Annotated in this window: 92 protein-coding genes and 1 riboswitch; of the genes, 53 read left to right on the top strand and 39 right to left on the bottom strand. The window is 58.5% G+C overall.

What is annotated here, in order from left to right; translation table 11 throughout:
* Positions 1-548: 548 nt before the first annotated feature.
* Positions 549-764: riboswitch (cobalamin riboswitch) on the top strand.
* A gap of 56 nt (positions 765-820) precedes the next feature.
* The 3 genes from ACQQ2Q_RS21020 to ACQQ2Q_RS21010 all read left to right on the top strand — a co-directional run bounded on the left by ACQQ2Q_RS21020 (position 821) and on the right by ACQQ2Q_RS21010 (position 4,215).
* Entirely contained in the window at positions 821-1,504 is a 684-nt protein-coding gene (locus tag ACQQ2Q_RS21020) for an energy-coupling factor ABC transporter permease (protein WP_428189099.1), read from the top strand.
* Between the two features lie 175 nt (positions 1,505-1,679).
* Positions 1,680-2,624: a phosphoribosylaminoimidazolesuccinocarboxamide synthase gene (locus tag ACQQ2Q_RS21015; protein ID WP_428189098.1), complete on the top strand. Its 945-nt coding sequence runs from the start codon at positions 1,680-1,682 to the stop codon at positions 2,622-2,624.
* A 187-nt stretch (positions 2,625-2,811) separates the two neighbouring features.
* A complete protein-coding gene (locus ACQQ2Q_RS21010; protein ID WP_428189097.1) occupies positions 2,812-4,215 on the top strand; it encodes an efflux transporter outer membrane subunit in 1,404 nt (467 codons plus the stop codon).
* 71 nt (positions 4,216-4,286) lie between these two features.
* Here the strand turns inward: ACQQ2Q_RS21010 and ACQQ2Q_RS21005 are convergent, their stop codons facing one another.
* The gene (locus ACQQ2Q_RS21005) at positions 4,287-5,117 is read right to left on the bottom strand and encodes a cupin domain-containing protein (protein WP_428189096.1); all 831 of its coding nucleotides are present in this window, start codon (positions 5,115-5,117) and stop codon (positions 4,287-4,289) included.
* Positions 5,118-5,273: 156 nt separating this feature from the next.
* On the opposite strand from ACQQ2Q_RS21005, the gene ACQQ2Q_RS21000 reads away from it, so the two are divergent.
* Positions 5,274-6,557 carry a 4-aminobutyrate--2-oxoglutarate transaminase gene (locus tag ACQQ2Q_RS21000; protein ID WP_428189095.1) on the top strand — a complete coding sequence of 428 codons (1,284 nt, stop codon included), beginning with the start codon at positions 5,274-5,276 and terminating at the stop codon, positions 6,555-6,557.
* Positions 6,557-8,041, top strand: a complete 1,485-nt coding sequence (locus ACQQ2Q_RS20995; protein ID WP_428189094.1) for an NAD-dependent succinate-semialdehyde dehydrogenase — start codon at positions 6,557-6,559, stop codon at positions 8,039-8,041. The genes ACQQ2Q_RS21000 and ACQQ2Q_RS20995 overlap by 1 nt, the downstream gene beginning before the upstream one ends.
* A 73-nt stretch (positions 8,042-8,114) precedes the next feature.
* Here the strand turns inward: ACQQ2Q_RS20995 and efp are convergent, their stop codons facing one another.
* Positions 8,115-8,684 carry an elongation factor P gene (gene efp, locus ACQQ2Q_RS20990; protein ID WP_428189093.1) on the bottom strand — a complete coding sequence of 190 codons (570 nt, stop codon included), beginning with the start codon at positions 8,682-8,684 and terminating at the stop codon, positions 8,115-8,117.
* Positions 8,685-8,827: 143 nt separating this feature from the next.
* On the opposite strand from efp, the gene epmA reads away from it, so the two are divergent.
* From epmA to ACQQ2Q_RS20955, 7 genes are all read left to right on the top strand, one after another.
* Complete coding sequence (gene epmA, locus ACQQ2Q_RS20985) at positions 8,828-9,892, top strand: EF-P lysine aminoacylase EpmA (RefSeq protein ID WP_428189092.1); 1,065 nt, start codon at positions 8,828-8,830, stop codon at positions 9,890-9,892.
* Entirely contained in the window at positions 9,889-10,929 is a 1,041-nt protein-coding gene (locus tag ACQQ2Q_RS20980; protein WP_428189091.1) for a lysine-2,3-aminomutase-like protein, read from the top strand. Before epmA ends, ACQQ2Q_RS20980 begins: the two co-directional genes overlap by 4 nt.
* Before the next feature lie 164 nt (positions 10,930-11,093).
* On the top strand, positions 11,094-11,345 hold the full coding sequence (locus ACQQ2Q_RS20975) for an acyl carrier protein (protein WP_428189090.1): 252 nt from the start codon (positions 11,094-11,096) through the stop codon (positions 11,343-11,345).
* Positions 11,345-12,526, top strand: a complete 1,182-nt coding sequence (locus ACQQ2Q_RS20970; RefSeq protein WP_428189089.1) for an acyl-CoA dehydrogenase family protein — start codon at positions 11,345-11,347, stop codon at positions 12,524-12,526. Before ACQQ2Q_RS20975 ends, ACQQ2Q_RS20970 begins: the two co-directional genes overlap by 1 nt.
* 5 nt (positions 12,527-12,531) lie before the next feature.
* Positions 12,532-13,440, top strand: coding sequence for an amino acid--[acyl-carrier-protein] ligase (locus ACQQ2Q_RS20965; protein ID WP_428189088.1), 909 nt, complete (start codon positions 12,532-12,534; stop codon positions 13,438-13,440).
* Positions 13,441-13,447: 7 nt separating this feature from the next.
* A complete protein-coding gene (locus ACQQ2Q_RS20960; RefSeq protein ID WP_428189087.1) occupies positions 13,448-14,416 on the top strand; it encodes a DUF1839 family protein in 969 nt (322 codons plus the stop codon).
* A 9-nt stretch (positions 14,417-14,425) separates the two neighbouring features.
* On the top strand, positions 14,426-16,894 hold the full coding sequence (locus tag ACQQ2Q_RS20955) for a glycosyl hydrolase 2 galactose-binding domain-containing protein (protein ID WP_428189086.1): 2,469 nt from the start codon (positions 14,426-14,428) through the stop codon (positions 16,892-16,894).
* Between the two features lie 5 nt (positions 16,895-16,899).
* Here ACQQ2Q_RS20955 and ACQQ2Q_RS20950 read toward each other — a convergent pair whose 3' ends face one another.
* The 4 genes from ACQQ2Q_RS20950 to ACQQ2Q_RS20935 form a co-directional block, all read right to left on the bottom strand.
* Positions 16,900-18,528, bottom strand: coding sequence for an alpha/beta fold hydrolase (locus ACQQ2Q_RS20950; RefSeq protein WP_428189085.1), 1,629 nt, complete (start codon positions 18,526-18,528; stop codon positions 16,900-16,902).
* A 164-nt stretch (positions 18,529-18,692) separates the two neighbouring features.
* A complete protein-coding gene (locus tag ACQQ2Q_RS20945) occupies positions 18,693-20,213 on the bottom strand; it encodes an oligosaccharide flippase family protein (protein ID WP_428189084.1) in 1,521 nt (506 codons plus the stop codon).
* A gap of 120 nt (positions 20,214-20,333) precedes the next feature.
* Positions 20,334-21,443 carry a hypothetical protein gene (locus ACQQ2Q_RS20940; protein ID WP_428189083.1) on the bottom strand — a complete coding sequence of 370 codons (1,110 nt, stop codon included), beginning with the start codon at positions 21,441-21,443 and terminating at the stop codon, positions 20,334-20,336.
* Positions 21,443-22,624: a glycosyltransferase family 4 protein gene (locus ACQQ2Q_RS20935; RefSeq protein WP_428189082.1), complete on the bottom strand. Its 1,182-nt coding sequence runs from the start codon at positions 22,622-22,624 to the stop codon at positions 21,443-21,445. The genes ACQQ2Q_RS20940 and ACQQ2Q_RS20935 overlap by 1 nt, the downstream gene beginning before the upstream one ends.
* A gap of 276 nt (positions 22,625-22,900) precedes the next feature.
* Here ACQQ2Q_RS20935 and ACQQ2Q_RS20930 point away from each other — a divergent pair, with 276 nt between their 5' ends.
* The 7 genes from ACQQ2Q_RS20930 to ACQQ2Q_RS20900 all read left to right on the top strand — a co-directional run bounded on the left by ACQQ2Q_RS20930 (position 22,901) and on the right by ACQQ2Q_RS20900 (position 32,284).
* Positions 22,901-23,809 (top strand): class II glutamine amidotransferase, encoded by a 909-nt coding sequence (locus ACQQ2Q_RS20930; protein WP_428189081.1) that lies wholly within the window; start codon positions 22,901-22,903, stop codon positions 23,807-23,809.
* Between the two features lie 13 nt (positions 23,810-23,822).
* On the top strand, positions 23,823-24,509 hold the full coding sequence (locus ACQQ2Q_RS20925; protein ID WP_428189080.1) for a protein GlxC: 687 nt from the start codon (positions 23,823-23,825) through the stop codon (positions 24,507-24,509).
* 14 nt (positions 24,510-24,523) lie between these two features.
* Positions 24,524-25,852, top strand: a complete 1,329-nt coding sequence (locus ACQQ2Q_RS20920; protein WP_428189079.1) for an FMN-binding glutamate synthase family protein — start codon at positions 24,524-24,526, stop codon at positions 25,850-25,852.
* A gap of 54 nt (positions 25,853-25,906) precedes the next feature.
* Positions 25,907-27,214: a type III glutamate--ammonia ligase gene (gene glnT / locus ACQQ2Q_RS20915; RefSeq protein ID WP_428189078.1), complete on the top strand. Its 1,308-nt coding sequence runs from the start codon at positions 25,907-25,909 to the stop codon at positions 27,212-27,214.
* A 125-nt stretch (positions 27,215-27,339) separates the two neighbouring features.
* Complete coding sequence (gene purU / locus ACQQ2Q_RS20910; RefSeq protein WP_428189077.1) at positions 27,340-28,224, top strand: formyltetrahydrofolate deformylase; 885 nt, start codon at positions 27,340-27,342, stop codon at positions 28,222-28,224.
* Positions 28,225-28,346: 122 nt separating this feature from the next.
* The gene (locus tag ACQQ2Q_RS20905) at positions 28,347-31,274 is read left to right on the top strand and encodes an aminotransferase (RefSeq protein ID WP_428189076.1); all 2,928 of its coding nucleotides are present in this window, start codon (positions 28,347-28,349) and stop codon (positions 31,272-31,274) included.
* 71 nt (positions 31,275-31,345) lie between these two features.
* Positions 31,346-32,284, top strand: a complete 939-nt coding sequence (locus ACQQ2Q_RS20900; protein ID WP_428189075.1) for a 1-phosphofructokinase family hexose kinase — start codon at positions 31,346-31,348, stop codon at positions 32,282-32,284.
* Positions 32,285-32,421: 137 nt separating this feature from the next.
* Here the strand turns inward: ACQQ2Q_RS20900 and amaB are convergent, their stop codons facing one another.
* Both amaB and ACQQ2Q_RS20890 read right to left on the bottom strand, forming a co-directional pair.
* Positions 32,422-33,963: an L-piperidine-6-carboxylate dehydrogenase gene (gene amaB, locus ACQQ2Q_RS20895; protein ID WP_428189074.1), complete on the bottom strand. Its 1,542-nt coding sequence runs from the start codon at positions 33,961-33,963 to the stop codon at positions 32,422-32,424.
* 57 nt (positions 33,964-34,020) lie between these two features.
* Positions 34,021-35,304 (bottom strand): NAD(P)/FAD-dependent oxidoreductase, encoded by a 1,284-nt coding sequence (locus tag ACQQ2Q_RS20890; RefSeq protein ID WP_428189073.1) that lies wholly within the window; start codon positions 35,302-35,304, stop codon positions 34,021-34,023.
* A 200-nt stretch (positions 35,305-35,504) separates the two neighbouring features.
* Here ACQQ2Q_RS20890 and ACQQ2Q_RS20885 point away from each other — a divergent pair, with 200 nt between their 5' ends.
* From ACQQ2Q_RS20885 to ACQQ2Q_RS20860, 6 genes are all read left to right on the top strand, one after another.
* Positions 35,505-36,416, top strand: coding sequence for a LysR family transcriptional regulator (locus ACQQ2Q_RS20885; RefSeq protein ID WP_428189072.1), 912 nt, complete (start codon positions 35,505-35,507; stop codon positions 36,414-36,416).
* 32 nt (positions 36,417-36,448) lie between these two features.
* Complete coding sequence (locus ACQQ2Q_RS20880) at positions 36,449-38,194, top strand: sensor histidine kinase (protein WP_428189071.1); 1,746 nt, start codon at positions 36,449-36,451, stop codon at positions 38,192-38,194.
* 23 nt (positions 38,195-38,217) lie between these two features.
* A complete protein-coding gene (locus tag ACQQ2Q_RS20875; RefSeq protein WP_428189070.1) occupies positions 38,218-39,588 on the top strand; it encodes a sigma-54-dependent transcriptional regulator in 1,371 nt (456 codons plus the stop codon).
* Between the two features lie 330 nt (positions 39,589-39,918).
* Entirely contained in the window at positions 39,919-40,926 is a 1,008-nt protein-coding gene (locus tag ACQQ2Q_RS20870; RefSeq protein WP_428189069.1) for a DctP family TRAP transporter solute-binding subunit, read from the top strand.
* Positions 40,927-41,016: 90 nt separating this feature from the next.
* Entirely contained in the window at positions 41,017-41,697 is a 681-nt protein-coding gene (locus tag ACQQ2Q_RS20865) for a TRAP transporter small permease (RefSeq protein ID WP_428189068.1), read from the top strand.
* Between the two features lie 5 nt (positions 41,698-41,702).
* Positions 41,703-43,328 carry a TRAP transporter large permease gene (locus ACQQ2Q_RS20860; RefSeq protein WP_428189067.1) on the top strand — a complete coding sequence of 542 codons (1,626 nt, stop codon included), beginning with the start codon at positions 41,703-41,705 and terminating at the stop codon, positions 43,326-43,328.
* A 58-nt stretch (positions 43,329-43,386) separates the two neighbouring features.
* Here ACQQ2Q_RS20860 and ACQQ2Q_RS20855 read toward each other — a convergent pair whose 3' ends face one another.
* Both ACQQ2Q_RS20855 and ACQQ2Q_RS20850 read right to left on the bottom strand, forming a co-directional pair.
* On the bottom strand, positions 43,387-44,604 hold the full coding sequence (locus tag ACQQ2Q_RS20855) for a TIGR03862 family flavoprotein (RefSeq protein ID WP_428189066.1): 1,218 nt from the start codon (positions 44,602-44,604) through the stop codon (positions 43,387-43,389).
* 166 nt (positions 44,605-44,770) lie between these two features.
* Positions 44,771-44,932, bottom strand: a complete 162-nt coding sequence (locus ACQQ2Q_RS20850; protein ID WP_428189065.1) for a hypothetical protein — start codon at positions 44,930-44,932, stop codon at positions 44,771-44,773.
* A 141-nt stretch (positions 44,933-45,073) separates the two neighbouring features.
* Here ACQQ2Q_RS20850 and ACQQ2Q_RS20845 point away from each other — a divergent pair, with 141 nt between their 5' ends.
* The 6 genes from ACQQ2Q_RS20845 (at position 45,074) to ACQQ2Q_RS20820 (ending at position 52,064) form a co-directional block, all read left to right on the top strand.
* Positions 45,074-45,454 (top strand): hypothetical protein, encoded by a 381-nt coding sequence (locus ACQQ2Q_RS20845; RefSeq protein ID WP_428189064.1) that lies wholly within the window; start codon positions 45,074-45,076, stop codon positions 45,452-45,454.
* A gap of 225 nt (positions 45,455-45,679) precedes the next feature.
* Positions 45,680-47,776: a TonB-dependent siderophore receptor gene (locus ACQQ2Q_RS20840; RefSeq protein ID WP_428189063.1), complete on the top strand. Its 2,097-nt coding sequence runs from the start codon at positions 45,680-45,682 to the stop codon at positions 47,774-47,776.
* A complete protein-coding gene (locus ACQQ2Q_RS20835) occupies positions 47,770-48,603 on the top strand; it encodes a heme ABC transporter ATP-binding protein (RefSeq protein WP_428189062.1) in 834 nt (277 codons plus the stop codon). Before ACQQ2Q_RS20840 ends, ACQQ2Q_RS20835 begins: the two co-directional genes overlap by 7 nt.
* Positions 48,600-49,505 carry an ABC transporter substrate-binding protein gene (locus ACQQ2Q_RS20830; protein WP_428189061.1) on the top strand — a complete coding sequence of 302 codons (906 nt, stop codon included), beginning with the start codon at positions 48,600-48,602 and terminating at the stop codon, positions 49,503-49,505. Before ACQQ2Q_RS20835 ends, ACQQ2Q_RS20830 begins: the two co-directional genes overlap by 4 nt.
* On the top strand, positions 49,498-51,525 hold the full coding sequence (gene fhuB / locus ACQQ2Q_RS20825; protein WP_428189060.1) for a Fe(3+)-hydroxamate ABC transporter permease FhuB: 2,028 nt from the start codon (positions 49,498-49,500) through the stop codon (positions 51,523-51,525). Before ACQQ2Q_RS20830 ends, fhuB begins: the two co-directional genes overlap by 8 nt.
* Before the next feature lie 62 nt (positions 51,526-51,587).
* Positions 51,588-52,064 carry a MarR family winged helix-turn-helix transcriptional regulator gene (locus ACQQ2Q_RS20820; RefSeq protein ID WP_428189059.1) on the top strand — a complete coding sequence of 159 codons (477 nt, stop codon included), beginning with the start codon at positions 51,588-51,590 and terminating at the stop codon, positions 52,062-52,064.
* Positions 52,065-52,130: 66 nt separating this feature from the next.
* Here the strand turns inward: ACQQ2Q_RS20820 and ACQQ2Q_RS20815 are convergent, their stop codons facing one another.
* A complete protein-coding gene (locus ACQQ2Q_RS20815) occupies positions 52,131-52,868 on the bottom strand; it encodes a GntR family transcriptional regulator (RefSeq protein WP_428189058.1) in 738 nt (245 codons plus the stop codon).
* Positions 52,869-52,999: 131 nt separating this feature from the next.
* Between ACQQ2Q_RS20815 and dctP the strand changes: the two genes are divergently transcribed.
* From dctP to ACQQ2Q_RS20770, 9 genes are all read left to right on the top strand, one after another.
* The gene (dctP, locus tag ACQQ2Q_RS20810) at positions 53,000-54,025 is read left to right on the top strand and encodes a TRAP transporter substrate-binding protein DctP (protein WP_428189057.1); all 1,026 of its coding nucleotides are present in this window, start codon (positions 53,000-53,002) and stop codon (positions 54,023-54,025) included.
* A gap of 76 nt (positions 54,026-54,101) precedes the next feature.
* Positions 54,102-54,623 (top strand): TRAP transporter small permease subunit, encoded by a 522-nt coding sequence (locus ACQQ2Q_RS20805; RefSeq protein WP_428189056.1) that lies wholly within the window; start codon positions 54,102-54,104, stop codon positions 54,621-54,623.
* Entirely contained in the window at positions 54,613-55,929 is a 1,317-nt protein-coding gene (locus tag ACQQ2Q_RS20800) for a TRAP transporter large permease (protein ID WP_428189055.1), read from the top strand. The genes ACQQ2Q_RS20805 and ACQQ2Q_RS20800 overlap by 11 nt, the downstream gene beginning before the upstream one ends.
* 10 nt (positions 55,930-55,939) lie before the next feature.
* Positions 55,940-56,107: a hypothetical protein gene (locus ACQQ2Q_RS20795; RefSeq protein ID WP_428189054.1), complete on the top strand. Its 168-nt coding sequence runs from the start codon at positions 55,940-55,942 to the stop codon at positions 56,105-56,107.
* Positions 56,108-56,111: 4 nt separating this feature from the next.
* Positions 56,112-57,845, top strand: a complete 1,734-nt coding sequence (gene araD / locus ACQQ2Q_RS20790) for an L-arabinonate dehydratase (protein WP_428189053.1) — start codon at positions 56,112-56,114, stop codon at positions 57,843-57,845.
* 11 nt (positions 57,846-57,856) lie between these two features.
* Positions 57,857-58,582 (top strand): ribonuclease activity regulator RraA, encoded by a 726-nt coding sequence (locus ACQQ2Q_RS20785; protein ID WP_428189052.1) that lies wholly within the window; start codon positions 57,857-57,859, stop codon positions 58,580-58,582.
* 206 nt (positions 58,583-58,788) lie between these two features.
* The gene (locus tag ACQQ2Q_RS20780; protein ID WP_428189051.1) at positions 58,789-58,956 is read left to right on the top strand and encodes a hypothetical protein; all 168 of its coding nucleotides are present in this window, start codon (positions 58,789-58,791) and stop codon (positions 58,954-58,956) included.
* Positions 58,957-59,046: 90 nt separating this feature from the next.
* Positions 59,047-60,090: an agmatine deiminase family protein gene (locus ACQQ2Q_RS20775; RefSeq protein WP_428189050.1), complete on the top strand. Its 1,044-nt coding sequence runs from the start codon at positions 59,047-59,049 to the stop codon at positions 60,088-60,090.
* Position 60,091: 1 nt separating this feature from the next.
* On the top strand, positions 60,092-61,816 hold the full coding sequence (locus ACQQ2Q_RS20770; RefSeq protein WP_428189049.1) for an amidase: 1,725 nt from the start codon (positions 60,092-60,094) through the stop codon (positions 61,814-61,816).
* A 44-nt stretch (positions 61,817-61,860) separates the two neighbouring features.
* Here ACQQ2Q_RS20770 and ACQQ2Q_RS20765 read toward each other — a convergent pair whose 3' ends face one another.
* The 4 genes from ACQQ2Q_RS20765 to ACQQ2Q_RS20750 form a co-directional block, all read right to left on the bottom strand.
* A complete protein-coding gene (locus ACQQ2Q_RS20765) occupies positions 61,861-62,829 on the bottom strand; it encodes an alpha/beta hydrolase (protein WP_428189048.1) in 969 nt (322 codons plus the stop codon).
* A 258-nt stretch (positions 62,830-63,087) separates the two neighbouring features.
* Entirely contained in the window at positions 63,088-66,165 is a 3,078-nt protein-coding gene (locus ACQQ2Q_RS20760; RefSeq protein ID WP_428189047.1) for an efflux RND transporter permease subunit, read from the bottom strand.
* A complete protein-coding gene (locus tag ACQQ2Q_RS20755) occupies positions 66,162-67,235 on the bottom strand; it encodes an efflux RND transporter periplasmic adaptor subunit (protein WP_428189046.1) in 1,074 nt (357 codons plus the stop codon). Before ACQQ2Q_RS20755 ends, ACQQ2Q_RS20760 begins: the two co-directional genes overlap by 4 nt.
* The gene (locus tag ACQQ2Q_RS20750) at positions 67,232-68,236 is read right to left on the bottom strand and encodes an efflux RND transporter periplasmic adaptor subunit (protein ID WP_428189045.1); all 1,005 of its coding nucleotides are present in this window, start codon (positions 68,234-68,236) and stop codon (positions 67,232-67,234) included. Before ACQQ2Q_RS20750 ends, ACQQ2Q_RS20755 begins: the two co-directional genes overlap by 4 nt.
* A 226-nt stretch (positions 68,237-68,462) precedes the next feature.
* On the opposite strand from ACQQ2Q_RS20750, the gene ACQQ2Q_RS20745 reads away from it, so the two are divergent.
* The gene (locus ACQQ2Q_RS20745; protein WP_428189044.1) at positions 68,463-69,110 is read left to right on the top strand and encodes a TetR/AcrR family transcriptional regulator; all 648 of its coding nucleotides are present in this window, start codon (positions 68,463-68,465) and stop codon (positions 69,108-69,110) included.
* 52 nt (positions 69,111-69,162) lie between these two features.
* Here ACQQ2Q_RS20745 and ACQQ2Q_RS20740 read toward each other — a convergent pair whose 3' ends face one another.
* The 6 genes from ACQQ2Q_RS20740 to ACQQ2Q_RS20715 all read right to left on the bottom strand — a co-directional run bounded on the left by ACQQ2Q_RS20740 (position 69,163) and on the right by ACQQ2Q_RS20715 (position 75,323).
* Positions 69,163-70,230, bottom strand: coding sequence for an ABC transporter ATP-binding protein (locus ACQQ2Q_RS20740; protein WP_428189043.1), 1,068 nt, complete (start codon positions 70,228-70,230; stop codon positions 69,163-69,165).
* Complete coding sequence (locus ACQQ2Q_RS20735; protein WP_428189042.1) at positions 70,227-71,054, bottom strand: carbohydrate ABC transporter permease; 828 nt, start codon at positions 71,052-71,054, stop codon at positions 70,227-70,229. The genes ACQQ2Q_RS20740 and ACQQ2Q_RS20735 overlap by 4 nt, the downstream gene beginning before the upstream one ends.
* Positions 71,051-71,953, bottom strand: coding sequence for a carbohydrate ABC transporter permease (locus ACQQ2Q_RS20730; protein WP_428189041.1), 903 nt, complete (start codon positions 71,951-71,953; stop codon positions 71,051-71,053). The genes ACQQ2Q_RS20735 and ACQQ2Q_RS20730 overlap by 4 nt, the downstream gene beginning before the upstream one ends.
* A 124-nt stretch (positions 71,954-72,077) precedes the next feature.
* Positions 72,078-73,313, bottom strand: a complete 1,236-nt coding sequence (locus ACQQ2Q_RS20725) for an ABC transporter substrate-binding protein (protein ID WP_428189040.1) — start codon at positions 73,311-73,313, stop codon at positions 72,078-72,080.
* A 59-nt stretch (positions 73,314-73,372) separates the two neighbouring features.
* Positions 73,373-74,275: a sugar phosphate isomerase/epimerase family protein gene (locus ACQQ2Q_RS20720; RefSeq protein ID WP_428189039.1), complete on the bottom strand. Its 903-nt coding sequence runs from the start codon at positions 74,273-74,275 to the stop codon at positions 73,373-73,375.
* 4 nt (positions 74,276-74,279) lie between these two features.
* Positions 74,280-75,323: a Gfo/Idh/MocA family protein gene (locus ACQQ2Q_RS20715; RefSeq protein ID WP_428189038.1), complete on the bottom strand. Its 1,044-nt coding sequence runs from the start codon at positions 75,321-75,323 to the stop codon at positions 74,280-74,282.
* A gap of 139 nt (positions 75,324-75,462) precedes the next feature.
* On the opposite strand from ACQQ2Q_RS20715, the gene ACQQ2Q_RS20710 reads away from it, so the two are divergent.
* A complete protein-coding gene (locus ACQQ2Q_RS20710) occupies positions 75,463-76,491 on the top strand; it encodes a LacI family DNA-binding transcriptional regulator (protein WP_428189037.1) in 1,029 nt (342 codons plus the stop codon).
* A gap of 14 nt (positions 76,492-76,505) precedes the next feature.
* On the opposite strand, the gene ACQQ2Q_RS20705 is transcribed toward ACQQ2Q_RS20710, so the two are convergent.
* The 14 genes from ACQQ2Q_RS20705 to ACQQ2Q_RS20640 form a co-directional block, all read right to left on the bottom strand.
* Entirely contained in the window at positions 76,506-77,231 is a 726-nt protein-coding gene (locus ACQQ2Q_RS20705; RefSeq protein ID WP_428189036.1) for an SDR family oxidoreductase, read from the bottom strand.
* Between the two features lie 82 nt (positions 77,232-77,313).
* Entirely contained in the window at positions 77,314-78,045 is a 732-nt protein-coding gene (locus tag ACQQ2Q_RS20700; protein ID WP_428189035.1) for an SDR family oxidoreductase, read from the bottom strand.
* Positions 78,046-78,150: 105 nt separating this feature from the next.
* A complete protein-coding gene (locus tag ACQQ2Q_RS20695) occupies positions 78,151-79,137 on the bottom strand; it encodes an ABC transporter permease (RefSeq protein ID WP_428189034.1) in 987 nt (328 codons plus the stop codon).
* On the bottom strand, positions 79,127-80,629 hold the full coding sequence (locus ACQQ2Q_RS20690; protein ID WP_428189033.1) for a sugar ABC transporter ATP-binding protein: 1,503 nt from the start codon (positions 80,627-80,629) through the stop codon (positions 79,127-79,129). The genes ACQQ2Q_RS20695 and ACQQ2Q_RS20690 overlap by 11 nt, the downstream gene beginning before the upstream one ends.
* Before the next feature lie 76 nt (positions 80,630-80,705).
* Complete coding sequence (locus ACQQ2Q_RS20685; protein WP_428189032.1) at positions 80,706-81,620, bottom strand: ABC transporter substrate-binding protein; 915 nt, start codon at positions 81,618-81,620, stop codon at positions 80,706-80,708.
* Positions 81,621-81,717: 97 nt separating this feature from the next.
* Positions 81,718-82,602: an AraC family transcriptional regulator gene (locus ACQQ2Q_RS20680; protein WP_428189100.1), complete on the bottom strand. Its 885-nt coding sequence runs from the start codon at positions 82,600-82,602 to the stop codon at positions 81,718-81,720.
* Between the two features lie 441 nt (positions 82,603-83,043).
* On the bottom strand, positions 83,044-84,081 hold the full coding sequence (locus tag ACQQ2Q_RS20675; RefSeq protein ID WP_428189031.1) for an NAD(P)-dependent alcohol dehydrogenase: 1,038 nt from the start codon (positions 84,079-84,081) through the stop codon (positions 83,044-83,046).
* 259 nt (positions 84,082-84,340) lie between these two features.
* The gene (locus ACQQ2Q_RS20670) at positions 84,341-85,723 is read right to left on the bottom strand and encodes an FGGY-family carbohydrate kinase (protein ID WP_428189030.1); all 1,383 of its coding nucleotides are present in this window, start codon (positions 85,721-85,723) and stop codon (positions 84,341-84,343) included.
* Between the two features lie 3 nt (positions 85,724-85,726).
* The gene (gene rhaM, locus ACQQ2Q_RS20665) at positions 85,727-86,056 is read right to left on the bottom strand and encodes an L-rhamnose mutarotase (protein ID WP_428189029.1); all 330 of its coding nucleotides are present in this window, start codon (positions 86,054-86,056) and stop codon (positions 85,727-85,729) included.
* A complete protein-coding gene (locus tag ACQQ2Q_RS20660) occupies positions 86,053-87,054 on the bottom strand; it encodes an ABC transporter permease (RefSeq protein ID WP_428189028.1) in 1,002 nt (333 codons plus the stop codon). Before ACQQ2Q_RS20660 ends, rhaM begins: the two co-directional genes overlap by 4 nt.
* A complete protein-coding gene (locus ACQQ2Q_RS20655) occupies positions 87,051-88,031 on the bottom strand; it encodes an ABC transporter permease (RefSeq protein ID WP_428189027.1) in 981 nt (326 codons plus the stop codon). Before ACQQ2Q_RS20655 ends, ACQQ2Q_RS20660 begins: the two co-directional genes overlap by 4 nt.
* Positions 88,028-89,575: a sugar ABC transporter ATP-binding protein gene (locus ACQQ2Q_RS20650; protein ID WP_428189026.1), complete on the bottom strand. Its 1,548-nt coding sequence runs from the start codon at positions 89,573-89,575 to the stop codon at positions 88,028-88,030. The genes ACQQ2Q_RS20655 and ACQQ2Q_RS20650 overlap by 4 nt, the downstream gene beginning before the upstream one ends.
* A gap of 135 nt (positions 89,576-89,710) precedes the next feature.
* The gene (gene rhaS, locus ACQQ2Q_RS20645) at positions 89,711-90,700 is read right to left on the bottom strand and encodes a rhamnose ABC transporter substrate-binding protein (protein WP_428189025.1); all 990 of its coding nucleotides are present in this window, start codon (positions 90,698-90,700) and stop codon (positions 89,711-89,713) included.
* 42 nt (positions 90,701-90,742) lie between these two features.
* Complete coding sequence (locus ACQQ2Q_RS20640) at positions 90,743-91,546, bottom strand: DeoR/GlpR family DNA-binding transcription regulator (protein WP_428189024.1); 804 nt, start codon at positions 91,544-91,546, stop codon at positions 90,743-90,745.
* 182 nt (positions 91,547-91,728) lie between these two features.
* Here ACQQ2Q_RS20640 and ACQQ2Q_RS20635 point away from each other — a divergent pair, with 182 nt between their 5' ends.
* The 8 genes from ACQQ2Q_RS20635 (at position 91,729) to ACQQ2Q_RS20600 (ending at position 101,574) form a co-directional block, all read left to right on the top strand.
* Positions 91,729-93,831, top strand: coding sequence for a bifunctional rhamnulose-1-phosphate aldolase/short-chain dehydrogenase (locus ACQQ2Q_RS20635; RefSeq protein ID WP_428189023.1), 2,103 nt, complete (start codon positions 91,729-91,731; stop codon positions 93,829-93,831).
* Between the two features lie 31 nt (positions 93,832-93,862).
* On the top strand, positions 93,863-95,143 hold the full coding sequence (rhaI, locus tag ACQQ2Q_RS20630) for an L-rhamnose catabolism isomerase (RefSeq protein WP_428189022.1): 1,281 nt from the start codon (positions 93,863-93,865) through the stop codon (positions 95,141-95,143).
* 316 nt (positions 95,144-95,459) lie between these two features.
* Complete coding sequence (locus tag ACQQ2Q_RS20625; protein ID WP_428189021.1) at positions 95,460-96,185, top strand: FadR/GntR family transcriptional regulator; 726 nt, start codon at positions 95,460-95,462, stop codon at positions 96,183-96,185.
* Positions 96,182-97,351: a PLP-dependent transferase gene (locus ACQQ2Q_RS20620; protein ID WP_428189020.1), complete on the top strand. Its 1,170-nt coding sequence runs from the start codon at positions 96,182-96,184 to the stop codon at positions 97,349-97,351. Before ACQQ2Q_RS20625 ends, ACQQ2Q_RS20620 begins: the two co-directional genes overlap by 4 nt.
* 49 nt (positions 97,352-97,400) lie before the next feature.
* A complete protein-coding gene (locus ACQQ2Q_RS20615; RefSeq protein ID WP_428189019.1) occupies positions 97,401-98,663 on the top strand; it encodes an ABC transporter substrate-binding protein in 1,263 nt (420 codons plus the stop codon).
* A 70-nt stretch (positions 98,664-98,733) separates the two neighbouring features.
* Positions 98,734-99,657 carry a carbohydrate ABC transporter permease gene (locus ACQQ2Q_RS20610; protein ID WP_428189018.1) on the top strand — a complete coding sequence of 308 codons (924 nt, stop codon included), beginning with the start codon at positions 98,734-98,736 and terminating at the stop codon, positions 99,655-99,657.
* A gap of 4 nt (positions 99,658-99,661) precedes the next feature.
* On the top strand, positions 99,662-100,495 hold the full coding sequence (locus ACQQ2Q_RS20605; RefSeq protein ID WP_428189017.1) for a carbohydrate ABC transporter permease: 834 nt from the start codon (positions 99,662-99,664) through the stop codon (positions 100,493-100,495).
* Between the two features lie 11 nt (positions 100,496-100,506).
* Positions 100,507-101,574, top strand: a complete 1,068-nt coding sequence (locus ACQQ2Q_RS20600; RefSeq protein ID WP_428189016.1) for an ABC transporter ATP-binding protein — start codon at positions 100,507-100,509, stop codon at positions 101,572-101,574.
* A gap of 116 nt (positions 101,575-101,690) precedes the next feature.
* On the opposite strand, the gene ACQQ2Q_RS20595 is transcribed toward ACQQ2Q_RS20600, so the two are convergent.
* The gene (locus ACQQ2Q_RS20595) at positions 101,691-102,827 is read right to left on the bottom strand and encodes an RHE_PE00001 family protein (protein ID WP_428189015.1); all 1,137 of its coding nucleotides are present in this window, start codon (positions 102,825-102,827) and stop codon (positions 101,691-101,693) included.
* A 187-nt stretch (positions 102,828-103,014) separates the two neighbouring features.
* Between ACQQ2Q_RS20595 and ACQQ2Q_RS20590 the strand changes: the two genes are divergently transcribed.
* From ACQQ2Q_RS20590 to ACQQ2Q_RS20580, 3 genes are all read left to right on the top strand, one after another.
* On the top strand, positions 103,015-104,184 hold the full coding sequence (locus tag ACQQ2Q_RS20590; protein ID WP_428189014.1) for a site-specific integrase: 1,170 nt from the start codon (positions 103,015-103,017) through the stop codon (positions 104,182-104,184).
* Positions 104,185-104,370: 186 nt separating this feature from the next.
* Positions 104,371-104,580 (top strand): hypothetical protein, encoded by a 210-nt coding sequence (locus ACQQ2Q_RS20585; protein ID WP_428189013.1) that lies wholly within the window; start codon positions 104,371-104,373, stop codon positions 104,578-104,580.
* A gap of 168 nt (positions 104,581-104,748) precedes the next feature.
* Entirely contained in the window at positions 104,749-105,915 is a 1,167-nt protein-coding gene (locus tag ACQQ2Q_RS20580) for an ATP-binding protein (RefSeq protein ID WP_428189012.1), read from the top strand.
* A 31-nt stretch (positions 105,916-105,946) separates the two neighbouring features.
* On the opposite strand, the gene repC is transcribed toward ACQQ2Q_RS20580, so the two are convergent.
* From repC to repA, 3 genes are all read right to left on the bottom strand, one after another.
* Positions 105,947-107,161 carry a plasmid replication protein RepC gene (gene repC / locus ACQQ2Q_RS20575; RefSeq protein WP_428189011.1) on the bottom strand — a complete coding sequence of 405 codons (1,215 nt, stop codon included), beginning with the start codon at positions 107,159-107,161 and terminating at the stop codon, positions 105,947-105,949.
* Between the two features lie 246 nt (positions 107,162-107,407).
* Positions 107,408-108,466 carry a plasmid partitioning protein RepB gene (repB, locus tag ACQQ2Q_RS20570; protein ID WP_428189010.1) on the bottom strand — a complete coding sequence of 353 codons (1,059 nt, stop codon included), beginning with the start codon at positions 108,464-108,466 and terminating at the stop codon, positions 107,408-107,410.
* The gene (repA, locus tag ACQQ2Q_RS20565) at positions 108,463-109,722 is read right to left on the bottom strand and encodes a plasmid partitioning protein RepA (protein ID WP_428189009.1); all 1,260 of its coding nucleotides are present in this window, start codon (positions 109,720-109,722) and stop codon (positions 108,463-108,465) included. The genes repB and repA overlap by 4 nt, the downstream gene beginning before the upstream one ends.
* Positions 109,723-110,063 lie beyond the last annotated feature (341 nt).

Raw genomic sequence — 110,063 nt, 5'->3', positions numbered from 1 at the left:
CCAGCATCTCAGCCAATCTCGAAGATTTTTTACCGAAACAAAAGTCTGCGTCGCCAGAAGCGCCGCCGCCTCTCGTTCGGTGAGGCGGGTTCTAGTCCCACTCTAAACTCAAGTCAACATGGCTCGTGTCAAAAAACTGTCGTTTTTCTTATCTTATTGAAATATAATCGTTAAATTGAAAAAATCGACCGATCGGCCTTTCCGGCAGCTGGCGGGACTGCCTGTCCGACATCGATGCAGAAGCTTTACCGCCCGCGCTCGCCAGCAGGTTGACGACCATCGGCTCCGTACCCGCAAACGCCACCCAAGTGATCCGCAGCGTTGGTGTCTGCGATACGGTCTGGGGCGCAGGCGGGCGTGCCTTATATATACATATATACCAATCGGCGGCGCATTCAGCCTAGGCTTCGCGCACGAGCCCTCAGGCAAGACTCGCTTTGGGACAAAGGCGGCCAGACGCAATTTCCATTTGTCTCCACAGCAGAGCTTGTCTATCACTAAGGCGTCTGCATCGGATGAAGTCCGCGACCCGGCGTCATCGGAAGCAGACGCCTCTATCACGCGACGGTTCCGCCCGACCCAATCGGGAAGGCGGATGAAAAGGGAATACGGTGAGGACGACCCAACAGGGGCCGAAACCGTGGCTGCCCCCGCAACTGTGAGCGGCGAGCGACGTCCAAAATGCCATTGGTTCGACAGAACTGATAAGGCGGACCAAGCTTTGACCCGCAAGCCAGGAGACCTGCCGTCGCTTCCGCCACAAGACCCTGTGGCCATTCACCAGAACCCGCGCGGTGGGCGCGGACGAAAGGAAACGACAATGCATATTGAACCCGGCATCGTGGACGGTGCCAAGATCGCCCTGAGCTTCGCAACGGCTGCGGCCTCTTTCGGGCTTGTAGCGAAGATGTCCCTGGACACGATCCGCAAGGACGGCGGCGTGACGGCCTTTGCCACACGCAGCCTGATCTCCGCCGCACTTGTTTTCAGCTTTTTTGAAGTGTTACCGCATTATCCGGTCGGTGTGTCGGAAGTGCACCTGATCCTTGGCTCCACCTTATACCTGATCTTTGGCGCCGGCCCGGCGGCATTGGGCCTGGCTGCAGGTCTTTTGACCCAGGGGCTGTTTTTCGCCCCCTTCGACCTGCCGCAATATGGCATCAACGTCACCACGCTGATTGTCCCGCTTTGGGCTGTCAGCCAATTGGCCAGGCGGATCATTGCCCCGCAGACACCCTATGTCGACGTCACATATTGGCAGGCTTTGTCGCTGTCGACAGCCTATCAGGGCGGAATTGTCGCCTGGGTGGCCTTCTGGGCATTATACGGACAGGGTTTCGGCGCCGATAACATCGCCAGCGTCTTTTCCTTTGGCGGTGCCTATATGACTGTGATCATTCTGGAACCGCTTGTGGACCTTGCCGTATTGGCGATTGCAAAGACGTTCGCCAACCAAACGAAAAATCCGGTCTTCAACAGCCGACTGCATAGCGCAGCCAGCTGACCAGGTTCACGCCTCAATCGAGAAGACAGGGCGCGCGGCTTCAGTCGGGCGCCCTGTTTTTTGAACAGCATCTGCGACGCAACAGTTGACGCGACGCACAGCGCTGCTATCGGAGGGGACTTGGTGATCACATGCCGGGACCGTCAGGAACCGCCTTTGCTGGAAAGGACATGCCTTGCGCATTCTGCCCGAAGCTCATTTCCCCGAACTGCCCAATTACTATCATGGCAAGGTCAGGGACAATTATGATCTGCCCGACGGTCGACGCATCATCATTTCCAGTGATCGGTTGTCGGCGTTTGATCGCATCCTCACCTGTATTCCATATAAGGGAGAGGTGTTGACCCAGACGGCCCGCTACTGGTTCGAGGAAACAAGCGATATCTGCCCCAACCACGTGCTGGAATATCCCGATCCCAATGTTGTTGTCGGTACACGACTTGATATCTTGCCGGTCGAAGTGATCGTGCGCGGATACCTTGCCGGAACCACGGGCACATCGATCCTGACGCTCTACAAGGCAGGCCAGCGTGACATGTACGGCTTCAGCTTTGCCGACGGCATGCAGGACAACCAGAGGCTCGATCAACCGATCATCACCCCCACCAGCAAGGCCTTCGATGCCGGTCACGATGAGCCCTTGACGGCTGCCGAAATCGTTTCAACGAATTTGCTGACAGCCAAGCAGTGGGAGACAGTTTCAAGCTATGCCCTGGCTCTGTTTGCCCGCGGCCAGAAAATGGCGGCCGAGAAAGGCCTCATTCTGGCAGACACGAAATATGAGTTTGGGACGGATAAAGACGGCAACATTCTTCTGGCCGATGAAATTCATACGCCTGATAGCAGCCGCTACTGGATGGCCGACAGCTACGAGCAGTGCGTCGCAGAGGGAAAGCGGCCCCAGAGCTTCGACAAGGACTTTGTCCGCTCATGGGTTGCCGAGCGCTGCGACCCTTACAAGGATGATATCCCTGACATCCCGGCCTCGCTCATTGAAGAGACCTCTCATGTCTATCGCAAAGCCTATGAAATGATCACGGGAAAACCGTTCACTCCAGACGAAAGCGGGGCAACTGTCCTCGACAGAATCCGCAAGAATTTGTCAACTTACTTTGCCTAGGCTTTCTACAGAGTGTGGATGATTCGCAACGCTGCCCGGGAATGTGAATTTGGTGGCTGTTTTCTTTTGGAACGAATTGCTAGTTTACCATATGAAAAAAGAGCGATTCCGGGCTTCCAGCCGGATACTCAGGCAAGCCGCCGGTCAATCTGACATGGCGGCAATTGTATGAATACAGGATTATATGATGATATCCCGTCAAGCTGCCCCCATACTTGGACTGCTCTTCCTTGCAGGCTGTGTCTCCGGTCCCGACCATGTCGCACCGGAAACGGTGTTGCCCGCGAAATTCAGTGAAGGCGGCTCGGCGAGCGCCGGCGATGTGTCACTGGTTGCCTGGTGGACAGCCTTTAATGACAAGCGGCTGACCGGCCTGGTCGATCAGGGGATATCGCAAAACCTGTCCGTGCTTCAGGCGATGGAGCGCATTACCTCTGCGCAAGCCAATGTCGTCAGCGCCGGTGCAGGTTCGCTGCCCAGCCTGACGGCCTCTGCTTCCGAATCGGTGAGCGGATCGGACGGCAGTGGCGACTTCGGCACCAGTTCTCAGGATACAAGGTCGACGTCTGCAGGTGGCCTGAACGTCTCCTGGTTGCTTGACCTTTTCGGACAATATCGCCGTGCGAAAGAAAGTGCGAATGCATCCCTCGATGCCGCCTATTCGAGTGTAGATGTCGCCAAGCTTTCCTTCATTTCGGATCTGACGACATCCTATATTAATGCGCGCTATTATCAGGCCCGCATCGCCATCGCGCGCCAGAACCTCAAATCGCGTCGCGAGACACTTGATTTGACCAAGCTGCAGCTCGACGCCGGTGCTGCATCGCGTCTTGATGTTGTGCAGTCTGAAGGCTTGGTAAACTCGACGCTCGCTGATCTCCCGGGTTTTGAGACAAACTTCCGCAAGAGCGCACATCATATCGCGACGCTTCTGGGTCTGCCTGCATCGACCTTGATTGCGGATCTGCAAAAAGGTGCCCCGCAGCCGGTTGCACGTCGCAGCGTAAAGACCGGCGTTCCTGCGGACCTCATCCGCAATCGTCCGGACATCAAGGTTGCGGAACGCAACCTGGCAGCAGCCGTCGCCGAGATCGGTGTTGCCGAAGCACAACTTTATCCATCGATCACGCTGAGTGGTTCGATTTCGCCTTCCTTTATTTCGACGAGCGGCGCGAATGGCGGTGTCACATCTTGGTCGTTCGGGCCGAGCCTTTCGCTGCCAATTCTCGATGGCGGCAGGCTGCGGGCGAACGTGACCTCATCCGAGTCCGAAGCTCGCCGGCTTCAACTTGTCTGGAAGCAGACAGTTCTCGATGCCGTAGAAGAAGTTGAAAACGCTCTGGCTGCTTATAATCGCGATAGCCAGACGGTGAACGCATTGCGGGCAACGGTTCAGTCCTACAATGAGGCGCTTGAGCTTTCCACGGCAAGTTACAAGGACGGCGCGTCTTCCCTGCTCGACGTGCTGGATGCGCAGCGGTCCGTGTCGACGGCACAGGCGAGCTTGGCTGCCGCCGTGCAGCAGATGGCAACCGACTTCGTTGCGCTCAACATCGCCATCGGCGGTGGCTACGACTTCGACAAGAGATAAGCCGACAATTCAATTGTCGAAGATCAAAGGCCTTCCCGCGGGAAGGCCTTTTTTGTTTGTCGAAAGACCGATCAGAACGACGCCGGTGTATTGATCCAGATAAGGACCGTCTCGCCATCCGAACGGTTTTGCCAGGAATGCGGGCGTCGGCTCTCGAAATAGAAGCTGTCACCCGTGCCGAGTTGAAAAAACTGGTCGCCGTCGAGAATGATTTCCAGACTGCCGGAGAGCACAAAAATGAACTCCTCGCCTTCGTGCTGGTAGGCCCCCTCACTCGATGCTCCCGGAGCGAGCTGAAAGCGATTGCATTCCATCTGGTTGCGGCCTTCGGCGAGAACCTGAATTGCCACGCCGGATGAGCTCGTTGGCCATTCCGGCCACTTGCCGTCTCTTATCAGCGATTCTGCTCCCGCGCTTAGTTCCTGCCCGCTCAGCGATGCAATCGTGGTGCCCAGAAAATTGGCAACCAGATGCAATGCCGTAAAGGACAGTCCCTGCGACGTGCGCTCGAATGTGGAAAGCTGCGAAATGGCCACGCCGGTGGCCTGTGCTACGGCGTCAAGCGTGTGCCCGGCATCACGTCTCAATTTGCGGATTTTCAACCCGACGGGTAGTTCGCCCGGATAGCCACTTTCGTCTCCTGTGGTATCCTCACCCGATCCGACCCCGTCCACGCCTTCGTCGCGCAGGTTTTCGCGTATGGCAGCCGGGTTCAGGCCTTTTTCGCTGCGCAGCCAGGCAATGGTCTGCAATTTGTCGACAAGCGCTCGATCGTAAAGTCGCTGACCGGACGCGGTTCGGATTGGCTGCACCAGTTCCTGTGCTTCCCAAAGCCGGAGAGTCGATGGCGAAACGCCGGCCATCCTGGCGGCTTCTCCGATCTTGAAGAGGATTTCGTCCATCGGGACAGTGCCTTTCCGCCATTCGCCTTTGCCACGACTGATAAATGCGACAAAGCATATTGCAAGTCTACTGAAAAAATGTAGGAAATATATACGCCTTGTGCTCGCCGCGAATGGGACGCCGAGGGCCAACCAATCATCAAGGGAATTTCCGCAATGAAGAACTCCGAAATTGCAGTTCGCAAGAACGATGCCATCTCCCGTGGCGTCGGCATGACGACGCAAATCTATGCAGAGAAGGCCGAGAATTCGGAGATCTGGGACGTTGAGGGTAACCGCTACATCGATTTCGCCGGCGGCATCGCGGTTCTCAATACAGGCCATCGACACCCGAAAGTCATCGATGCGGTCAAGAAGCAGCTCGATAGTTTCACACACACCTGCCACCAGGTCGTGCCATACGAAAACTACGTCTACCTCGCTGAGCGCCTGAACAAGCTGGTTCCCGGCGATTTCAAGAAGAAGACGATCTTCGCGACCACGGGTGCCGAGGCCGTTGAAAATGCGGTCAAGATCGCACGCGCCGCAACCGGCCGCTCTGCCGTGATCGCCTTCACCGGAGCGTTTCATGGACGTACATTCATGGGCATGACGCTGACCGGCAAGGTTGTCCCCTACAAGGTTGGCTTCGGCCAGATGATGGGCGATGTCTTCCATGTCCCCTTCCCGCTCGAGCTCCACGGCATCAGCGTTGAGGAATCGCTCGATGTGCTCGACAAGCTGTTCAAGGCCGATGTTGATCCCGCGCGCGTCGCCGCCATCATCATCGAGCCCGTACAGGGCGAAGGCGGATTCTATCCGGTTCCGCGCACACTGATGAAGGCTCTGCGCGACATCTGCGACCAGCACGGCATCCTCTTGATTGCCGATGAGGTGCAGACGGGCTTTGCCCGTACGGGCAAGATGTTCGGCATGGAGCATTACGATGTTGCAGCCGATCTCGTGACCATGGCCAAGAGCCTTGCCGGCGGCTTCCCGCTGTCCGCGGTCACTGGCCGCGCAGAGTTGATGGATGCGCCCGGCCCCGGCGGCCTCGGTGGCACCTATGCCGGCAATCCGCTCGCCATCGCCGCCGCCAATGCCGTGCTGGACGTGATTGAGGAAGAAGATCTGATCAATCGCGCCAATCAACTCGGTGGCCGCCTCAGGCAACGCCTTGAGGCCCTTCGCGCCGATGTGCCGGAAATTTCCGATATTCGCGGACCGGGCTTCATGATGGCGGTCGAATTCGGCGAACCCGGCTCCACCAAGCCAAATGCGGAATTCACGAACAATGTTCGCCTCAAGGCGTTGGAGAAGGGACTCATCCTGCTCACCTGCGGTGTCTACGGCAACGTTGTTCGCTTTCTGGCACCGATCACCATCCAGGATGACGTCTTCAACGAGGCGCTCGACATCATCGAGCAGTCGATCAAGGAATGCAGCGCAGAGGCGAAGTAATGACGATTTCCAAGACACTCACCGCGAAACTGAAGGATCCAGGCCTTGCGACCGACAAGGCGCTGGTTGGGTCCGACTGGATTGCCAAAAGCGACACTGGCGCAACATTCGAGGTCACAAACCCGGCCAATGGCGACGTCATCGCCACGCTCCCAGATCTCGGCAAGGCCGAGGTCTCCCGTGCGATTGATGCGGCAGAGATTGCCCAGAAGGCATGGGCGAAGAAGACCGGCAAGGAACGCGCCGGAATACTGCGCAAACTCTATGACCTGATGGTCGAGAATGCAGATGATCTTGCCACCATCCTCACCATGGAGATGGGCAAGCCCTGGGCAGAAGCACGCGGTGAAATCCTTTACGGTGCCTCTTATGTCGAGTGGTTTGGCGAAGAAGCCAAGCGCGTCTATGGTGACACCATTCCCGGTCACCAGCCAGACAAGCGCATTCTCGTCATCAAGCAGCCGATCGGTGTTGTCGGTGCCATCACGCCGTGGAACTTCCCCAACGCCATGCTTGCCCGCAAGATGGCACCGGCTATTGCCGCTGGTTGTGCAATGGTTGCCAAGCCTGCAGCGCAGACCCCGCTTTCCGCATTGGCCATTGGAATTCTTGCCGAACGCGCTGGCTTGCCCTCAGGGGTCTATTCTGTGCTCACAAGCACGGATGCCGCAATGGTCGGCAAGGAATTCTGCGACAATGACAAGGTTCGCAAGCTGACATTTACCGGCTCCACCAATGTCGGTCGCATCCTGATGCGTCAGGGCGCGGACCAGATTATGAAGCTTGGCCTGGAACTCGGTGGCAACGCACCCTTCATCGTCTTCGATGACGCAGATCTCGATGCGGCTGTCGAAGGTGCGATGATCTCGAAGTATCGCAATGCCGGTCAGACATGCGTCTGCGCCAACCGTCTCTACATTCAGTCTGGAGTTTACGACGCCTTTGCTGCCAAGCTGGCAGAGAAGGTCAAGCAAATGAAGGTCGGCGACGGCTTTGGAGAAGGCGTGACAACCGGTCCTCTGATCGACGCAAACGCCTTGAAAAAGGTGAAGGAGCATGTCTCCGATGCCACGTCCAAGGGTGCGAAGATCGAAGTGGGGGGCGGCGAATCGGATCTTGGCGGTCTGTTCTTCCAGCCAACCATCCTGACCGGCGTCACTTCGGAGATGAAGGTTGCAACCGAAGAAACCTTCGGTCCTGTCGCCCCGCTCTTCAAGTTCGAAACCGAGGAGGATGTGATTGCCATGGCCAACAATACTGAATTTGGCCTTGCCTCATACTTCTACTCCAGGGACCCTTCGAAGGTGTTCCGGGTGGCGGAAGCACTCGAATACGGCATGGTCGGCGTCAACACCGGTTTGATTTCCACCGAAGTCGCCCCCTTCGGCGGCATCAAGCAATCCGGCCTCGGCCGCGAAGGCTCGAAATACGGTATCGATGACTATGTCGAGATGAAGTATCTCTGCCTCAGCATCGACAGCTGATAGCTGATAGCTGAAACGAAAAGGCCCCGGAAACGCCAGTTTCCGGGGCCTTTTTGCGTATTACGGTCTCAAATCAGCTCTTGGCGCGCTCGACATAGGAATTGTCTTCGGTCGCGATGACGACACGAATACCGGCATCCACATGCGGGGGCACCATGGTGCGCAGGCCATTGGAGAGGATTGCCGGCTTGTAGGAGGACGACGCCGTCTGGCCCTTGACGACCGGCTCGGTCTCGACGATTTCGAGCGTGACATGGCGCGGCAACTGCACAGCAAGCGGAATACCTTCGTGCATCGACAAGACGCAGGTCATCGCTTCCTGAAGATAGGCCTTCTGATCGCCCATGGTCTCAATGTCCACGACAACCTGGTCGTAGTTTTCTGGGTTCATGAAGTGGAACCCTTCGCCGTCTTCATAGAGAAACTGGAAGTTCAGGTCTTCGACGAATGCGCGCTCGACCTGCTCGGTCGTACGCCAGCGTTCGGAAACCTTAACGCCGTCGGAGATCCGGCGCATGTCGACCTGGGTAACAGGCGTACCCTTGCCCGGGTGGAAATTCTGGGCGGTAAGCACAACGTATAGCTTGCCGTCGACATCGATAACATTGCCCTTGCGGACAGACGAAGCGATCACCTTGACCATTGGATTTCCTTGTAACTGCGAGTGACACGTCGTAAAGGACGACCCCAATCGTCCCGGACGTATCTCAATTATTCTGGGGCGCAACTAACCTAAATTTGGCCAATTGGCCAGCCCTGTTGCGTAAACGCCGGAGAATGCGCCTCTTGCCGGATCAATATCCGCCCAGTGCCAGATGGTGGACACCTTCAAACCACACCGATCGCAGACCGTTCCTCATCGGCCGCAATGCGATTCAGTCCGCCATGCGTGCCTTCTTCGCAAAGAATGACTTCATCGAAGTCGATACGGCAACGCTGCAAATCTCACCGGGAAATGAAGCGCACCTGCATGCCTTCACCACCGAAGCGATCGGCAATGACGGCGCTCGCCATCCTCTCTACCTGCACACCTCACCCGAATTCGCCTGCAAGAAATTGCTGGCCGCCGGCGAGCCGCGCATCAGCTGTTTCGCACATGTCTATCGCAATAGAGAGCGCGGCCCGCTGCATCATCCCGAATTCACCATGCTGGAATGGTACCGCTCGGGTGAAACCTATGAAACACTGATGCGCGACTGTGCTGATCTTCTGGCGCTTTCGGCGGAAACCACCAAAACGAAGCAATTCACCTATCGTGATATGACGGTTGATCCCTTTGCCGCGCCGGAGCGCCTGAGCGTTGCGGACGCTTTCCAGCGCTATGCAGATATCGATCTGCTTGCCTCGGTATCTGCTGACGGATCGACGGACGAGAGGCATCTGCGCGCGGAACTGGACAAGGCCCGGATCAAGACGGCAACGGACGATACATGGGCGGATATGTTCAGCCGGGTTCTGGTGGAAAGGATCGAGCCGGAACTGGGCCGGGGCCGTGCCACGATCCTGGATCGCTATCCTGTCTGCGAAGCCGCACTCGCACGACCGGCGGCGGATGATCCAAGGGTCGCCGAACGCTTCGAGCTTTATGCCTGTGGCGTGGAACTCGCCAATGCCTTCGGCGAACTCACCAATGCCACCGAACAGCGCCGCCGCTTCGAGATCGAGATGGCAGAGAAACAGCGCGTCTATGGCGAGACCTATCCTCTGGACGAAGATTTTCTGGCAGCGCTCGACGATATGCCCGAGGCCAGCGGTATTGCTCTTGGTTTTGACCGCCTGGTGATGCTGGCGACCGGAGCACTGCGCATCGATCAGGTCATGTGGGCGCCGGTGGCAGAGGTCGCCAATTGACGGATCGCGACATCCGATCCGTCGACGCGCTGGTTAAATCGGGTTTGACAAGCAAAGCCAGCGGTGACGTGCTGGGCACGGTTGCCGCCCGCTATGCTGTGGCGATCACACCGGCCATGATTGAGCTGATAGACAAATCTGCGCCCGACGATCCTATCGCCGCCCAATTCGTGCCCACAGCTGCGGAACTGCTCACAACGCCCGACGAACTGGCTGACCCGATTGGCGACGAGGCACACAGTCCGGTCAAATGTATCGTCCATCGCTATCCGGATCGCGTATTGCTGAAAGCCGTCGGCGTCTGTCCGGTCTATTGCCGCTTTTGTTTCCGCCGCGAGATGGTGGGTCCTGATGGAGATGGAAATCCGACTGCAGACGAGCTTGAGAGCGCATTGGCCTATATCGCCAGCCACGACGAAATCTGGGAGGTCATCCTGACTGGCGGAGACCCTCTCGTTCTGTCGCCTCGACGCATGCGCCAGATCACCCACGCGCTCGCCGCAATCCCCCATGTGAAAATTCTGCGCATTCACAGCCGTGTGCCGGTGGTTTCGCCCGAGAAGGTCACCGACGAACTTGCAGATGCACTCAATGCCTCTGGCAAAACTGTCTACCTGGCCCTTCATGCCAATCACGCACGGGAAATGACGGAACAGGCGCGCGCCGCCTGTGCCCGCCTCATTGACGCAGGCATTGTCATGGTCAGCCAAAGCGTGTTGCTGAAGGGTATTAACGACAATGTCGAGGCGCTTGCCTCCCTGATGCGCGCCTTCGTCGAGACCCGCGTCAAACCCTACTATCTTCATCACCCGGATTTAGCGCCCGGAACCAGCCATTTCCGACTGACAATCGCTGAAGGCCAGGCGTTGATGCGCGCCCTGCGCGCCCGTGTGTCCGGTCTATGCCTGCCGGCCTATATCCTCGATCTCCCTGGCGGATACGGTAAAGTTGCGATCGGCGAGGGCAATTTGTCTGCCACCGAAAGCAGCAATTATTCAGTGATCGACCGCGAAGGGCGAACACGGTCTTATCCTTGAGAAGGCCGGCGATTGCCTAGTCGCATGTAAATGCTTTCGATCAAATTGTCGCGGTGCCGGTAGGTTAGATTTATTTAACTACGGCATTTAGCGGAATCTTATGCTTTCCCAGATAGAAATCCGTCCCAACAAGGAACAAAAATGACGTTCGGGAAGGATAAACCATGAACGAGACTATTCGTGCCCTGCTCTCCAAGCTCGGCGGTTTGCCCGTATCGGTAGAGACCCTGGATAATACAAGTGATCTCTACGCAGCTGGCCTGTCATCATTCGCCTCGGTTCAACTTATGCTTGGAATCGAAGATGCGTTCGATATCGAATTTCCAGATCACATGCTGAACCGCAAGTCTTTCCAGAGCGTTGCGGCCATTGAGCAGACGGTCAAGACGATTCTTGAGGACAGGAAGGTCGCCTGATGGACCTTTCAGCCAACGCCCTCGACCAATCCGTAAAGGCACGGGCAGCGCGCGTTGCAAGTGTCGCCGCAGCCCATGCCGATGATGTCGATCGTGGTGGCCGCTTCCCCAGGGAAGCTGTCGACGCCATGAAGTCGGAAAGGCTGCTCGCGCTGATGATCCCGGCGGAATTCGGCGGCGAAGCTTTATCCTATGCCGAGATCGCAGAGGTCTGCACCACGTTGGGACAGGCTTGCGCCTCCAGCGCAATGATCTTCGCCATGCATCAGATCAAGACATCCAGCCTGATCGAGCATGGACGCGGCGCGACCTGGCATGAAGGCTTGATGGCGCGACTTGCGGCCGAGCAGCTTCTGCTCGCATCCGCGACGACCGAGGGCGGTATCGGCGGCAATCTGCGCAATTCGATCTGCGCGATTGACGTCAAGGATGGTCGTTGCAGCCTCGAAAAGGACGCGACCGTCATTTCCTATGCCAAGCATGCCGACGCCATTCTGGTGACGTCGCGCAGCAACAAGGACGCGGCCCCATCCGATCAGGTGATGACGGTTTTTCTCAAAGACCAGTATACGCTCGAGCAGACCCACACCTGGGATACGCTTGGCATGCGGGGAACCTGCTCCGATGGATTCTTGTTTCGGGGGGAAGCGTCGGCCGAGCAGATCTTGCCGCATCACTTTGCGGAAATCGCCGCACAATCCATGCTCGCCGCATCGCATCTGTTATGGAGTTCCGTCTGGTACGGCATTGCACTGGATGCATTCGTGCGCGCGCAGAGCTTCCTTCGCGCCGCAGCCCGCAAGGCGCCCGGCAGCCAGCCGCCCGGTCTGGTTCAACTCGCAGAAATGTCGGCTTCGCTTCAAACAATCCGTTCAACGGTTGTTGCCGGCCTCTCGACGTTTGAAAAAGCGCATCATGACGCCGACCGCTTGTCTTCAATGGCATTCGCCGTTGCCATGAACAATGTGAAGATCGCAGCCTCAGAGGGAATTCTGCCAATCGTCCATCAGGCCATGCGCATCTGCGGCATCCTTGGCTACAAGAATGGCACGCCTTTCAGCCTCGGACGGCATCTGCGCGATGCACATTCTGCCGAGTTGATGATCTCCAATGACCGCATTCTCGGAAACACGTCGCAGATGCTCCTGGTACAGAAGCAAGACACAAGCTTATTGGGGTAAGCCATATGGATATGCAGACAACATTTCTCGACCGCCTCTTCGATGCCGGTCTTCTGATCGATACCGGGGTGGATGGTCTATATGGTCGAAGCGGCCAGTTCGAAGACGTCATTGCCGCGTTCGAGCGCCTTGTCGATCGCTTTGGCGGCGATGATGGCGCTGAAGCCATTCGCTTTCCACCGGGCATGAACCGCGCCTTTTTCGAAAAGAGCGGCTACATGAAAAGCTTTCCGCAGCTTGCTGGCACCGTGCACAGCTTCTGCGGGTGCGAACTTGACCATGTCAGCCTGCTGAAGTGCATGGATGAGGGAGGCGATTGGACCGGCGAGCAGAAGGCAACCGATATCGTGCTGACACCAGCCGCCTGCTACCCGCTCTATCCAACGGTCGCAAAGCGCGGAAACCTGCCTCAAGCCGGCGGCCTCTACGATCTGCAATCCTACTGCTTCCGCCACGAACCATCCCAGGATCCGGCACGCCAGCAGCTCTTCCGTATGCGTGAATATGTCCGCATGGGTACGCAGGCAGACGTCACCGAGTTCCGTCAATTGTGGATGGATCGCGGCGTCAAGATGATGGAAGAGGTCGCCCTTCCGGTCGAAATCGACGTCGCCAACGACCCGTTCTTCGGGCGCGCCGGCAAGATGCTCGCGAACAACCAGCGTGACCAGAACCTGAAGTTCGAATTGCTCATTCCGATCACCTCGACAGCCAATCCAACGGCCTGCATGAGCTTCAACTATCATCAGGATGCGTTTGGCACCAAGTGGGACCTGAACCTCGCAGACGGCTCGGTCGCCCATACCGCTTGTGTCGGCTTCGGCCTCGAACGCATCGCGCTTGCGCTGTTCCATCATCACGGTCTGGACGTGAAGGACTGGCCGGAGAAAGTGCGCAAGGCACTCTGGGGCTGATGAGGGAATGACAGCTGTTTTTGCCGGCGTCGATCCGGACACATACCGTCCGCATGCGCTCCATTCAGCCGAGCGTATGTGGCCCGAGACCAATTGCTATGTCGATTTGTGGATAGAGGTCCTGGCAACCCATGGCGTTGCCCCTGAAGCCATGCTCGGCTTCACCTTGACCCAGGACTTCGAGGGCGACCAGTTCACTTTCTTCAAGGTGCCGCTGGAAGACCTGGAAGCGCTTTATGGTGTGGTCTCGACCGAGCTTGCCATCTTCGACAATGTCGAACATCACGTCCTCACGCAGATCGAACGCGGTCGGCTGAGCCTTGTCGAAATGGACAGCTTCTACCTGCCGGACACGCGCGGCATCGGCTACCGGCAGGAGCACGGCAAGACGACCGTCGCGATCAATCGTCTCGATATTGACCATCACCAGATGGACTACTTCCACAATGGTGGCTATTTCCATCTGGAAGGCGAGGATTTCGACGGCATTTTCCAGCGCAATCTTGCCGAAGGCGCCCTGCCCTTCCTGCCCTATACGGAATTCGCCAAGTTTCCAGCAGCGACTGCCACATTAGATCATCAACGCGACATTGCCTCGGCATTGCTCACGCGCCACTTCAATCGCCGGCCCAAGACCAATCCCATCGCAGCATTTTCGTCCGTTTTTCCGACACAAGTGGAAGCCGTCGCCGAACGTCCCTTTGGTTTCTTCCACAAATATGCCTTCAATACGCTTCGCCAGTTCGGTGCCAATTTCGAACTGCTGGCAAGCCATCTTGAGTGGCTCGATCGCGGTGATCAATACGAATCCGCCCGCAGCCATGCCCTGAAGATTTCAGAAGCGGCGAAGTCGGTGCAGTTCCAGCTTGCACGTGCTGTCACACGCAAGAAATTCGACGCATTGAAATCAGCACTGGACCCGGCAGCCGAAGCTTGGGACAAGCTGATGGATGAACTTAGCCAGACAATTTCCTGAGGCGACAGCATGAGCGCCTCCATCCGCTATTTGGACGCAGATACCCGACCTCTGGAGGCCGGCTGGACACTGCTGGTGACCGAGGCTGGACGCTATGCGTCACCAAAGGACGTACACCGCCCCGCGGCCAGAATACCGGCCATGGTACCTGGAACGGTCGCCGGTGCGCTGACAGCCGCAGGCTTGTTTGATCCGAAGCACCCGCACCCTCTTCATGACAGGGACGCCTGGTATTTTCGCTCGCTTGAGGGCGAAAAGTCCGGGCATGCGATTCTGCGCATGGAGGGGCTCTCGACCTTTGCCGAAGTCTATATCAATGGCGAATTGCGGCTCTCGTCCGACAACATGTTTCACAGCCACGATGTAGATCTGGTCCTGAGCGGCCACGACGAGATCGCCATATGCTTTCGTGCGCTTGAACCGCATCTTTCAAGAAAAGGCCCCAGAGCACGCTGGCGCCCGCAAATGATGGATCATCAGGGGTTGCGGCTGGTGCGCACAACACCACTCGGTCACATGCCGGGCTGGTGTCCCGAAATCCACCCCGTAGGGCCGTTTCGCCCCATCAACCTGATCCGCAGCACAGGCATTGCGCTGTCAAACCTCGATCTGATTGCAGACCTCGATGAGCAAGGCACCGGCCTGTTGAAGCTCGCCTTTTCGATCGACCGGTCCGAAAGCGATATGGCACTCCAATGTGGAGTTCATAGTGCTCCATTGATCGCCAACGCCGATGGCATCTGGCAAGCGTCGCTCGACATTCCCGATGTCGCGCCGTGGTGGCCACATACGCATGGCAAGCCTGATCTCCACGAAGCAAAGCTGGTGATCGACGGCAAGCCATACACACTCGGACTTGTCGGATTTCGTCGCATAACAATCGATCGCGGGTCCGATGGTCAGGACTTTGCGCTACACGTGAATGGCGAAAAAATCTTCTGCCGCGGGGCCGTCTGGACGAATGCCGACATCCTCAAATTGTCGGGCCAGGCAGAAGACTATGCACCCTGGCTTTCCCATGCCGTGAACGCCGGCATGAACATGATCCGCATCGGCGGCACCATGACCTACGAAAGCGCAGACTTCTTCAGGCTCTGCGACCGCTTGGGCATTATGGTCTGGCAAGACCTGATCTTTGCCAATTTCGATTATCCGATTGCCGAAGAACCATTTATCCAATCGGTCCGACGCGAGATAAAACAGAGACTTGGCGACACCAACGGCTCACCCTCTCTCGCCGTCCTTTGCGGCGGCAGCGAAGTCTATCAGCAAGGCGCGATGCTGGGTCTGCCGGAGCGAATCTGGAAAACCTCGCTGTTCGACGGCACGCTGCAGCATCTGTGCGCAGAAGAACGCCCGGACGTGCCCTTTGTGGAGAATTCGCCATCGGGTGGAGCAATGCCGTTTTCACCCGATAGCGGCGTCACCCATTACTACGGAGTCGGCGCCTATTGCCGGCCACTCGAAGACGCCCGTCGCGCCAATGTCCGATTTGCGGCAGAATGCCTGGCCTTCGCCAATGTCCCCGAACAACGCACCCTGGATACACACCTACCCGTCGCCGCTGTCCATCATCCGGACTGGAAGGCGCGTGTGCCCCGGGATCGTGGCGCGTCCTGGGATTTCGAGGACATTCGCGACCATTATATTCACACGCTCTACGATGTTGACCCGGCGCGCCTGCGCCGCGAGGATCCGGGTCGATACCTTCAGTTATCCCGTGCCGTGACGGCAGAGGTGGTGACGGACACCTATGCCGAATGGCGACGGCACGGCTCCAGTTGCAATGGTGCGCTCGTCTGGACGTTTCAGGATCTCCAACCCGGCCCAGGCTGGGGCGTGATCGATTCGACCGGGGAACCCAAATCGATCTGGTACGCGCTTAAGCGCGCGTTCAGACCCATTCAGGTTCTGCTGACGGATGAAGGCACCAATGGGCTCGACGTGCATGTATTGAACGAAACGCCGGTAGCCATAGCGGCTGAGCTGGACATCATCTGCCTGCGTGATGGTCGCCAGCGGGTCATCTCCGGCAAGCGCTCGCTCACCATTGCGCCCCGCAGCAGCCAGTCAATTCCAGCCACGGATCTGTTCGGGGCCTTCTTCGATACGCCCTACGCCTTCCGCTTCGGCCCGCCATCCCATGAGGTAACGATTGCCAGCCTTCGACATGCTGGCGAAGACGCGCTGCTGGCGGAGGCATTTCACTTTCCCCGCGGCCGAAAGACTGCAGCCTTCCCGGCATTGGTGACAGCTGAACTGATGGAAGAAAAAGGACAGTGGTTCCTCGACATTGAAAGCGAGTGCTTTGCCCAGTCGGTGCACATTGCATCCGACCAGGTGCGTGCAGATGACAACTGGTTTCATCTGGCCCCCGCATGCAAAAGGCGTATCCGTCTGATCTCCAGAGACGGACAGTCTGGCAAACCCGAAGGCGAAATTACAGCCGTCGGCAGCGGACAGATAATTCGCTTTTGACGTGATTACGGTGCGGCATTCAAGGCCACATCGCGAACGGCCTCGATATAGCGCCGGCGAGCGCTTTCTGGCGTCAGATTGTGATCGCTGCCGGGAATAAAGCCCAGCTCCACATTGGGATATTTCCGCAATCCTGCACCATCCTTGCCGAAATGGCGGATGAGATGATCGCAGCCGACATCATTCTCGCTATAAAGCAGGGTCAGTTTCACATCGCGATCGGCGAGAGTCCGAAACGAAGAACTGACGCGGCGATGCTCGTCGCCATAGCCCGGAAGAAGGTCCAACAATGGGCGCGCGACATGAGACAACCGCTTGCCGACTGCCTTCATGATATTGACCAAGGCCTGGCCGACATCGATCCGCCCGCTGATCAAACGCCGAAACGTCTCCGCCTGAAACAGCCTCTGCTTGTAGGTATCAAGCGAACGTGGCGGTGCGGTCAGAGCCTCATCGACATTTCTGCCGGGATCCCACTCAAACACATAGGGATTGACCAGGACAGCGCCCCGAAATTTCTCGTCGACAACAGCCGCCCTGAAGGCTTGATATCCGGCACTGCAACGGCCCGCCAACACGGACGGACCAGGCAGTTTGTCGTCAAGAAATTCCTTGGCCTCGCGAATATCCAGGAGTTGAGACGCGTTATAGAGAACCTGCTCGCTTTCGCCTTCGCAAGGCGGGCTGTCAGCAATATTGGCTGCATCGAAACGCAAGGAGGCAATGCCATCGGATGCCAATTGCCGCGCCATAGTTACACCCATTCGCCCCCAGCCGGCACTGCGATCATAGGCTGTTCCAAGCAGAATCGCAGTCGCGCCGCGTCTTTCGCCACGCGGTTCACACAGCACGCCAAAAAGGCGATTGTTTCTGCCAAATGTGACCGGCGTTTCCCGATACGTATCGTCGCCCACTGGCAGCGCGATCGGCACGCTTGAAACTGCGTGCTTGCCGGCTGCCTCCTGCTCTCCCGCAATCGCGGCAGTCCAGGCGACAACGTCTTCGACGATCTGCAAGGGCACCCTGGACACAGAGGGATTGGAAACCATGGCGTCATAGCCGCCATATTCGATTTCCTCGACTGTCGATCCCAACGCCCTTAACTGTCCGGCAAACGCTTTGTCGGCAGGACGATCGCCACGGCAGCCAACAAGGCATTTCGGCACGGCAAATTCAGCCAGCGTCGTCAGATTGATCTTGCGCACATCGGCCGCAATTTCGGCGGGAATGGTGAGGCCGGCAATCGATACGCCGTCCGTTTGGCGCTGATCATCGGTAAGCCCGAGCCCGTCGTCGATCATTCTCGACCAGAATTGCAGCTCTCGAACATAGGCGCGACCAGAAATGACCGGCGCGAGAAAGGCGATGGCCTCGACACCCTTGAGGCGTTTTGCGATGAGGGTCGCAATGGCTGCTCCCAGGCCTTGAGAGATAAAGACGATCCGCGTGCATCCCGAGAGGGTTTTCAGTTGATCGCCAGCGGCCACCGCGCTCTTCGCCCAGGTCTCAATACCCTCTGGATAGTCTGGCAGATCCAGTGCATCGCCGGTGCCGGGATAGTCAAAACGCAGGCTGGCAATACCCTGGTCGGCAAGCGCTTCCGCCATTGTCCGCCACACCTTGCGCGTAAACATCTCCTCCAGCCCCCATGGGCTTAGAAAAAGAACAGCAACAGAGGCGGATGATAAGGTAGAAGGCTGAAAAAGCCCGATAGTGTTGTCGAAGGTCACCGGATGGGCCGCTGACCTCGCCTTTGCCATGTGATCGATCGTCTTCAACTCAATCCCCCTCCCCCGACTTAGCCTCTTTCGTCCTGACTGCCCGGTTTGGCCACCAGAAAGCGAAGGAGGACAAGGGCTGGCCGCGGCAAACGCCTGGCAATCTTTTCGAAACTCTCAAGGTCTTCCCGCGCGATCGCACGCACCACCCGCAGCGCAATGAGATAGGTGATGGCACCGGCGATGATTGCCAGTATCAGTCCGCCAAGGCCCGACACCAGTTCAAGCACGACATAGGCACTGCCCGCACAGGATGCCGCAGCAACAGCCACCCGTCCAAGCGACAGAAACATCGGGATCATCGAACCATCGAATTCTATCTTTCGGAAGATGAGAATGGTCATCGCAAGGAAAACGATAAAGCGAACGATGGCCGCACCTTCACCGCCCAACAATGGTACCAGAAAGAAGCCTCCCGCGATCATCAGCGCTGCGCCGACGATACCGACAACGAGCCGTTGGCGGACAAAGTCGAGCGAGAACATATACTGCGTGCCGAGCAGGCAGAACACAAATATGGGTGCACCAAGCGCCAGAACGGTCAGGATACTGCCCGCCGGCTCAAAGGCTTCACCGAAAACTGTTGTGACAAGGCGTGGTGCGATGACGGCAAGACCGAAGCTGAGCGGCATGGTGATATAGGCAAGGTTGCGCGCAACGCTCTCGAAGACAGACACAGCCAGGCGGCCACCGCCCTGCGATTGGAGCGTTTCGGAATAGTAGGGCAAGAGGCTGCCCGTAAGCTGCACCGGGAGCTGAAGTGCCAGATTGGCAAGCGACAGCGCCGCCGCATAATAGCCAACCACTTCGACGCCATTATATTGCTGAATGAACAGAAGTTCGATGCGGTTCAGAAAGACTGAATCGATCAGGAACTGAATGGAAAGCAGTAACGACGAGTTCACAAGATATCGGTTGGATATCCCGCAGTCATTGCCGCGGCGAAACAGAATGCCGAGCGCGTATAAAAACTGAACGACAAACCCTAGAACATAGCCTGCCACCGCACCGGGGATACCGAAAAAGACAGCGCCCGCGATCACGCCTGAAAATTGCAGCAGACCGGCTACCGTCGACATCTTGAAGAAGGTGCCGACACGTTGCTCACCAATCAGATAGTTCTTGGAAAATGATCCGATCGATTGAATGACGATCAGGATCGCGGTGACATGCACCACGCTGGGTGAAGTGCTCGCCCAATGGTGTTCGTCTGCTTCTGCGAAGAATAACAGATAGAATGCGAGAAACACCAGGGTCGCGACCGATACCGGTCGCAGCATCCGCGCCGCAAATCCTCGGCGCGCCTCGGCATCAAAGCCGTCGCCTTTGAGCTTGGGCAGGATCCGCAGCAGGGTTACGCCGGTTCCAAGTTCAGCGAGAAGCGATGAGGTCACCGCAATCCAGAGCGAAAAAGCTATGATGCCGTTTGCTTCCGGGCCCAGAAGACGGGCAGTGACGATCGAGCATGCGAAGCCAAACAGCAACAGCGACATACCTGCGGCTGCATTCAAGACGGAATTGGTAACAATGCGATTGGCCATGAAAGATGTTTGCTCGACTGTGACGCGGCTATGGGAAACCGCGCATCGGCAGGCTTCCTTTCGTTGATAGACCGAAATCCTTAAGATTCAGACGGCCCTTTGACTGTCGTTCACACCGTATCAGCAGAATATTCGATCAACCGCCTGGTCCCAACTGTGGATTGACTGGTGATCGATGCTCTGCCTGTCGAATGCGGCGGCAGCGTCGAACGCGCCCAATAGCGAAGCCTCATCCTCGGCGTCGTATCCCAGAACATGGTCTCGGCCGGCGGCCGCAAAACGAGGGGCCACGATTGGAAGACGGCAGTAGCTGTACTGAATCATCTTCAGGCTCGACTGGCTCAGATAGTCCGCGCCCTCGCCCGAACGGTACAAAGCAAGCCCAATATCGGCGAACTTGATAAAGGGTACGATTGTCTCGAACGGCACTTCGCCATGGACCACGATATTTCCGCGTTCGACCTCAGGCCGTGCCTTCTTGCCGAAGAGATGAAATGTCCAGTCAGGCTTGGCCTCTGCCAATATATCCAGACGTTTCGCGTCAAACAGCATGTCGCCGACGCTGACAGCATTTCGCTGGGAGCCGTAGGGACTGATGACCGCTCGATCGAAAACAGATTTGCTGATGCCGTGCGGTAGATAAAGGACAGGGGCATCGGCCGGAAAGTCTTCTCGCATGGCCTCCGCCATAATGTGCACCAGATCATAAGCACCAATATCCCGGTTGAGGGCATCCTCGACCACCGGGTGAACATTGATCGTCTTCAGCCGGTCGGCGGCGTGATAGATGATCTTCGCAGACGGTGCATGGCGCCTGATCCTGCGCGCCAGCAGTGGCGATGGACCACTTTCAATCAGCACATCAGTATATTCGGAGAGGCGGTCTACGACTGTCCCTGGCAGCAATCCGGCGTAGCGACGAAAGAGCGGCGTGGTCAAAGCGTTGGCGAAGGGATGCCGCAAATTCATTGGATGAAAGGGCGCATACCAGATGAACTCGTCCAGGCCATCTGCAATGCGTCGCCACTGGTTGAGCGGCTTCTGTTTCGCATAGTCCCATCTTCCGTCCTTCAGGAACCGGCTGACGAAGCTGAGGCGGCACACAAGAAAGTCGACATGGTGACCGCTCGCGCGCAGGGAATCGGCAATGAAGTGCAAGTCGACCTTGCGCGGCGCATCTGCAAAATGCTGCCCTGTCACGATCAGCACTCTCTTCCGTTCTGGCGTCATCAACGGTCCGCCTTCCCACTTGAAGCTGCGCCAAGCAGTTGTTGATACACATCCGCATAACGATGGATCACATGATCCCATGCATAATGCTCGGCATATTCCATCATCTGCCGGCGCAGACCCTCAGGATCATGCACAAGAGATGCATATGCCCGTTCGATCTCGTATGCGGCATGCGCGGGTTTGCTGAAATCTGCCAGATGGATCTGAGAATGGGTGTTCGCCAATTGACGATAGGCCTCGTTGGTATGAAGGACGGGAACAAGTCCCGCACTCATGGCCTCCACGGCGACAAGGCCAAAGCCCTCATAGTCTGAGGCAGAGACAAACAACGACGCTTTGGCAATGCGCTCCTTGATGATTTCCAGAGGAGCCGACAAAAAGAGCGCGACCCGGCTCTGCAGACCACGCTCAGCGATTGCATGCCGAACATCCTCTTCGCGCCAGTCCGAAGGGCCTCCAATAATGTCCAGCGACCATTCCGGCGAAAGCGCCGCCACGGTGTCCAGCAGGCGGTCCAGACGCTTGTTGGATGAAAAACGGCCGATTGTCAGAAGATGGCGCTGGGGCACATTTGAAGCAAGGTCTGCAAACTTCCGCGTATCCACGCCGTTCTCGATCAAGACCGACCGGCGCGCAGAAATTTTCGCAAAAAGCTGCTTGTCTGCAGCACTACAGCAGATGAGAGCGGCATAGGCGCTGGCAGATAACCGTGTCGCGGTGCTGAACCAGATCTTCTTCAGCAGCGCAAATTTCGGCGTGTGAAAGAAGCCGCCATGCGTGGTAGCCACCAGCCTCTTGCCATGGAACGGTTTTGCAAGTGCCAGTGCATCGAAGAAAAAATCGATGGCGTGGACATGGACAATGTCGGCGTCTTCAATGTGGCGAAGCACCTGAGGGGCAAGCGGATACCGGCTGCTCCCCCGCCAGGGAATACGGATTACCTCGACGTCGTCGACGATTTCGCGGTGCGGCAGCAAGGTGGATCGATCTGTGAACAAGCGGTCAAGGGTGACGACACGCACGCGAAACCCCTGGGCTGGCAGCGTGCCACACAGATTGGCGACAACATCTTCCAATCCGCCCCGGCTTGGCGCGTATTGGCGAACGACGTGGACCACAAGCGGGCGCTGATCATCGCTGGACGCGCCGAACGCGCGCGCTGCATCATTGGGCTTCATGCCGCACCTCTCCCACCGACCTCAAAGCCGATTTTCAACACCTACGAAAAGCCATGTAATGATTAAGATCGCGTGCAGATAGCCGGGCCGTTCGGTATGTGGCTGATGTTTCGTAAACGACGACAAGCCCGGTCGTCTTTTTAAAGGCTTGGCGCGCATTCATTCCATCTCATTCAAGAAATATTTCCCTTCAGGAAATTTAATTTCCCTTTGTTGATCAAGCCTTTGTTCTCTGCTAATTCGATACTGCTCTTAACAATGACAGGGATGAAATTGATGTGCGGCATCGTGGGACTGTTCCTGAAAGACAGGACGCTGGAGCCAAGACTGGGCGAGATGCTGTCCGAGATGCTGATCACCATGACGGACCGTGGTCCGGATTCCGCTGGAATCGCAATCTACGGAAACCCACGCAGCGGGCAGATGAAATTCACCGTGCAATCGGGGGATCCGGATCGTGACTTCCCCGCACTTTCCACGCGGATTGAACAGGAGATCGGATCGAACGCCTCTGTCCAAATCAAAAGCAGCCATTGCGTGATCGGCGTCGACAAGGCGCAAACCGACCAACTTCGTACCATCCTTCAGCACTTTGCACCGAGTGTTCGCCTGATGTCGAGTGGAGAAGCAATCGAGATCTACAAGGAAACCGGACTGCCAAAACACGTGGTTGAGCGTTTCTCGGTCAAGGCGATGTCAGGCTCGCACGGCATCGGCCACACTCGTATGGCAACAGAATCGGCCGTCACCACCCTGGGGGCCCATCCCTTCTCGACGGGCGCAGACCAGTGCCTTGTGCACAATGGCTCCCTGTCCAACCACAACAATATGCGCCGGGAACTGAAGCGCCAAGGCATGGCCTTCGAGACGGAAAACGATTCCGAGGTCGCCGCCGCCTATCTCACGGCGGAAATGGCTGAAGGCAACAATCTCGGAAAGGCACTCAACAACGCCATCCAGGATCTGGACGGGTTCTTTACATTCGTGGTGGGCACGAAATCCGGCTTTGGTGTTCTGCGGGACCCGATTGCCTGCAAGCCCGCGGTCATGGCCGAAACGGACCGCTATGTGGCCTTTGGCTCTGAATACCGCGCACTCGTCAGTCTTCCGGATATCGAGAACGCGCACGTCTGGGAGCCGGAACCGGCCACCGTCTATTTCTGGGACCATGCGACTGCTGCCTGACAGGACAAAGCCAATGCCGACCTTCGATCTTGCCAATGTTCCTCTACGCGATCTCAATCAAGCGCTGCATGCCATTCCCGCAGGCAGTAACGACAAGGATTTCGAAGTCCTCAATCCAAGAGGAGCCCATGCCGTCGCTGTCGGCATCGACGCTCCTGTCACTGTCGAGGTGCGTGGGAATGTCGGTTATTATTGCGGCGGCATGAATGCCGAAGGCAAGATCACCGTTCATGGATCGGCTGGGCCGGGCGTCGGCGAAAACATGATGTCCGGTTCCATATTCGTCAAAGGGGATGCCAGCCAGTATGCGGGCGCCACAGGACATGGGGGCCTGCTGGTGATCGACGGCAATGCCTCCTCGCGTTGCGGCATCTCGATGAAGGGCATCGACATCGTCGTCAAGGGCTCGATCGGCCACATGTCGGCATTCATGGCCCAGTCCGGCAATCTCGTTGTGCTGGGCGATGCCGGCGATGCACTCGGAGACAGCCTTTACGAGGCGAGGCTGTTTGTGCGGGGCGAGGTGAAGAGCCTTGGCGCCGACTGCATCGAAAAGGAGATGCGGTCCGAGCATCTGGATATTCTGACTGACCTCCTGAAAAAGGCCGGCGTCGAAGACATAAAGCCTGAAGACTTCAAGCGCTACGGGTCGGCCCGCAAGCTCTACAATTTCCACATCGACAATGTCGACGCCTACTGAGGAAGGGACGGTTCATGTCCTACCAGAATCCACCGACAACACCGCGCAAGTCAGCCACCTTCGATGACTACACGCTCTCGGAAATCCGCCGTGCCGCAGCCACCGGCATCTATGACATTCGCGGCGGCGGCGCCAAACGCAAGGTCCCGCATTTCGACGACCTGCTTTTCCTTGGTGCTTCCATTTCCCGTTATCCGCTGGAAGGCTATCGCGAGCGCTGCGATACCAATGTCGTGCTGGGCTCACGCTTTGCAAAAAAGCCGATTGAACTGAAGATCCCGATCACCATTGCCGGAATGAGTTTCGGGTCTCTATCCGGGCAGGCCAAGGAGGCTCTCGGGCGCGGTGCATCTGCGGCCGGCACCTCTACCACGACCGGCGACGGTGGCATGACGGAGGAAGAACGCGGCCACTCATCGATCCTCGTCTATCAGTACCTGCCTTCGCGTTATGGCATGAACCCGCGCGACCTGCGCCGCGCCGACGCCATCGAAGTGGTTGTCGGCCAGGGTGCCAAGCCCGGCGGTGGCGGCATGTTGCTGGGCCAGAAGATCTCCGATCGCGTAGCCGACATGCGCACCCTGCCCAAAGGCATTGACCAGCGCTCGGCCTGCCGCCATCCCGACTGGACCGGCCCGGATGATCTGGAGATCAAGATCCAGGAACTGCGCGAAATCACCGATTGGGAGAAACCCATTTATGTCAAAGTCGGCGGCGCCAGGCCTTATTACGACACAGCGCTTGCGGTGAAATCGGGTGCCGATGTCGTGGTGCTCGACGGCATGCAGGGCGGCACGGCCGCAACGCAGGAAGTCTTCATCGAAAATGTCGGCCTGCCGACGCTTGCCTGCATACGCCCGGCGGTGCAGGCCCTTCAGGACCTCGGTCTTCATCGCAAGGTGCAACTGATCGTCTCCGGCGGCATTCGCTCGGGCGCCGATGTTGCAAAGGCACTGGCACTTGGTGCGGACGCAGTATCGATCGGAAGTGCTGCACTGATCGCAATCGGCGACAACGACCCGCGCCTGGAGGCCGAGTATAACGCTCTGGGCACCACCGCCGGCGCCTATGACGACTGGCATGAAGGCCGCGATCCCGCAGGTATCACCACCCAGGACCCGGACCTGTCGGCGCGCCTCGATCCCGTCGCAGCCGGACGGCGCCTTGCCAATTATCTGAAAGTCATGACGCTGGAGGCGCAAACAATCGCCCGGGCCTGCGGCAAGAACCATGTCCACAATCTCGAGCCGGAAGATCTCTGCGCGCTCACGATCGAGGCATCCGCCATGGCTCAGGTGCCTTTGGCCGGAACCAGCTGGATACCCGGAAAGGGAGGTTTCTGACCACCCGTTTCGACATCGCCAAAGTGTCTCGAAAAAATCCAAAAGGGGAACGACATGACACTGGATCTCGAAAGCTACGCCAAAGAGCGTGGCATCAAGTATTTCATGATCAGCTTCACCGATCTTTTCGGTGGGCAGCGGGCAAAACTCGTCCCCGCTGCAGCGATCAAGGGCATGCAGGAGGATGGGGCCGGCTTTGCCGGTTTTGCCACATGGCTCGACATGACACCGGCGCATCCGGACCTCTTCGCCCTGCCCGATGCGTCCTCCGTCATCCAGTTGCCGTGGAAGAAGGATGTCGCCTGGGTCGCTGCCGATTGCTATATGGAGGGCAAGCCGGTCGAACAGGCACCGCGCAACATTCTGAAAAAACTGCTCTTAGAGGCCCAATCTGAAGGTATGCGTGTGAAGACCGGCATCGAGGCCGAGTTTTTTCTGATCACGTCTGACGGAAGCGCCATTTCGGATAACCGCGATACGGCAGAAAAGCCCTGCTACGACCAACAGGCGGTGATGCGCCGTTATGACGTGATCGCCGAGATCTGCGACTATATGCTCGAGCTGGGTTGGGGGCCCTACCAGAACGACCACGAGGACGCCAACGGCCAGTTTGAAATGAACTGGGAGTTCGACGACGCGTTGAAGACGGCCGACAAGCACTCCTTCTTCAAGTTCATGGTCAAATCCATCGCGGAGAAACATGGCCTGAGAGCCACGTTCATGCCCAAACCCTTCAAGAGCCTGACCGGCAACGGCTGTCATTGCCACATCTCGGTCTGGGATCTGGATGGGAAGACGAACGCCTTTGCCGACGACGACGCCGAGTTCGGCCTCTCCGGCCGCGGCAGAAATTTTCTCGGCGGCATCATGACCCATGCCTCGGCAATTGCGGCGATTACCAATCCAACAGTCAACTCCTACAAACGCATCAATGCGCCGCGCACGCTATCCGGTGCAACCTGGTCACCCAACTCAGTGACCTGGACCGGCAATAACCGCACCCACATGGTCCGTGTTCCAGGGCCAGGGCGCTTTGAACTGCGCTTGCCCGATGGTGCAGTGAACCCTTATCTGTTGCAGGCCGTGATCATCGCCTGCGGCATCAACGGCATCCGTTCCAAAGCCGATCCCGGCCCACACTACGACATCGACATGTATGCCGAGGGCCACACCGTCAAGGACGCGCCGCGTCTTCCACTCAATCTGCTCGATGCCTTGCGCGAATACGACGGGGATACGCTGTTGAAGGGCGCAATGGGAACGGAATTTTCCAAGGCCTATCTTAAGCTCAAGACCGACGAATGGAACGCCTATGCGGCACATTTCACCGAGTGGGAGCGACAGACGACGCTCGACATATAGTGAATTGCCGACACCGCCTCTCCATTTGCGAATTCGCAATCCCTGATTTGGCGCCGGACCTTTCCGGCGCCTTTTGATTGGGATAGATGAAATCGCGTGATCGGACGCGAGGGAGAAGCAAACTGATGACAACTTATGTACTGACGGTAGCATGCAAGTCGACCCGAGGCATCGTCGCCGCCATTTCCGGCTTCCTGGCAGATCAGGGCTGCAACATTATCGATTCCTCGCAGTTCGATGATCTCGATACCGGCATGTTCTTCATGCGCGTAAGTGTCGTGTCGGAAGAAGGCGCAACGCGTGAATCCATGCTACCCAAATTCCAGCCGATTGCAGATCAATTCGGCATGGCGTTCGATGTCCACGATTCCGCACAGCGCATGAAGGTGCTGCTGATGGTGTCGCGCTTCGGGCACTGCCTCAACGACCTGCTGTATCGCTGGAAAATCGGGGCACTGCCGATTGATATTGTCGGCGTCGTGTCGAACCATTTCGAGTACCAGAAGGTTGTCGTCAATCACGACATTCCGTTCCACCACATCAAGGTGACCAAGGAAAACAAGGCCGAAGCCGAAGCCAAGCTTCTGGATCTGGTCGAGCAGACCGGCACCGACCTGATCGTGCTTGCCCGTTACATGCAGGTTTTGTCCGACAGCCTCTGCCGCAAGATGTCTGGCAGGATCATCAACATCCACCATTCCTTCCTGCCCAGTTTCAAGGGTGCAAACCCTTACAAGCAGGCCTATGAGCGCGGTGTTAAGCTGATCGGTGCGACTGCACACTACGTGACCGCCGATCTCGATGAAGGTCCGATCATCGAACAGGACACCGCGCGCGTGACCCATGCCCAGAGCCCGGATGATTACGTCTCGATTGGCCGCGATGTGGAAAGTCAGGTGTTGGCGCGCGCAATCCACGCCCATATTCACCACCGCACCTTCATCAATGGCAACAAGACCATTGTTTTCCCGGCAAGCCCCGGCTCCTACGCTTCCGAGCGCATGGGTTGAGCCCAGACACGTTTTAGCAGATACGAAGCAAGTGGATGCCGCGCGTCACAGGATGGACGCGCGGCTTTCCTTTGCTAAGCTGTGCACACGCCGCCTCTCGGCAGAGATCTGAGGAGACACACATGCCTGACACCACTCTGCTGGAGCGGACCGACCTGCCAAGGCCGGATGTCACCCAGCACCAGGCAGCAGACCTGCTGAAGACCTATTACAAAATTGAGAATGCTGAATTGCGCGAACTGGGGAGCCAGCAGGACCGCAATTATCTGGTCGAGGCCAATGGCGGGCGCTTCGTTCTCAAGGTCTGCCGTGCCGAATATTCAGTGGTGGAGCTTGAGGCACAGAATGCGGCCATGCACCATCTGGCTGGCAAGGACGGTATGCCGAAGGTTCCCATGCCACTGAGCGGCGCCGGTGATGCAGAGATCATACCCGTGGAGGTGAATGGCCAGTCCTACAATATCAGGCTCCTCACCTTTCTCGACGGCGAACAACTGACCCGCCGCAAACATCTGGCCGAACCCACACTTCGCGCGCTCGGCGAAGTCTCGGCGAAGATGGCTCTCGGCCTTGCAGACTTCAGCCATCCGGGACTGGAACGCGATCTGCAATGGGACCTGCGCAGGGCCGGACCAGTGGCCTTGAAGCTGCTTGCAACGGTTTCCGACAGCAAGAAACGCGACAGCATTGCAAAGGCCATGATTTCTGCAGTTCGCCGTATTCAACCGCTGGCGGCGAGCTTCCGCGTTCAGGCGATCCATCAGGACGTGACAGATGACAATGTCGTCAGCGCCAGTGACGGGCACGGGCACCTGATCCCTTACGGTGTGATCGACTTTGGCGACCTGATCGACGGCTGGCTGGTTGGCGAACTGGCCGTGACCTGCACCGCCCTGCTCCATCATGCCGACGGCGATCCCTTTTATGTTCTGCCGACGATTGAAGCCTTCTGCGAGACCTATCCGCTCAACCCGTCGGAGCTACGCGCACTCTGGCCGCTTATCGTCGCCCGTGCCGGCATCCTTGCCGCCAGCGGCGAGCAGCAATTGTCCATCGATCCGGACAATGAATATGTGATGTCCAACATCGCTCACGAACGGGAGATCTTCGAAACCGCCACATCCGTGCCGCTCTCGCTGATGGAAACGGCCATTCTTCTGGCAACCGGCATGGCGGAGGCGCCCTCTGAACCCTGGATTGGTCGTCTTTTGCCCGAGGTCGAGCCGCAATCCTTCGGTCTCACCGACCTGTCGGTCACCAGCGAGGATTTCGTCGGCGATAACTGGCAGGATCAGGAAATAGACTGGAAGCTGCTCGCCAAGGCAGCAGCCGATACCGGTGCTGCATCCACGCGCTACGGCGAACACCGCCTGTCCTACACCAAGCTTCATTCTGCACGCGAACCTTCAACATTTGCGCTGCATGTGGATATCTGCCTGCCAGCGGGGACCAGGGCCGCGGCACCTTTTGCCGGCACGATCAAGAGGGACGGTCAGCATCTCATGTTGGCAACCGACAACCTGGTTTTGCATATCTACGGCCTGAATTGCCCGTTGGAGACTGGCACTGCAGTGGATGCGGCGGACAGCATCGGCGTGATTGCGGGTGCACAGGGTGCCGTCGGAGGTCTAAGACTGCAATTGTGCCGCGATGCCGATCTGATACCACCCTTGTTCGCGCGGCCTTCGCATGCCGGCACCTGGTCGAGGCTGTGCCCTGATCCGTCGGCACTGCTTGGCGTGGACCTCGCTGCTCCAGCGCTCGACAGTGCCAAGCTGCTTGAACGCCGCGACGCTCATTTTGCCAAGCCGCAGAAACACTACTATGCGGTTCCACCGGAAATAGAGCGCGGCCGGAAGGAGCATATGTTTGCAACGACCGGACGCGCCTATCTGGATATGGTCAACAATGTCGCCATTGTCGGACATGGCGATGAACGTCTGGCGCGCGCCGCCGGCCACCAATGGCGACTTCTGAATACCAATTCCCGGTTTCATTACGCCGCCGTTGCAGATTACGCGGCCCGTCTCGCCGAACTTGCGCCAGACGGACTGGACACCGTCTATCTGGTCAACAGCGGATCTGAAGCCGTCGACCTCGCCTTGCGGCTTGCCTGGGCGCATACCGGCAAACGCAACATGGTCAGCCTGCTCGAAGCCTATCACGGCTGGACCGTCGCAAGTGACGCTGTCTCAACATCCATCGCCGACAATCCTCTGGCGCGCGAGACACGCCCGGACTGGGTTCATGCGGTCACGGCGCCCAACACCTATCGCGGTCCCTTCCGTGGGAGCAATTCGGTCGCCGGCTATGTCGATGCCGTGAAATCAGCGCTCGACCGTATCGAAGAGGCCGGAACCGGCCTCGCCGGCTTCATCTGCGAGGCGGTTTACGGCAACGCCGGCGGCATTCCCCTGCCGCAAGGCTACCTTCACGACGTCTACGCTCTTATTCGCGCCCGCGGCGGTGTCTGCATCGCCGATGAGGTCCAGGTCGGTTTTGGACGACTGGGCCATCATTTCTGGGGCTTTGAACAACAGGATGTGGTCCCGGATATCATCACGGTCGCCAAGGGCATCGGCAACGGCCAGCCACTGGGCGCCGTCATCACAACGCGCGAAATTGCCGAAAACCTTGAGCGAGAAGGCTATTTCTTCTCCTCATCCGGCGGAAGCCCCGTCAGCTGCGCAGTGGGCATGACTGTCCTCGACATCATGGAAAGCGACAAGCTCCAGGACAATGCACGGATCGTGGGAGATCACTTGAAGTCACGGCTGGAGGCGATCGTCGATCGCTACCCTCTCGCTGGCGCAGTGCATGGAATGGGGCTTTATCTCGGCCTGGAGTTTATTCGCGACCGGGAAACGCTTGAGCCGGCAATGCAGGAAACCGCCGCCATCTGCGAGCGCCTTCTCTCGCTTGGCGTTATCATGCAACCAACCGGCGACCACTTGAACGTCCTGAAGATCAAGCCGCCGCTCTGCCTCAGTCAGGAAAGCGCCGATTTCTTCGCCGACATGCTGGAAAAGGTCTTGGCCGAAGGGTGGTAACAGGACAAATCTGCGTCGATTGCTGCCTGTCAATTCTATCCCCTGTCACAAATTAGGGCTAAGACTTGCGCATGGCAAAAATCCTGTCCATTGCACTCAATCCCGCCATCGACATCTCCAGCGACGCCGAAGCGGTGCAACATACGCACAAAACGAGGACCCATAACCAGCAGCAGCATGCCGGCGGTGGCGGCATAAATGTCGCGCGCGTGGTCCAAGAACTCGGCGGTACGTGCGAGCTTGTCTATCTGTCGGGCGGGGACACCGGAACGCTTCTCGAGACCATGCTTTCACCTTTGGACATGCTTCAGCATGTCGTGACGATCAAAGATCCGGTACGGGTTGCCTATAATGTCCGCGATCTCTCGACCAATGTCGAATATCGCTTTGTGCCCGAAGGGCCACTGGTGAGTGAGGCAGAACTCGCACCAGTTTTCGATCTGCTTGAACGGACCGACGCGGATTACATCGTCGCCAGCGGCAGCCTGCCACGCGGCGCCCCAGCCGACACCTATGTCCGTATCGCAAAAATCGTTGCCGACCGCAGAAAGCGCCTCGTTCTGGATACGTCGGGCCCGGCACTGCGAACCACTCTGTCGAGTGCCAAGGCATTTCTGATCAAGCCAAGCCTCGGCGAGCTGCAAGGCTTCCTCGGACGCGAACTTGATCACGCAACCGCAGGTCCAGCCGCGCAGGCTTTGATCCGCGACGGTGCGGCAGACCATATAGCCGTCACTTTGGGAGCGGATGGAGCGATCCTTGCAAGCATCGACAACCTCACGCATTCACCCGCCATAGCGGTCCCGGTAAAGTCGGCCGTCGGCGCCGGTGACAGCTTCGTCGCGGGCATGGTCTGGTCACTCGCAGAGGGTCGATCCGTGGAAGAAGCCTTCCGGATGGGCCAGGCGGCAGGAGCCGCTGCAGTCATGACGCCTGGAACGGAGCTTTGCCGACGGGCAGATGTGATGACGCTCTACGGCGCGCAGGAAGCAATGACTCACAATCACTAATCCGACTTTGAACAAGCGGAAGCCCATTGGCTCAGCTCATCAAATGTGAACGATCTCGCGCGACCCTGATTGCCTGAACGACAAAGGCCGCACCCGAACAGGTACGGCCTTCAATGGTTTGGAGATGACCGTGACGATCAATCGATGTCGAACTTGACGCCCTGAGCAAGCGGCAGGGTCTTGCCGTAGTTCACGGTATTGGTTGCGCGGCGCATATAGCCTTTCCACGCATCTGAACCGGATTCGCGACCGCCGCCCGTTTCCTTCTCACCGCCGAAGGCGCCGCCGATTTCGGCACCCGAAGGACCGATATTGACGTTGGCAATGCCGCAATCGGAGCCGCAGGCTGAAACGAACATTTCGGCTTCACGCATGTCATTGGTGAAGATCGAGGACGACAGGCCCTGCGGAACTTCATTGTTCATCGCCAGCGCATCTGCAAAGTCGCTATATTTGACGACATAGAGGATCGGCGCGAAGGTCTCGTGAACCATCGGGCCAGACTGCTTGGGCAATTCGACAATGGCCGGACGCACGTAATAGGCATCGGCTGCCTCGTCTGCGAGTGCGCGCTCACCACCCGTGACAGTACCGCCCGCAGCCTTTGCATCCGACAGCGCCTTCTGCATGCCGTCAAAAGCACCCTTGTCGATCAGCGGGCCAACCAGCGTTGATGCTTCCAGCGGATTGCCGATGCTGACAGAGCCGTAAGCCTGGCGCAGACGCGGCACCAGTTCATCATAGACGCTCTCATGAACAAAGAGTCGGCGAAGTGAGGTGCAACGCTGGCCAGCGGTCCCCATGGCGGCAAAGGCAACACCACGAAGGGTGATATCAAGATCGGCGGTCGGGCCGACGATGGCCGCGTTGTTGCCCCCCAGTTCAAGAATGGAGCGGGCAAAGCGCGCAGCAAGCTTCGGTCCAACAATCCGGCCCATGGCGGTCGAACCGGTAGCCGATACCAGTGCAACCTTCGGGTGATCGACCAGAACTTCCCCCACGTCACGCCCACCGATCAGCAGGGTCGAGAGCGCTTCCGGAGCATTTCCACCTTCAGCGTTATAGCGGGCAATCGCCTTTTGCAGGATCGCATGCGACGCCATTGCGGTGAGTGGCGACTTTTCAGACGGTTTCCAGACAATCGGGTTGCCACAGACCAGAGCCAGCGCTGCGTTCCAGGACCAGACGGCAACCGGGAAGTTGAAGGCAGAGATGATGCCGGTCACGCCCAGCGGATGCCAGGTCTCCATCATGCGGTGATCACTGCGCTCGGTGGCAATTGTCAAACCGTAAAGCTGGCGGGAAAGCCCGACTGCGAAATCGCAGATGTCGATCATTTCCTGGACTTCGCCAAGACCTTCCGAAACGATCTTGCCCGCTTCGATGGAAACCACATGGCCAAGGGCCGTCTTGTGCGCACGTAGTTCTTCGCCCAGCAATCGGATCAGTTCGCCACGCTTGGGAGCCGGCACCTGGCGCCATTCAAGGAAAGCCTGATGCGATGCATCGATCGCCTTGCCGGCGTCCGCTGCACTGGTCTCATGGAGTGTCGCCAGCAGTTCGCCATTGATTGGTGAATGAACGGCAAGGCTGCCGCCCTTGAAAGCCTGAACGGAAACATCGAGACTTGCGAAAATCGCTTGAATTTCCGCAGAAAGGTTGAGTTTGGCGAGGGTCATGGTGTTCCTATTGTCTGGACTTTTGGTGTTTCGGCGTACGCGATTATACTGTTTCGGTCAAAAGCGCGCGCCAGCGAAATGGGCGATTTGAGCACCGGCTTCGTAGTAGTAGCCCTTCAGCGTCCTCAGCGACGCCGGGCGGACATCCGAGACCGGCAGCGGAAGATCCTCTTGTGAAATCTCTCCCGTGATATGGTGCGCCAGGGTCTTTCCGAACACCGTGCCGGGTGCGATACCGCGCCCGTTATATCCGGAAAAACCGATCACATTCGGCGCAAAGCGATGAAAACGCGGCAGTGCGTCAGACGTCATGCCGATGCGGCCATGCCACTCTGCTTCGAACTCGACATCGCCCAGGCCTGGAAACAACTTTTTCAGCGACCGCTTGGCCCAGGCACGATGGACAGAAAGACCGGTGTTGCGCAGCGCTCCGACGCTGCCGAACACCAGCCGGCCGGCGCGGTCCATCCGGAAGGAAGACAGAACCTCCTTGGTATCCCAGCACCCTTCACGCCCCGGCAATATCTGCGTCAACTGCCGCGCATCGAGCGGACGCGTTGCGAAATTGAAATAGGGAAGCGAGACCTGCTCATTGCGCACGCATTCCCAGGGACCGCTGGAATAGAACTCCGAGGCAACGATGATCCAGTCTGCAGTCACACTGCCGCCTGCCGTCGTCACGATCCATTGGTTGGCTGCACGCTCGAAACCGGCAGCGGCGCTGCGTGTGAACACCTGGGCGCCAGCGGAAATCGCCGCCTGCGCAAGCCCACGGACATAGGCAAGAGGCTGCAAAGTGCCAGCGCGTCTGTCGAGAAGAGAACCGGCATAGGCCGTGGTTCCAATGCGCTTTGCGGTCTCCTCGGCTGAAAGCAGGCTCACATCCGCACCCCGTGCTGCCCATTCGGCACAACGCTGCCGGATCTCCGCCAATCCGTCTTCGCCGACAGCGCAGTGCAGGGTCCCGTTCGTTTCGAGCTCGCAGTCGATCTGGTGCTTTTCGATGATCGAACGCACCAGGTAAGGTGCATTTCCCAGGAGATCGAGAAGACGCTCGCCGTGAACGGGGCCAAGGACACTGGGGATATCGGAGGGTAAAACCCACATTCCCGCATTGATCAGGCCGACATTGCGTCCGGCACCGCCAAAGCCAATTTCATTGGCCTCCAGCACGGCCACAGACTTGCCGGCCTCGGCCAGATGAAGTGCTGCCGAAAGGCCCGTATAGCCGCCACCGACCACGACGACGTCCGCTCGCAACTGATGACGCAACGCTTCACATTCGGGTGCCACCGGTGCGGTCATTTCCCAAAGCCCGTGAGAACGAGCGTCATTCAGCATGGCGGTCTTCCTAGAGTTCGACGTCGGATGACGAGAGCGCTGCAATCCTGCCGCGGCTGCACTTTCAAGGGCCATTCCGACAGAGGATGGCAGATCATTCCCCATAGCCCTCGAAAAATATTCAGCCTTTTGAAATTAGGGGAGGATTTTCCGGCGCTCCAGCGATATTTTCTCCAGAGTTCATTCCCTCGAGGTATAACATGCTGCCTTCACGGCGTTTCCTGCCTTCTCTGTCATTGCTGTCAGCCTTCGAGGCCGCCGCCCGCGCCGGAAGCGTGACCGCCGCTGCGCGCGAGCTCGACCTCACCCAGAGTGCCGTCAGTCGCCAGATCAAGGCACTGGAAAGCCAACTTGGCGTTGAACTGTTCCTGCGGGAGCGTCAAACCATACGGCTGACCGTCGCAGGCGAGAGCTATGCACGCGAAGTACGAGAGGCTTTGCGGCGTATTTCCAGCGCTTCGCTTGCGCTGCGTGCCAACCCGCATGGCGGCACCCTCAACCTTGCCATTCTTCCGACATTCGGTGCGCGCTGGCTGGCGCCACGGCTGGGAAAATTTCTGTCGAGCAATCCGGGGATCACGATCAACCTGGTGACCCGCATCGCGCCCTTCGATTTTCGTCTCGATTCCATCGATGCGGCCATTCACTTTGGCCAACCCATGTGGCCAGGCGGCGAACTGACCTTTCTGATGAAAGAGACAACCATGCCTGCCTGCAGTCCGGAGTTCAAGGCAACGCATGATCTCACCGAGCCTGCCGATGTGCTGAAGTTCCCGCTATTGCACCTCACCACCAGACCCGACGCGTGGGAGCGATGGCTGACCCATTGCGACGTGTCCCACGAGACGGTGAACGGCATGCTCTTCGATCAGTTTGCCACAGCAGCGCAGGCCGCAAAGGCGGGCATCGGCGTGGCGCTCCTTCCGGTCTTTCTCATTCAGGACGAGTTGCGACGCGGTGAACTGGTGCCCGCCATAGACAGGGCAATCGAAAGCAACGAACGCTATTATCTGGCTTTCCCCAAGGAGCGCGCGGACTACCCGCCTCTTGCAGCATTTCGCAAATGGATTACCAAAGAGATCGAGGCCGATGCAAACGCGCAGCTCGGGTGACAGTGAGGGAACCATGGATAGCAAAGGATCCCATGAGCGATCCGTCTAGCGGTCCACGAACACACCGCAGGTTCCATCATGCGAGGCTTGCCCTCGCCTTGTTGCTGATCTTCATCTCAGCCGTGACCATTTATGCCACCGCCAAATTTTCCGGGAACCAGGCCGCCGACGAAATCCGCCGGAAGTCCTTGGAGACCCTTGGGGTTCAGGCCGAAACCCTGTCGGGGGTCCTGGAGAAATACCGTCTCCTGCCGCCGCTGTTATCGCGCCAGAACGACATAGGACTTCTTTTCGATACATCCGAGACGTTGGAGAGCCCGGCTGCGCGCGCGGCAGCCAAGGCGGAGGAAATCACCGGCATGTCCGGGGCGCAGGAAGTTGTCTTCATCCGCGCGGATGGCAGTGTGCTTGCATCCGCTCGAGGACTCTTTTCCGGAGAGCCGCCCGGTAAGGCCACTCTGCTGGAAACTGCACGCCAGGGGCGCCTTGGCCGCGCCGCGGTGTCGATGGAATCCGGCAACCGTGCCTATGCTTTCAGTTCCGGCATTCGCCGCGACGGTCGCTTCGTCGGAATCGTCGCAATCTACGTCGAGTTCGACAGCATCGAGGCCACGTGGTCCCTCTCGACCGATCCGATCTTTGTCAGCGATGAGCGCGGCATTATCTTTCTGACCAACCGAACTGCCTGGCGATTGAAAAAAGTGGAAGACGTTCTCGACCGCGATGAACGCACGGGCTTCATGAAATTGCGTGAAACAACTCTGGTGCATACCGACTTGGTGCGGGACCTTCCGCTTCTGGGCTGGCAGCTTCATGTGCTCGGCGATATCCGCCCGGTTGAAAGTGCTGCCTATACCGGCGCTATCATCGCTTTCCTGGCATGCCTGTCGCTGGCGCTGATGGCAGCTTTCGTTCTGCATCGCCGCGAACTCTCCGTGATGCGCAGGCGCCGTGACCGGGCCACCGCATTGCGGCTTGAGCGCATCATAAGAGACCGCACCAAGGCCTTGAGCGACAGCAACCTTTCCCTGTCCAGGGAGGTGGAGGAGCGCCTGCTCGCGGAAGAAAAGCTCATGAAGACCCAGATGGATCTCATTCAGGCTGCCAAGCTCGCGGTAATCGGGCAGATGTCGACCACCCTCAGCCACGAGATCAACCAACCTCTGGCAGCCCTGAAGACCTATGCAGAAAACACCAAGCGTCAGCTGGACAAGGGACGCATAGACCATGCGGTCGAAAATCTCGGGCGCATCAGCGCCATGGTCGACCGCATGGCCGAGCTGTCAAGCGCACTCTTGTCTTTCTCCCGCAAGCCCGAAACAACCAAGGGTGCGATCGGCCTGGGTCAGGCCCTCGATGAGGCTCTGATCCTCGTCACACCCCGCGCGCGCAAGTGCGGCGTTGCCATAGAGCTCGATCCTCGATTGCGCGACGTCTCTGTCATTGGCGGTCGCGTTCGGCTCTCACAGGTCTTCGTCAACCTCATCACCAATTCCATCGACGTGCTGCAAGGCACACGCGGAGGAAGAATAAAGCTTGTGCTCGAACAGGCCGGAGAGAGGATTTCCATACTTGTGACCGACAATGGACCCGGCATCTCGCCTGAATTGAGACCGTCCATTTTCGATCCATTTTTCACCACGAAGGAAGTCGGCTCCGGCATCGGCATCGGTTTGTCCATTGCCTACAATATCGTCCATGATTTCGGCGGCGCTATTGATCTCGTCGACCGTGACGATCAAGGTTGCTCCTTTCTCGTAACGCTCGTTGCCGCATGACCGCGCTTGAAACGGATCGCCCCATGATTAACTCTTCCGGCTCGGCGCAGCCAATTGTGCACCTCCTCGACGATGACGACGATTTGCGCCACGCCCTGGCCCAGGGCCTTGAGCTGGAAGGTCTGCCCGTTTCTGTTCATGAACGGGCCGAGAGTGTCCTCAGCAGGTTGGGTCAGGAGGCCTATGCCGTCGTTGTCACAGATATCCGAATGCCCGGCATCGACGGACTGGAAGTGCTCAAATCCGCCCTTGCCATCGATCCAACCCTGCCGGTCATCCTGATCACCGGCCATGGTGACGTGCAGATGGCCGTCGATGCCATGCGGGCCGGCGCCTATGATTTTATCGAAAAGCCCTTTCAGGTCTCACGCCTCTATACCGTGATCGAGCGTGCACTGGAAAAGCGACGGCTGGTGCTTGAAAACAGGACGCTTCGCTCCGAGCTCGAAGGTCGCGATGAATTCGCGCTTCGGCTGATCGGACGGACACCCGAGATCACCAAGCTGCGCGAACAGATCGTCATGCTGGCAGACACCGATGTCGACATTCTGATCACCGGGGAAACGGGTTCCGGAAAAGAGGTGGTGGCCCGCGCACTTCACGATTTCGGCGGCAGGGTGAAGGGTAATTTCGTGGCAATCAACTGTGCCGCCATGCCTGCGGATATCATCGAAGCAGAACTGTTCGGCCATGAAGCCGGCGCCTTTACCGGCGCCCAGAAACAGCGCATCGGCAAGCTGGAACACGCCAATGGCGGGACGATCTTCCTTGATGAAATCGAATCGATGCCGCTTGATCTTCAGGCCAAACTCCTGCGGGCCATCGAGACCAGAACCGTCGAGCGGTTGGGATCGAACAAACCGATCGCGCTCGACATCCGCTTTCTGGCCGCGACCAAGACAGATCTCGGTGACGCCGGAAAGCGTGGCGATTTCAGGTCCGATCTCTACTACCGATTGAATGTCGTAACCTTGTCGATCCCGCCCTTGCGGGAGCGGCGGGAAGACATTCCCCTTCTTTTCTTTCATCTCGCACGCGAGGCGCGCGCGCGCTTTCGCAGGGAGATACCGCATCTGCCACCGTCACTGGAAATGCAGCTGATGGCCCATAATTGGCCAGGAAACGTGCGCGAACTTCGAAACTATGCCGATCGGTTCGTGCTGGGCATGTGGACTGGCTTTCCCAACGAGGGCGATGGTCCCGACGACGGTTCTGAAATCCATGGCGCCTTGGCCGACCGTCTGCAACGGATGGAAAAGGCAATTATTCTGGCGGAACTGACGCGCAATGATGGGGCATTGAAGCCCACCTACGAAGCGCTGCAGATTTCGCGCAAGGGTCTCTACGACAAGATGAAACGACTGGGCATCGAATATGACGAGCAGACTGACTGATGTTGGGTACCAAAATACCCATTCGCCTCAATTTCGTGTGTAGCCAACGACACATTGACAGCCCCCGCTGAAGGCCATCAAAGCCGCCTCTCAAAGCCAACAGTCTGTTTCCATACGTTTTTTCCGTTTCCCCCGAAACTGGCACGCCGCTTGCGAGCTAATATACAGCTTGGAGGTTGGGAGATCATCAGCGACATCAGCAGAACAATGGGGCCTTTTGGCCTCATCTCGCATGTGCGCTTCATTTTCCCCGACAGCTGGGTGAAGGCGACCGGAAGGTCTCCTGATACATCGAATGGGCATCATCGCCCCTGTGGAGGACAGATACAGATGAAAACACTTCTTTTGGCAGCCGTTTCGGCTTTGACAATCACCGCCGCAAGCTCGATCGCACAGGCGAGCGAATGTGATCCCGGCGAAATGGTGATCAAGTTCAGCCACGTGGTCGCGGCAACCGGACATCCAAAGGGTGACGCGGCAACGCTTCTGGCAGAGCGAGTCAACAAGGAAATGAACGGCAAGGCCTGCATGGAGGTCTTCCCGAACTCGACACTCTTCGACGACGACAAGGTGCTCGAAGCCCTGCTGCTCGGCGACGTGCAACTGGCAGCCCCCTCGCTGTCCAAGTTCGAAGCCTATACTCTGAAATATCGTCTCTTTGACCTGCCCTTCCTGTTCAAGGATCTCGCCTCCGTCGATCGCTTCATCAATAGCGAAGACGGCAAGAGCATCCTCAAGGTCATGGAGCCGAATGGCTATACCGGCCTCGGTTACTGGTCGTCCGGCCTCAAGCAGTTTTCGGCCAACAAGCCTTTGCTGATGCCGAGCGATGCCGACGGCCTGAAATTCCGTATCCAGACCTCCGACGTGGCCGAAGCCATGATCGAGGCCATGGGCGGTTCGGCCCAGAAGCTCGCCTTCAAGGAAGTCTATGGCGCGCTGCAGACCGGCGTCGTCGACGGTCAGGAAAACAGCTGGTCCAACATCTACACCCAGAAGTTCTTCGAAGTGCAGGATGGTATCACGGAAACAAACCATCAGCTTCTCGCCTATCTGCTGGTGACCTCGACGGACTGGCTGGAAGGCCTGGAGCCGGATTTCCGCGATCAGTTCATCAAGCTTTGCGAGGAAGCAACTCTGGCAGCCAACGCATCCGTGGCTGATACCGAAGCCAAGAACCGTCAGAACATCATCGATGCCGGCGGCGTGGTTCGCGAGCTGACACCTGAGCAGCGCAAGGCATGGGTCGACACCATGAAGCCTGTATGGACCCAGTTTGAAGGCGATATCGGCAACGACCTGATCGATGCCGCCGTCGCTGCAAACGACGCTTCCTGATCCCACAATCAGTCTCACCCGGCCAGTCGGTCCGGGTGAGGCTTTCCGGTTTCGAATTCTGCGGTTCGTAAGCGACCGCCGGGGGACATCATGGCTGCCTACTGGCCTTATTTCGCAATTCTTTTCATGATCGGCGGGCTATATCTCATCGAGCGACGTCATCCTGAAGCCGTAACCCGCTTCGAGGAAAACGTGCTCGCAGTGCTGATTGCCTCGATCACCATCATCTCCTTCGTGCAGGTGGTTGCCCGCTACGGCTTCAACAGCGGTTGGGGCGGGGCCTTGGAACTGACGCGGATCCTGTTTGCCTGGCTCATTCTCTTCGGCATGGGCTACGGCATCAAACAGGGCCTTCACCTTGGAGTTGATGCAGCAATCCGGCTCCTGCCGGCACGCGGTTTCCGCATTGCCGCACTGTTCGGCGCTCTGACCGGTGTCTTCTATGCCCTGATCCTGCTGTCATCCGACTGGCTCACCTGGTTCGGTGCTGACACCAAGGGAGGCGCAATCTTCTACTGGGCGCGCTTCTTCAAGGCCGGCATCGGTCTCGACGATCTGCGCTACCCGGTTTTCATTCAGGACATGTTCGGGCTCCAGGAACGCGTACAGCGCTGGATCGCCTATCTGATCCTTCCCATCGGTCTTGGGCTTCTGGGTTACCGTTCCCTGCAGGCCTTCGTTCAGGTCTGGCGCGGCGAACGTGAGTTGATGATCGCAAGCCATGAGGCTGAAGATCTTGTCGCTGAAAACAAAGATGCGCTGAAGGACTGACCGCGATGGAAATGATCGTACTTTTCTGCCTGTTGTTCGGGCTTCTCTTTCTCGGCGCCCCCGTCGCAATCGCACTTGGTCTGTCGTCGATCGTCACGATCGCCTTCTTTTCCAGCGATTCCATGTCGTCGATCGCGCTTCAACTTTTCACAGCCGCACAGAATTACACGCTGCTGGCAATTCCATTCTTCGTGCTGGCCTCTGTCTTCATGTCGACCGGTGGTGTTGCAAAGCGACTGATCCGCTTTGCCATCGCAACCGTTGGCCATTTGCGCGGTGGTCTCGCTATGGCCTCGGTCCTCTCCTGCATGCTGTTCGCAGCATTGTCCGGGTCGTCTCCGGCAACTGTAGTCGCCATCGGCACGATCGCCATAGCCGGCATGAGACAGGTGGGTTATTCCAAGGAATTTGCGGCCGGCATCATCGCCAATGCAGGAACGCTCGGCATTCTCATTCCACCGTCCATCGTGATGGTCGTCTATTCGGCCGCCACAGACGTATCCGTCGGGCGCATGTTCCTGGCAGGCGTGGTGCCTGGCATCATCGCCGGGCTCATGCTGATGATCGCGATCTACGTGTTTGCCCGCATACGCAACCTTCCGGCCGAACCCTGGAGGGGTTTCGGAGAGCTCCTGAACGGCGGCAAGGAGGCTGGCTGGGGTCTGTTCCTGATCATCATCATTCTGGGCGGCATCTACGGTGGTGTCTTCACGCCAACAGAGGCAGCCTCCGTCGCTGCGGTCTATTCCTTCTTCATCGCCCTCTTCATTTACCGCGATATGGGCCCGATAAAGAACATTCCATGGGTCAGCGAAACCGATAGCCGCAAGGCCAAGGTGGGGTTCTCAGCCCTTGTCTATGCCGTGTCGTTCTTCTTCGTCTGGATGATCTTGTCCTTCTTTGCGACGGACGGCGTAGACAGTGTTTATGTCACGTTCCACTTCAGGGCACTGATTGGCCTTATCGCAGCAATCGCAATTGCAATTTCCTATACCCTTTGGCGCGGGGACAACGCCGGCCTGGGCGCTTTGCCCGGATATCTTCTCGCCAGCCTGCCAATCTGGGGACGCAATTTGAGCCTGATGGGGCGGAACTTCTTCCGTGCCTTCTTCAACGACGAAACACGCAAGGCCACCGTGGATGCCGCGCGAACAACAGTGATGCTGATGTTCATCATCGTCAACGCGCTGCTCTTTGCCCATGTTCTCACCTCGGAACGCATTCCGCAGGTGATCACCGAAGTGATGGTGAATGCAGGCTTTACCTGGTTTACCTTCCTGATCGCCGTCAACGTTCTGCTTCTCATCGGCGGTCAGTTCATGGAGCCGTCGGGGCTGTTGCTGATCGTCGCTCCGGTGGTGTTCCCGATCGCAATGGAACTGGGTGTGGATCCGGTGCATCTCGGCATCATCATGGTGGTCAACATGGAAATCGGCATGATCACGCCACCGATCGGCCTGAACCTCTTCGTGACATCCGGCATCACCGGCATGAGCCTCGTTCAGGTGGTCAAGGCGGCCATGCCGTTTGTCGCAGTGCTCTTCGCCTTCCTGATCCTTGTCACCTATGTGCCGGTGATTTCGACTTGGCTGCCATATGCCATGATGGGCCCGGAGATCGTCACGCGGTAGGGTCGTCTGGAGGGCTGAGATGAAAGCGAAATCGGGCCGCAAAATCTGCGGCCCTCTTTTATGAGCGCTGCGCGGACAGCCGACGCAGCATTCCCCGAGCGGCGGCACGGCCGCTGGCAAGACATGCCGTCAGCAGATATCCTCCTGTGGGCGCCTCCCAATCGATCATCTCGCCGGCGACAAATATGCCGGGTAACTCTCTCAGCATATAGTCCTGATCGACCGCGCTCCAGCACACGCCGCCGGCAGATGAAATGGCTTCCGCGATCGGACGCGGCGCGTCGACTGGTATGGAAAGCGCCTTGATCCGGGCCGCAAGAATGGACTGATCGCTGCGCTCCGCCTCCGTCAACAGCTCACGTAGCAAGGCGACCTTGACCCCGCCGAGCCCGGCTGCTTTTTTCAGTCTGGTGGCAAAGCTGGCCTTGGGGCTCTGGCGTTCAAGATCATGTTTTAGACGCTCGATGGAGCGCCCGGGGGTCAGGTCCACCACCATCGCTGCCTCACCCTTTGATCTCAGCCTGTCGCGCAGCGCAGAGGAATGGGCGTAGACAAGGCTTCCCTCGATACCGTGCTGCGTGGCGACGAACTCGCCTGGGAAACGGCCTGCATCAGAACGCGCCTCCACCGATTTGATCGGCGCACCGGCAAACTTCTCCCGGAAGAGCGGGCTCCAGCTGACATCGAATCCGCAATTGGCAGGCTGAAAAGCCTGCACTGCAACGCCCTTGCCGCGCAACCAGGGGATCCATGACGCGTCCGAACCCAGACGCGGCCAACTGGCACCACCAAGTGCCAGCAATGTGCTCCCGGCTGAGACCACACGGACACCTTCCATCGTGTCAAATGCCAGTCCGCCCTCGCAGAAACCTGTCCACCGATGGCGCGTGCGGATCGCCACGCCTTGGTCCTTCAACCGACCGAGCCAGGCGCGCAACAACGGCGATGCTTTCATGGCCCTCGGGAAAACACGACCGGATGAGCCGACGAATGTCTCTGTCCCGAGGTCAGCCGCCCACTGGCGAATATTATCAGGTGTAAAATTCCGGATCGCGGGCGCCAGATGCTCTTCGCACGCAGAAAACCGCTGGAGAAATCGCGGCAGTTCTTCGGAATGGGTAATATTGAGACCGGACTTGCCGGCAAGCAGGAATTTGCGCGCCACGCTGGGCATGGCGTCATAGACCGTCACTTGGCGGCCTGCCGATGACAGGACCTCCGCTGCGGCAAGACCCGCTGGTCCACCGCCAACGATTGCAATCTCGTCTGTTGGCATTTCACTATCGCCGATTTACACGTTGAGAGGACGTTGCCTTAAACTATCCGCCGTGCGTGCGATAGTGCAGCGCTCAAGGCGTGACAGAAGCTCGGCGAGATCAATGCGAGCGAGATCTGGAACCCGTTTCGCATCCAGAATTGTTTGAAGACAATGGGACGGGCATTCAGTGCAGCGTATCGCCTGCAATTTCGTCCTTCAGGATACGCAGCGCTTCGTAAAGCGCTTCCACCAGATGGTCGGTCAATTGGTCGGCGTCAAATTCGCCAATCTGCGCAAGTAGCGCGAATTCGCGGTCCGCAACGCCCTGTTCGCTTTCAATCGACATATCATTGTCCCTCTCGTCTGTCCCGCATCATTCGGTAATGGCGAAACGATATCGTCGCCGGCTTGCCTATAGCTTGCGGGATGGCTACTCCCTGACACGCGAAGAAAACGACACGCCAAGACAGCGGATGCCGAAGCGAACATGCCCAAGAAAAAGAAGAAGTCGCCCTTGGAAAAACTGACCCAGGCCTGGACAAAGGCAAGCTCCGATGAACGCCAGCAGTTTCTCGACTTTCTGTCCGGGCAGGATAATGGCAATGGCCTTGTCGGCAGCAATCCAAAAACCGCCGCTCCAATCGCAACCGGGCGCTATCTGACCCGCGAGACGATTGCGGAAACAGAATACCTGATGCGGGAACGCAATCTCGATATCGCCACCCTCTCCGCAGAGTTCGGCCTTGACGAAAATGACCATGCCCTGCACCGAGCCCTGAAACACGGCTATCCCTTGAGACTGGTGGTCGTGAAAACCCTGCAACTCTGGCTGACAAAGAACACCCGATCGCGACCGCCTTTCCCGTGATGCGGCGCCCCATCCCTCTTGATCTGCGCGACCGGGACCAGGTTCAAAAACGCGCATCTCCCGTCGACATGTTGCGACAAAAATAATAACTTGACGCAATTAGTCATCTATAAATATATAGCACCGCTATCTTTATTCGTATCATACCGGGGCTCTATAATGCGTTTCAGTTCATTTCATTCGCGATTCAGGACATTTTCCACTCTCTTGGCGGTGACGACCGCGATGACAAGCCCTGTGCTTGCTCAGGAAGCCAACAGCGATGAGACTGTACTGCAGACCATTCTCGTCAACGGCAAGACGGCGGAAAAGAAGGGATTCGTCGCCAGGACCGCCAACAGCGCGACGAAGACAACGACCGACATCGATCGGGTGCCGCAGTCCGTTTCGGTGGTCACCCGCGATCAGATGGATGCCCAGGGTGCCGACAGTGTTGGTGCAGCCCTTCGCTATACGCCGGGCGTCAGAAGCGAGGCCTATGGGGTCGATACGCGCTATGACTGGTTCTTCATGCGCGGCTTTAGCGCCCAGGATAACGGCCTCTATCTGGATGGCCTGCAGCTGCATTCGCAATCTTACGCCAATTTCCGCGTCGATCCATACGGTCTGGAACGCGAGGAGGTACTGCTGGGGCCAAGCTCGTCGCTGTTTGGTGCCGGCAGCCCGGGCGGGTTGATCAACCTCGTGTCCAAGAAGCCGGAAGACGAGGACTTTACCGAGCTGTCGTTTATCGGCGGCGTGCCGCAAAGCGGCAGCGTTGCAATCGATGTCAATCGGGTCCTCAACGAAGACGGAACACTGCTCGGTCGACTGACGGCTCTTGGCCGGCTCGGCGAGACACAGGTCGACAATGTCGACGACGACCACGTCTTCATCGCACCGTCGCTGACCGTCAAGCCGGACGAGGACACCCGGATCACGATCATGGCCAAGGTGCAAAAAGACAAGACCGGCACAGCGACCAGCTTCCTGCCCTATGGTGCGTCGGTCGGTTCGGCCTCCTTCGGACGCATCCCCACGGATTTCTTCACCGGCGACACCGATTTCGACAGCTATGAGCGCGACCAGCTGATGCTTGGCTACGAGATCGAGCACACATTTGACAATGGTCTGAAGTTTTCACAGAACACGCGCTATTCCCGCGTCTCTACCGATTACGAAACGCTCTATGGCGTGGGTCTCGCCAGCAGCTATTTTTCCACCTATCCGGACACGCTGTTGCTCCGTCAGGCTCTGGTCGCCGATCAGACTGTGGGGACCTTCCAGACGGACAACCATCTCGAAGGCAACTTCAACACCGGGACGATGCATCACCATGTTCTGGCAGGGCTCGACTATAGCTACGAGGATTTCGACAACAAATATGGCTTCGGAAACGATCCGAGCGGCAATTATTATGCTCTGGACCTGACCAACCCGGTTTACGGCATCAGTGTCACCACACCGGATTACACGACAAATGCTCGCACCAGAACCCACAGGCTGGGACTTTATATTCAGGACCAGGTCGACGTGACCGACAAGCTCGACCTGACAGCCGGCCTGCGTCAGGACTGGGTTTACCAGGAGACGGAAGATCGAATTGCGAACACGGAGTCTTCCAACCACGACTCCGCGCTGACGGGGCGCATCGGGGCCAGCTATGAGCTGTTTTCAGGTTTCCGTCCCTATGTGAGCTATTCGACATCCTTCAATCCGCTCACCGGGGCAGATGTCAACCGCAATGCATTCGACCCGGAGACCGGCAAGCAATATGAAATTGGTGCCAAATACCAGGATCCGGAAGGGCGCTTCCGCCTGACCGCTGCCTGGTTCGACCTGACGCGCCAGAACGTGCTGACAACTGATCCAGCAAACGCGGCCAACAAGATCCAGACGGGTGAAGTCGAATCACGCGGCATTGAGTTGCAGGGCACGGTAAGTGTGGTTGACGGCTGGGACATCTTGGCTTCTTTCACCAATTACGACTTGGAGATTACTCGATCTGAAAATGACGACCAGGGGATGACGCCGATCGGCGTGCCCGAGCGCATGGCCTCGCTTTGGGTCAGCCATAGTTTCACTGACAAGCTGGAAGGATTGCGCATAGGCGCGGGCGCCCGCTATGTCGGCAGGTCCTATGCAAATGGAGCCAATACGCTTGTCGTGCCAAGCTATGTGGTTGCCGATGCCGGTATCGGTTACACCTACAAGAACGCGGATATTTCCCTTAATGTGAGCAACCTGTTCGACAAGCACTACGTCGCTGCCTGTGCCGGTGATAAGGCTTGCTACTACGGAGAACGGCGGTCGCTACAGGCGAAGCTGACATTCAAATGGTAACACTGGCTTCATTTGCGAAGACGGCAGCCCAGGGCAAGGGGGTATCCCCCGGCACCCTGGGTTTTGCCGTCGATGGCCTGCACTATGTCCGCGACGGTCGGACGATCCTCAGGGATATCAGCTTCGGCGTTGAGCCGGGCCAGGTTCTTAGCATTATCGGGCCAAACGGAGCCGGCAAAAGCACGTTGATGAAAATGCTCGCCGGCGAAATCCGACCGGATCAAGGTCGTGTAGACTTTCTGGGAAAACCACTGAGCCACTGGCGTGGCCGGGGGTTTGCCCGCGAAGTGGCCTATCTGCCGCAAACCCTGCCCGCAAGCGACAACCATTCGGTGCGTGAACTGGTCGCGCTGGGGCGTTATCCCTGGCACGGCCCGTTGCGACGCATGTCGCCTGACGATCGTCAGGCGGTCACGCTCGCACTGGAAGAAACCGATTCCATGCGTCATGCCGACCGGCTGGTCTCAACTCTTTCCGGCGGGGAAAAGCAGCGCGTCTGGATTGCCATGGTGCTGGCGCAGGCCCGACGTTTTCTGCTGCTCGATGAACCGACATCGGCACTGGACATGGCACATCAGGCCAGGACATTGGAACTCTTGAGGCGGATCGCCCATCAGCACGGCATCGGCGTCGTCTTGATCGTTCACGACCTCAATATCGCAGCCCGTTTCTGCGACCGCCTGATGGCTTTGCGCGACGGCCAGCTTGCCGCCATCGATACGCCACAGCAGGTCATGTCTGCGGCGACGCTGACGAAAGTATACGACATTCCCATCGAGGTGTTTACGCATCCCGCAGATGGACGACCTGTTGGATATATCGCGTGATCAGACGTCTTCTATCTACGATTTTGTGTTGGCTCTGTCTGAATATTGCGTTCGACGCCGTTGCGGGTGCGCGAGAGCCGTTGCGCGTTGTGCCCCTGGATTGGGGTCTGGCATCCACGCTGTTTGCACTGGGCGTGGATGTGCCGGCGCTTGCGGAGAAAAAGGGCTATGCAGACTGGGTTGGACAGGAGAACCTCTCTGACGACATCGTGGATCTTGGGCTGCGGCTGGCACCCGATATGGAGCGATTACGCGGCATAGACCCCGATCTGATCCTGATCTCACCGCAATTTTCCAGCATCGCTCCCCGGCTCGAGACAGTGGCGAAAACAAAGGTCTTTGCCACCTTTACACCCGACAAGACGCCTTTGGACAATTCGATCCGCATCACGCGCGAACTCGGCAGTCTTCTGAATACCGGCGCGCGCGCCGAACGCCTTGTTGGCAGCACCGAAAAGGCATTGGAAGATTTGCGCCAAAGCCGGCTGAACGCATCAGCCACCTGCGCCGTGCTGATCGTGAACTTCGTCGACGAACGGCATATCCGTGTCTTTGCAGATGGCAGCCTCTACGGAGATGTGCTGAAGGCCGGCAATATCGACAATGCCTGGAAACGCCCGACCAATTACTGGGGCTTCAGCACAGCACCGGCAAGCGCATTGCTTGATTATCCCGACGCAATGCTGATTGCCGTGGGGCCGACCCCGTTGCCCGTCGCGCGCATTCTGGACGCCGCGGACGGCAGTCATGCCCGCAACAATCTTCTCGATCATTTACCCTCTGTCGCGAAAGGGCGCTTGCGCATGCTTCCGCCCATCTGGTCCTTCGGTGGTTTGCCCGAAGCGAAAATCCTGGCCGAAGCGTTGACTGCGGCAACCCTGCCGGATTGCCCTCATGAATAGTTCGAAGCACACGATCCTGCAGGCCTGGCCGCTGCTGGTCCTTTTGGCACTGCTGGTTTTTCTGGTCGATGCCAATGCAAAGGCAATCGGCGGCGCAGCACTGTGGATGCCCTTCGGTTCGGGCGATGCCGCCGAGACAGCATCCTCGATCCGGATGAGCTATGTCTATTTGCCGCAATTGGTGATGGCGCTGATAGCCGGTGCGGGATTGGGATTTGCAGGTGGTGTTTTCCAGCTCAGCCTTCTCAATCCACTGGCCTCGCCTTCCACATTGGGGGTCTCGGCCGGAGCGCAACTGGCACTCACCCTTGCCTTGTTGCTTGCACCGGAACTGCATGCCGATCATGCCTTTGCAATCTCGCTTATGGGCTCATTCCTTGCCTGGGGACTGGTCGCTTTGATCAGCGGACGCAAACTCGAAGACCCGCTGACGCTGCTGCTGAGCGGTATGGCCGTCAGTTTCACACTCGCCGCCGTCACCACATGCCTGTTCATTCTCAAGGATCACTATCTCAACAGCATGTTCATCTGGGGCGCCGGCGATCTGGCACAAAACGGCTGGGACGGTGTGCGCTTTCTGGCACCGAAGCTGCTGGTTGGTGCGGCAATTGTGCTGGCAATGGCGCGGCCCTTGTCCCTTCTCGGTCTCGGCAGCGGTGTTGCCCGTTCCGCCGGAGTGTCCGTCGGCTGGTCGCGCGCCATTCTGCTGAGCGCTGCCATCCTCATCACCGCCGCCATCACGGCGACAATCGGCATCATCGCCTTCGTCGGACTGGCAGCACCGCATATTGCGCGGATGATCGGCGCGCGTCGGGTGGTCCCGCAGCTCCTGCTTGCAGCCCTCATGGGAGCTTTGCTTCTGGGCGTCACCGATCAGGCACTGCAGTTCCTGCTGAAATCTCTGGCCGCCTTCCTGCCAGCCGGTGCCCTTGCCGGACTGCTGGGCGCACCCTTGATCCTCTACCTCTTGCGCAAGGTCACCGGGTCGCCCTTGCAGTCGGAGCATTCGCTTTGGTTGCGCAGCCGTGTAAATCGCGACAGGGCTGGCCAATGGGCAATTGTCGCCGCCTGCGGTCTGGTCCTTCTTGCCTGTATTGCCGCCGCACTGTTCGTTCCCAGACTGGAGATGTCGCTGGTTTTCGACTGGCGCGCGCCTCGCGTCCTGACGGCTCTGCTCGCGGGCTGCGCACTTGGATGTGCCGGCTGCCTTGGGCAGCGGCTGCTGGCCAATCCCATGGCAAGCCCGGAAAGCATGGGCATATCCGCCGGTGCCATCATGGGAACGATCATCGTCATGCTGATCCTGCCAACCGCCGGCACCGCCGGCCAGACGGCCGGCGCCCTTACCGGAGCCATCATCGTCTTGCTCGCCGTTTTGACCTATGGTCGGCGACAGGATTTCGATCCTCGCCGCCTCATCCTGGTCGGTATCGCCATCACGGCGATTGCCGATGCCACGATCCTGATTTTCTTCGCCACAGGCGATCCAAGGGTCAGTCAGATCCTGGCTCTGATGTCAGGCTCGACCTATCGGGCCTCCTATACGCTGCTCAGCATTCCAGCTGTTCTCGGAACTGTTGGCGCATTGATGGTCTTGCCGGCGCTGCGCTGGCTGGACATCCTGCCGCTTGGCAATGCAACCGGGCGTGCTCTGGGCATGCCCTTGGCACGTGCCCGCCTCGTCATCATTCTGGCGATGGCCTTGTTGACGGTGGCGGCAACGCTGTTGGTCGGTCCCATTACCTTCGTCGGTCTGGCCGCGCCGCAAATCGCCCGCGTGATCGGCTTGCGCTCAGTCGGCACCCATCTTGTCGGATCCACGGTTCTGGGTGGCAGCGTGATTGTGGCAAGCGATCTTGTCGGTCGCCAGCTGTTCACACCTTATGAGTTGCCAGCCGGGCTCCTGGCTATCCTGATCGGGGCACTAAGTCTTGCGCTTGCCCTGACGATCATGCGCTTGTCCGGCGCGCGACAGATAAAAATCTCAAATGCTGCGGATCAGAAAAGGCTGGCGGCTTGACCAGCCCTGCCGGTAACTGCGATTTGAAGGCGGATTTGGCAAACGGGTGGAGAAAAAGACGGATGGTCGCGCAAAAGGCGAACAATGATGATGAGCTTGGCACCACACGCCATGCCGCGCTGGCGCTGGAGCGACTGGCTGTCGAACTTTTGCAGTACCGTCCCAGCGAAGCGCGAACGCATGATCTGAGCGTACAGCAAATCATCATCATGGCGGCCATTGCCGACCAGCCCGGATGCGGGGTCAAGGCATTGTCGGAACAGACCGGCATTTTTCAATCGACCATCAGTCGCAGCCTTTCGGGCATTATGAAAAAGGGGCTGGTCCGGCGCGAAAAATCTTTGGCGGACACCCGTGCAGTCGAGCTTTTCCTGAGCGAGGAAGGACTTCGGATCATCCATGGCACGCGCCAGGAATGGCGCGATCGTGTCTCACTCATGCTCGCCGATCTGCCTGCAAGCGACAAAGCAACCATGTTGGCCGGGCTCGATCTGCTGATCGGTGTCATTCATCGCCTGTCGGATGAGGACTGTCCGTGACACGGTCACATTTCCGCAGCCAGTTGGCAGACGAGCGTCGCCATCGTCACGCCCTGCCGCCGCTGCCTATCTCTCGCTCGGCGCGAAGTAATCGGGATGACGGGACTTGATCTCTTTCATCTGCGAAAGGGTCCCCGATAAATGCGCCCTGACGGCGGCTTCGGCAGCAGACATGTCGCCGGCTTCGAGTGCTTTCAAAATAAGCCCGTGATAGTGGATAATGTTCGCAGGCTTGCCCGGATCAGGCAAATTGAGGTTGCGAAGCCTGTCGATGTGTCCCGACCGCGAGGTGATCAGCTCCCAAAGATTTGCGGCTCCTGCCGCCCCGCAGAGAGCCTGATGGAAAAGGTGGTCAAGCCGTGCAAAGCGGCCGATATCACCAGCACCGATAGCGGCGTGCTGCAGTGACAAGGCCTCGCGTGCCGTAGAAAGGCAACTCTTGTCCGCCATTGCAGCGATCGTTCTCGCGACCTCCAGTTCCACAGACAGGCGCAGGAATTGTGTCTCGCGCGCATGGGCGACATTGATCTTCGATACCTCCGTCTTCGACTGGGGAAAGATCAGCAGCAAGCCCTCTTCTTCCAGTTTCAGCATGGCGTCGCGCACCGGTGTCTGGCTGACACCGTAATGGGTGGCGATCTCCTGGCGCGAGAGGTTGCGACCCGGTTCCAGTTCCAGCGAAATGATCCGCTCTCTGAGGGCGCTGTGAATCTGTTCGCTTGCCGAACTCCTTTTGATCCGCCCGACCGACGCTCCGTCGGGGCGATTGCTGTCGGCAAACAGGGTCAGTTCCGGCGCTATCATAATGGGATGCTCATCTTTCTGCTTGTGAAACATGACACAGCATAAATCACTATTGACGGTTATGCACTAATATATTAGTACATCAATCAACGGGATACGAGGAACCCGTATTGGAGCAATGGGAGGACAATATGAAACTGTTCAAAACAGCGGTTTTGGCCGCGTCCGTATCGGCAGTGGCGAGCATCGCCCAGGCTGAGCAACTGAACATCCAGACTTCGTTCAACGCCGGAGATTTCTCGACCCAGTTCATTACCGATAACTGGCTGCCGAAAATCAAGGACATGACCGAAGGGCGGATCGAAATCGTCCTGACGCCGAATGGTTCAGTCGTTCCGGCCAAGGAAACGCCGGATGCGGTTGCTGCCGGTGTGCTTGACGGTGACTTCACCTCAGTCAATTACTTCGCAGGTCGCGAACCAGCCTTTGCCGTTCTGGGTGATTTGATCTCGGGTTACGACACGCCGGAACAGATGATCGGCTTTTGTCGTGATGGCGGCGGCGAAGCCGTGATGCAAAAAGCAGCGGACGCAATCAGCGATGGCGAAGTTCATGTTGTCGCCTGCGGTCCGTATTCGCGTGAGTCACTTCCTGCGCGCGTGCCGATCCGCACATTCGAAGACCTGGCCGGCAAGAAGATCCGTTCGCCGGAAGGTCTGGCGGCTGCAGTATTCCAGGCAGCCGGCGCATCGCCCGTCTCAATTCCCTTCTCTGAAGTCTATGGCGCTCTTGAAAAAGGTATCGTCGACGCAGCCGATGCTTCTGCCTACGTGAACAACGATGCGACCGGCCTGCATGACGTTGCGCCATACCCGCTTTATCCGGGCATCCACTCGATGCCTTCGATGCAGTTCACCATCAACAAGGAAAAATGGGACAGCTTTTCCGAGGCGGACCAGAAGGCGTTGCGGGACTGGTGGTATGAAGCCATGTACGCCATGACGGCTGAAGTGGCCAAGGCCGATGCAGCCCTTGCAGCACGCGACAATGCCGGCGGAAAGATCGAAGTGATCGACTGGGCACAGGCCGATCGCGACAAGATGCGTGAAGTCGCTCGCAAACAGTGGGAAATCTTCGCCGAGAAGTCGCCGCTGGCCAAGGAAGCACTGGACGCCAATCTTGCCTACATGACCGAAATCGGTCTCTTCAAGAAATAGAGATCCTCCCTGAAGGGGCGTCTTATCCCTTGGATGCGACGCCCCTTGTCGATGCCTGCCACCTCGGGGAAACGCGATGAAACGCCTTCTTGCCCGCTATGCCGACGTGATGGACGCGATCAGCGTCTTCATCGGTCATGGCTGTTCTGTTCTTTTCTTTGCCTGCATTGTCGTTTCCGCGCTTGAAGTTGTCATGCGCTATGGCTTCGACAGCCCAACGGTCTGGTCGACCGAGCTTGCGATGACGCTTTGTGCCTCTGCCTGGGTGCTCGCCGTTGGCTACGTCACCCAGCGCAATCGCCACATTTCCATCACCATGGTTGAAGTTCTGGTGAGCAAGCGCGTCTGGCGCTTCATGCGCCTTATCCAGATGCTGATCGCCTCGGGTGCTGTGCTGATGCTGACGATCGCCTTGTGGGGACCGGCTGTGAAGGCGTTGAACCGCGTCGAACATTCGGGCTCGGCCCTGAACTCGATACAGCCAACCTATCTCAAAACAATACTTGTCGCCGGCTGCATTCTCTACCTGCTGCAATTGGTTGCCAACATCATTCGCTGGGCGCAGCACACAGAGGGAGAGACCGTCAATGGGCATTGAAGTCATCACCCTGCTGATCGTTTGCTCGCTGCTGGCATTGATGGCGGTGGGCGTACCGCTCGGCATCACCACGCTGACAGTTTCTCTTGGAACGGCACTCCTCTATTTCGGCGAGCGCGCTGGCTATTTCATCGTCGCCGCCAATGTCGGCGAAGTGCTTCACAAGTATGAGCTGATTGCCGTGCCCTTCTTCGTCTTCATGGCGAATGTTCTTGAACGTTCCGGCATCGCCAAGACTCTGTTTGATTCCATGGCCATCATGGGCGGACGTTTTCGCGGATCGGTCGCAGTGCAGACCTGCATCGTCGCCGTCGTGCTTGCTGCCATGTCTGGAATCATGGGCGGTGAAATCGTCATGCTCGGCCTCATCGCCTTGCCGCAAATGCTGCGGCTGGGCTATGATCGCAAGCTGTCGATCGGCATCATCTGCGCAGCAGGCGCACTTGCGACCCTCATACCGCCCTCCGTCGTGCTGATCGTCTACGGTCTGGCTGCGCAGGTTTCGATTACAAAGCTGTTTGCTGCATCGGCGGTACCGGGCCTGATACTGGCGTCGCTGTACATTACCTATATTCTCGTGCGCGTTCGCCTGAATCCGTCCATGGCGCCTATCTACGATATCCCGGAAACGGGGCTGCCCTTCGTCAAGCGTCTGAAGTTCCTGAGAGGCGTCATTCTCCCGGGCATATTGATCGGTGCAGTGCTCGGCGTCATCTACTCCGGCATCGCCACTGTCACCGAGGCTGCAGCCGTTGGCGCGGTCGGCGCCTTGGTGGTCGCCGGCATACGCCGCGAATTGACCTGGACAATGGCGCGCGATGCCATGCGCCAGACGGTGCTCACGGTCGGGTCGATCATCTGGCTTGTGCTGGGTGCCGTCTCGTTGATCGGTATCTATAACCGGATCGGTGGCGGTGAATTCCTGCGTGGCGTGCTGACATCCTTGGATATCGCACCGATCTGGGTCATCGTGGTCATGATGCTGATCGTCATGGTCCTCGGCACTTTCCTGGAATGGATCGCCATCCTGTTCATCACGGTCCCGATCTTTGCGCCGGTGGTTGTCGATCTGGGCTACGACCCGATCTGGTTCGGCGTTCTTTTTGCCATGAACATCCAGATCTACTATCTCTCTCCGCCCTTCGGCCCAGCCTGCTTCTTCCTCAAATCGGTGGCGCCCAAGGATATTGAACTCCAGGAAATCTTCGCCGCGGTTCTACCGTTCATCGCCCTTCAAGCGGTGGGTCTACTCCTGGTCCTGTTCTTCCCGGACCTGGCTTTGTGGCTGCCGGCGATGCTCAATTAAGGAGACCCAGATGAAAATCAGCGATCAGGACCTGACCCGACAGGACGAGGACATCTCGAGCTCCGAATTCGGCGCGGAGGAAACAAAGGATATGCATGATTTCGGCAATTGGCCGGAAGTCGCAGGCCTTGTCTTCACGCTCTTCGCCATCTGGCTGACCTTCGCCTTTACTGGATAACATCATGACAAAAAAGAAACTCTCGGACCTTCGTTCCGCGCGATGGTTCGCGCCAGACGACCTCAGAAGCTTCGGCCATCGTTCGCGCATGATGCAGCTCGGCTATGGCGAGGAAGACTTCGTCGACAAACCCTTGATCGGAGTTCTCAATACCTGGTCCGAGCTCAACACCTGCCACTCCCACTTCAAGGAGCGGGTGCAGGATGTGAAACGCGGAATCGCCCAAGCCGGCGGCTTCGGTGTGGAGATGCCGTCGCTTTCGGTGGATGAAAGTTTCACCAAACCCACCTCCATGCTCTATCGCAACATGCTGGCGATGGAGACGGAAGAAATGATCCGTTCGCACCCGCTGGATGGTGTGGTGCTGATGGGTGGCTGCGACAAGACCACCCCCGGTCTCGTCATGGGTGCCATTTCGGCGGGTGTGCCGATGATCTACCTGCCGGCTGGTCCGATGTTGCGCGGCAACTATGCCGGCAAGATCCTCGGTTCGGGATCGGATGCCTGGAAATACTGGGATGAACGCCGTGCCGGCAATATCTCGGATGAGGAGTGGCTGGGCGTGCAAGGCGGCATTGCCCGCTCGGCCGGCACCTGCATGACCATGGGCACCGCCTCTACCATGACGGCAATCGCCGATGCGATGGGGCTCACTCTGCCCGGCGCCTCGTCGATCCCGGCCGTCGATTCCAACCATCAACGCATGGGCGCGTCCTGCGGTCGCCGAATCGTCGACATGGTCTGGGAAGATCTGACACCGGACAAGATTATTACCGAGGCAGCGTGTCGCAATGCCGCCGTCGTTGCGATGGCAACCGGTTGTTCCACCAATGCGGTCGTGCACCTGATCGCGATGGCAAGACGCGCGGGCGTCAATCTGACACTCGACGATCTGGATGCTCTGGGCCGGACAACACCGCTCATTGCCAATGTCCGACCATCGGGCAAGGACTATCTGATGGAGGACTTCTATTATGCTGGTGGCCTGCGCGCACTGATGAAGCAGATTGAGGATCGCCTCGACTGCTCGGCCCTCACCGTGACGGGCAAAACCATGGGCGAGAATCTGCAGGGTGCCGAAGTCTATAACGACGACGTCATTCGCCCGCTCTCAAATCCGGTCTATCAAGAAGGTTCGCTTGCCGTCGTGCGTGGTAATCTTTGCCCCGACGGTGCAGTGATCAAACCCGCTGCCTGCGATCCGAAGTTCCACGTGCACGAAGGCCCGGCGCTGGTATTCGACAGCTACCCGGACATGAAGAAGGCAGTCGACGACGAGAACCTGGACATCACCCCCGATCATGTGATGGTGCTGCGCAATGCGGGTCCGCTCGGTGGGCCGGGCTTCCCCGAATGGGGCATGCTGCCGATCCCGAAAGCACTGATCAAGCAGGGCCACCGCGACATGCTGCGGATTTCGGACGCGCGCATGTCCGGCACTTCTTATGGCGCCTGTGTGCTTCATGTCGCACCCGAAAGCTATGTTGGCGGTCCATTGGCGCTTTTGAAGACCGGCGACATCGTTCGCCTCGACCTGCCCAACCGGACGCTCGACATGCTGGTGGACGAAGACGAGCTTGCCAACCGCCGGGCTGCACTCACCCCGCCGGAACCGCGCTTCGAACGCGGCTGGGGCTGGATGTTCTCGCGCCATGTCACGCAGGCCGACCAGGGCTGCGATTTCGACTTCCTGCAATCCGACTTCGGCCGCACTGCGGGCGAGCCCGACATTTTCTGAAAAGGTATCCCATGACCGATTACGTTCTGTCCGACGCCACACGCAACAAGCTCAAGCGCGCCTCCACCGCTTCGATCGCAACGCAACTCTACAAACGCGGACTGCGCAACCAGTTCATCCAGGGGGTGCGCCCGGTAGCGGCCAAGCCCGAGACGATGGTGGGCCAGGCCTTTACGCTGCGCTACATTCCGGCACGCGAAGACCGCAATGCCCTTGAGGTTTTCCGCAATCCAGAGCACCCGCAACGCGTGGCCGTCGAGACCTGCCCGCCCGGCCACGTGCTGGTCATGGACGGACGCAAGGATGCCTCCGCAGCAACCGCAGGGTCGATCCTGGTGACGCGGATGGCCGTGCGTGGCTGTGCCGGCATCGTCACCGATGGCGGTCTCCGCGATGCGGCGGGTATCGGCGCGCTCGATATGCCGGCCTTCTTTGCAGGTCCCTCGGCGCCGACCAACCTGACCAAGCATGAGGCCCTCGACATCAACGTGCCGATCGGTTGCGGCGATGTTGCAGTGTTCCCAGGCGATGTGATCGTCGGTGACAGCGACGGTGTCATGGTCATCCCCGCGCATCTGGCAGACGAAATCGCCGAGGTCTGCGCCGGCATGGAAAGCTTCGAGGAATTCGTACTGGAAGAGGTGCAGAGCGGGACCTCAATCATCGGTCTCTATCCGTGCACCAAGGAAGAGAACCAGAAAAAATACGAAGAATGGCGCGAAAAGACAGGCCGATAAGACGCCTCGACTTCAACCCAGGCACTCGCTTCCACTTGGGGAAAGCGAGTGCCAAGAATGGAGATTACGCAACTGAATTTACCGGGCGACAGCCGCTCGAGCTGATCGCCTGTACCGGGCGCGACCAGCGTGTCCCTCTCCCTCTCTGTCTCGGCCGACCATGGCAGAGAGCGCGGCATTGCCAGCCACCGCGCGATCGGGCTGGTGTGGATCCCATTGACCACCTCCCGCGCATCACCGCCTTCTGTGTCTGCCGCGCCTTCGACCGCGCCATCTGCGGCTCGATCTTTCGCCGCGATCTTTCCGCACCGGAATATCGCGAGCGCCACAAAAAAATGATCGCTGATGCTGTGCTTGACTACCTGAAAGCCTAGCTGGCTGATACTCCTTCAATCGAACATAGGTGGACACTATCGGATCGGTTCGCTGCGGAACCAATTCATTCCAAGACAAGGACCGCAAATATGACATGGCGCATGCCTTCCGAGACCGCCCGCCATGACCGCACCTGGATGGCATTTCCGCGTACGGGCACGACGCTTGGAGACGGCGAGGCATGGCGTGAGACGGGCTATGCAGCCTGGACCGCCGTGGCCCATGCCATTTCTGAGTTCGAACCGGTCACAATGGTCGTTGATCCGTCCGAGCGCGAGCGCGCCCGTCGCATGCTTGGCAGCCATATCGAACAGATCGAGGCCCCGCTTGACGAATTCTGGATGCGCGACTTCGGGCCGACCTTTGTGCTCGATGACGATCGTCCCGGCGTGCTGGGCGCGGTGGACTGGATCTTCAACGGCTGGGGCGATCATGGTTGGGCGGACTGGAAAAAGTCGGCCGAGATCGCGCGCTTCATCGCGGCCCATTCGGGAGCAGAACTGGTGTCCAGCGTCCTTGTCAACGAGGGCGGCGGCATCCATGTCGATGGCGAAGGCACTGTTCTTGTCACCGACACCGTGCAACTCGATCCCCGTCGCAATCCCTATGCCGACCGCAGCCGGGTCGAAGCCGAGCTTGCCAGAACCCTCGGCGCGACCAAAGTCATCTGGCTGCCGCGCGGCCTGGCCCGCGACTACGACGAATTCGGCACCAGCGGCCATGTCGATATCGTTGCAACCATTGCCTCGCCCGGCGTGCTGCTTTTGCACCGTCAGAGCAATCCAGAACATCCTGACCATCAGGTGATGCAGGAGCTGCGCGCCCATGTCGAAAAAACCACAGACGCAACCGGACGACGCTGGACGATCTTGGAGCTCGATGCGCCGGCACAAATCCGGGACGAAGAAGGGTTCGTCGATTACAGCTATGTCAATCATCTCGCCGTCAATGGCGGCATTGTCGCCTGCGGCTTCGGCGACGAGGAGGCGGATGCGGCGGCCAAGGATGTCCTGCAGCAGGCCTATCCCGGTCGACAGGTGGTCACCCTGGATTCCCGCGCCATATTCGCACGGGGCGGCGGCATCCACTGCATCACCCAGCAGCAGCCCTCTGTCCCGTCGAAGGTCGCGTAATATGAGCAAGTTCGATGTGATGGAAAAGTCGATCGCGGACTTGCGCGCAGCGCTCGAGGCAGGCGATGTCACGAGTGTAGATCTCGTGGAGGCGTACCTCACCCGCATCCGCCACTATGATCTGCCCGGCACCGAAACCGCCTTGAATTCCATGGTGGTCATGAACCCCGACGCGATTGCAGAAGCCGAAGCCTCCGATGCAAGGCGCCGCGAGGGCAAAATCCTGTCTCCCCTCGACGGCATTCCTTACACCGCCAAAGACAGCTACCTCGTGCGCGGGCTGACCGCGGCTGCAGGCAGCCCGGCGTTTGAACACCTGATAGCCCAACGGGACGCCTTCACCATCGAAAGGCTGCGGGCGGGTGGTGCCATCTGCCTCGGCCTCACCAATATGCCACCCATGGCCAACGGCGGCATGCAGCGCGGCGTCTACGGGCGTGCCGAAAGTCCCTATAACGCGGAATGGCTCACAAGTGCCTTCGGATCCGGATCGTCGAATGGTTCGGGCACGGCTACAGCCGCCTCGTTCGCGGCCTTTGGCCTTGGCGAAGAGACCTGGTCAAGCGGAAGGGCGCCAGCCTCCTACAACGCGCTGTGCGCTTACACACCATCGCGTGGCATCATTTCGGTTCGCGGCAATTGGCCTCTGGTGCCAACCATGGATACCGTCGTGCCCCACACGCGCAACATTGCCGACATGCTGGAAGTACTCGACGTCATCGTTGCCGACGACGCGGAAACGCGGGGTGACTTTTGGCGGGCTCAACCATGGATCGAACTGCCGCAGGCTTCAGCTGTGCGACCGGCGAGCTATCGAATGCTCACGGACGAAAGCAATGGTGACCTGCGCCATACGCTGGCCGGCAAACGCTTTGGCATTCCGCGCATGTACATCAATGCCGATCCCGACGCGGGCACAAACCCGCAAGGCGGAATTGGCGGTTCGACCGGGAAACCGATCGAGACACGCGCCTCCATCATCGAGCTGTGGCAACAGGCCAGACGCGATCTCGAAGCTGCGGGCGCAGATGTGGTACCCGTCGATTTTCCTGTGGTGTCCAATTACGAGGCCGATCGACCGGGCGCGCCGTCTATCCTGACACGCGGTCTCCTCAGCACCGACTTCCTGAAACATGAGATCATCGATCTATCCGCCTGGGCCTGGGATGACTTCCTGCAGGCAAACGGCGATCCGGCCCTCGATAGTCTGGCCGCGGTGGATGGGGCGATGATTTTCCCACGTCCGCCGGGTACCTTGCCGGATCGATACACCGGCTTTTCCGACGATATTTCGACATATCCGGAACAGGTGCGCGCCCATCCCTATCGCTCGTTGGAGGATATACCCACCCTTGAGGCCGGTTTGCGCGGGCTCGAAGAAACGCGCCGCCTGGACCTCGAACTCTGGATGGACCAACTCGGTCTCGATGCGGTTGTCTTTCCAGCCGTCGCAGATATCGGCCACGCCGACATGGACGTCAACGAGGCCCACGCCGATCTCGGCTGGCGAAACGGGGTCTGGGTCGCCAACGGAAATCTGGCCATCCGCCATCTCGGCATTCCGACGATAACCGTGCCGATGGGCACTATGGACGACACCCGGATACCGATAGGCCTGACCTTTGCCGGCCGCGCCTATGATGACAACAAGCTGCTGACCATCGCGGCTGCATTCGAACAGACAGGCAAACGCCGCATCGCGCCACCGCGCACTCCGGCACTCTGACAGCGCGCTTCAGGGGCGCCATGAGCTCGATGAACCCTTACCGGCTACTGCATTCCAGCGCGCTGATGAGAAGCGGAGATTACTCTAATCGGATCGAGCAACAACTTGTTGGCTGCGGTGAAAACAATGACCCCGACGTGACCGGGGGCTGCGGGCGATCTCTCGGCCTGGATCAGTTCCTCGCTGGATTTCGCAAGGCTCGCATACCGATCATGACCAAGTCCATCGCTGTCTTTCAGTGCCGTGATATCGAAAATCCTGAGATTCATGTCGCGTGCTATCGTGGCTATTCTGGGATCGTGAACATCGGCCTGCCCGACCCGCGGGCGCTCCTGGCCAAGGAGGCTGGAGAAGGACAGGGCCCTGTCCTGCTTTGACACCAGCAAGGTGATAGGGTGCGGCAGCCTGCCAATGTCGGCAAGCTGTGACCGGAAGAGATCCACATCTATATCGGCGGCAGCCAAGTAGATCTCGAGCTTGTGGCTGACATCCTGACGCTCTTCGAGCTGCAATTGCCTGACTGCCTCGATTGCGATCAGACTTCCCATGCTATGCGCAAACAGCACGATATGTTTGACGCCTCGCGCGCGGCTCACCAATTCCAGCAATCTTGTCAACTCTGTCCGTGACGCAAGCGCCTCGTCCCTATCCGCGACATAACCGGTCAGGCTTCCCTGTGATGGCCATGCGAAAAGCACAGGAGGCGGCACATTCCCGGCATCGGCGCCAAGTTGCGCGGTCCAGTAAACAGCCTCCTGGTAGCTGTAGTTATACCCATGGACGAAGACCGCGATGGTGCCGCTCTCGTCGACGGACAACTCCAGCTCCCTCAGGAATTCTGGCCTATCCAGCGGATCACGCTCGGTGACGAGAAACTGTTTGCGCGGATCCGGCGAGGGTTTGGGATAGACGACACCAACCGCCGGGCGCTGCTTCGGAATTGAAAACCGAAAGGCCTCGAAAGTCAGCTTGTCGGAGCGCATGTCGACCGGATCGTCGCTCTTTGCACTCAAGTTACGGTTTGTCGCAGAGAGGATGGTTATTTTCCTCTCAGAGGAATCCGCCACGGCCACGGGCTTGAGGATCTCCTCCGTGGGACGGGATGCACAGGCCTGCAGAGAAAAAATCAATGCCATGGCCACGACAAGTCTGCTGGCAAATGTGTGGCGGAAGAACGACATCGACGCCCTCAGAATAACTTGAAGTGAAAACGAGAGACACCCGGGGGCGGGGGTGGGGCGGGATCCACGGGTGTCTCTCATCACTGCCGCTTACGTTGCAGCAGATTCTGTCTGTGGCACGTCATCCTGAGGTGGTTTGATGCGAAACCAAACGAGATAGAGCGCCGGCAAGAACAGCAGAGTAAGCACGGTGCCGACAATGATCCCGCCCATCATGGCGAAAGCCATCGGGCCCCAGAAGATCTCCCGGGCAATCGGTATCAATGCCAGACTTGCTGCCGCAGCCGTGAGCATGATCGGACGCATTCTATGCTCGGCGGCCACTCTTACGGCATTCCATCCATCCTTGCCGGATCTGCGCAGGGTATCGATCTCGACAACCAGGATGACCGAGTTGCGGATCAGAATACCGATCAGCGCCAAGACCCCAAGGATGGCAACGAAGCCCAGTGGAGCTCCACTTGGCAAGAGCGCCGCAACGACACCGATCAGGCCGAGCGGAGCGACAATAACCACCATGACCAGACGCTGGAAGCTTTGCAGCTGGAACATCAATATGGTTGCAATGGTCAAAAGCATGATCGGTATGACGGCCGCAATCGGAGCCTGGCTATTGGCACTGCTTTCAACCGACCCACCAGTCTCGACCTTATATCCGTTCGGCAACTTGGCGGCAAAATCCTTGATGAAGGGCTGCAGGTACTTGTCGACAGTCGCTGGCTGGGTGCTGTCTGTGATCGCAGCCTTCAGTGTCACTGTCGGTATGCGGTCACGACGCCAGATCAAGGGCTGCTCGAGCTCGTAGTGGAAAGTGGCAATCGAGGCGAGTGGGATCGAATTGCCATCGGCCTTCGGCAACTGCAAGTTGCGCAGAGTTTCGATCGACTCCCTTTCGCTTTTCGTCGCACGACTGACAACATCGATGAGGTAGATACTGTCACGGATCTGGGTGATCGTCGAACCGCCCGTCAGATTGTTGAGTGCCGTCGCGATATCGCTGGAACTGATACCCAACTGGCGGGCCTTATCCTGCATCACGTCAACCTTGACCACACGCGCAGGCTCGTTCCAATCCAGAACGACGCGGCCAAGTCTGGTGTCGTTGGCCATCACGCCAGCAAGATCCTGGGCGTAAGTGCGTACCTTTTGCGGCTCTGGTCCACTGATGCGATATTGGATCGGTCGACCGACCGGCGGCCCGAGTTCCATCTTTTTGATAAAGACATCCGTACCGGGATATTCCTCTGTTGCAGCAGCGGACAGTTCTTCGATCAGACGATCACGCGCCTCTATATCCTTTGCCACCACGACCATTTCGCCGAAGTTGTCGGTACTGGGCTGCACATCGAACGAAAGCACGAAACGCTTGGCACCCTGACCGACATAGGAGGTCCAGTGATCGACATCGTCGTTGGATGCCAGGTGATCGGCTTCGAACTTGTCCATTTCGGCTTTGGTTTGCGCGATGGTGTAGTTCTGTCGCGCTGTCCAGTCGATGATCAGCTCAGGACGGTCTGAAGCAGGGAAGAACTGCTGCTGCACGAAGGTCATGCCATACAGGGAGCTGGCGAACATGGCGGCTGTGATCAGAATTGTCACCTTGGGCCAATGCATGCAGCCGGAAAGAATGCGGGAAAAGGCACCGCCCAGATAGCTCTTGTGTTCGTGATGCTTCTTCATCGTTTTCGGCAGCATCAAGACGCCGAGCAGAGGAGCGAAAAGGACTGCGACAATCCAAGATGTGATCAGGGAAATTGCAATCACCACGAACAGAGAAAAGGTGAACTCACCGGCCGCGCTGTCGTTAAGACCGACCGGAATAAAGCTGGCAACCGTCACCAGGGTACCGGTCAACATCGGAAAGGCAGTGGAGGTCCAGACAGCAGTGGCGGCCTTGGAAAGAGGTTCACCCGCTTCGAGCTTCGACACCATCATCTCGATGGCGATCATCGCATCGTCGACAAGCAGGCCGAGCGCGATGATGAGGGCGCCAAGTGAAATACGCTGCAGCGATATGCCGAGATATTCCATGAAGATGAAGGTGATTGCCAGCACCAGCGGAATGGAAACGGCCACAACCAGACCGGCTCGCACTCCAAGGCTCACGAAACTGACAACAAGCACAATGGCGATGGCTTCGAAGAGAGCCTTGGTAAAACCGCCGACCGCTTCATCGACGACAACCGCTTGGTCCGCCACATGATGCACACCGATACCGATGGGCAGATTGGCGATGATCTTATTCATCTTTTCCGTCAGCGCTTCGCCGAAATGAAGCAAATTCGCTCCCGGCTTCATACCGATGGCAAGACCAATGGCGGGCTTGCCGTCGACACGAAACAGAGCTTGCTGCGGATCGGAATAACCCCTCGTTATCGTTGCGACATCGCTCAGACGAAAGAACCTGTCATTGACGCGAAGGTTAATGTCGCGCAACGCGTCAGCTCCGGCAAACTGGCCAGACACGCGTATATTGATGCGTTCCGCACCGGTTCGCAGCGTGCCAGATGCGACCACCGCATTCTGGTTCTGAAGCGTCTCGAGAATCTGCTGCTGGGTCACACCCAGTGCTGCCATCCGCTTCGTTGAAAAATCCAGATAGATGACTTCGTCCTGTGCGCCGACCAGGTCGACCTTGCCGACATTCGGTACCGACAGGATTTCCTGGCGCGCAGATTCGAGATAATCCCTCAGCTGTCGTTGCGTCAGGCCGTCAGCGGTAAAGGCATATATGTTGCCGTAGACGTCACCGAAACTGTCGATGAAACTGGGGCCTTGCACCCCATCCGGCAGAGTGGACGCAATATCATTGATCATATTGCGGACACGGACCCATGTCGGCTTCACATCCGCCGCCTTGGTATTTTCCAGCAGGTTCACATAGATCGTTGTTTGGCCGGGTGTGCTGAGGCTCTTGGTGTAATCAAGAGAATCAAGCTCCTGCAGCTTTTTCTCGATCCGGTCGGTCACCTGGCTTGTCATCTCTTCAACCGAGGCTCCGGGCCAGGAGGCCTGAATGAGCATGGTCTTGATCGAGAAGTCCGGATCTTCCTCACGGCCGAGGTTGATATAGGAAAAAACGCCTGCCACCGTGGCAAGGATCATGAAATACCAAACGAGCGACTTGTGCTGCAGGGCCCATTCGGAAAGGTTGAACTTGTTGTTCATAGGGGCGTCTCATCCGGAATTTTAACAGGTTGATTTTCTGTGAGCGAATGCACGCCCGCGGTAACGACGCGCTCACCCTCGGTGAGACCGCTAAGTACATCCACGCCGTCCGTTGCAGAGGGGCGTATCGTAACCGTGCGTTTTTCGACCGTCTTCGCATCCATATCGACGACCCATACGAAATGTTCGTCCTGATCGCCTCCCACCGCACTTAGTGGCAACCAGATATGGCCGTCGCTCGGTGACACGGGAAAAGCGGTGACGGTGCTGCCAAGGCGATAGCTAGCGGGCGCAGCCTCGAGTGCGATCTTCGTCCGTCTCGTCCTCGTCGCCGCATCGGATTGCGGAGAAGTCTCACGGACAATGCCCCTCACCCTGGTGCCGGAACTGGCTTCAAGCGCAACCTCATAGGGCATGCCGATCGCGGTCAACTTGCTGTAGCTGTCGGGAATATCGACAACGGCATCGCGCGCCTCCAGCCGGGCAATCGTCATGACCGTCTCTCCCGCGGAGACAACCTCTCCCACCTGGGCAGACACCGACGACACCACACCATCGGACTCGGCTTTGAGTACGGCATAACCAAATTGTTCACGTGCCTTTGAAAGGCTCGCCTGCAACTGCTCGGTTGAAGCCTTGGCAGCCTCACGCGATTGAATGGCTTCTTCCAATTGCTCTTTTGTACTGGCCTTGGCGGCAAACAGCTTTTCTTGCCGCTCTTCGTTCGTGCGCGCGAAGTCCAGCTTGGCAACGGCAGAGGCGAGGTCGGCTTCCGCCTGATTGACGGCAAGTTGCAACGCCGTTGGATCGAGCCTTGCAAGGACCTGCCCCTTCTTGACCAGATCGCCGACGGTGACATCGCGCGCTATAATGCGCCCAAGCACCTGGAAACTGAGATCGGTACTGAATTTGGCTTCGACCGTTCCGGCGAATCCAAATGTGGTTGGCTCTCGCGGCTCCGCAATCATGGACAATACGGGCCGCACAGGTTCTTCGGCAGCCTTTTCCTGCGAGCATGCGCTCAAGGCAGCGGCCATGATGACGATAGGAAGGACGATCCCGGACTTCATTGTGCAGCCTCATCGATGTAGGAAACCGGTTGTCCGGCACGCAGGAACTGGCCACCATCGATCACGACGAGTTCGCCGGCTTCCAATCCGTCTGCCAGGACGACATTTGCCGCATCGTAGCGTTCGATCTTGACTGGCTTCATATCGACCTTGTTTGTCTTTGGGTCCATGACCCATACTGCGGGCGTGCCCTCGCGGGAAAAGAGAGATTGCCAGGGAACGGATATTCGCTCTGCCCGCTCCAGGACGACATCTGCTGAAATTGCGGTGCCCAGGCTCATTTCGGGTGGAGGATCGGTGATCGCCAACTTCACCATGACCGTGCCAAGCGAACGATCGAGGGCGGGACTGATTTCGCGGATCGTGGCCGCCGCCTTGACGTCAGGGCGCGACACCAGTGCCACATCTATCGATATCGGCTTTTTGTTGCTGCTAAGCGCAGATTCCTGGACATTGAAGACTGCATCGCGCGGTCCATCCTGAGCGAGTGTGTAAACGGCGGCTGAGGCCTGCACGATCTGCCCGGTCTCAACGTCACGCTCGGTGATGATCCCGTCGGCGTCGGCATGCAATTCTGTTTGTTCCAGCACATTGAGGGCAGTGGAAAGCTGCGCGCGAGCCGAGTTCAGATCCTGCTCTGCGGACTGGTTTTCCTGTACCGCGCTGTCGAGATCTTCGCGCGAGATCACGCCCGACTGCATGAGCGCGCGGCGGCGCGTTAGCACCGAACTTGTTCGGCGCAGTGTCGCCTCCTGCGAGGCCACAGCCGCCCGAGCGGATTCGACATCCGCCTTCTGCTCGGTCGGATCGAGCGTTGCAAGCAATTGCCCCGCAACAACATGATCGCCGACATCGACGAAGCGGGAAAGAACCCGACCGGATGTCTTGAAGGACAGGACACTTTCGACGCGCGCCTTCACCTCGCCTGTGCCCGACGCATGCACGAGATCGGCTTCCATCTTTACCGGCTCCACGAGAACATGCTCCGTAAACGTCTGCACATCTCCTTTTCCGTCGTCACACCCTGTTAGGGCAAACACAATAAAGACTGCCGTCACGGAGACCATTCGGGATCTTCTATCGATGCACAGGCATTGTTTCCGCGTGGCGGCAGTTTGTGGCATTGGCGTCTTCCAGATTTGCTCAACGTAGGGCATTTTTTATTCATCAGTCGTTGAATACATGCCTCTACTGGTCTATCTTGTCAATATATATAAGGAAAGAGCGTTGAAATCAGGTGAACACGGGAAAACGCGCACCCGCGGGCGTCCCAGACGGGGCCAGGAGCATGACGGCGGGGAACTTCTCGACGCGGCCCTTGCATGTTTTGCCGAGCATGGCTTCGAGAAAACCTCTCTGAGGACAATTGCCGCACGCGCTGGCGTGGACGTCGCATTGATCTCTTATCGCTTCGGCTCAAAAATGGGCCTTTGGACCGCGGTAGTCGATTCGGTGGCCAACGACAGCGTCACCCGCATGGCTATCTGGCCGGAACAGCACCGAGAGCTTTCGCCCGAATTGCAAATGGAGCAACTTTGCACCGGCATGGTGGAAATGATGGCCGAGCGCCCTCTCTTCGCCCAGTTGCTGATCAGCGAGATCATGACGACGGGGAAAGGCGAGCGACAGGCATTGATCGTCGACAGGCTGGGGCGGCCAATCTATGCGATGCTTTTCGACCGGATCACAAAGATACGCAATATCGACAAGCACGATGATCCTGATGAGATCGGCATGTCGATCCTCGCTTCAATGTCCATGATCGGCGTTCTGATTTCGACACGTCAGTTCGTTTCAAGCGTTTCCGGAATAGAGGAAGACGACGACACGTTGAAGCGCCGGCTTGCGGCGATGATGTTACGTCTCTTGAAATAGTCTGACCCATCGACACGAGACAGACACGAGATGTCATCGACCGACAATGCGCTCAGATGCGAAATCCGGTGTCTGCCGAAAACAGATTGAGATGAACATCTGAAAACGTGACGGAAATCATGTCCCCCGGCCTCGCGATGGTACGCCCGGCTTGCAAGATCATCACTTCCGGAGTGCCTGCAGTTTCGACATAGCTGTTGGTGCCGGTCATTTCCACGACGCCCACCTGCAACTGTAGAAGCCCTTCGCCATCGGGCACGATTGTCAGATGCTCGGGGCGCAACCCCACCACCAGCTTTTCACCAGCTGGCCTGGCCGTGGACAGGGGGATGCGCTGCGGCACTTCCAGTTCCAGGGTCAGGTTGCGGCCATCCGCATCGACCACTGCAGGAATGAAGTTCATCGCCGGTGAACCGATGAAGCCGGCAACGAATTTGTTGACCGGGCGGTCATAGAGATCGAGCGGTGCGCCCTGCTGCTCGATCACACCCTGTCGCATCACCACCACATGATCGGCCATGGTCATTGCTTCGATCTGGTCATGGGTGACGTAAACGGAAGTTGCACCCAGTCTGTCGTGCAGGGCGCGGATTTCCTTGCGCATATGCACACGCAGCGATGCATCGAGATTGGACAGAGGTTCGTCGAACAAAAACGCCTTGGGGTGCCGGATGATTGCCCGGCTCATCGCGACACGCTGCCTCTGACCACCGGAGAGTTCACGCGGATAGCGATGCATGAGGTCGCCAAGGCCGGTCGTTGCAGCCACTTCTGCGGCGGCCTTCTTTGCTTCGGCCTTCTTCACCCCGCGCACGCGCAGCGAATAGGTCAGATTCTCCTCCACCGTCATATGCGGGTAGAGCGCATAGGACTGGAAAACCATGGCCAGGTCACGCTTGCGCGGTGGAACGTCGTTCATCCGCTCGCCGCCAATGAGCAGGTCACCCGAAGAAATACGCTCCAGCCCGGCAAGCGACCGCAACAATGTCGACTTGCCGCAGCCCGATGGTCCGACCAGCGCGACAAAGGCGCCTCTCTCGATGCGCAGATCGATATTGCGCAGCGCATGATAGGCGCCGTAATATTTGTTGACGCCGTTGAGTTCGATCTGGTGGGTCACTTGAGGGCTCCGGATGTAAGGCCGGATACGATCCGACGCTGCAAGAGAACGAAGACCGCGAGGATCGGTGTCACATAGATCGTCGCAAAGGTCATGATGTTGTTCCATTCATTGGTATTTGGCCCCATGAAGGAATTGAGCCCCACGCTGGCAGGCTGATATTCAACGGCCTGGATGATCGACTTCGAATAGACGAACTCCCCGAAGGCCTGCATGAAGATCAGGATGGCGGAGACCAGGATACCGTTGCGCGCCAATGGCAGGACAATGTTGAAGAAGGCGCCGAGACGCGAACTGCCATCGACCAATGCCGCCTCTTCCAGTTCCAGCGGCACGCTTATGAAGGTTGCCCTCACCAGGACGACAAAAAAGGGCATGCTCTTGGCCGCAATGGCAATGATGACGGCCACGCGGGGATATTCCAGCATCCCGACCTGCGAGAAGCCGACAAAGATCGGTGTGATCATCAGCGAGGCCGGCAGCACCTGCAGCATCAGGATCAGGAACAATCCGGCATCGACCCAGCCATTCCGATAGCGCGCCAGCACATAGGCACAGCCGGTTCCAAGGACGGCAATCAAGGCAACAGCGCCTGCGGCAATGACGAGCGAGTTCCAGAGAAAACGCCCCATATTACGGCTTTCCCAGACATAGGGATAGGAACTCCATTGCGGATCGGCAGGCCAGAAGCTCGGGGGCGTGGCAAACATGGCAGAGCCGCTTTTCACGGTCGTGACATACATCCAGTACAGCGGAAAAAGATAAATAGCGGCGAGCAAGAGCGCGACAGCCAGCATGATCCGGTTTCGGTGAATCTCACTCATCCATGCACCTCCTGACGCGTGGAGCGCACATAAACCAGGGACGCGAACATGACGAAGATGATCATGATGACGGAGATGGTCGCCCCTCGGGCAAAGTCATATTGCTTGAACGACTGGTCCCAGGCCCAATACTGAGCCACATTGGAAGAATTGTTTGGTCCGCCAGAGGTGATGGCGGCAAACAGGTCGAACTGCTGCAGCGTAAAGATCAAGCCCAGTGAGACAACTGCGCCGATGGTCGAACGCATCATGGGCAGGGTTATCGTGTAAAACCGCTGCCAAATGTTGGCGCCATCCAGTTCTGCCGCCTCGTAGAGATCCTTTGGAATGCCGGACAGGCCGACCGACAGCAATATCATGTTGAACGATGTTCCCAGCCATATGTTGGCGATGATCACGGCCCAGAGGGAATAGCTGGGGTCCGACCGCCAGAATATATTGCCGGAGATCAGTCCGCTCTCGCGCAGCATGTAGTTCAGCACGCCGAAATCGCCGGACAGGATCCAGTTCCAGATGGCACCGACGACGAGCCCCGGCATGATCCACGACACGAGAAACAATCCGCGCAGCCAGGAGGCGCCGGGAAAACCGACCCAGAAGAAAAGCGCCAAGGCGAAACCGATCACGAACTGGCCGGCAATCGAGGCCGCGAGGAAGATCGCCGTATTGGTCAAAATCGGCCAGGTTTCCCGTTGGGCGAATAGCGACACATAGTTGTCCCAGCCGACAAAGGGCCGGATCAACTGGCCGAGCGAAAACATGTCCACTTCCTGAAAGCTCATCAAAACATTGTAGAGCAAGGGCAATCCCGACATGACGAACAGGAAGCCGAGCGGAACCCCGACAAGGCCTATGTCGAAGCCTCGCCCATCCCTGAGGCTGGAAAGGATCTTTCGCATTGTTATTCTCCCGGTGGCTGGCCGAACTCCGCTCGGATCGCCCCGCACTTCCCAAGCGTTGGAAATGCGGGGCGCATCCTGCGGGAGGGTTCAATAAGAACAGGCGACCTCAGCCGCCTTGACGTCAGCCCAGCACCGCATCGATCGTCTCGGCAGCCTGGTCTAACGCGTCCTTCGGTGACATCTGGCCGGTCAGCGCTGCCTGGATGGCATCCTGAATTGCCTTGGAGATCTTGGGCCATTGCGGATGCGGACCGCGAGGCTTGGCGTATTTCAGCTGCTCCTGGAAGACTTTCAGCGCCGCGTCTTTCTTCGCATTGCCGGTTTCCGGCAAGGTGATGTCGGAGCGGGCAGGCAACTGACCGTAATTCTTGAACATCTTGTCATCCTGCGAGGCGAAGTATTCCAGCGCCTTGAAAGCCTCCTGCGGATGCTTGGTCGACGAGAAGATCGCCCAGTTGAAATCGCCCATGGCCGAGGACCGCTCGGCGCCCTCTTCGGGAACAGGCAGAAGAGCAACGCGCCAATCGAACTTGGCCTCGTCCGACATGCGATTGAGCTCCCAGGGACCTGAAATGGCCATGGCCGCATTGCCGGAATTGAAGGTGCCGGTCGAGTCCCACTGTCCGCGCGTCAGGCTGTCGGGAGACACCAGCTTTTCGTCCATCAGCGTCTTCCAGGCTTCAAGCGCCTTCACCGAACCCTCCGAATTGATGTCTCGATAACTGCCGCCACCCATTTGTGCCCAAGGCAGAAACTGGAAGGTTCCCTCCTCGCTTGCCTTTGCCGAAAAGGCCAGACCGTAGACGTTCTGTGCGGGATCATTGAGCTTGCGGGCGGCATCGATCAGTTCGGCCCAGGTCTGCGGTGGCTTGTCCGGATCGAGGCCCTTGGCCTTGAACATGTCGGCATTGTAGTAAAGCGCAATGGTATTGGTTGCCTTGGGCACCCCGAAAAGCTTTCCATCCCAGGTGACCGAATTCAGCGGGCCTGGAAAATAGTTGTCCTTGTTGATCACGTTCGAGCCGGCAATCATGTCGGTCAGGTCGAGAAAGGCGCCCCGCGATGCAAAAAGCGCGTGTTCCGGATTATCGATGGCGATGATATCGGGTGCCTGTCCGGTGGAATAGGCGCGCATCGCTTCGCTGACGACGTCATCGAACTGGATCAGGCGGTATTCGACCTTGATACCCGGCTCCTTCTCGTCGAACTCGCGGGCAAGGTTCCAGGCCGGCTGTTCTGGCTTATCAAGGCTCCAGACCGTGATGGTAACTTCATCCTCGGCCATGACGACAGGCGCAAGCGCCGAAACGGAGGCAAACGCGACAACGCCTGCCAGCAGGGATTTCCGAATAGACATGCTCTCCTCCTATGGTTTTCAATGGGACCCGCAGGCTTCCTCCAAGCCTTTGGGCAGTCTCATTGCGGGTCTGCGACGAAGTCCCCTCCCCGGCAATTCTTCAGGTAGTTCAGTGCATGGATCTGCCCGGTCATTTCCAGCGCGTCACGGTAGACCGGGTCGTGCCAGCCCTCGATGTCGATTGCGCCGGACCAGCCGGCAAGCCGCAGTTCTGAAATCACATCGGTCCAGTTCGTATCGCCAAACCCCGGTGTGCGCATGAAAACAAATTTCTCCTTGCCGAAAATGCCGTGCTCGCGGATCACATCCCAGCGGATCGTGGCGTCCTTGCCATGCACATGAAAGATTTTGGGTGCCCATTTGCGGATCTGCGGCAGCGGATCGATCAGGTAGACCATCTGGTGGCAGGGTTCCCATTCGAGCCCGATGTGATCGTCCGGCGTCTCGTTGAACATCAGTTCCCAGGCATCGGGATTGTGGGCGATGTTCCAGTCGCCCGTCTGCCAATTGCCGTCCATGGCACAATTCTCAAAGGCAATCCGGACACCCTTGTCGGCCGCGCGCCGGGCAAGCTCGCTCCAGATCTCCTTGTATCGCGGCAGGCTGTCGGTGAGCGGCTTGCCGCGAATGCGGCCGGTAAAGCCTGCGATACACGACGCTCCGAAATGATGGGCATTGTCGATGCAATCCTTCCATCCCTGCAACGTCTCAAGGTCGACGTCCGTCTCTTCCAGCGGATTGCCAAACATGCCGATGGTCGACATGGTGATATCCCGCTCACCGATTGCATCGCGGCAACGATTGCCCAGTTCTGCCAGATCCTGCTGATTGGTGGTCTGCCAGAAGAACGGCTGGAAGCTCTCGAAACCCATATCGGAAAGCTGCCCTATGCGACGAGCGGCCTCGCCACCGCTGGCGCTGATCATGGTTCCGACACGAATGGATGTTGCGGGATTTGACACGGTATTAGGATCCTTCCTGGGACAGTAGAACTGGCTGGCCGGTCCGAGCGCTTTCGATTGAGCCGAAGACCATGGCGAGACTTTTGATATTGTCGGAGCTGACCGTCTCCGGCTGCCGCCCGCCCTTTATGGCCAAAATGAAGTCGACGACTACGCTGCGGTGGCCGTGGGTCTGGCCCTCATCCGGCGGGAGAGGAACATCGACGGCTTTGTAACCGCGCATCAGCCCGGTGACGTCACCGGCAACCGTTGCTTCGAACCGGTCTTCACCATCCCAGGTCAGCATTCCCCTGGAGCCGACCAGTCGCCAAGCGCTTTCCCAGCTCGTCGGGCGGCCCTCCGCGCACCATGAACCGCGATAGGTGAACACGGCCCCGCCAGAGAGCTGAAAGATCGCATTGGCCGAAGCACCGTGGGCATACCAGGAGCCGGATGGATTGGTCTCGACGCAGTAGACCGAGAGCGGTGTCTTGCCCGACACGAAGCGGGCGGCATCGAAGGTGTGTATGGCCATATCGAGAAGAAGCACATTATCCATAGCATCGCGGAAGCCGCCGAAATGCGGAGCGAGGAAGAAATCGCTGTGAAGCGCGGTCAACTCGCCGATCAAGCCCTCATCGACCGCACGGCGCATACGGCGCACGCCGGCGATGAAGCGACGGTTCTGAACCACGGCATGGATACGGCCCGCTTGCCTGGCAAGCACCATCATCTCGCGTGCTTCTTCCATCGAAGTTGCCAGCGGCTTTTCGGAAAGGACATGACATCCGTGGCGAAGGCCCGTCTGTACCACGGCGCGCCTGGCTCCCGGCACGACGATATCAAACAGCATGTCTGCAGCGGTTTCCTGAAGAACGGTATCGAGGTCACTGCCCACGCAGACTTCGCCAAGGCCGAATTCGGCACCGAGCGCAGTGGCGATGGACGGATCCAGGTCGACCAGACCGACGATCCGGATGGCCTCACTGAGTTCTGGATCTGATTGCAACGCACGAAGCCAGCCTTTGGCCATAGCTCCGCATCCGCATATCACGGCTTTGAATGACAATAATTCCTCCCATTGACCGGCTCGGGAACTCCCCTTCCCGCACGGTCCGTAAACGTTTACGATACTATGAACAGCTTGCGCGTTGTGTCAATAGACATCGTAAACGTTATCGGAAGCGGTTTGCCGAAAGGGACCTCGCATGAAAGGCATACGCAAGCTGGCTGACCATCTCGATCTATCGATCGGTACGGTTTCGCGCGCGCTGAATGGAAAGCCCGACGTCAACAAGGAGACCCGGGAACGGGTCTTGAAGGCGGCCGAGGCCTATGGCTATGTCGCCAATCAGGCAGGTCGCTCACTGCGCAAGGGATCAACGGGCATCATCGGCTTCGTGATGGAAACAAGCCATGACGTAACCGGCCAGGGCGGCACATTCTTCATGACGGTGTTCGACGGGGTCCAGGCCGTCCTTGCGCGCCACAAGCTCGATCTTGTGGTGCTGTTGTGCTCATCGGAAGAAGACCCGGATGACTATCTGAGGCGCAATGTGGCGCGTGGCTTTGCCGATGGAATTATCCTCAGCGCTACCCGCCGCCAGGATCACCGCTTTGAGATACTGCACCGCGCCGATATCCCTTTCATCACCCTCGGCCGCAGCCTTATCGATGTCGGACAACCATCATTCGACCTCGACTTCGAGGGCATCGCGCAGGCGTCCGTGGAGCGTCTTGTCGCCCATGGACACACCAATATTGCCATCAGCCGTCCGCCCGGAGAAATCAATCTTGGCTACGTCTTCGAGGCCAGTTGCCGGGAGGCTCTGGCACGGCACGGACTGGCGCTCGACCAGCAGAATGTGTTCCGCACGAGACCCAACGAAAGAGGCGGCTATCAGCTGGCGCAGGAACTGGTTGCACGCAAGGAACGACCGACGGCCATCGTGCTCGTCAACGAGGCAACCGTTGTCGGCTTCTACCACGGACTGGAGGAAGCCGGATTGCGACCGGGCAAGGACATTGCTGTCATCGGTCAGTACAGCCCCCAGGCGCAATTCCTGGTGCCGAAACTGTCCTGCTTTCGCCAATCGCTGAGAGATCTGGGCATCTCACTTGCCGAGACTTTGCTGTCCACCATGCCGGCCTTTGCCGAGCTCTATCCCGACGTCACGCATCGCCAGCTCTGGCCGATGGAATTCATCGAAGGCGAAAGCGACAGCTTTCGCCTGTAGTCGACGGTCTTCCCTCACACAGCCAGGAACCCTCCATCGACCGGTAGAACGGCACCTGTGATCATGCTGCTGTCATCCGAGAGAAGCATGGCAATGCTGGCGGCGACATCGTCAGCCTCGGCAAAACGCCCAAGCGGGTGGCGCACCATCATCGGCTCGCTCTTGGCCGGGTCGCTCCAGGCTTCGACCGCCAGGTCCGTCAGGGTGATCGTTGGCGCGACCGCATTGACGCGGATATTGTGTGGACCGAGTTCCCTCGCCATCACGCGCGTGGCGCCTTCAAGACCGGCTTTCGAGGCGGCATAGCACAGATGCTCGGTAGAACCGCGATGTCCGGCGATGGAGGTGATATTGACGATTGCACCGCCGCCGCCTGCCGCCCGACGCGCCCGTGCGAATTCCTGGCAGGTAATCAGCGCTGCCCGAAGATTGATCCCCAGCACGGCCTCATAGCCCTCATCGCTCATGTCGAATGTGCTCTCGAGCACGTTGATGCCGGCACTGTTGATGAGGAAATCAGCAGTGCCGGCCTTGGCCATTGCGGCGCGGGCGGCCTTGGGGTCTTTCAGATCAACGCTGACAGTCCGGCAACCGATTTCCGCTTTCAGGCTGTCGAGATCGGCTTGGGTACGACTAAGTGCAATGACCTCGGCGCCACGCTTGGCCATGAGCTGCGCACAGGCGCGGCCGATCCCCTTGCCTGCACCGGTAATGATGACGGATTTGCCGGAAAATTGCATGATGCCTCCACTGGCTTGAATATGATCGAGGTCAGGCGAGGAGCGGCGCTGGTCACGATCAGCGCTCCTCTTGGCTAGAGTGTCAAACCCTGTCGAACGCCGTCGGCAGGACGATCATGTCACGGATGGTAACCGTCCGCTTGCGGGTCAGCATGTATTCGACCGCATCTGCCACCTCTTCCGGGTCGATCAGCGCGCCCGCCTCTTTGGCCTTGCGCAGGTTTTCCTCCGGCCAATCGGCCAGAAGCGCCGACACCACGGGTCCGGGCGATACTTGCCCCACGCGAACGCCATGCGGGATCATCTGGCGCCGCATGGTTTGAACGAAGCAGGTGACGGCCCATTTCGACGCGGTATAGACGGGCTCCCAATAGGCCGGAAAGTGGCCGGCAATCGAGCAGGTGACGATAATGTCGCCGGTCTTTCTTTCCATCATGTGCGGCACCACCGCGTGAATGTTCTTCATGACCGCATTGACGTTCAGGTTCAGCATCCGGTCGATTGTGGCCGGATCGGTGTCGACCAGATCGCCGCCGATATAGGTCCCGGCATTGCAATAGAGGATATCGATATGATCGACCTTTTGCAGGATCTCGGCGACCATGGCATTGCAGCTGTCAAAATCGAGCAGGTCGGTCACCTGAGGAACAGCTTTAGAGCCAAAGCGTGCGGCGAGTTCGGCCAGCGCCTGCGCGTTGCGGTCGACCATGACCACGGTCGCCCCGGCTGCGAGAAGCTTCTCGGTTGTTGCAAGCCCGATGCCCGAGGCCGCACCGGTGATGGCCGCGATTTTGCCTTCCAGCGATACAGACATTCTTTTCTCCTAGAATCTGGATCTTAAATAAAACACGTGTTTGTCGTTGCGATCGGAGCGCCGCGTGGGCGGCGGCGTTGCGGACCGGCTGTCGTTGACCAAGATTCAGCGCCACTCGCGGCCGATATAGATGGCGAGCAGGATGATGAATCCCTTGATGACGTCCTGCAGATACGGGTTGATCCCCACCAGATTCAGACCGTTGTTGAGAATGCCAAGAAGGACCGCCCCGATCAGCGTGCCAAGCACGAGACCGCGTCCGCCGGCAATCGCGGTCCCGCCGAGCACGACGGAAGCGATGGCATCCAGTTCGAAGCCGACCCCGGCATTGGGCTGGCCGGACATCAGCCGTCCGGTGAGGATCACGGCTGCAAGTGCAGAGGTCAGTCCCGAAATCGCATAGACGGCAAACTTCACATATTGGGTCTTCACCCCGGACAGCTTTGCCGCCGTTTCATTGCCGCCGATGGCATAGACGTGGCGGCCGAAGGGTGTGCGCTGAAGCAGGACCCAGGCGAGGCCATAGACCACGAACATCAAGATGACGGGAACCGGAACCGTGCCGATGCGCCCGATCCCGAACCAGGCGATCCAGGATGGAAGACCGCTGATGGGATAGCCGCCCGAGTAGATCAGGCCCAGACCACGGGCGATCCCCATCGTGGCCAGCGTGACGATGATCGCCGGCATCCGCCCCCATGCGACCAAAGCACCGTTGAAGAAGCCGAGACCGAGGCCAACGCCCAGCCCACCCAGAAGCCCGACCCAGCCGGGCAGCCCCATATTGACCATCAGGCCTGCCGCAATCGTTCCAGCCAGTGCCATGACCGCACCGACAGACAGATCGATCCCGCCGGTCAGGATGACGAAGGTCATTCCAACGGCCAGGATGCCGACAATGGAAACCTGCCTCAGCACGTTGAAGATGTTCGACACGCTGAAGAAGTTGTCGCTGGCCAGCCCCATCAGGATCGAAACGACGATCAGTCCGGCCAGGGGCAGAAGAAGCGGCGAATGCAGCAGCCAGCTCCAGTTCCTGTCGCGTGTCTTGTCGTGTGCGTCGGCCGCACTGGCGTTTGCATCATGCGACATTGAGAACCCTCCCGGTGGTTGCATGGCTCATTATTTCTTCTGAATTGATACTCTTGCCCGCGACCGTGGCGACGATCCCGCCCTGACGGAAGACACAGACCCTGTCGGACATGCCGACGACTTCCGGGAGCTCCGAAGAGATCATGATGATGGCGTGACCCTGGGCGGTGAATTCCCGCATCAGCTGATAGATTTCGGCCTTGGCGCCGACGTCGATGCCGCGAGTTGGCTCATCGAAGATCAGGATCTTCATATCGTGGTTCAACCAGCGCGCGATCACCACTTTTTGTTGATTGCCGCCCGACAAGGTGTCGACCCGCGCATGGGCGCCCTGTGCCTTCACCTGCACCTGCTCCATGGCAGTTTGCGTGCAGGCCAGTTCCTTGTTCATATCGATGAAGAAGCGGGCTGCCCGGTATTTTCCGTAATTGTTGAGGGAGACATTCTGCACGATGGAAAAGCTGGTAATCAGCCCTTCCGTCTTGCGGCTCTCCGGCAAAAGCCCGATGCCTCGGGCCAGTCCATCTGCGGGTGAGGAAAGACGGGTTTCGATGCCGTCGATCTGCAATTTGCAACGGGTGGCAGGATAAGCGCCAAGCATGGCAAGCGCGGTTTCCGTTCGGCCGGAACCGACCAGGCCTGCAAAACCCAGGATCTCGCCCTCGCGCAGCGCGAATGTCGAGACCGGGCCGCCCTTTCGCAGCTGGATTTCCTTGACCTCAAGGCATATCGCCGCGTTCGGTCTCGGCTCGGGCTTCGGCGGAAAGCTGTTCTCGATGCGGCGGCCGACCATCATTTCGACCAGTCGGTCATTGTCGACATCCGCGACCGGACAGGAGGCGACAAACTCACCGTCGCGCAACACCGTGATGCGGTCGCAGATCTCGAAGATTTCCTCCAGATGGTGGGATATGAAAACGATTGCGACGCCCTGATTGCGCAGCTCCCGCATGACCTTGAACAGATGCTCGACTTCCGATGGCGTAAGCGTCGCCGTTGGCTCATCCAGCACGAGGATCCGTGCATTGAGAGACAGGGCCTTGGCGATCTCCACGAACTGCTGTTCGGCGACCGAAAGCCGGCCAACCGGCACATCGAGCGGAAGATCGACGTCGAGTTGCTGCAGGATTTCCTCGGCGCGCCTGCGCATCGCCTTGCGGTCCAGCAAGCCGAACCGATTGCTGATCTCACGCGCCAGGAACATGTTTTCCACCGCTGTGAGATAAGGGATCAGGCTGAACTCCTGAAAGACGATGCCGATGCCGGCTTCAATCGCCTCATCGTAATTGGCAAAGCGGCATGGCTTGCCGTCGACACTGATCGTGCCTTCGCTCGGACCGAAAATCCCGCAGACAATCTTCATCAGGGTCGATTTTCCGGCTCCATTCTCGCCCAGGAGTGCATGGATCTCGCCCGCCTTAACGTGGAGATCGACGCCGTGCAGAACCTCGATTCTGCCGAAGCTTTTCTTGATCCCGTTCAATTCCAGCATGATCTGCTCCTGAGCATGGACGATGGCGGCATCGCCCCCGGCTCCAAGCGAGCACGGGGGCGATTGGGAGGAAATGTTACCAGCTGAAGTCAGCTGCGTTCTTGGAGTCGACGACACGAACGTCGATCGGCACTTCCTTTGGAACCACGCGCGCACCCCACTTCTGGGCGAGCGCCATGGCGAGGCCGACGCGAACCTGATCGCGCGGGAACTGCGCCGTGGTTTCGATGAATGGCGTACCATCGCTGATCGCCTTGACCGCTTCCGGCGCACCATCAACCGAGGTCAGCTTGATGTCCTTGCCGGATCCCTGGATGGCCGAGAGCGCACCCATTGCACCGCCATCATTGACGGAGAAGATACCAGCGAGATCGGGATGCGACTGGATCATGTTCTCAACCACGCCCAATGCGACCGAGCGGTCCTGACGTCCATTCTGCGTATCGACCAGCTTGATGTCCTTGAACTCTTCCAGGGCTGCCTTGCAGCCTTCGACGCGCTGCAGGATGGGGATAACGGGAATGCCGTCCAGGATGGCGACCTCGCCTTTGCCACCCAGCGCATCGCCGAGATATTTGCAGGACTGGTAGCCCGCATCACGGTTCTTGGAGCCGACAAATGTATCGACCGGACCGGCGGCATTGGCATCGACGGCCACGACGATGACGTTTTGTTGCTTGGCCATCGTCACGGCGGACTCGACCCCGGCGCTATCGGTCGGATTGAGCAGGAGAATATCGATACCCTGCTGCAGCATGTCTTCGACGTCGGAGATCTGCTTGGCCACATCATGGCCGGCATCGGTCACGATCACTTCGGCGCCAAGGCTTTTGGCCGCCTCATCCAGCGCCTCCTTCATGGACACGAAATAGGGATTGTTCATCTCCTGAAAGGTCATGCCGATTTTCAGCTTGCCGTCCTGGGCCATGGCTGGCAGCGCGGTGGTCGCGGCAAGGGCTGCAACCGACAATGTTTTCGTCAGAATATTCATTTTAAATCCTCCCATTGCTTACGGGCAGGCAAAGACCACCCGTTTCCGGACGACCCCATGTCGCCCGAATTCCTCAGTTTCCGTGTTTCGTCAGCGCTTAGTCGGCCATGGCCAGAGCCCCGTTGGCCGCAAACGTCGTCCTGAATTGCGAGGGCGACATGCCCTTGAGCTTCAGGAAGTGACGATTGAAATTCGACAGGTTCGAAAACCCGACTTCGTAGCAGATCTCGGCCACCTTGATTTCTTCTGAATCGAGAAGAAGCTGGCAGGCCAGATCGATCCGTAACTGGTTCTTGTAGCGAACGAGCGTCGTCCCCGTGTGTCGCTTGAAGGCACGCGAAAAGGCGCTTGCGCTTTGACCTACGATATCTGCCAGTTCGCCCTCGCCGACCGGTTCGGTCAGGTGCTCTCGCAGATAGGCGATGGCCCGATTGACCCCGCTGGCATCGATATCGGAAAGGTCGAGTTCGTAGCTCAGGCTTGCCAGCACTTCCGGCTCCGGCGCCTGCGCCAGGGTATCGAGCACCTGCCAGAATAGCGAAAGTCGCTTCAGGCCACGTGCTTCGATCAACTGCTCCATGAGCGGGCGAACGGCCGCGCTCGTGCCGTCATCGAACAGCAGGCCGCGATGGCTGCGATCCAGCAGCGGCCGGATGACATCCATCTCCGGCATCGTGGCGCAGGCGTCCTCGATGAAGTTCTCGGCAAACTGTATGACCAGTGAGCGCGCCGGGACAATTTCGTCCGACTGCACATCGCTGATCCAGTTTTGCGGCAGGTTCGGGCCCGTCATGATCAGCTGGCCAGGTTCGAAGTCGCCAATGAAGTCGCCAATGTAGAATTTGCCGCTGGTCGCCGCGATCAGATGGATTTCATATTCGGGATGATAGTGCCAACGGACAGTCCGGAAAGGATAGCCGTGCATCCATGCCGCAAAGGACTCGCCTTTGCGAATATGAACAAGCTCGAGATCCGGCTGCATCATGGCTCCTCCCTTCCCGTCGACTGCCTTTCGGCGTGTATCGTGGCTCCCCCCACGACCTCGGCGTAGTCGAAACACTAAGCTGCTATCGGTGTCGTTCTCAACATCACCACAGGAAATATACTGATACTTTTTTGACGCCTCAGAGCAGATAAAACGGGAGAGAGGGGAGCGTGGTCAAGGGAGAGATTGCCGCAGTGCAGGACATCGATACCGCAACGCAACCTGATAACCGTAGGATTTCGACCTAAATTGAGGAAATGACTGGCGAAAGCCGATGGATTTCGAGCCTCTGCATCAAGGGGACCGGTGAGATAAGCACCATACGACCCTTATACTTTTCTTACAGGCACCCGCAGTGAAACGCAGATTTTTCATCAGTGTGGCGAACCCTCAAGAATGGCCGGGCCTGCCTTGCGGCAAGGCCCAGCCGCTGATCGGTCAATCCGGCATGACGATCTGTAGTTTGACGTCTGTTTCGCGCGCCTCAACGGCACGGTCGAAGGCCGCAATGCTGTCGGCAAAGGGCAGTGTATCCGAGATCAGAGGCTTGAGATCGACTTTGCCGGAGGCCATCAGGGCAACGGCGCGATCATAGACATTGGCGTAGCGGAACACGGTTTCGACCCGCAATTCCTTGGCCTGCAGGCCGACGATATCGACGGGAGCCGGATCAACCGGCATGCCGACCAGGACGATCGCACCGCCCGGACGGGCAAGCTTGTCCACACCCAGGATCGCCGGCGCTGCACCCGAGCATTCGAAAACAACATCGGCGCCCCAGCCGCCCGTCGCCTCAGCCACCGCCTCAACGGCCGGACGGTTTCGAATATTGACCGTCTCGATACCGTCATAGGCACCGATGATGTCGAGCTTGGGCTGGGCGAGATCCGCTACGATGACCTTGGCGCAACCGCCGGCAAGGGCAGCAAGCGCCACCATCATGCCGATCGGGCCAGCGCCCGTGACCACGGCGATATCGCCAGGTTGGATGCGGGCGCGCAGCGCCGCCTGCATGCCGATGGCGAAGGGTTCGACCATCGCACCTTCCGCGAAGCTGACCGTATCCGGCAGCTTGTAGGTGAAGGCGGCGGGATGGATCACTTCCGGCATCAGGCAACCATGGATCGGGGGCGTGGCCCAAAACCGCACTGCGGGATCGACATTGTAGATCCCGAGCTTGGATGCCCGCGAGGTAAAATCGGGTATACCCGGCTCCATGCAGACCCGATCTCCCGCTTTCAGGTCAGTGACCTCTGATCCTGTCTCGGTCACGGTGCCAGAGGCCTCATGACCCAGGATCATGGGCTCGTGAACGACGAAATGGCCGATCTTGCCATGGCTGTAATAGTGAACATCGGAACCGCAAATGCCGACCGTGTGGATCTTGATCCGCACGTCCTTCGGGCCCAGTGCGGTCGGGACGTCGAAGTCGCGAAGCGACAGCTCGCCCTTCTTCTCCAGGACCAGTGCTTGCATGTCATGCCCTCCCTTTCGAATTCAAAATCATCGCAGCCATTCCGCTTACGGTGACCTTTCGCTAATCCCTTTCAAAGTCCCGCGTAAACAAAAAATCGTGTTTCATTGTCGACAAATTTTGCTGCGGTGAAAAAAGTATCGGAGCGCGTCGAAGGGTGTATCAAGGGAGCGACAAGGCAGCATAGTCCCTCTCGCCCGACATCAGGCAGCGCAGGGTTGCAACCGGTGGAGACGACGCAAGGCAAACGCCAAGACGGCGTTAAAGCACATCGAGATGACGCGACGCCTCACGCCATTTCTGTGCATAGGCTGCCATTGTCGCATCGGGATTGACCGTTGCACTGGATAAAGCCTGATCCGGATTATGGCTTCCAGCCACCAGCATCGCCGCGCCAATGCTCGTACCGGTTCCGGCCACCGCAGACACGCCTCTGCCCGTGGCGGAGGCCAGCATGTCCAGATAGACGGGATTATCGGCGAACGGTCCCTCAACAAAGGTTGTCCCTTTGGCACCCGTCATTTCGAGTCCTGTCGCCGTCATCAGCGCGAGATAACAAGAGACGGCGCAAAAACGCTCTCCATCCGTCAGCAATGCCTCATCGACCGTCCAGCTGTATTCTCTGCCCGGGAAAGGTCCGGAGCGCGTTTCCACCGCTGGCAACAGCATGGCCTCGCGCTCCATGACCGACGCGACATCTTGCGGACGGTAATCGCGCGAGACGCCCTTGAGCATACGCTCAAATTCACGACCGCCCATGAAGCGTGCCGAGGGCACAGGATCGCCAAATGCGTTGACGTTGATCAGCGTGTCGCGGGCAGGATCGAGCGCGGCGTCAACGCCACCGATTGCAAAGGAGATGACCCAGGTGCCGGTGGACACGACGGAGAAAGGGGGCTGCCGGACCGCGAGATGGGCATACAGAGATGCGTTGGAATCGTGAATTCCGCAATAGACCTTCGCACCCTGGAAGATGCCCGTCGACGCCGCAACAGTTGGCAGGATGGTGCCGAGGCAATCTGACGCCTTTGCAACCGGCGCCATCAAATCGGTCCAGTCCATCTTGTCGACCAGCGACGAAAAGCTCTTTGCCCGTGGGCACCAAAGGTCGGTGTGACAGCCCAGCGACGTGACCTCGTTCACGGCCTTTCCGCTCAGCCGGAATGCCCAGTATTGCGGGTAGGTGACGATGGTCTCGGTACGCTGCCGAATGTCTGGAAAGGCAGTGAACTGCCAGAATAACTGCGCTCCGAGATTGAGGCCCATAGGCAGACGTGGCGATCCGGTTTCATCAAAATGCGGACGGACGGCATCATAGTCTGCGCTCAGCGCGTCCGGTGCGCCATGCTCGTAGTCGAGAACGGGCGCTGCCAGTTCGCCGCTGTGGTCGAGAAGTGCGGCAGAGGCTCCGTGGGTGGTGACCGTGATGGCGTCGATGGGCCTCAGCATCTGCAGCTCTTGCAGGGCCGTCAGCATGAACTGCCACAAGCCGTCTGTGTCGTAATGTGGATAAGGCGGGCGCGCCAGCACCGTATTCGACTGCCTGCGCACAGCGACTTCGCTGAGCGTCTCAGAATCGACCAACGCCACCTTGGCATTGGTCTTGCCGATATCGATGACGGCGACGTGGCGGTGTTTGCCCATCGTTCAATCCATGTGAAAGACGGGTTTCAGGTCGACCGAGAGCGGCTCTTGGTTCGCATTCGTCGCCATGATGTCGGCCATATGAGCCCACCACTTCTGCATCACCGGATGGTCTGGAAGGGAGGCCATGGTGTGGTCCCTCCGCCGCCAGAGAACGGCGAACAGGGTGTGGGTGTCCTCGTCGAGAAAGATGGAGTAGTCGTTGACGCCCGCCTCATGCAGCAAATCCACCAGTTCCGGCCAGATCTGGTCATGCCGACGCTTGTATTCCTCGGCCATCCCCGGATTGAGCACCATCTTGAACGCGTGCTTTTCCATGCCATCCCGGCTCATGCGCGCTTCTCCATCACCTTGCGATAGACGATGGGGAGCGCGATGACGAAGATCAAAAGCGCGCCGATGAAGATCGACATGACGATGCCCGGGACATTGAGAAGACCGAGGCCGAACGTCACCAGCCCCATGATGAAGGCCGCGATCACGACGCCCTGTATGGTCCCGGAACCGCCAAGGATAGAGACACCCCCAAGCACCACCATGGTGACGACCTCCAGTTCCCAGCCGACAGCAATGGAGGGACGCGTCGAGGCAAGGCGTGAGGTGAGCAGCACCGCTGCAATGCCCGACATCAGGCCGGTGAGACAAAAGAGCAGAAACTTCACCCGTTCCACGCGCACTCCGGAGAACCGCGCCGCAACGGGATTATTGCCGATGACAAAGATGTGGCGGCCGAAATTCGTCCTGTGCAACAGGATATAGTACAGCAGGGCAAATCCGAGGAAGAGCACAAATTCGAACGATACCACCCACCAGACATAGCCCTGACCGAAGAAATCGAAGCTGGCTGGATAGCCTTTGAAGGCCTGGTCTCCGAGAACGATATAGGAAATGCCACGGAAGAAACTCATCGTGCCGATGGTGACGACAATCGACGGCAGGCCGAGACCGGTAACGAGAAATCCATTGAAGGCACCGCACACCAGGCCGGTCGTGATGCCAATTGCAACAAGCCCCGGTGTACCGATGCCAAATTGCAGCGCAAACCCCATGGCGGTAGAGGCAAGGGCAATGATCGAGGCGACCGACAGGTCGATTTCCCCCGAGATGATCAATAGCGCCATAGCCAGTGCAATGATGGCCTTTTCGGTGAAGTTGAATGTGGCGTCCGAAAGCGACCAGGGCGACAGAAAATACGGTGAGGCGAACGAGTTCACCACGAACAGACCAATGGCCACGATCAGCAGCAGCGTCGGCCATGAGACGATGGCACCGCGAAGCGGGCTGTCCAGCCTGTCGGGAATATGACGGGTTTCGTGCGTTATATCGCTCATGACGGCACCTCTGTCTGGCGAAGGATTAACCTGTTGCCGCGCTTCTCTCCGCGCGCATTGACGACGACTGCCAGAATGATCGCAGCGCCCGAGATCGCCATCTGCCAGAAGGGCGAAACATTGATGACCGGAAGGGCGACATTGATCACGCCCAGGAACAGCGCACCGAGGATCGCGCCGGCAACGGTGCCGACACCGCCCGCAATCGATATGCCGCCGATGACACAGGCTGCAACGATGGTGAGTTCATAGCCTTTGGCGACTTCGACAGAACCGATCACATAACGGGATACCCACAGATATCCGCAGAATCCGGAGACGGCGCCCGAAATCAGGAAGGCAGAAAACTTGGTGCGACCGACATTGATGCCGGCATAGACCGACGCTGTTGGGTTGACGCCGATGGCGTAGATTGCACGGCCCAGCGATGTGCGCGTCATCAGTAAGAAGAAGCCGACAGCAACCACGATGGCATACCAGGACAGAAGAGGCAGTCCCAGAACCTCGATGCGGGTATATTGAACGAAGGCCGGGCTCATCGCGTCCGCGTTCACCCATTGCCCGCCGGCAATCAGGAAGATCATGCCCCGGTAGATGGTGAGCGTTCCCAGCGTGACGACAATGGCGGGGATGTCGAGCAGCCAGATCAACAGACCGTTGAAAGCACCCAACAGCAAACCACATATGACGGCAAACAGCATCAGTGCAGGGATCGGAATGCCGGGATAGGCAGCATTGATCAGCGCGACGATCATCCCCGTCAAGGCGAGGTTGGATGCCATGGAAAGGTCGATCGAGCGCGTCAGAATAACCGCCATCTGCCCGAGCGCCAGGATGATCAGCATGGCGGTATCATTGAAGATTCCGGCCAGATTGCCGAGCGAGGCAAAGCCCGGTGCGCGCAGATTTGTGGCCAGAATCATTGCAGCAACAATGATGGCAAGCCAGAATTCGCGGGTGCGTAAAAGCGTGGTCATGCAGCCTTCTCCCCAATGCCGGCGGCCGCGCGGACAAGAACCTCCGCGTTGAAGCCGCCATCGCTTTCCACGACGGTTGCGATACGTCCTTCCCGCATGACAATGATCCGGTCGCTCATGCCCATCACTTCGGGCAGTTCCGAGGAGACCATGATGACGGCCAGCCCATTGGCAGCCAGTTCGCTCATGAAGGCATGCACTGCGGCCTTGGAGCCGATGTCGATGCCCTTTGTCGGCTCATCGAGAATGATTACGCGCGGCTGAGTGGCCAACCACTTGGCAATCACGATTTTTTGCTGGTTGCCGCCGGACAGGGTGCCTACATTCTGGCTCAGCGATGCGGCTCTGAGATCGAGACGTGTGGCATATTCCCGGGCCAGCGCAAATTCCTCAGCCATCCTCAAGAACCCGCTTCTCGATGTCCGGGCCAGCGAGGGCAGCGATATGTTCTGGACAATCGGCAGGTCAACGACCACGCCCTGCTTGCCGCGTTCCTCGGGCACATAGACAATGCCGTTCTCGATTGCCTCGGCCGGGCTGCGGATGACGGCAATGTCGTCTCCGATGCGTACAGCACCCTTGGATGGCTTGGTGATCCCGATCAGCGCCTGCATCAACTCGCTTCGCCCCGCACCGACAAGGCCGTAGAAGCCGAGGATTTCGCCCTTGCGCAACGTGAAGCCGATATCGGCGAATTCGGTGGGATGGCAATAACCGGAGACCGTCAGCACAGGTTCCCCCAATTCCACCTGCTGCTTCGGGAAGACCCGATCGACCGAGCGGCCCACCATCATCTGTACGATCTCGTCCTGCCCGGTGTCGGCGAGCATTCCGTGGCCCACCAGTTCGCCGTCACGAAACACCGTATAGCGGTCGGCGATGCGGTAGATCTCGTCGAACTTGTGGCTGATGAAAAGCACCGCCTTGCCATTCTTCTTCAACAGCTCGATCAAGGCAAAGAGATCCTCGATCTCCTTGTAGGACAGCGCTGCGGTGGGCTCGTCCATGATGACGATGTCGGCATTGATGGACAAGGCGCGCGCGACCGCCACCAGATGTTTGTTGGCTATGCTCAGATCCTTCAATCGTGCGTCCGGCAAAATATGCCCTGCCCCGATATCGTCCAGCAGTGTCTTGGCCTTCTGACGCATGGTCTTCCAGTCCACCGTTTTGAACCGGGTCTTCGGCGCATGACCGAGGAAAATGTTCTCAGCCACGCTCAACTCGTCGAAAAGCACCGTTTCCTGATGGATTGCAGTGATGCCGAGCTTGAAGGCCGCATGCGGCGACGAGAGCGATACGGGATTGCCGTCGATCGAAATCTCGCCTTCGTCCGGCTGATAAATACCGGTCATGGTCTTCACCAGCGTCGATTTGCCAGCACCATTTTCACCGATCAGTGCTGTAACTTGGCCGGGATAGAGGTCCAGCGCCACCTGATTGAGCGCGCGGACACCCGGAAAGGTTTTCGTGATGCCGGTCAGGCTTATCTTCGGCTTTGCTATGCCGGAGACGACCTCCGGCTTTTTGAGCGGCAATGTCATGAGCGTGGCGCTTCGTCTGTTTCTGTTTCAACGACTGACCAGGAGCAGGTCGGACCAATGGATCGAGGTCCGACCAATCCCGTGTCCGCCCGAAATGCCGGCGGCGCAAACGCCACCGGCCGTTCCCGGCAGGGATCAGTAGATCTTCGAGAACTCGTCGATGTTGGACTTGTCGAAGGTGTATGGGGCCGCCATCGGTGCCGAGTTTGTGTCGTCAAGTGTGATCTCGCCAACCTTGCCGATTGCGAATGTCTCGCCGGGCTTGGCTTCCTTGCCGCCGATCAGTGCATGGCTCAGATAGACGGCGGAGTAGCCGAGATCGATCGGGTTCCACAACGCCACGGCCTGCGAAGCGCCATTGTCGATGAACTGCTTGAACTCGGATGGCAATGCGAGGCCCGTTACGTTGATCTTGCCGATCAGGTTCTGGTCGGTCACCACCTGGGCGGCTGCAACGACGCCGACAGTGGTCGGCGCGATGATTGCCTTCAGATCCGGGTAGCTGGAAATCAGACCCTTGGCTTCGTTGGTGCTCTTCACCGAATCATCGTCGCCATAGACCACGGAGACCAGATTGATGTTCGGGAATTTTTCCGGAAGGACCTTCTTGGCAGCGTCGATCCAGGCATTCTGGTTGGTCGCCGTCGAAGAGGCCGACAGGATCGCAACATCGCCGCCATCCGGCAGATAGTCGGCTGCCAGCTTGATGATGGTCTCGCCAATCAGATTCGTATCCGACGGATTGAGGTGCAACATCCGGCCTTCAGCCGCAACACCGGAATCCCACGAAATGACCTTGATGCCGCGGTCCATGGCCTTTTTCAGGGCCGGCACGAGAGCATCCGGATCATTGGCCGAAATGGCAATAGCATCGACATTCTGGGCGATGAGCGAGTTGACGATCTCGATTTGACCTTCGGCTGTCGCCGAGGTCGGTCCGGTATAGATGACCTCGATGTCGCCGATTTCCTTGGCCGCTTCCTCCGCACCCTTGGCTGCGGCGTCAAAGAAGCCGTTGCCGAGTGATTTCACCACAAGAGCGATGCGCTCCTGTGCCATGGCCGGCGCCGCCAGCATGGTCGCCGCAATCGCGGTGGTCATGGCCAATGTCTTTAGAATATTCATGCGTTGTTCCTCCTCCCAATAAGGTCCAAAGCCTCCGGCGCGTCATGCGACCGAGGCTGTCTTTTCACTTCCTGCCTTATCCGCAATGACCAGGCCCACCCCTGCATTCTCCAGCATGAGGCGGTCTTCGTCGCGAATTCCGTTGTCCGTTATGATTGTTGTGATGCGCTCCAGACGGCAAAGAATAAGGCTGGAACGCTTCTTGAACTTCGAGGAATCGGCCAGCACGACCAGTTCATCCGCCTGATCGATCAGCTTCTGTTCTGCCTGTATCAGCAGTGGATCTGCTTCCATCAGACCCAGATGACCCAGCCCCTGGGCACCCATAAACATGCGTTTTGCATAAAAATTGCGCGTCACGTCGTTATCGAACGGGCTCAGAATGATATTCTGTTCTCGGTAGATCACGCCGCCCGACAGCATGATCGTGTTCTTTGAATGCTTCAGCAGATGTTCCGCGATTGGGAACGAGTTGGTGAAGACCTGACACCGCTTGCTTGCCAGTGGATGCACCATCTGGAACGTCGTGGTACCGCCATTGATGATGATCGGATCGCCATCCTGGCAAAGCTCGACCGCCTTGAGCGCGATTGCGCGCTTTTGAGCAGTATTGATCGATTCATTGACGCTGAACGGTCGCCCGGCAAGACCGACGAATTGCGGTGGATTGACCGATTCGGCACCACCACGAACGCGCCGCAGTTTTTTCTGCACATGCAAGGTGGCGATATCACGCCGGATCGTCGCCTCTGAAGACGCCGTCAACTCGACCATCTCCTGCACGGTGACGACAGGTTTTTCCTGCACCGCTGACAAGATGATTCTGTGGCGTTCGGTCTCGTGCATTTGCTTCCTCCCGATTGACAGATTTCCACTGAAAATACGCATTGTCAATCACAAACGATCAAATACTTTCATATTGCGTCGCACAATGATTGTTTTTGATCGTTTGTGATTGACTTTCTGCCGCGATGAGGGCAACGATATACGAAATACCAATTCTACAAAGCGTCTATGGGAGGAGCGTCATGCTGAATAAACAGGCCGGTTCGCGGCTGGAAAACCTGTGGGACAAGGATCGTGCCGCCGGCATGAGCCAACCCGAATTGCTTCTCTACCGCTCGAACCTGCTCGGCTCCGACAAGCGCGTGACCAATTATGGCGGCGGCAATACCTCGGCGAAGGTTATGGAAAAGGATCCACTGACCGGTGAAATGGTCGAGGTCCTGTGGGTCAAGGGTTCAGGTGGCGATGTCGGCACCATCAAGATGGATGGTTTCTCCACCCTCTACATGGACAAGCTGAATGCGCTGAAGGACGTTTATCGCGGCGTGGAATTCGAAGATGAAATGGTCGGCTATCTGCCGCATTGCACCTTCAATCTCAATCCACGCGCTGCCTCCATCGATACGCCTCTGCATGCCTTTGTGCCGAAGAAGCATGTCGACCATATGCACCCCGATGCGATCATTGCCATCGCGGCATCTGCCAACAGCAAGGAACTGACAGCCTGTATCTTCGGTGACGAGATTGGCTGGCTGCCGTGGAAACGGCCCGGATACGAACTGGGCCTGTGGCTGGAGAAATTCTGCCTGGATAATCCCCATGCCAAGGGCGTTGTCCTCGAAAGCCATGGCCTCTTTACCTGGGCCGATACGGCGGAAGACTGCTACGAAACCACCATCGATATTATCAATCGGGCAATTGCCTGGTTCGAACAGGAAACGACCGGAAAAGCTGTCTTCGGTGGCGTCAAGCACAAGACGCTTGAGGCCAAGGAGCGGCAAGAGATTGCGGCAAGCCTGATGCCGGCCATTCGCGGCATGGTGTCCGGCGAAGTCCACATGGTGGGACATTTCGACGATTCCGACGCCGTGCTGCAGTTTGTGTGCTCCAATGACATGGAGGCGCTTGCGGCGCTGGGCACCAGCTGCCCGGACCACTTCCTACGCACCAAGATCCGCCCGCTGGTGGTCGAATTCGACCCCGCAAACCCGAATATCGACGCGACTCTCGAAAGCCTCACCGGCAGTGTAGAACAATATCGCAAGGACTACGCCGCCTATTACGAACGCTGCAAGCACGACAACAGCCCGGCGATACGCGACCCGAATGCCGTCGTCTATCTGGTTCCCGGCGTCGGCATGATCACCTTCGCCAAAGACAAGGCGACGGCGCGTATTTCCGGCGAGTTCTACACAAACGCCATCAACGTGATGCGCGGCGCATCCACCGTTTCGACCTATTGCGGCCTGCCGGAGCAGGAAGCCTTCGATATTGAGTACTGGCTGCTCGAAGAAGCAAAGCTGCAGCGCATGCCGAAACCGAAGAGCCTTGCCGGCCGCGTTGCGATCGTCACCGGCGGTGCCGGCGGCATCGGCTCGGCGACGGCGGCGCGGCTGCTCTCGGAAGGCGCCTGCGTTGTGCTGGCCGATATCGATGCGGCGGCACTTGAAAATACGGCTGCACAGCTTTCCGCCGCCTATTCGAAGGATGTGGTGCGCACGGTCAACATGAATGTGACGGACGAAGGTGCCGTCGCGGGCGCCTATGCAAACATGGCCGTCCAGTTCGGCGGTGTCGATATCGTCGTCTCGAATGCGGGTATTGCATCGTCCGCTCCTGTCGAGGAAACCTCGCTCGACCTGTGGAACCGCAATATGGCGATCCTGTCGACGGGCTATTTCCTGGTGGCGCGCGAAGCCTTCAAGATGCTGCGCAAGCAGGGGATCGGCGGTTCGATGGTCTTCATCGCTTCGAAGAACGGCCTTGCCGCTTCGCCGAACGCATCGGCCTACTGCACGGCCAAGGCGTCGGAAATCCACCTGGCCCGCTGCCTGGCGCTCGAGGGTGCCGAAGCCGGCATTCGCGTCAACGTCGTCAATCCCGACGCCGTGCTTCGTGGCTCCAAGATCTGGTCCGGCGAATGGCTCGACCAGCGCGCTTCGACCTACAAGACGGACAAGGAGGGCCTGGAAGAAATGTACCGCCAGCGCTCCATGCTGAAGCGCTCGGTTCTGCCCGAGGATATTGCCGAAGCCGTCTATTTCTTCGGATCGGAAGCCTCAGCCAAGTCGACCGGCAATATCATCAACGTCGACGCGGGCAACGTGCAGGCGTTCACGCGCTAGCATTGTTTGAGACCGATCGGGAGGAAATAACATGATTGAAAAAGACGTCATCGCGCGCGTCAACGACAGCGCATCCGCGGCCCTGAAGGCCGACTACAATGCCCTTGGCGAGCAGCTTGCCCGCCGTGGCATCGACATCGATGCCGTGAAGGCGAAGGTGTCTGCCTATGGTGTCGCCGTGCCATCCTGGGGCGTGGGCACGGGTGGAACACGCTTTGCCCGTTTTCCAGGCAAGGGCGAGCCGCGCAATATCTTCGACAAGCTCGACGATTGCGCCGTCATTCAAAAGCTGACCGGGGCAACGCCGACGGTCTCGCTGCATATTCCCTGGGACAAGGCGAACCCGGCGGATCTGAAGGCAAAGGCCGAGGAAACCGGCCTTGCCTTCGACGCGATGAATTCCAACACGTTCCAGGACCAACCCGATCAGGCACTTTCCTACAAATTCGGATCCCTGTCCCATGGCGATGCAGCCACGCGCCAACAGGCCATCGAGCACAACATCGAATGCATCGAGATCGGCAAGGCGATCGGCTCCAAGGCTCTGACGGTCTGGATCGGCGATGGATCGAACTTTCCCGGACAGACCAATTTCACCCGCCAGTTCGAGCGCTATCTCGATGCGATGAAGAGTGTCTACAAGGCTCTGCCCGAGGACTGGAGGATATTCTCCGAGCACAAGATGTACGAACCGGCCTTCTATTCCACCGTGGTCCAGGATTGGGGCACGAACTTCATGATCGCCCAGGAACTTGGTCCGAAAGCTTTCTGCCTCGTCGATCTCGGTCATCATGCGCCAAACGTCAATATCGAGATGATCGTTGCCCGGCTTGTCCAGTTCGGCAAGCTTGGTGGCTTCCATTTCAACGACTCGAAATATGGCGACGACGATCTCGATACGGGGTCCATCGATCCCTACCGCCTGTTCCTTGTCTTCAATGAACTTGTCGACGCTGAAAACCGCAAACCGGCGGGCTTCGATCCTGCCCATATGCTGGACCAGTCGCATAATGTGACCGATCCGATTGAAAGCCTCATGGTCTCCGCCATGGAAGTCCAGCGCGCCTATGCACAGGCGCTTTTGGTCGACCGAAAGGCTTTGGCTGAGCATCAGGAGGCCAATGACGCGCTGATGGCGACAACGACCTTGAAAAAGGCCTTCCGGACCGATGTCGAGGCAATCCTCGCAATGGCGCGGCTGGAAAAGGGATCGGCCATCGATCCGGTCAGCACCTATCGTGCGTCGGGTTACCGGGCCAAGGTCGCCGCAGAGCGTCCGGCAGTTTCCGGCCTCGGTGGCGGGATTATCTAGGCCATCCTCTATGTTGCCGTGGGTCCTTCGCCAGCCTTCTTTGCCGCCGCGGCGGAGGACCACGGACTGTCCCCGATTAAATTATTCCTGTCCCCGCCAGACCTGTCGCCAGGCCGTATCCCATGCTGTCTGCGCCAAAAGCGACGGCTGAACCTCGGGCGCAATCGCTTACGCGGCATCGCCACCTCTCGCACCTCTTAAGGCTGCAACGCACAGGTCCAATCACACGCTGTCTGCGCTTGACAAAATGCCGCCTTGGCATTTTGGTAAGATGTCAGACCAATTCTGAAGCGTTGATATGAGGGGATCGGCCGCAATGACGGCAAACGACGCAGGAGAAGGGCCGAAGATCAAACCGCTGGCACCCCTGGACAGGGCGCGGCAGGTGAGCGATGCCCTTGCCAACTTCATCTCCGGTGAAAATCTTCAGGCCGGTGACCGCCTGCCGGCGGAGCGCGAACTCATGGATGCTCTGGGTGTCGGTCGCTCCACCATCCGCGAAGTGGTCGGCCGCTTTCAGGCCCTGGGCGTCATGGAAACGCGCAAGGGCTCCGGCACCTATCTGCTGAAGCCGATCAACAGCGCGACCATTCATATGCCGCTCTCTCTCAATGCCACCCATCTAAGCGACGCGCTGATGCAGACGCTCGAAGTCAGACGTGGACTGGAAGTCGAGGCGGCCACGGTCGCCGCCCGCCGCCGCACCGCCGAGGATCTCGCAAACATTGAGGAAAAGCTCAACATAATGGAGCGTGTGCAGCTATCCACAGGCACTTCGGGGCCGGAAGACCTCGCCTTTCACCTTGCGATCTACGACGCCGCACACAATCCGCTTTTCCGTCAGTTGCTCGAGCAGATGCGGGAAACCTTCGAGCGTTTCTGGTGCAAGCCCTTCGATCGGCCGGATTTTGCCCGCCGCTCCTTTCCCTATCACCGAACCCTTTTCAACGCGATCGCCGCCCAGGACACCGAAGCGGCGCGGCGCGAAACACTCAAAATCCTCGATGTGGTCGAGGAAGACATCAAGGAAATGTCCCGATGAACAACGGCCTGGACCCGTTTGAAGCCTTTTCGCTGATCACCGCGCATGACGAGGCCCACGCCTTCGATGCGGTGGTGCCGCCGATCGTCCAGACGTCGCTTTTCACCTTCTCGACCTATGACGAAATGTTGTCGACCTATCGTGGCGAAAAGAGCAGGCCCGTTTACTCGCGCGGACTCAATCCGACGGTACGTGTGTTTGAGGAAATGTTGGCCCGCCTCGAGGGCGGCGAGGATGCGCTGGGCTTCGGAAGCGGCATGGCGGCGATCTCCTCCACCGTTCTGGCTTTTGTCGAGCCGGGAGACCGCATTGTCGCCGTGCGCCATGTCTATCCCGACGCCTTTCGTCTGTTCGGCACCATCCTCAAACGCATGCGCATTGAGGTTACCTATGTCGATGGCGCCGATGAAGCAGCGGTGGAAAAGGCACTTCCGGGCGCCAAGCTGCTTTATCTGGAAAGCCCCACAAGCTGGGTTATGGAGACCCATGATGTCGGCGCCCTGGCGGCGCTTGCGCGAAAACACGATGTCCTTTCCGTCATCGACAACAGTTGGGCGAGCCCCGTATTTCAACAGCCGCTGGCGCTTGGCGTCGATCTCGTCTTGCATTCCGCCTCCAAATATCTGGGTGGTCACAGCGATGTCGTGGCGGGTGTCGTTACAGGCTCCAAGCAGTTGATCGACACGATACGCGGCGAAAGCCTGCCTTATCTCGGCGGCAAACTCTCTCCCTTCGATGCCTGGTTGCTGGTACGCGGCATGCGCACACTGCCTGTGCGCATGAAGGCCCATGAAGCGTCCGCTTTGGAGATTGCCCGCCGCCTTCAGGCGCATGCAACTGTCGATCAGGTGTTCCACCCGGCCCTCGCCAACCGCCTTCCACCCGGGCTCAAGGGAACGTCAGGCCTTTTCTCCTTCACATTCAAGGATGGCGTCGACATCCAGAAGTTCTGCGATCGCCTCAAATTCTTCAAGCTGGGTGTGAGCTGGGGCGGCCACGAAAGTCTCGTTGTGCCGGGCGAAGTCGTCCTCCAGCAAAAGGCACAACCCAATTCCGCGCAGACCTTCGGGATCAGTGCGCGTTCAATCCGTCTCCATGTCGGCCTTGAGGGAACCGAGGCGCTGTGGGGCGATCTGGAGGCGGCAATCGCTGCTTCCCAAGACTGAAAGAAAGACGGCAGTCCAACCAGAAACTGAACCAGAAGGGCGAACTACGATGAAAAGACTAATCACCGCTGCACTCCTCACCACGATGATGGCTGGTACGGCGCTTGCCGATACCACGTTGAAGCTGGTCGAGGTCATCACCAGCCCGGATCGCACGGAAACGCTGAAATCCATCGTCGCGAAATTCGAGGAAGCCAATCCCGGCACGCATGTCGAGATCATCTCGCTGCCTTGGGGCGAAGCCTTCCAGAAATTTGCGACCATGGTTTCAGCTGGTGACGTTCCGGACGTCATGGAAATGCCGGACACCTGGCTCTCGCTCTATGCCAATAACGGCATGCTGGAGAGCCTTGAGCCTTATCTCAAGGACTGGGAATATACCTCCGACCTTTCCGACCGGACACTTGAGCTTGGCCGGGATGTCAAGGACACAGCCTATATGCTGCCTTACGGCTTTTATTTGCGGGCCATGTTCTACAACAAGAAGCTGCTTGCAGAGGCAGGCGTTTCCGAACCTCCGAAGACCATGGACGAGTTTCTCGATGCCTCCAAGAAGGTCTCCGCCTTGCCCGGGAAATACGGCTATTGCCTGCGCGGCGGCCCCGGAGGCCTGAACGGTTGGGTCATGTTTGGCGCCACCATGGCTGGCTCCAATGCATTCTTCAACGAAGACGGCACCTCCACCTTCAACTCCGAGGGCTGGGTCAAGGGCCTCACCTGGCTGATCGACCTTTACAAGAATGGTTACGCGCCAAAGGATGCGGTGAACTGGGGCTTCAATGAGATCGTCTCGGGCTTCTATTCCGGCACCTGCGCCTTCCTCGACCAGGACCCGGATGCCCTGATTGCCATTGCGGACCGCATGAAGCCTGAAGACTTCGGTGTGATCGGCATGCCGAAAGGCCCATCCGGCAAGGCCTTCCCAACCATCGGCTATGCCGGCTGGTCGATGTTGTCTTCCAGCGAAAACAAGGACCTCTCGTGGAAGTTGATTTCCGCGCTGGAAGGTCCCGAAGGCAACATTGCCTGGTCCAAGCGTACGGGAACACTGCCGGCGCTGAAATCGGCTGAAAACGATCCGTTCTATTCGAGCGATCAGTTCAAGGGCTGGTTCGAGGAACTCGGCGACAAGGATGCCGTGCCGACAACGATGCCGACCTATCTGGAGGAATTCGCCTACTTCAAGGATTCCCTGGCGATCAGCACATCGCAGGAGGCACTGCTTGGCGACATCACGCCACAGGAACTCGCCGACCAGTGGGCCGACTACATGACCAAAGCCCAGCAGAAGTACCTGGAAAGCAAGAACTGATGCGACCGAACGGGCGGGGACTTCTCCCCGCCCGGATCCTGTTTCTTAAACGCCAGAGACCCGTGATTTCATGACCAGCCATTCCCATACGCAGGATCGCCGTCCGCTGATGCGCCGGATCGCCCATGCGACGGAACCCTATCTCTACAGCGCGCCGGCGCTCATCCTGATCGTCGTCGTGATGCTGGTGCCGCTGGTTTTGGGAATTTCCTACGCCTTCCGGGACATCCAGCTTCTGAAACCCTTTTCCGGCGGCTTCATCGGGCTCGATCATTTCCGGGACCTCAGTCACGACAAGGCCTTCCTGCGGGCGCTGCAAAACACGCTTTGGTGGACAGGCGCATCGGTATTTCTGCAGTTCTTCTTCGGACTCATCCTGGCGCTTCTGCTCGACAAACCCTTTGCCGGCCGCGGCCTCGTTCAGGCACTCGTCTTCCTGCCATGGGCCGTTCCGACATTCCTGACAGGCCTCACCTGGGCCTGGCTCTTCAACCCGGTGATCGGTCCCCTGCCCCACTGGCTCTTTGCACTCGGTATTTTGAGCGAACCCAACAACATTCTGTCCGACCCGCATCTGGCGATGTGGGGTCCGATCATCGCCAATGTATGGTGGGGCATTCCCTTCTTCGCGATCACGCTTTTGGCAGCGCTCCAGGCAATCCCGCGCGATCTCTATGAAGCAGCAGCGATCGATGGGGCGAGCCCCACGCAGCGCTTCTTGTCGATCACCGTGCCTTTCCTCGCGCCGACGATTGCCATTACCGTTTTGCTGCGCACCGTCTGGATCGCAAACTTTGCCGATCTGATCGTCGTCATGACCAATGGCGGGCCTGCCGACCGTACGCAGATTGTCGCCAGCTACATATTCACCCAGGCCTTCAAGCGTCTCGATTTTGGCTATGCCTCTGCGGTGGCACTGGTGCTGCTCGGCCTGCTGTTGATCTATTCCATGCTGATCATCGTTTTGCGCCAGACGCTTCTCAACAAGGATTGATGCCATGCGCGCCCGCAAAATCCCCCTCATTCTCGCGCATCGCCTGGCGATCCTCGTCTATATCGTCTTTGCACTCTTCCCCTTGTTCTGGCTGTTGAAAGTGGCCGTAACGCCGAACGACCTGTTGTATTCCGAAGGCGTTCGAATGTGGCCATCGCGCACGACATTCGACCACTTCCGCTTTGTGATCGCCCATAGCGATTTCCCGATCTTCTTTCGCAACAGCGTCATCGTTGCAGGATCGACCGCCTTTATCGTCACGATTCTGGCGTCTCTGTCCGGTTACGCACTGTCGCGCTTCTCCTTCCGGGCAAAATACTGGATTGTCGCGCTGATGCTGATCACACAGATGTTTCCGCTGGTCATGCTGGTTGCGCCGATCTTCAAACTTTTGTCGCCGCTTGGACTGACCAACAGTCTCACCGGCCTCATCATCGTTTACACGGCCTTCAATGTGCCCTTTGCCACCTTCCTCATGCAGTCCTTCTTCGACGGCATACCCAAGGATCTCGAAGAGGCGGCCATGATTGATGGTGCCACGCAATTCATGGCATTTCGGCAGATCATCCTGCCGCTCACCCTCCCCGGCATAGCCGCCACGCTGGGCTTCGTGTTCACCGCGGCCTGGAGCGAGTTGTTGTTCGCGCTGATGCTCATCTCGGGTTCCGACGCGGCCACCTTCCCTGTCGGTCTTCTCACCTTCGTGTCCAAGTTCTCCGTCGATTTCGGGCAGATGATGGCGGCGGGCGTATTGGCGCTCATTCCAGCCTGCCTCTTCTTCCTGCTCATACAGCGCTACCTCGTGCAGGGCCTGACGGCCGGCGCGGTCAAAGGCTGAAAGGTTTTACAATGGCATCCATCGATATTCAGGGCGTCCGCAAGAATTACGGCAATTTTCCCGTCTTGCACGGCGTCGATCTGACCATTCAGGACGGCGAGTTCATCGTTCTTGTCGGGCCTTCGGGCTGCGGAAAGTCCACACTTCTGCGCATGATCGCCGGGCTCGAAGAGGTGAGCTCCGGAGACATCCGCATCGCCGACAAACGCGTCAACGACCTCCCACCGAAGGATCGCGACATTGCCATGGTGTTTCAGTCCTATGCGCTCTATCCGCATATGACGGTCGCCGACAATATGAGCTACAGCCTGCGACTGCGCAAAAAGGCCAAGGAGACAATCCAGGCGGCAGTCAAAGGCGCAGCAGACAAGCTCGGTCTGGAGCCCTATCTCGCGCGCCGGCCGAAGGCCTTGTCGGGCGGCCAGCGCCAACGTGTCGCCATGGGCCGGGCGATCGTTCGTGAGCCAAAAGCCTTTCTGTTCGACGAGCCGCTGTCCAACCTCGACGCCCGCCTGCGGGAACAGATGCGCGCCGAGATCAAGAAGATGCATGCGGATCTTGGTGCGACATCGATCTATGTGACCCATGACCAGATCGAGGCAATGACACTCGCCGACAGGATCGTCGCCATGCATGGCGGCGTGGTGCAGCAGGTCGGCGCACCGCTCGACCTTTACGATCGTCCTGCCAATCTCTTCGTGGCCAGTTTCATTGGCTCACCGGGCATGAATTTCCTCGAAGGTCGCTACCACGCCACCGCAGATCACGCCGAGATCAAGCTTGCCAATGGCACCCCCATTCCGGTGACACCGCGCAGTGGCCTTGAAAACGGAAGTGTCGCCACTTTGGGCATTCGCCCGGAACATGTGGTGATTGCCGATAAGGGCCGATGGAAGGCTGACGTCGAGCTGGTCGAACCCACCGGCTTTGGCATCATCCTCCATCTGTCGATCCACGGTCAGCGCTTCAAGATCTACACGCTTGATCGTTCCGTTCTCAATCCACAACCGGTCATCCACGTCGATTTTCCAACCGAGCATATCCATATCTTCGATGCCGACGGCAACCGCGTCGATTAGGCTGCCGCAGGCGGCGCTATGGAAAGGACTGATCGCGGGGCAGCACAGCCGAAAACGGAGCCCTTATGGGCTCCGTGGTCGCGGCCCGAGCGGTCAGGAAGAATACCGGTCAATCGTCAAATTACCCCCCAGGCCCGAAATCGCCCCCTCCCCGTCATCTCGCGAAGCCCCAACTCGCCCACGATGCGCCGCGCCGCCTGCGGTGTGACGTCGAGTGTCTGCACCACCATGCCGGTGGATACCAGCGGCCGCGCCATGACCAGCTCAACCAGCTCCGGCAGTTTCGAGGATGTTCGTCGTCCAATCAATTTGCGCTCCATCATCTGCCGCGCCAGCGCCAGCCGGTCATGTTCTTTAAGACCGATCTCTGCGGACGCCAGAAGACCATGGGCAATGGCAAGCAACCGGGTGTCGCGATCCCGATGACGGCGTTGATTTACAGGAATGGATTTGAGGCCGAGATTGAATGCGGCCAGATGCGCAGCCGTCGTCACCCCGGCCTCACGCAGGATTGACGATGCGAGCAAGCGTCCGAGCCAGGGCGCATGCTGCAAAACGGCCAGTTCGTTCCAGGCATCCAGAGCGAGTACAGCCTGCATGGCTGGCGGCAGGTCGTGTAACTGTCGCAAGGCACCCAGCCACTCCTCCAGCCGTTCGTCCTCGTCCCAGTCGAGGTCGTAGACCAGCGGATCCTTGTCCCGAACCCGAGCCGGTTTGGGCTTCATCGCCTGTTCGATGGCAGCGTCTGACCGCGCCAGCAGCGCATCGATGGCGGCGAATTCGGCCTCAAAGCCTGTCGCGTCTTGCGTCGCCTCGTCACCCTCCCCCGCTATCCCCTCCGCCTTTGCATCCGGCGCGGCAATCCTGCTCGCCACGGCGCGATCCGCCACCGTCTCCCATGCATGCCCTCGTAAGCTGCGCAGGCCATCAGCCGACAGGGCCCAGCCCGGCGGCTGTGCAGCAATGCGCCGGCGCGTTTTCAGGATGTCTCGGGCAATCGTGAGTTCGTGGGTGGGTGCACGTATGTCGCGGGTGGCATCATGGAGGACGAGGTCCTCCAGATGCACGAGTTCGCCGTCGATCCAAAGCGAGGCGCAGGCGTCGCTAAAATGGGATCGCTCGATCCAGCCCTGACCCACGGCGGAACGGAGGACGCGCTCATCGAGACGCGACAGTGCGACGCCCGCCGCAAATGCGGGGTTCGACAGCGATGCCACAGGCAATTTTGTGAGATCGTAAGACATTGAAATCATGGTAAATGATTTATTAAACGAACTCTATATCAAAATTCATATTCCTTACTGCATATGACTAGAGGTCGGCATTCTCACTAACGATAGTTTGCTGATATCGATAATGATGGATTTAGGCCCTAAGAACGGCTAGGCTGCGCTGGTTATGCTCTTGTCGCCAATTCCAATGCTCTCGAAATCGTCCAGAATGATCACGCACACAGTCCCAGCAGACGCTCAGATCCATAAACGTGCGGAAGAGCTGGATGCCCTGGACGCCATCCTGCCCTTCGACCGCCGCGACCAGTTGGCGGGACTTCTGACAGATGACGATGTCGCCACGCTGAAACATCTGGCCCATGAAGGCATGGGCTTCAATACGCTTCGCGCCCTCGCCTCCGACCTTGCCTATCTCGAAGCCTGGTGTGCCCTGTCCACCGGCACGGCATTGCCCTGGCCCGCACCTGAGACGCTGTTGCTCAAATTTGTGGCGCATCATTTATGGGATACCGACCAACGGCGGCAGGACAAGGCCCATGGTATGCCGCCCGACGTTGAGGCGGGACTGCGCGCCAAGGGCCTGCTCAAATCCGTCGGCCCGCATGCGCCTGCGACGGTGCGCCGGCGATTGACATCATGGTCGATCCTCACCCGTTGGCGCGGGCTGCAAGGTTCGTTCTCCGCGCCGGCAGTGAAGAGCGCCATGCGCCTTGCCGTTCGTGCCACAGGCCGGCCCAGACAGCGCAAAAGCAAGTCTGCGGTTACCGCTGAGGTTCTGGCGGCGCTTCTCGCCACCTGCTCCGAAAATACGCTCGTCGATCTGCGGGACCGTGCGATCCTTTTGACCGCATTTGCATCCGGTGGTCGCCGGCGGTCGGAGCTTGCCGGTCTGCGTGTCGAGGATCTCATCGAGGAGGAACCGGTGCGCGCAGATCCCAGGGATGAGAACTCCCCTGCCCTCCCCTGTATGACCATCAATCTGGGACGGACCAAGACGACCACCGCCGACGACAACGCCCATGCCTTGATGATCGGCCGTCCGGTCACTGCACTGAAAGCGTGGCTCCGTGAGGCCAGGATCGAGGGCGGTCCCGTGTTTCGCCGGATTGATCAATGGGGCAATCTCGACCGACGCGCGATCACACCGCAATCGGTCAATCTGATCCTCAAGTCGCGATGCAGGAAGGCGGGGCTGGATGAGACGAGATTTTCCGCCCACGGGCTTCGCTCAGGCTATCTGACGGAGGCGGCCAACCGTGGCATTCCGCTGCAGGAGGCCATGCAGCAATCGCAGCACAAGTCGATGAGCCAGGCCGCTGCCTATTATAACGATCAGGAACGGAAACAGGGCAAGGCCGCCCGCTTGATGATCGAGTGATGGCCGGTCGGAATGTGCGTCAAATCTGACGCGCAGTCGTCTCAGTCACAGAGACTGCTGCATGAATTTCACCTGAAACCGGTTCCGTTCCGGCGAATTATGCAGTAGCGCGTACGCACAACTCAACGCGCCATCCAACAATGGCGGCAAAAGCTGAAAATTTCCTCAACAAGACAGGAATTCTGCATGGAAACCACCACAATTGAATCGCGCAGCGATTTTGCCCAATGGGCCATCGAGCGCGCCCGGGCAATTGTTGCCGATCAGGCCGGCGATCTGGCTGTCGCCGCCCGCGATGGCAACGAGGAAGAGATTGCCAAAACCGCCAACGCACTCGGTCAGGCGATATCTGAAGCCTTGATCGAAGTCTTCGACGGATTGCTTCAAGAGGAGTAGGACGCGCCACGCCGCAAAGCCTGCGGCTTGATGTGAAATAGCAGACCGGTCGTCTCTGACAAAGGAGGCTGTTGTCTTAGCCGATGTTGTCGTCCGCCACCCGGTGTTTCTCAGTCTGAGCGCAAATTCATCCTTGCAATTCTGGAGCGTCCCTCCATAAATGCAAGGATGATAAAGCGCCATATTGCCACCGAACTTGCAGAACTCGTCGATACCAACCCCGCTGTTGCCCTTCTCGGGCCGCGACAGGTGGGAAAGACCACGATTGCACTCGAGCTCGCGCAAAACCGTCCTTCCATCTATCTCGATCTGGAATCCGACGCCGACCGGGCCAAGCTGTCCGATCCGGAACTCTACCTTGCCGGACATGCCGACAAGCTGGTGATCCTGGATGAAGTCCACCGTCTTCCGGACCTCTTTCAAAATCTTCGCGGTCTCATCGATCGGGGCCGGCGCGAGGGGCGCAAGACCGGTCGCTATCTGCTGTTGGGTTCCGCCTCTATCGACCTTCTCAAGCAGTCGGGGGAGACGCTTGCCGGCCGCATCGCCTATCTTGAAATGCAACCAATCGATGCTTCCGAAGTCGCGTTGACATCTGTCAACGATCTTTGGGTGCGCGGTGGCTTTCCCGACAGTCTGCTGGCCTCCAGCGACCGCGCCAGCCTGCGCTGGCGGCAGAATTTCATCCGCACCTATCTGGAGCGCGACATCCCGCAGCTTGGGCCGCGCATTCCTGCCGAAACCCTGCGGCGCTTCTGGACCATGCTCGCCCATCACCAGGCCGGGCTTTTGAATGCCGCCTCGCTCGCCCGTTCGCTTGGCGTGGATGGCAAGACGATCGCCGCCTATCTCGATCTTCTGGTCGATCTTCTCCTCGTTCGACGGTTGGAACCCTGGCATGCCAATGCCGGCAAGCGTCTGGTCAAATCGCCCAAGGTCTATGTGCGCGACAGCGGCCTGGCGCACGCTCTGCTGGGCATCGGCTCGCTTGAAGAATTGCTGGCCCATCCGGTCGCCGGATCCAGCTTCGAAGGCTTCGTCATCGAGACACTGGCAGCCGTTGCCCCCCATGGATCCGAATGCCACTTCTATCGCACGGCTGCCGGCGCCGAGATTGATCTTCTCATCACCCTGCCCGGCGGCAAGCTCTGGGCCATCGAGATCAAGCGCTCCTTGTCGCCAAAGGTCGAAAAGGGATTTCACCTCGCCTGCGACGATCTCAAACCGGCGCGCCGCTTCGTCGTTTATCCGGGCAGCGAACGCTATCCCCTCAACACGGAAACCGATGCGCTGTCTTTGACCGCCCTTGCCGAGGATCTTGCGGCTTTGCGGTAAGGTCTGCATGAAGCCGGTCATAGCCCCTTCCCTATTGCCGCTGTCGTTCAAGCGCCTGAAGCATCGGGAAGATGCTGAATGTACCCTTTTGAGCCTTGGTCGTCAGATCGCGCAGATAACCGCCGGGGGACCGGATCGTATCCGCCTTTTCAAGCATGATCGCCACGACGACCGACGCTGCCTGCTCTCCCATCGCGGTCTTCGCCTTGTGCCAGGCATCAGGAGAAACCCCCAGCATCGAGCGGACAAGATCCGCCGTTTTGATCAGATCCGCCCAGCCGGCAATCCCATCCTTGGCATAATCCCCTATTTGCGGGCATGTTCGCCTGAACCTTGCAAGACTGAGAGCAAGCTTTCGTTCAGGTGCCTGGGTTTCGGGTTTCTCGACTTCGCCCGTATTGGGGTTATAGCCGCTTATTTCAAATGATGAGTCTGTGTTTGAATTCTGTTGTTGGCGCTCAGAATTGACGTCATTGGCGCTCATTTCTTCTTCTGACAGGGTTTTCAGGTAGGTATCTTCGACCTGCTTGCGCAGGATAAGGAGCTGTTCCCGGCGACGTTCAAGGTCTGCAGGCGGGGCATTGCGTGGCATGGTGATCGCAATGGACCCGAGTTCTGCAGCAAGGCCTTCCCAATCCCCCTCACGGCCCTCCTCCATCGCACATGCGATGATCTTGGCGACATCGCGCCGATGGAGGGTAATTTCGCTTCTGAGGGCTCTTATGGCCTTGTCCTCGGCACGGGCCTTGTCGGCAGCCGCATGGATCTCGCCCGCTCTCAGCGCTAGAGGAGACAGATCGAATCCATAGGCATCTTCCACCTGTCCGTGATCGTCACGCCGGCAGAACCGTTTTCCGTTCGGACTGTCGCGGCGAAAGATCAAGCCGGCCTCGACCAATGCCGACAAATGGCGGCGGATGGTCGCTGGTGCCATGCCGCGCGAACGCAGCGACAGTTCCCTGTTCGACGGGAAGACAATAATGGGCTGGCTGCCATCGAGCATACGCTCTGTCGTGAAGCTCAATAGAGCCTCCAGCAGGCCGATGGTGCGGTCACCCAGGCCATATTGGCCAGCCGCCTCCGTCAGCGCCCTGATGAGCTGCCATTTGTCTGTCTGGCCACCATCATTGCCGCCGTCGCCAGCGCGCAGTTTCTCCTGCCTGTCAGCCACAGCCTTCTGCCTGGCAAAAAGCCGCGCAGACATACTGCCGCCGCCGAAAGGCGTCGTTGCAAGTCTCTCAATCATGTCACGGTCCCCGGTCTAGGAGACAAGCTGGATCCCGCGACGCTTCATTTCCGGACGCAAATCATCGCTCATCGACACGGATGCGTCGCTGACTCTTGACTTTGATCCTTGGAAGTGATTCTCTCGAATTGCTACATAGAAGAGGGCTTCCGAAATGGTGACGTTTTGGGGGCCTTTTTTCTTGTCTCGACGCTTCCTTTCAAGTGATTGCGATTACCCTGATGCGGTGGCTAGCAGCCTCGCACCTTACGAATCACCGCCTTCGTTCTTCACGAAAGCCGCGTAATCTTCTCCAAGCCGAGCCTTGAGCGTCTCTAAAAACTGCTCCGACACATCGGCTTTGAATTCTATTTTTACCGCCCTGCCCTGCCGGCTCATCCGCGCGAACGATTTCCCGTCCGGGCCTTTGAGATCCTCGGCGACAGCCTTGGCCTGTTTCGATCGCCGTGACAGGCGGTCAAACAAAAGCGTAAAGCGTTCGTCGCTTTGGGCGGATTTGAAGCGTTCCGAATAAACCTCATCGGTCGCCTTCTCGATGCCGGCGCCGGTTGAAAGCAATTCGCCCAGCGCCATCCACCGGGCACGGCCGGCTTTGGGTGCTGGACCAATCTGTCGGGCAAAGCGGATCGGAACCGCCTCTGCCACCTGCAACAGGCGCGACAGCTCGCTCTTTTGCACAGCCAGGGCATCGCCGATCAGCTTGCGCTCAAAGCCGCGATCCGTCAGCGTTTTGGCAAACAGCGCACGCTCGATAAAACTGAGATTGCGACGCTCGGCATTTTCCTTGCCCTGGGCAAGCACCAGCTCTTCGTCGCCCAGTTGGCGCACGATCGCCTTGACAGGCACACCCAGACGACGGGCAGCGCGCAAACGGCGATGCCCATAGGCGACCTGAAAACGGTCCTGCGCCTGCGGATGCGGGCGCACCAGGATAGGCACCTGCTGGCCGCTTTCACGAATGCTCTCGATCAAGGTCAGAAAGTCCGGATCGTCGCGCTGTTCTTCGCTCAACCGGTCGCTGACAAAGGAACCGTCGATCTTGTCGGCGTCGAGCGAGAGAATACGCTCGCCCTCTTCCATGGCCTGGCGCAGCGCGCGTGCCTCTTCGGCTTCGCGCGCGATCGCCGACAGCGACAGACCCATGGCCTTTACGGCACCGGATGTCGCCCGTGGCGGATCGCTTTTCACAGCTTGCGACGGCACATCCGAATTATCGCCGGATGGCATCGACTTGGTTTCAGGTGCCGGCGGCATCGGTTCGCCGAACAGTGCTTTCAGGGAAGATTTGCGATTGCTCCCGCTCATGATTTGCCACGCCCCCATGCGGAATGAATAAGTTGCTCGATCTCCGCATTGACGGCATCGAGCGATTCCATGGCGCGGTCATAGGTGCCGCGCGAGAAGTTTTCCCGACCGACCTCATACAGCGTCTGCTTGGTCAGACCGGCATCGGAGACTGCGGTCGATTTCACCATGGGTGCGGTCAGCACACGCTCACCAAACAGCGAGCGCAGGAAACCGACGATCTGCGTCTGCGGCCCATCATGCGGTTCAAAACGGGTAATCAGATAGCGCAGGAAGTCGAACTTCAGTTCGCCGCCCGCCTCACGCACGACGCTCAACAGATCAGATGTCATGAACAGAAACTGGCTCATCGAGGCCACATCCAGCATTTGCGGATGCACCGTCACGATCACAGATGTCGAGGCACAAAGCGCTGACAAGGTCAGATAGCCAAGCTGTGGCGGGCAATCGATCACCACCACGTCATAATCATCGGCGACGGATTGCAGCGCCGATTGAACGCGGGTGAAGAACAGGTTCTGCGTCTCGCCCGGCAGCCGTTGTGCCAGGGCACGCGGTGTCGCGTGTTCGAATTCCTGCAGTTCCAGATTGCCCGGCAGAAGATCGAGATTGTGGAAATAGGTCTTGCGGATGATTTCATGCAATGGGCGAACGTCACCATCATAGCGAATGGCACCATAAAGCGTGTCATTGCCCGACAGATCGAGTTCCGGCTGATAACCAAACAGCGCCGAAAGCGATGCCTGCGGGTCGAGATCGACAGCCAGCACCCGATGTCCGGTCATGGCAAGCGATTGCGCCAGATGAACAGCCGAGGTGGTCTTGCCGGAACCGCCCTTGAAGTTGGTGACCGTGATCACCTGCATATGTTCACCGCGCTCGGGATCGCGCCGCTTCACATAGGAACGCGCCTTGGCGTCGTTCCCCTTGGCAAGAGCCTGCTCGGCCAGAAAGTTTCTCAGTGCATCAATATCGGCCAGCGAATAATAGCGCCGCCCACCGGCCCCCACTTCCGGCTGCGGTCCGTCACCCGCCAGCGAGAGCTGACGCAGGTAACCGTCGGATACGCCGATCAGGCGCGCGGCTTCGCCGGAGGTAAAGCTGCGTAAGGTCTTCTGCGACTTCGGCGGAAACAGCCGTTCGCGCATCGCCTTCAACTGGGCAGACAGCGCCTGTGCGTCTTCCGCGATTGTTTCATCAGCCGGGCGCAAACTAAAAACCTCTTCATTGATCTTAACTGAGGACTGATTGGCCATCCTCTCGTCTCCTCGTGTCCCGCCACTGCCGCGTTTCAAATCTTCATGGCCTCACGCGTTATGACGGGGTATTTTGCAAAGCCTATGCGATTCCCGCCAGCGTGAATATACGCGTTGGAAGTTCACTTACATCAACCCAACTCATTTACGGCGAACGCAGAGATATCCACCAACAGCCGTTAGACGACGCTGTTGGATCAAGCGAGTCGCGTCAAGTGTTTTCTAGTGGATTGATCGAAACGAAAGAGTCCAGTTTTCGGATTCCTACGCTGTCCCGGATATGCGAGAGTACCTCATGCGTACAGGGATCACATTCGACGTCACCTCTGCCGACCGTGCTC

It is taken from the genome of Agrobacterium sp. ES01, assembly GCF_050320885.1.
Taxonomy (GTDB): domain Bacteria; phylum Pseudomonadota; class Alphaproteobacteria; order Rhizobiales; family Rhizobiaceae; genus Allorhizobium.
The sequence above is the reverse complement of the archived record's forward strand: the minus strand, read 5'-3'. Positions and strand labels throughout refer to the sequence as shown.

Coding starts and splice junctions, on each gene's coding strand:
- ACQQ2Q_RS21020 (WP_428189099.1), top strand. CDS start 821: ATGCATATTGAACCCGGCATCGTGGACGGTGCCAAGATCGCCCTGAGC.
- ACQQ2Q_RS21010 (WP_428189097.1), top strand. CDS start 2,812: ATGATATCCCGTCAAGCTGCCCCCATACTTGGACTGCTCTTCCTTGCA.
- ACQQ2Q_RS21005 (WP_428189096.1), bottom strand. CDS start 5,117: ATGGACGAAATCCTCTTCAAGATCGGAGAAGCCGCCAGGATGGCCGGC.
- ACQQ2Q_RS21000 (WP_428189095.1), top strand. CDS start 5,274: ATGAAGAACTCCGAAATTGCAGTTCGCAAGAACGATGCCATCTCCCGT.
- ACQQ2Q_RS20995 (WP_428189094.1), top strand. CDS start 6,557: ATGACGATTTCCAAGACACTCACCGCGAAACTGAAGGATCCAGGCCTT.
- efp (WP_428189093.1), bottom strand. CDS start 8,684: ATGGTCAAGGTGATCGCTTCGTCTGTCCGCAAGGGCAATGTTATCGAT.
- ACQQ2Q_RS20975 (WP_428189090.1), top strand. CDS start 11,094: ATGAACGAGACTATTCGTGCCCTGCTCTCCAAGCTCGGCGGTTTGCCC.
- ACQQ2Q_RS20970 (WP_428189089.1), top strand. CDS start 11,345: ATGGACCTTTCAGCCAACGCCCTCGACCAATCCGTAAAGGCACGGGCA.
- ACQQ2Q_RS20965 (WP_428189088.1), top strand. CDS start 12,532: ATGGATATGCAGACAACATTTCTCGACCGCCTCTTCGATGCCGGTCTT.
- ACQQ2Q_RS20960 (WP_428189087.1), top strand. CDS start 13,448: ATGACAGCTGTTTTTGCCGGCGTCGATCCGGACACATACCGTCCGCAT.
- ACQQ2Q_RS20955 (WP_428189086.1), top strand. CDS start 14,426: ATGAGCGCCTCCATCCGCTATTTGGACGCAGATACCCGACCTCTGGAG.
- ACQQ2Q_RS20950 (WP_428189085.1), bottom strand. CDS start 18,528: ATGTTTACGCGCAAGGTGTGGCGGACAATGGCGGAAGCGCTTGCCGAC.
- ACQQ2Q_RS20945 (WP_428189084.1), bottom strand. CDS start 20,213: ATGGCCAATCGCATTGTTACCAATTCCGTCTTGAATGCAGCCGCAGGT.
- ACQQ2Q_RS20940 (WP_428189083.1), bottom strand. CDS start 21,443: ATGACGCCAGAACGGAAGAGAGTGCTGATCGTGACAGGGCAGCATTTT.
- ACQQ2Q_RS20935 (WP_428189082.1), bottom strand. CDS start 22,624: ATGAAGCCCAATGATGCAGCGCGCGCGTTCGGCGCGTCCAGCGATGAT.
- ACQQ2Q_RS20930 (WP_428189081.1), top strand. CDS start 22,901: ATGTGCGGCATCGTGGGACTGTTCCTGAAAGACAGGACGCTGGAGCCA.
- ACQQ2Q_RS20925 (WP_428189080.1), top strand. CDS start 23,823: ATGCCGACCTTCGATCTTGCCAATGTTCCTCTACGCGATCTCAATCAA.
- ACQQ2Q_RS20920 (WP_428189079.1), top strand. CDS start 24,524: ATGTCCTACCAGAATCCACCGACAACACCGCGCAAGTCAGCCACCTTC.
- glnT (WP_428189078.1), top strand. CDS start 25,907: ATGACACTGGATCTCGAAAGCTACGCCAAAGAGCGTGGCATCAAGTAT.
- purU (WP_428189077.1), top strand. CDS start 27,340: ATGACAACTTATGTACTGACGGTAGCATGCAAGTCGACCCGAGGCATC.
- ACQQ2Q_RS20905 (WP_428189076.1), top strand. CDS start 28,347: ATGCCTGACACCACTCTGCTGGAGCGGACCGACCTGCCAAGGCCGGAT.
- ACQQ2Q_RS20900 (WP_428189075.1), top strand. CDS start 31,346: ATGGCAAAAATCCTGTCCATTGCACTCAATCCCGCCATCGACATCTCC.
- amaB (WP_428189074.1), bottom strand. CDS start 33,963: ATGACCCTCGCCAAACTCAACCTTTCTGCGGAAATTCAAGCGATTTTC.
- ACQQ2Q_RS20890 (WP_428189073.1), bottom strand. CDS start 35,304: ATGCTGAATGACGCTCGTTCTCACGGGCTTTGGGAAATGACCGCACCG.
- ACQQ2Q_RS20885 (WP_428189072.1), top strand. CDS start 35,505: ATGCTGCCTTCACGGCGTTTCCTGCCTTCTCTGTCATTGCTGTCAGCC.
- ACQQ2Q_RS20880 (WP_428189071.1), top strand. CDS start 36,449: ATGAGCGATCCGTCTAGCGGTCCACGAACACACCGCAGGTTCCATCAT.
- ACQQ2Q_RS20875 (WP_428189070.1), top strand. CDS start 38,218: ATGATTAACTCTTCCGGCTCGGCGCAGCCAATTGTGCACCTCCTCGAC.
- ACQQ2Q_RS20870 (WP_428189069.1), top strand. CDS start 39,919: ATGAAAACACTTCTTTTGGCAGCCGTTTCGGCTTTGACAATCACCGCC.
- ACQQ2Q_RS20865 (WP_428189068.1), top strand. CDS start 41,017: ATGGCTGCCTACTGGCCTTATTTCGCAATTCTTTTCATGATCGGCGGG.
- ACQQ2Q_RS20860 (WP_428189067.1), top strand. CDS start 41,703: ATGGAAATGATCGTACTTTTCTGCCTGTTGTTCGGGCTTCTCTTTCTC.
- ACQQ2Q_RS20855 (WP_428189066.1), bottom strand. CDS start 44,604: ATGCCAACAGACGAGATTGCAATCGTTGGCGGTGGACCAGCGGGTCTT.
- ACQQ2Q_RS20850 (WP_428189065.1), bottom strand. CDS start 44,932: ATGTCGATTGAAAGCGAACAGGGCGTTGCGGACCGCGAATTCGCGCTA.
- ACQQ2Q_RS20845 (WP_428189064.1), top strand. CDS start 45,074: ATGCCCAAGAAAAAGAAGAAGTCGCCCTTGGAAAAACTGACCCAGGCC.
- ACQQ2Q_RS20840 (WP_428189063.1), top strand. CDS start 45,680: ATGACAAGCCCTGTGCTTGCTCAGGAAGCCAACAGCGATGAGACTGTA.
- ACQQ2Q_RS20835 (WP_428189062.1), top strand. CDS start 47,770: ATGGTAACACTGGCTTCATTTGCGAAGACGGCAGCCCAGGGCAAGGGG.
- fhuB (WP_428189060.1), top strand. CDS start 49,498: ATGAATAGTTCGAAGCACACGATCCTGCAGGCCTGGCCGCTGCTGGTC.
- ACQQ2Q_RS20820 (WP_428189059.1), top strand. CDS start 51,588: ATGGTCGCGCAAAAGGCGAACAATGATGATGAGCTTGGCACCACACGC.
- ACQQ2Q_RS20815 (WP_428189058.1), bottom strand. CDS start 52,868: ATGATAGCGCCGGAACTGACCCTGTTTGCCGACAGCAATCGCCCCGAC.
- dctP (WP_428189057.1), top strand. CDS start 53,000: ATGAAACTGTTCAAAACAGCGGTTTTGGCCGCGTCCGTATCGGCAGTG.
- ACQQ2Q_RS20805 (WP_428189056.1), top strand. CDS start 54,102: ATGAAACGCCTTCTTGCCCGCTATGCCGACGTGATGGACGCGATCAGC.
- ACQQ2Q_RS20800 (WP_428189055.1), top strand. CDS start 54,613: ATGGGCATTGAAGTCATCACCCTGCTGATCGTTTGCTCGCTGCTGGCA.
- ACQQ2Q_RS20795 (WP_428189054.1), top strand. CDS start 55,940: ATGAAAATCAGCGATCAGGACCTGACCCGACAGGACGAGGACATCTCG.
- araD (WP_428189053.1), top strand. CDS start 56,112: ATGACAAAAAAGAAACTCTCGGACCTTCGTTCCGCGCGATGGTTCGCG.
- ACQQ2Q_RS20785 (WP_428189052.1), top strand. CDS start 57,857: ATGACCGATTACGTTCTGTCCGACGCCACACGCAACAAGCTCAAGCGC.
- ACQQ2Q_RS20775 (WP_428189050.1), top strand. CDS start 59,047: ATGACATGGCGCATGCCTTCCGAGACCGCCCGCCATGACCGCACCTGG.
- ACQQ2Q_RS20770 (WP_428189049.1), top strand. CDS start 60,092: ATGAGCAAGTTCGATGTGATGGAAAAGTCGATCGCGGACTTGCGCGCA.
- ACQQ2Q_RS20760 (WP_428189047.1), bottom strand. CDS start 66,165: ATGAACAACAAGTTCAACCTTTCCGAATGGGCCCTGCAGCACAAGTCG.
- ACQQ2Q_RS20755 (WP_428189046.1), bottom strand. CDS start 67,235: ATGAAGTCCGGGATCGTCCTTCCTATCGTCATCATGGCCGCTGCCTTG.
- ACQQ2Q_RS20735 (WP_428189042.1), bottom strand. CDS start 71,054: ATGAGTGAGATTCACCGAAACCGGATCATGCTGGCTGTCGCGCTCTTG.
- ACQQ2Q_RS20730 (WP_428189041.1), bottom strand. CDS start 71,953: ATGCGAAAGATCCTTTCCAGCCTCAGGGATGGGCGAGGCTTCGACATA.
- ACQQ2Q_RS20725 (WP_428189040.1), bottom strand. CDS start 73,313: ATGTCTATTCGGAAATCCCTGCTGGCAGGCGTTGTCGCGTTTGCCTCC.
- ACQQ2Q_RS20710 (WP_428189037.1), top strand. CDS start 75,463: ATGAAAGGCATACGCAAGCTGGCTGACCATCTCGATCTATCGATCGGT.
- ACQQ2Q_RS20705 (WP_428189036.1), bottom strand. CDS start 77,231: ATGCAATTTTCCGGCAAATCCGTCATCATTACCGGTGCAGGCAAGGGG.
- ACQQ2Q_RS20700 (WP_428189035.1), bottom strand. CDS start 78,045: ATGTCTGTATCGCTGGAAGGCAAAATCGCGGCCATCACCGGTGCGGCC.
- ACQQ2Q_RS20695 (WP_428189034.1), bottom strand. CDS start 79,137: ATGTCGCATGATGCAAACGCCAGTGCGGCCGACGCACACGACAAGACA.
- ACQQ2Q_RS20690 (WP_428189033.1), bottom strand. CDS start 80,629: ATGCTGGAATTGAACGGGATCAAGAAAAGCTTCGGCAGAATCGAGGTT.
- ACQQ2Q_RS20685 (WP_428189032.1), bottom strand. CDS start 81,620: ATGAATATTCTGACGAAAACATTGTCGGTTGCAGCCCTTGCCGCGACC.
- ACQQ2Q_RS20680 (WP_428189100.1), bottom strand. CDS start 82,602: ATGCAGCCGGATCTCGAGCTTGTTCATATTCGCAAAGGCGAGTCCTTT.
- ACQQ2Q_RS20675 (WP_428189031.1), bottom strand. CDS start 84,081: ATGCAAGCACTGGTCCTGGAGAAGAAGGGCGAGCTGTCGCTTCGCGAC.
- ACQQ2Q_RS20670 (WP_428189030.1), bottom strand. CDS start 85,723: ATGGGCAAACACCGCCACGTCGCCGTCATCGATATCGGCAAGACCAAT.
- rhaM (WP_428189029.1), bottom strand. CDS start 86,056: ATGAGCCGGGATGGCATGGAAAAGCACGCGTTCAAGATGGTGCTCAAT.
- ACQQ2Q_RS20660 (WP_428189028.1), bottom strand. CDS start 87,054: ATGAGCGATATAACGCACGAAACCCGTCATATTCCCGACAGGCTGGAC.
- ACQQ2Q_RS20655 (WP_428189027.1), bottom strand. CDS start 88,031: ATGACCACGCTTTTACGCACCCGCGAATTCTGGCTTGCCATCATTGTT.
- ACQQ2Q_RS20650 (WP_428189026.1), bottom strand. CDS start 89,575: ATGACATTGCCGCTCAAAAAGCCGGAGGTCGTCTCCGGCATAGCAAAG.
- rhaS (WP_428189025.1), bottom strand. CDS start 90,700: ATGAATATTCTAAAGACATTGGCCATGACCACCGCGATTGCGGCGACC.
- ACQQ2Q_RS20640 (WP_428189024.1), bottom strand. CDS start 91,546: ATGCACGAGACCGAACGCCACAGAATCATCTTGTCAGCGGTGCAGGAA.
- ACQQ2Q_RS20635 (WP_428189023.1), top strand. CDS start 91,729: ATGCTGAATAAACAGGCCGGTTCGCGGCTGGAAAACCTGTGGGACAAG.
- rhaI (WP_428189022.1), top strand. CDS start 93,863: ATGATTGAAAAAGACGTCATCGCGCGCGTCAACGACAGCGCATCCGCG.
- ACQQ2Q_RS20625 (WP_428189021.1), top strand. CDS start 95,460: ATGACGGCAAACGACGCAGGAGAAGGGCCGAAGATCAAACCGCTGGCA.
- ACQQ2Q_RS20620 (WP_428189020.1), top strand. CDS start 96,182: ATGAACAACGGCCTGGACCCGTTTGAAGCCTTTTCGCTGATCACCGCG.
- ACQQ2Q_RS20615 (WP_428189019.1), top strand. CDS start 97,401: ATGAAAAGACTAATCACCGCTGCACTCCTCACCACGATGATGGCTGGT.
- ACQQ2Q_RS20610 (WP_428189018.1), top strand. CDS start 98,734: ATGACCAGCCATTCCCATACGCAGGATCGCCGTCCGCTGATGCGCCGG.
- ACQQ2Q_RS20605 (WP_428189017.1), top strand. CDS start 99,662: ATGCGCGCCCGCAAAATCCCCCTCATTCTCGCGCATCGCCTGGCGATC.
- ACQQ2Q_RS20600 (WP_428189016.1), top strand. CDS start 100,507: ATGGCATCCATCGATATTCAGGGCGTCCGCAAGAATTACGGCAATTTT.
- ACQQ2Q_RS20595 (WP_428189015.1), bottom strand. CDS start 102,827: ATGATTTCAATGTCTTACGATCTCACAAAATTGCCTGTGGCATCGCTG.
- ACQQ2Q_RS20590 (WP_428189014.1), top strand. CDS start 103,015: ATGATCACGCACACAGTCCCAGCAGACGCTCAGATCCATAAACGTGCG.
- ACQQ2Q_RS20585 (WP_428189013.1), top strand. CDS start 104,371: ATGGAAACCACCACAATTGAATCGCGCAGCGATTTTGCCCAATGGGCC.
- ACQQ2Q_RS20580 (WP_428189012.1), top strand. CDS start 104,749: ATGATAAAGCGCCATATTGCCACCGAACTTGCAGAACTCGTCGATACC.
- repC (WP_428189011.1), bottom strand. CDS start 107,161: ATGATTGAGAGACTTGCAACGACGCCTTTCGGCGGCGGCAGTATGTCT.
- repB (WP_428189010.1), bottom strand. CDS start 108,466: ATGAGCGGGAGCAATCGCAAATCTTCCCTGAAAGCACTGTTCGGCGAA.
- repA (WP_428189009.1), bottom strand. CDS start 109,722: ATGGCCAATCAGTCCTCAGTTAAGATCAATGAAGAGGTTTTTAGTTTG.